Source organism: Atopomonas hussainii (genome assembly GCF_900109735.1).
Lineage (GTDB): Bacteria > Pseudomonadota > Gammaproteobacteria > Pseudomonadales > Pseudomonadaceae > Atopomonas > Atopomonas hussainii.
This window is the reverse complement of record NZ_FOAS01000003.1, coordinates 171,301-278,958: the sequence shown is the minus strand read 5'-3', so window position 1 is coordinate 278,958 and position 107,658 is coordinate 171,301. Positions and strand designations below refer to the sequence as shown.

Annotated in this window: 109 protein-coding genes and 1 other RNA gene (1 of these 110 only partly in view); 63 read left to right on the top strand and 47 right to left on the bottom strand. The window is 59.7% G+C overall.

Features of this window, described 5'->3' with window-relative positions:
* The coding region (locus BMX80_RS04385; protein WP_139214006.1) for a transposase at positions 1-209 on the top strand (209 nt) is incomplete at its 5' end.
* Between the two features lie 159 nt (positions 210-368).
* Positions 369-731 (top strand): hypothetical protein, encoded by a 363-nt coding sequence (locus tag BMX80_RS04380; protein WP_139214016.1) that lies wholly within the window; start codon positions 369-371, stop codon positions 729-731.
* An 86-nt stretch (positions 732-817) separates the two neighbouring features.
* Here BMX80_RS04380 and BMX80_RS04375 read toward each other — a convergent pair whose 3' ends face one another.
* The 4 genes from BMX80_RS04375 to BMX80_RS04355 form a co-directional block, all read right to left on the bottom strand.
* Positions 818-1,402, bottom strand: a complete 585-nt coding sequence (locus tag BMX80_RS04375; RefSeq protein WP_074865546.1) for an NAD(P)H-dependent oxidoreductase — start codon at positions 1,400-1,402, stop codon at positions 818-820.
* 21 nt (positions 1,403-1,423) lie between these two features.
* Positions 1,424-1,885, bottom strand: a complete 462-nt coding sequence (locus BMX80_RS04370) for a DUF3291 domain-containing protein (protein ID WP_074865543.1) — start codon at positions 1,883-1,885, stop codon at positions 1,424-1,426.
* 244 nt (positions 1,886-2,129) lie between these two features.
* A complete protein-coding gene (locus BMX80_RS04360; RefSeq protein WP_074865538.1) occupies positions 2,130-2,957 on the bottom strand; it encodes a hypothetical protein in 828 nt (275 codons plus the stop codon).
* A 192-nt stretch (positions 2,958-3,149) separates the two neighbouring features.
* Positions 3,150-4,172, bottom strand: a complete 1,023-nt coding sequence (locus BMX80_RS04355) for a hydrolase (protein ID WP_074865535.1) — start codon at positions 4,170-4,172, stop codon at positions 3,150-3,152.
* Positions 4,173-4,341: 169 nt separating this feature from the next.
* On the opposite strand from BMX80_RS04355, the gene BMX80_RS04350 reads away from it, so the two are divergent.
* A complete protein-coding gene (locus tag BMX80_RS04350) occupies positions 4,342-5,004 on the top strand; it encodes a glutathione S-transferase (protein ID WP_074865532.1) in 663 nt (220 codons plus the stop codon).
* Here BMX80_RS04350 and rsmD read toward each other — a convergent pair.
* From rsmD to BMX80_RS04330, 4 genes are all read right to left on the bottom strand, one after another.
* Positions 4,995-5,600, bottom strand: coding sequence for a 16S rRNA (guanine(966)-N(2))-methyltransferase RsmD (gene rsmD / locus BMX80_RS04345; protein WP_074865529.1), 606 nt, complete (start codon positions 5,598-5,600; stop codon positions 4,995-4,997). The two genes, BMX80_RS04350 and rsmD, sit on opposite strands and share 10 nt — an antisense overlap.
* On the bottom strand, positions 5,600-7,072 hold the full coding sequence (locus BMX80_RS04340; protein ID WP_074865525.1) for a M16 family metallopeptidase: 1,473 nt from the start codon (positions 7,070-7,072) through the stop codon (positions 5,600-5,602). Before BMX80_RS04340 ends, rsmD begins: the two co-directional genes overlap by 1 nt.
* Positions 7,065-8,396, bottom strand: a complete 1,332-nt coding sequence (locus BMX80_RS04335) for a M16 family metallopeptidase (RefSeq protein WP_235821602.1) — start codon at positions 8,394-8,396, stop codon at positions 7,065-7,067. Before BMX80_RS04335 ends, BMX80_RS04340 begins: the two co-directional genes overlap by 8 nt.
* Positions 8,397-8,495: 99 nt before the next feature.
* The gene (locus BMX80_RS04330) at positions 8,496-9,089 is read right to left on the bottom strand and encodes a uracil-DNA glycosylase family protein (protein ID WP_074865518.1); all 594 of its coding nucleotides are present in this window, start codon (positions 9,087-9,089) and stop codon (positions 8,496-8,498) included.
* A 96-nt stretch (positions 9,090-9,185) separates the two neighbouring features.
* Here BMX80_RS04330 and BMX80_RS04325 point away from each other — a divergent pair, with 96 nt between their 5' ends.
* Positions 9,186-10,241: a PA0069 family radical SAM protein gene (locus tag BMX80_RS04325; protein WP_074865515.1), complete on the top strand. Its 1,056-nt coding sequence runs from the start codon at positions 9,186-9,188 to the stop codon at positions 10,239-10,241.
* A 170-nt stretch (positions 10,242-10,411) separates the two neighbouring features.
* Here the strand turns inward: BMX80_RS04325 and BMX80_RS04320 are convergent, their stop codons facing one another.
* Complete coding sequence (locus BMX80_RS04320) at positions 10,412-11,068, bottom strand: hypothetical protein (RefSeq protein ID WP_074865512.1); 657 nt, start codon at positions 11,066-11,068, stop codon at positions 10,412-10,414.
* A 358-nt stretch (positions 11,069-11,426) separates the two neighbouring features.
* On the opposite strand from BMX80_RS04320, the gene coxB reads away from it, so the two are divergent.
* Genes coxB through BMX80_RS04300 form a run of 4 tightly spaced genes read left to right on the top strand, consistent with a single transcriptional unit; the run spans position 11,427 to position 15,614 of the window.
* A complete protein-coding gene (gene coxB, locus BMX80_RS04315) occupies positions 11,427-12,548 on the top strand; it encodes a cytochrome c oxidase subunit II (protein ID WP_074865509.1) in 1,122 nt (373 codons plus the stop codon).
* Positions 12,549-12,558: 10 nt separating this feature from the next.
* The gene (gene ctaD / locus BMX80_RS04310; protein ID WP_071873336.1) at positions 12,559-14,151 is read left to right on the top strand and encodes a cytochrome c oxidase subunit I; all 1,593 of its coding nucleotides are present in this window, start codon (positions 12,559-12,561) and stop codon (positions 14,149-14,151) included.
* A gap of 7 nt (positions 14,152-14,158) precedes the next feature.
* A complete protein-coding gene (locus BMX80_RS04305; RefSeq protein WP_074865506.1) occupies positions 14,159-14,713 on the top strand; it encodes a cytochrome c oxidase assembly protein in 555 nt (184 codons plus the stop codon).
* Between the two features lie 10 nt (positions 14,714-14,723).
* The gene (locus BMX80_RS04300; protein WP_074865502.1) at positions 14,724-15,614 is read left to right on the top strand and encodes a cytochrome c oxidase subunit 3; all 891 of its coding nucleotides are present in this window, start codon (positions 14,724-14,726) and stop codon (positions 15,612-15,614) included.
* 16 nt (positions 15,615-15,630) lie between these two features.
* Here the strand turns inward: BMX80_RS04300 and BMX80_RS04295 are convergent, their stop codons facing one another.
* A complete protein-coding gene (locus BMX80_RS04295; RefSeq protein WP_074865499.1) occupies positions 15,631-15,834 on the bottom strand; it encodes a twin transmembrane helix small protein in 204 nt (67 codons plus the stop codon).
* Positions 15,835-15,857: 23 nt separating this feature from the next.
* On the opposite strand from BMX80_RS04295, the gene BMX80_RS04290 reads away from it, so the two are divergent.
* From BMX80_RS04290 to BMX80_RS04245, 10 genes are all read left to right on the top strand, one after another.
* Positions 15,858-16,628 (top strand): SURF1 family protein, encoded by a 771-nt coding sequence (locus tag BMX80_RS04290; RefSeq protein WP_235821600.1) that lies wholly within the window; start codon positions 15,858-15,860, stop codon positions 16,626-16,628.
* The gene (locus BMX80_RS04285; RefSeq protein WP_074865497.1) at positions 16,615-17,187 is read left to right on the top strand and encodes a hypothetical protein; all 573 of its coding nucleotides are present in this window, start codon (positions 16,615-16,617) and stop codon (positions 17,185-17,187) included. The genes BMX80_RS04290 and BMX80_RS04285 overlap by 14 nt, the downstream gene beginning before the upstream one ends.
* A gap of 10 nt (positions 17,188-17,197) precedes the next feature.
* Positions 17,198-18,220, top strand: coding sequence for a COX15/CtaA family protein (locus BMX80_RS04280; protein ID WP_074865494.1), 1,023 nt, complete (start codon positions 17,198-17,200; stop codon positions 18,218-18,220).
* A 47-nt stretch (positions 18,221-18,267) separates the two neighbouring features.
* Complete coding sequence (gene cyoE / locus BMX80_RS04275; protein WP_071873342.1) at positions 18,268-19,179, top strand: heme o synthase; 912 nt, start codon at positions 18,268-18,270, stop codon at positions 19,177-19,179.
* Complete coding sequence (locus BMX80_RS04270; RefSeq protein ID WP_074865491.1) at positions 19,176-19,808, top strand: SCO family protein; 633 nt, start codon at positions 19,176-19,178, stop codon at positions 19,806-19,808. The genes cyoE and BMX80_RS04270 overlap by 4 nt, the downstream gene beginning before the upstream one ends.
* Before the next feature lie 141 nt (positions 19,809-19,949).
* A complete protein-coding gene (gene ftsY, locus BMX80_RS04265) occupies positions 19,950-21,062 on the top strand; it encodes a signal recognition particle-docking protein FtsY (RefSeq protein ID WP_074865488.1) in 1,113 nt (370 codons plus the stop codon).
* Entirely contained in the window at positions 21,059-21,727 is a 669-nt protein-coding gene (gene ftsE / locus BMX80_RS04260) for a cell division ATP-binding protein FtsE (protein ID WP_071873345.1), read from the top strand. Before ftsY ends, ftsE begins: the two co-directional genes overlap by 4 nt.
* Complete coding sequence (gene ftsX / locus BMX80_RS04255; RefSeq protein ID WP_074865485.1) at positions 21,727-22,737, top strand: permease-like cell division protein FtsX; 1,011 nt, start codon at positions 21,727-21,729, stop codon at positions 22,735-22,737. Before ftsE ends, ftsX begins: the two co-directional genes overlap by 1 nt.
* A gap of 117 nt (positions 22,738-22,854) precedes the next feature.
* Entirely contained in the window at positions 22,855-23,709 is an 855-nt protein-coding gene (rpoH, locus tag BMX80_RS04250; RefSeq protein WP_074865482.1) for an RNA polymerase sigma factor RpoH, read from the top strand.
* 71 nt (positions 23,710-23,780) lie between these two features.
* Entirely contained in the window at positions 23,781-24,374 is a 594-nt protein-coding gene (locus BMX80_RS04245; RefSeq protein WP_074865479.1) for a hypothetical protein, read from the top strand.
* On the opposite strand, the gene mtgA is transcribed toward BMX80_RS04245, so the two are convergent.
* On the bottom strand, positions 24,371-25,120 hold the full coding sequence (gene mtgA, locus BMX80_RS04240; protein WP_074865476.1) for a monofunctional biosynthetic peptidoglycan transglycosylase: 750 nt from the start codon (positions 25,118-25,120) through the stop codon (positions 24,371-24,373). The genes BMX80_RS04245 and mtgA overlap by 4 nt on opposite strands.
* Before the next feature lie 69 nt (positions 25,121-25,189).
* Between mtgA and BMX80_RS04235 the strand changes: the two genes are divergently transcribed.
* From BMX80_RS04235 to BMX80_RS04215, 5 genes are all read left to right on the top strand, one after another.
* Complete coding sequence (locus BMX80_RS04235; protein WP_074865472.1) at positions 25,190-25,561, top strand: DUF423 domain-containing protein; 372 nt, start codon at positions 25,190-25,192, stop codon at positions 25,559-25,561.
* A 67-nt stretch (positions 25,562-25,628) separates the two neighbouring features.
* Complete coding sequence (gene thiS, locus BMX80_RS04230) at positions 25,629-25,829, top strand: sulfur carrier protein ThiS (RefSeq protein WP_074865469.1); 201 nt, start codon at positions 25,629-25,631, stop codon at positions 25,827-25,829.
* An 11-nt stretch (positions 25,830-25,840) separates the two neighbouring features.
* Positions 25,841-26,635 (top strand): thiazole synthase, encoded by a 795-nt coding sequence (locus BMX80_RS04225; RefSeq protein WP_074865466.1) that lies wholly within the window; start codon positions 25,841-25,843, stop codon positions 26,633-26,635.
* Between the two features lie 7 nt (positions 26,636-26,642).
* Entirely contained in the window at positions 26,643-27,359 is a 717-nt protein-coding gene (gene trmB, locus BMX80_RS04220; RefSeq protein WP_074865463.1) for a tRNA (guanosine(46)-N7)-methyltransferase TrmB, read from the top strand.
* A 175-nt stretch (positions 27,360-27,534) separates the two neighbouring features.
* Complete coding sequence (locus BMX80_RS04215) at positions 27,535-28,884, top strand: DUF1329 domain-containing protein (protein WP_407922774.1); 1,350 nt, start codon at positions 27,535-27,537, stop codon at positions 28,882-28,884.
* Positions 28,885-28,993: 109 nt separating this feature from the next.
* On the opposite strand, the gene BMX80_RS04210 is transcribed toward BMX80_RS04215, so the two are convergent.
* The 11 genes from BMX80_RS04210 to BMX80_RS04160 all read right to left on the bottom strand — a co-directional run bounded on the left by BMX80_RS04210 (position 28,994) and on the right by BMX80_RS04160 (position 37,964).
* Positions 28,994-29,317, bottom strand: coding sequence for a DUF3392 domain-containing protein (locus BMX80_RS04210; RefSeq protein ID WP_071873355.1), 324 nt, complete (start codon positions 29,315-29,317; stop codon positions 28,994-28,996).
* A gap of 30 nt (positions 29,318-29,347) precedes the next feature.
* Positions 29,348-30,511: a radical SAM family heme chaperone HemW gene (gene hemW, locus BMX80_RS04205; protein ID WP_083394236.1), complete on the bottom strand. Its 1,164-nt coding sequence runs from the start codon at positions 30,509-30,511 to the stop codon at positions 29,348-29,350.
* Positions 30,508-31,125 carry an RdgB/HAM1 family non-canonical purine NTP pyrophosphatase gene (rdgB, locus tag BMX80_RS04200; RefSeq protein ID WP_074865457.1) on the bottom strand — a complete coding sequence of 206 codons (618 nt, stop codon included), beginning with the start codon at positions 31,123-31,125 and terminating at the stop codon, positions 30,508-30,510. Before rdgB ends, hemW begins: the two co-directional genes overlap by 4 nt.
* Positions 31,122-31,550 carry a DUF4426 domain-containing protein gene (locus tag BMX80_RS04195; protein ID WP_071873358.1) on the bottom strand — a complete coding sequence of 143 codons (429 nt, stop codon included), beginning with the start codon at positions 31,548-31,550 and terminating at the stop codon, positions 31,122-31,124. The genes rdgB and BMX80_RS04195 overlap by 4 nt, the downstream gene beginning before the upstream one ends.
* Positions 31,551-31,573: 23 nt before the next feature.
* Positions 31,574-32,164, bottom strand: a complete 591-nt coding sequence (gene metW, locus BMX80_RS04190; RefSeq protein ID WP_071873359.1) for a methionine biosynthesis protein MetW — start codon at positions 32,162-32,164, stop codon at positions 31,574-31,576.
* A gap of 8 nt (positions 32,165-32,172) precedes the next feature.
* On the bottom strand, positions 32,173-33,312 hold the full coding sequence (gene metX / locus BMX80_RS04185; protein ID WP_074865454.1) for a homoserine O-succinyltransferase MetX: 1,140 nt from the start codon (positions 33,310-33,312) through the stop codon (positions 32,173-32,175).
* 117 nt (positions 33,313-33,429) lie between these two features.
* Positions 33,430-35,403, bottom strand: coding sequence for a dynamin-like GTPase family protein (locus BMX80_RS04180; RefSeq protein WP_074865452.1), 1,974 nt, complete (start codon positions 35,401-35,403; stop codon positions 33,430-33,432).
* Between the two features lie 138 nt (positions 35,404-35,541).
* The gene (locus BMX80_RS04175; RefSeq protein WP_074865449.1) at positions 35,542-35,829 is read right to left on the bottom strand and encodes a DUF167 family protein; all 288 of its coding nucleotides are present in this window, start codon (positions 35,827-35,829) and stop codon (positions 35,542-35,544) included.
* Entirely contained in the window at positions 35,829-36,422 is a 594-nt protein-coding gene (locus BMX80_RS04170; RefSeq protein ID WP_074865446.1) for a YggT family protein, read from the bottom strand. The genes BMX80_RS04175 and BMX80_RS04170 overlap by 1 nt, the downstream gene beginning before the upstream one ends.
* Before the next feature lie 26 nt (positions 36,423-36,448).
* A complete protein-coding gene (gene proC / locus BMX80_RS04165) occupies positions 36,449-37,267 on the bottom strand; it encodes a pyrroline-5-carboxylate reductase (protein WP_074865443.1) in 819 nt (272 codons plus the stop codon).
* A gap of 10 nt (positions 37,268-37,277) precedes the next feature.
* Complete coding sequence (locus tag BMX80_RS04160; protein ID WP_074865439.1) at positions 37,278-37,964, bottom strand: YggS family pyridoxal phosphate-dependent enzyme; 687 nt, start codon at positions 37,962-37,964, stop codon at positions 37,278-37,280.
* Positions 37,965-38,042: 78 nt separating this feature from the next.
* Between BMX80_RS04160 and BMX80_RS04155 the strand changes: the two genes are divergently transcribed.
* Entirely contained in the window at positions 38,043-39,077 is a 1,035-nt protein-coding gene (locus BMX80_RS04155; RefSeq protein WP_071873366.1) for a type IV pilus twitching motility protein PilT, read from the top strand.
* A gap of 12 nt (positions 39,078-39,089) precedes the next feature.
* Positions 39,090-40,232 (top strand): PilT/PilU family type 4a pilus ATPase, encoded by a 1,143-nt coding sequence (locus tag BMX80_RS04150; RefSeq protein WP_071873367.1) that lies wholly within the window; start codon positions 39,090-39,092, stop codon positions 40,230-40,232.
* 96 nt (positions 40,233-40,328) lie between these two features.
* On the opposite strand, the gene BMX80_RS04145 is transcribed toward BMX80_RS04150, so the two are convergent.
* The 7 genes from BMX80_RS04145 to gshB all read right to left on the bottom strand — a co-directional run bounded on the left by BMX80_RS04145 (position 40,329) and on the right by gshB (position 46,190).
* Positions 40,329-41,600 (bottom strand): dihydroorotase, encoded by a 1,272-nt coding sequence (locus BMX80_RS04145; protein WP_074865436.1) that lies wholly within the window; start codon positions 41,598-41,600, stop codon positions 40,329-40,331.
* A 1-nt stretch (position 41,601) separates the two neighbouring features.
* Positions 41,602-42,606, bottom strand: a complete 1,005-nt coding sequence (locus tag BMX80_RS04140) for an aspartate carbamoyltransferase catalytic subunit (protein ID WP_074865433.1) — start codon at positions 42,604-42,606, stop codon at positions 41,602-41,604.
* Positions 42,607-42,616: 10 nt separating this feature from the next.
* Positions 42,617-43,141 (bottom strand): bifunctional pyr operon transcriptional regulator/uracil phosphoribosyltransferase PyrR, encoded by a 525-nt coding sequence (gene pyrR, locus BMX80_RS04135; RefSeq protein WP_074865430.1) that lies wholly within the window; start codon positions 43,139-43,141, stop codon positions 42,617-42,619.
* An 8-nt stretch (positions 43,142-43,149) separates the two neighbouring features.
* Positions 43,150-43,587, bottom strand: coding sequence for a Holliday junction resolvase RuvX (ruvX, locus tag BMX80_RS04130; RefSeq protein WP_074865427.1), 438 nt, complete (start codon positions 43,585-43,587; stop codon positions 43,150-43,152).
* A complete protein-coding gene (locus tag BMX80_RS04125) occupies positions 43,584-44,153 on the bottom strand; it encodes a YqgE/AlgH family protein (protein WP_074865424.1) in 570 nt (189 codons plus the stop codon). The genes ruvX and BMX80_RS04125 overlap by 4 nt, the downstream gene beginning before the upstream one ends.
* 83 nt (positions 44,154-44,236) lie before the next feature.
* On the bottom strand, positions 44,237-45,133 hold the full coding sequence (locus tag BMX80_RS04120; protein WP_074865421.1) for an energy transducer TonB: 897 nt from the start codon (positions 45,131-45,133) through the stop codon (positions 44,237-44,239).
* A 106-nt stretch (positions 45,134-45,239) separates the two neighbouring features.
* Positions 45,240-46,190 carry a glutathione synthase gene (gene gshB / locus BMX80_RS04115; RefSeq protein WP_074865419.1) on the bottom strand — a complete coding sequence of 317 codons (951 nt, stop codon included), beginning with the start codon at positions 46,188-46,190 and terminating at the stop codon, positions 45,240-45,242.
* A gap of 175 nt (positions 46,191-46,365) precedes the next feature.
* Between gshB and pilG the strand changes: the two genes are divergently transcribed.
* The 15 genes from pilG (at position 46,366) to BMX80_RS04040 (ending at position 67,493) form a co-directional block, all read left to right on the top strand.
* Entirely contained in the window at positions 46,366-46,767 is a 402-nt protein-coding gene (gene pilG / locus BMX80_RS04110) for a twitching motility response regulator PilG (RefSeq protein ID WP_071873375.1), read from the top strand.
* A 44-nt stretch (positions 46,768-46,811) separates the two neighbouring features.
* Positions 46,812-47,177, top strand: a complete 366-nt coding sequence (pilH, locus tag BMX80_RS04105; RefSeq protein ID WP_071873376.1) for a twitching motility response regulator PilH — start codon at positions 46,812-46,814, stop codon at positions 47,175-47,177.
* Positions 47,178-47,219: 42 nt separating this feature from the next.
* On the top strand, positions 47,220-47,756 hold the full coding sequence (locus BMX80_RS04100) for a chemotaxis protein CheW (protein ID WP_071873377.1): 537 nt from the start codon (positions 47,220-47,222) through the stop codon (positions 47,754-47,756).
* Between the two features lie 72 nt (positions 47,757-47,828).
* Entirely contained in the window at positions 47,829-49,868 is a 2,040-nt protein-coding gene (locus BMX80_RS04095) for a methyl-accepting chemotaxis protein (protein WP_074865416.1), read from the top strand.
* A gap of 57 nt (positions 49,869-49,925) precedes the next feature.
* Positions 49,926-50,792: a CheR family methyltransferase gene (locus tag BMX80_RS04090; RefSeq protein WP_139214014.1), complete on the top strand. Its 867-nt coding sequence runs from the start codon at positions 49,926-49,928 to the stop codon at positions 50,790-50,792.
* Positions 50,793-50,809: 17 nt separating this feature from the next.
* Entirely contained in the window at positions 50,810-58,216 is a 7,407-nt protein-coding gene (locus BMX80_RS04085; protein WP_074865413.1) for an Hpt domain-containing protein, read from the top strand.
* On the top strand, positions 58,209-59,222 hold the full coding sequence (locus BMX80_RS04080) for a chemotaxis protein CheB (RefSeq protein ID WP_071872584.1): 1,014 nt from the start codon (positions 58,209-58,211) through the stop codon (positions 59,220-59,222). The genes BMX80_RS04085 and BMX80_RS04080 overlap by 8 nt, the downstream gene beginning before the upstream one ends.
* 10 nt (positions 59,223-59,232) lie before the next feature.
* The gene (locus tag BMX80_RS04075; RefSeq protein ID WP_071872583.1) at positions 59,233-59,712 is read left to right on the top strand and encodes a chemotaxis protein CheW; all 480 of its coding nucleotides are present in this window, start codon (positions 59,233-59,235) and stop codon (positions 59,710-59,712) included.
* 124 nt (positions 59,713-59,836) lie between these two features.
* A complete protein-coding gene (gene tkt, locus BMX80_RS04070; protein WP_074865409.1) occupies positions 59,837-61,840 on the top strand; it encodes a transketolase in 2,004 nt (667 codons plus the stop codon).
* 49 nt (positions 61,841-61,889) lie between these two features.
* Positions 61,890-62,951, top strand: coding sequence for an erythrose-4-phosphate dehydrogenase (gene epd / locus BMX80_RS04065; protein WP_074865406.1), 1,062 nt, complete (start codon positions 61,890-61,892; stop codon positions 62,949-62,951).
* 12 nt (positions 62,952-62,963) lie between these two features.
* A complete protein-coding gene (locus tag BMX80_RS04060; RefSeq protein ID WP_071872580.1) occupies positions 62,964-64,130 on the top strand; it encodes a phosphoglycerate kinase in 1,167 nt (388 codons plus the stop codon).
* An 8-nt stretch (positions 64,131-64,138) separates the two neighbouring features.
* Positions 64,139-64,477 (top strand): MliC family protein, encoded by a 339-nt coding sequence (locus BMX80_RS04055; RefSeq protein WP_074865403.1) that lies wholly within the window; start codon positions 64,139-64,141, stop codon positions 64,475-64,477.
* Between the two features lie 54 nt (positions 64,478-64,531).
* The gene (gene fba / locus BMX80_RS04050) at positions 64,532-65,596 is read left to right on the top strand and encodes a class II fructose-bisphosphate aldolase (protein WP_071872578.1); all 1,065 of its coding nucleotides are present in this window, start codon (positions 64,532-64,534) and stop codon (positions 65,594-65,596) included.
* A 336-nt stretch (positions 65,597-65,932) separates the two neighbouring features.
* Positions 65,933-66,775, top strand: a complete 843-nt coding sequence (locus BMX80_RS04045; RefSeq protein ID WP_074865400.1) for a hypothetical protein — start codon at positions 65,933-65,935, stop codon at positions 66,773-66,775.
* Positions 66,776-66,872: 97 nt separating this feature from the next.
* Positions 66,873-67,493 carry an FMN-binding negative transcriptional regulator gene (locus tag BMX80_RS04040; RefSeq protein ID WP_074865397.1) on the top strand — a complete coding sequence of 207 codons (621 nt, stop codon included), beginning with the start codon at positions 66,873-66,875 and terminating at the stop codon, positions 67,491-67,493.
* 203 nt (positions 67,494-67,696) lie between these two features.
* Here the strand turns inward: BMX80_RS04040 and BMX80_RS04035 are convergent, their stop codons facing one another.
* Positions 67,697-69,898, bottom strand: coding sequence for a M14 family zinc carboxypeptidase (locus BMX80_RS04035; RefSeq protein WP_074865394.1), 2,202 nt, complete (start codon positions 69,896-69,898; stop codon positions 67,697-67,699).
* A 465-nt stretch (positions 69,899-70,363) separates the two neighbouring features.
* Between BMX80_RS04035 and BMX80_RS04030 the strand changes: the two genes are divergently transcribed.
* The 3 genes from BMX80_RS04030 to BMX80_RS04020 all read left to right on the top strand — a co-directional run bounded on the left by BMX80_RS04030 (position 70,364) and on the right by BMX80_RS04020 (position 72,704).
* The gene (locus tag BMX80_RS04030; RefSeq protein WP_074865391.1) at positions 70,364-70,810 is read left to right on the top strand and encodes a hypothetical protein; all 447 of its coding nucleotides are present in this window, start codon (positions 70,364-70,366) and stop codon (positions 70,808-70,810) included.
* Positions 70,811-70,896: 86 nt separating this feature from the next.
* Entirely contained in the window at positions 70,897-71,913 is a 1,017-nt protein-coding gene (locus BMX80_RS04025) for a zinc-binding dehydrogenase (RefSeq protein ID WP_074865388.1), read from the top strand.
* 44 nt (positions 71,914-71,957) lie between these two features.
* Complete coding sequence (locus BMX80_RS04020; RefSeq protein ID WP_074865385.1) at positions 71,958-72,704, top strand: substrate-binding periplasmic protein; 747 nt, start codon at positions 71,958-71,960, stop codon at positions 72,702-72,704.
* Here the strand turns inward: BMX80_RS04020 and BMX80_RS04015 are convergent, their stop codons facing one another.
* On the bottom strand, positions 72,705-73,397 hold the full coding sequence (locus BMX80_RS04015) for a crotonase/enoyl-CoA hydratase family protein (RefSeq protein WP_074865382.1): 693 nt from the start codon (positions 73,395-73,397) through the stop codon (positions 72,705-72,707).
* 320 nt (positions 73,398-73,717) lie between these two features.
* Here BMX80_RS04015 and BMX80_RS04010 point away from each other — a divergent pair, with 320 nt between their 5' ends.
* Positions 73,718-73,927 (top strand): cold-shock protein, encoded by a 210-nt coding sequence (locus BMX80_RS04010; protein ID WP_071872570.1) that lies wholly within the window; start codon positions 73,718-73,720, stop codon positions 73,925-73,927.
* A gap of 34 nt (positions 73,928-73,961) precedes the next feature.
* Here the strand turns inward: BMX80_RS04010 and BMX80_RS04005 are convergent, their stop codons facing one another.
* Positions 73,962-75,035 carry an NAD-dependent epimerase/dehydratase family protein gene (locus BMX80_RS04005; protein WP_074865379.1) on the bottom strand — a complete coding sequence of 358 codons (1,074 nt, stop codon included), beginning with the start codon at positions 75,033-75,035 and terminating at the stop codon, positions 73,962-73,964.
* 68 nt (positions 75,036-75,103) lie between these two features.
* Between BMX80_RS04005 and BMX80_RS04000 the strand changes: the two genes are divergently transcribed.
* Entirely contained in the window at positions 75,104-75,514 is a 411-nt protein-coding gene (locus tag BMX80_RS04000) for a MerR family transcriptional regulator (RefSeq protein ID WP_074865376.1), read from the top strand.
* Here the strand turns inward: BMX80_RS04000 and BMX80_RS03995 are convergent.
* Positions 75,463-76,443 carry a hypothetical protein gene (locus tag BMX80_RS03995; RefSeq protein WP_074865373.1) on the bottom strand — a complete coding sequence of 327 codons (981 nt, stop codon included), beginning with the start codon at positions 76,441-76,443 and terminating at the stop codon, positions 75,463-75,465. The two genes, BMX80_RS04000 and BMX80_RS03995, sit on opposite strands and share 52 nt — an antisense overlap.
* A 188-nt stretch (positions 76,444-76,631) precedes the next feature.
* On the opposite strand from BMX80_RS03995, the gene ald reads away from it, so the two are divergent.
* Positions 76,632-77,753 (top strand): alanine dehydrogenase, encoded by a 1,122-nt coding sequence (ald, locus tag BMX80_RS03990; protein WP_074865370.1) that lies wholly within the window; start codon positions 76,632-76,634, stop codon positions 77,751-77,753.
* Between the two features lie 120 nt (positions 77,754-77,873).
* Positions 77,874-78,572, top strand: coding sequence for a hypothetical protein (locus BMX80_RS03985; RefSeq protein WP_139214013.1), 699 nt, complete (start codon positions 77,874-77,876; stop codon positions 78,570-78,572).
* A gap of 44 nt (positions 78,573-78,616) precedes the next feature.
* Here the strand turns inward: BMX80_RS03985 and BMX80_RS03980 are convergent, their stop codons facing one another.
* From BMX80_RS03980 to BMX80_RS03965, 4 genes are all read right to left on the bottom strand, one after another.
* Positions 78,617-79,819, bottom strand: coding sequence for an HD domain-containing phosphohydrolase (locus BMX80_RS03980; RefSeq protein ID WP_074865367.1), 1,203 nt, complete (start codon positions 79,817-79,819; stop codon positions 78,617-78,619).
* A 138-nt stretch (positions 79,820-79,957) separates the two neighbouring features.
* The gene (locus tag BMX80_RS03975; RefSeq protein ID WP_074865365.1) at positions 79,958-80,878 is read right to left on the bottom strand and encodes an acyltransferase; all 921 of its coding nucleotides are present in this window, start codon (positions 80,876-80,878) and stop codon (positions 79,958-79,960) included.
* 239 nt (positions 80,879-81,117) lie between these two features.
* The gene (locus tag BMX80_RS03970; RefSeq protein WP_074865362.1) at positions 81,118-82,077 is read right to left on the bottom strand and encodes a mechanosensitive ion channel family protein; all 960 of its coding nucleotides are present in this window, start codon (positions 82,075-82,077) and stop codon (positions 81,118-81,120) included.
* Between the two features lie 78 nt (positions 82,078-82,155).
* Positions 82,156-82,461, bottom strand: a complete 306-nt coding sequence (locus BMX80_RS03965) for an ArsR/SmtB family transcription factor (RefSeq protein ID WP_074865359.1) — start codon at positions 82,459-82,461, stop codon at positions 82,156-82,158.
* A gap of 127 nt (positions 82,462-82,588) precedes the next feature.
* Between BMX80_RS03965 and BMX80_RS03960 the strand changes: the two genes are divergently transcribed.
* From BMX80_RS03960 to BMX80_RS03940, 5 genes are all read left to right on the top strand, one after another.
* Positions 82,589-83,827 carry an NADH:flavin oxidoreductase/NADH oxidase family protein gene (locus BMX80_RS03960; protein WP_074865357.1) on the top strand — a complete coding sequence of 413 codons (1,239 nt, stop codon included), beginning with the start codon at positions 82,589-82,591 and terminating at the stop codon, positions 83,825-83,827.
* Between the two features lie 105 nt (positions 83,828-83,932).
* Positions 83,933-85,168 (top strand): HD-GYP domain-containing protein, encoded by a 1,236-nt coding sequence (locus BMX80_RS03955; RefSeq protein ID WP_074865355.1) that lies wholly within the window; start codon positions 83,933-83,935, stop codon positions 85,166-85,168.
* Positions 85,168-86,847 carry an ABC transporter substrate-binding protein gene (locus tag BMX80_RS03950; RefSeq protein WP_083394235.1) on the top strand — a complete coding sequence of 560 codons (1,680 nt, stop codon included), beginning with the start codon at positions 85,168-85,170 and terminating at the stop codon, positions 86,845-86,847. Before BMX80_RS03955 ends, BMX80_RS03950 begins: the two co-directional genes overlap by 1 nt.
* On the top strand, positions 86,834-87,568 hold the full coding sequence (locus BMX80_RS03945) for a substrate-binding periplasmic protein (RefSeq protein ID WP_074865351.1): 735 nt from the start codon (positions 86,834-86,836) through the stop codon (positions 87,566-87,568). Before BMX80_RS03950 ends, BMX80_RS03945 begins: the two co-directional genes overlap by 14 nt.
* A 66-nt stretch (positions 87,569-87,634) precedes the next feature.
* Positions 87,635-87,949: a hypothetical protein gene (locus BMX80_RS03940; RefSeq protein ID WP_074865348.1), complete on the top strand. Its 315-nt coding sequence runs from the start codon at positions 87,635-87,637 to the stop codon at positions 87,947-87,949.
* A gap of 77 nt (positions 87,950-88,026) precedes the next feature.
* On the opposite strand, the gene BMX80_RS03935 is transcribed toward BMX80_RS03940, so the two are convergent.
* From BMX80_RS03935 to BMX80_RS03910, 6 genes are all read right to left on the bottom strand, one after another.
* Positions 88,027-89,202 (bottom strand): quaternary amine ABC transporter ATP-binding protein, encoded by a 1,176-nt coding sequence (locus tag BMX80_RS03935; protein ID WP_074865345.1) that lies wholly within the window; start codon positions 89,200-89,202, stop codon positions 88,027-88,029.
* Positions 89,199-90,056, bottom strand: a complete 858-nt coding sequence (locus BMX80_RS03930; protein ID WP_074865342.1) for an ABC transporter permease — start codon at positions 90,054-90,056, stop codon at positions 89,199-89,201. Before BMX80_RS03930 ends, BMX80_RS03935 begins: the two co-directional genes overlap by 4 nt.
* Before the next feature lie 60 nt (positions 90,057-90,116).
* Positions 90,117-91,118: an ABC transporter substrate-binding protein gene (locus tag BMX80_RS03925; protein WP_074865339.1), complete on the bottom strand. Its 1,002-nt coding sequence runs from the start codon at positions 91,116-91,118 to the stop codon at positions 90,117-90,119.
* Between the two features lie 276 nt (positions 91,119-91,394).
* Positions 91,395-93,572 (bottom strand): malate synthase G, encoded by a 2,178-nt coding sequence (locus tag BMX80_RS03920; protein ID WP_074865336.1) that lies wholly within the window; start codon positions 93,570-93,572, stop codon positions 91,395-91,397.
* 135 nt (positions 93,573-93,707) lie between these two features.
* On the bottom strand, positions 93,708-95,543 hold the full coding sequence (locus BMX80_RS03915) for a GGDEF domain-containing protein (protein WP_074865334.1): 1,836 nt from the start codon (positions 95,541-95,543) through the stop codon (positions 93,708-93,710).
* A gap of 117 nt (positions 95,544-95,660) precedes the next feature.
* Positions 95,661-96,113, bottom strand: coding sequence for an EVE domain-containing protein (locus tag BMX80_RS03910; RefSeq protein WP_074865332.1), 453 nt, complete (start codon positions 96,111-96,113; stop codon positions 95,661-95,663).
* Positions 96,114-96,288: 175 nt separating this feature from the next.
* Here BMX80_RS03910 and BMX80_RS17800 point away from each other — a divergent pair, with 175 nt between their 5' ends.
* Positions 96,289-96,429, top strand: a complete 141-nt coding sequence (locus BMX80_RS17800; protein WP_175474873.1) for a hypothetical protein — start codon at positions 96,289-96,291, stop codon at positions 96,427-96,429.
* 80 nt (positions 96,430-96,509) lie between these two features.
* Here BMX80_RS17800 and BMX80_RS03905 read toward each other — a convergent pair whose 3' ends face one another.
* From BMX80_RS03905 to BMX80_RS03890, 4 genes are all read right to left on the bottom strand, one after another.
* Entirely contained in the window at positions 96,510-97,124 is a 615-nt protein-coding gene (locus BMX80_RS03905) for a 5-formyltetrahydrofolate cyclo-ligase (RefSeq protein ID WP_074865329.1), read from the bottom strand.
* A gap of 9 nt (positions 97,125-97,133) precedes the next feature.
* A non-coding RNA gene (gene ssrS / locus BMX80_RS03900) (6S RNA) lies at positions 97,134-97,311 on the bottom strand.
* Positions 97,312-97,422: 111 nt separating this feature from the next.
* Positions 97,423-97,728: a cell division protein ZapA gene (locus tag BMX80_RS03895; RefSeq protein WP_071872547.1), complete on the bottom strand. Its 306-nt coding sequence runs from the start codon at positions 97,726-97,728 to the stop codon at positions 97,423-97,425.
* Positions 97,725-97,934, bottom strand: coding sequence for a TIGR02449 family protein (locus BMX80_RS03890; protein ID WP_071872546.1), 210 nt, complete (start codon positions 97,932-97,934; stop codon positions 97,725-97,727). Before BMX80_RS03890 ends, BMX80_RS03895 begins: the two co-directional genes overlap by 4 nt.
* A gap of 199 nt (positions 97,935-98,133) precedes the next feature.
* On the opposite strand from BMX80_RS03890, the gene BMX80_RS03885 reads away from it, so the two are divergent.
* The 10 genes from BMX80_RS03885 to gcvP all read left to right on the top strand — a co-directional run.
* Positions 98,134-98,703 carry a UPF0149 family protein gene (locus tag BMX80_RS03885; protein WP_074865326.1) on the top strand — a complete coding sequence of 190 codons (570 nt, stop codon included), beginning with the start codon at positions 98,134-98,136 and terminating at the stop codon, positions 98,701-98,703.
* Between the two features lie 14 nt (positions 98,704-98,717).
* A complete protein-coding gene (pepP, locus tag BMX80_RS03880; RefSeq protein WP_074865323.1) occupies positions 98,718-100,055 on the top strand; it encodes a Xaa-Pro aminopeptidase in 1,338 nt (445 codons plus the stop codon).
* 42 nt (positions 100,056-100,097) lie between these two features.
* Positions 100,098-101,255 (top strand): 2-octaprenyl-6-methoxyphenyl hydroxylase, encoded by a 1,158-nt coding sequence (ubiH, locus tag BMX80_RS03875; protein WP_074865586.1) that lies wholly within the window; start codon positions 100,098-100,100, stop codon positions 101,253-101,255.
* On the top strand, positions 101,248-101,757 hold the full coding sequence (locus BMX80_RS03870) for a DUF4442 domain-containing protein (protein ID WP_074865320.1): 510 nt from the start codon (positions 101,248-101,250) through the stop codon (positions 101,755-101,757). Before ubiH ends, BMX80_RS03870 begins: the two co-directional genes overlap by 8 nt.
* Positions 101,754-102,980 (top strand): 2-octaprenyl-3-methyl-6-methoxy-1,4-benzoquinol hydroxylase, encoded by a 1,227-nt coding sequence (locus BMX80_RS03865; RefSeq protein ID WP_074865317.1) that lies wholly within the window; start codon positions 101,754-101,756, stop codon positions 102,978-102,980. Before BMX80_RS03870 ends, BMX80_RS03865 begins: the two co-directional genes overlap by 4 nt.
* 128 nt (positions 102,981-103,108) lie before the next feature.
* Positions 103,109-104,107, top strand: a complete 999-nt coding sequence (locus tag BMX80_RS03860) for an extracellular solute-binding protein (RefSeq protein WP_074865314.1) — start codon at positions 103,109-103,111, stop codon at positions 104,105-104,107.
* Positions 104,108-104,314: 207 nt separating this feature from the next.
* Positions 104,315-105,862, top strand: a complete 1,548-nt coding sequence (locus tag BMX80_RS03855) for an ABC transporter permease (RefSeq protein ID WP_139214019.1) — start codon at positions 104,315-104,317, stop codon at positions 105,860-105,862.
* A gap of 179 nt (positions 105,863-106,041) precedes the next feature.
* Positions 106,042-107,124, top strand: coding sequence for a glycine cleavage system aminomethyltransferase GcvT (gcvT, locus tag BMX80_RS03850; RefSeq protein WP_074865307.1), 1,083 nt, complete (start codon positions 106,042-106,044; stop codon positions 107,122-107,124).
* 38 nt (positions 107,125-107,162) lie between these two features.
* The gene (gene gcvH / locus BMX80_RS03845) at positions 107,163-107,549 is read left to right on the top strand and encodes a glycine cleavage system protein GcvH (RefSeq protein ID WP_071872537.1); all 387 of its coding nucleotides are present in this window, start codon (positions 107,163-107,165) and stop codon (positions 107,547-107,549) included.
* Between the two features lie 93 nt (positions 107,550-107,642).
* On the top strand, positions 107,643-107,658 hold the 5' end (the start) of the coding sequence (gene gcvP, locus BMX80_RS03840; RefSeq protein WP_074865304.1) for an aminomethyl-transferring glycine dehydrogenase. Its footprint extends 2,852 nt past the window's final position; 16 of the gene's 2,868 nt are visible here — the first part of the coding sequence; its start codon is at positions 107,643-107,645; the stop codon falls past the right edge of the window.

Sequence of the window (107,658 nt, the reverse complement as noted above, 5' to 3'; positions counted from 1 at the left end):
AAGAGCAAATAGAACGCCTGAAAGCCAAAGTGCGCGCCAAAGTCGAGCATCCCTTTCACGTGGTTAAAAATCTGTTTCATTACCGCAAAACGCGCTATCGCGGTCTGACGAAAAACACGGCGCAGCTGTTCAGCCTGTTTGGCTTCGCGAATTTGCTGCTATCCAAGCGACATTTGATGCGTGCTCACGGGATAAATCCGTCTTGCTGACGGGAAATGGCCTCTACGGAGGCTGCGCTAACGCCAAAAGGCGCTAGTCATGCGGGGAATCGAGCTGGTTTTCTGATTTTGCGCTGCGAATCGGCACTGGTGCTGGTGTGAGGCTTAATAAATCAGCGTTTCCTTAGCTTGGTTTTTTATGCGCTGTCCTTGCCGCTGAATGTATTTGACTATGGTTCGTCCTCATCGAGAGGAATAGAAATCTTGATGGTTGGCTGGCTAGGGCTGTTAGTGCTAGATGTTCGGTGGTACGCCAACCTTTTTTACTTTTACTGCATGGCATGTCTATGGGCTGGAAAAAAGACTCTCGGTTCTGCAGTTGCGGCTGTTGGCTTCGGCTCGTTAACTTTTATCTTGCCAATATATTATTACCCTGATGAAGGTCGTTCTTTTAAGGTGGTTCACTTGGAGTTGGGGGCTTATTTTTGGTTTGTTTCTTTCTTGATAGCCCTTGCTGTGGCGATTTATGAAAAGAAAGGTCCTCAATCTGGGCAGTTGTTAGGCAAAAAATAGAGTCAATCGTGCCCTTGAGTGATTGCCAAGACTGCCCGCCATTGGCGAAGGCGGCCAGCCTTGGAGGGGTAATCGCCGGATCACGCTTAGCTCAGCTGCTTGGCACGCTGCGCGACCTGCGTGAGCCACTGCTGGCGTTTGCCATCGTCGGCGTCGCGTAGCGGCGCGAAGGTGTCGATGCGCACCGGGCGAATGCCGCAGAACTCCAAAATGGTTTTCTTTAGCTGGTGGTGCGCCGGCATCTTGTACACCCAGCGGAAGAACCAGCGCGGCGTATCCATGGTGATAAACGCCTGCCCAGTGCGGCCGCTGAGCAGCTTGTCCCACAGCGATGAGTTTTGCCGGTATTTAAACGCAAAGCCCGGCAGCAGCACGCGGTCGAACAGGCCCTTGAGCAGCGCCGGCATCGAACCCCACCACACCGGGTACACCAACACCACATGCTCGGCCCAGCTGAGCGCCTGCTGCACTTGCTCCAGCGCTGGCTCCAAGGTCTGCCGCTGCCGATAGCCGTGGCGCAGGATGGGGTCGAACTCCAATTCGCCTAAGTAAAAACTGCGCACCTCATGCCCGGCGGCTTGGGCGTTTTGCACATAGGTATCGGCAATCGCACCGCAAAAACTGTCGCGGTCAGGGTGGCCGAGGATCAGGGCGATTTTTTTCGTGGGCATGGTGGCGTCCTTGTCGAGGGATTAGGCGGGGTTGAGCTGTGGCTGCGGCATGGGCTGGGCGATGCTAAATGCACGAGGGCTGCTGCCAAACTCTGCAATGTCCTGCAGCGCTTGTTGAGCTTCCTCAAGGCTTGGCTGATGCCCGGCAGGCACCCACCACAGCGCTAAAGAGGGCGTGGCCAGTTTGTCGAACCAGGCCTTTTTGTTTTGCAACAGCTGCAAATGCTCGCCACTAAACACAAAGGCTTTGAGGGATTCGACATCCCGCCAGACGGACAGATTGACGATGATTTGCGGATCAGGAAATACCCGCAGGCTAGTGGCATCGCCTGCCTCGGTTTGCAGTCGCCAAATAAACCCGTCGCGGCTTTCGGCGAGGGCGTTGACGGCCTCAATGCGGCTGGTGAAGCCATGCATCACCGGGCTGTCGAGCGGCGCTTTAGCGCGAGCGATGTTGATTTGCGCGAGCTGGTAGTGCGGCATGGAGGCGTCCCTGCATTTTGTCTTGGTTAAGACATGCGGGTTGAAAACGCGTTTTCAAGGTGTCAACGCTTTGCGCAGCGCTTGGTTTGTAAGCCGCATCACTAGGCAGCAGGCGCAACTTAGCGATGCGGCAACAGAACATTTGCACGTGCCAGTACCACACTTAGCTCAGGCGCAGCGTAAAGCCGTCTCGCTCGGCAAGGCGGCTTTAACTGCTGAGCTGCTTTAGGCCGTCGAGGCTGTGTTACTCCAGCACAATATCAGCCACTACGGTTTGTGCCGTCGGCCACGTGACGCTTGTGAGCCCTGTGAAGTTGTCGGGAAAGTCAAAGGTCTTGTAGTCGAGCGTTTGGGCATACGTTGTGGCTGTGTAGGTCACAGTGCCGCCACTGGCTAAGTGGCCGGTAAAGATCACCGATTGAGCGCCAATAGTGGGTGAGGTGTTGCGCAGCACTAAAGACTTGAGGCGAAAGTTGCCGCTGTCACGGGTTAGGCTAAAACTTGGGCTGTTGCCCAAGATGTAAGCGCCTTTGGCGTTATTGGCTAAGCCGAAGCTGCTGCCCAGCAGGCATTCTTGGTGACTGGGGCAGGCGGCGCCGTTCACCGCCGGTGTCACGGTGTAACCCGCTTGGCTGTAGCTGGTGTAGATGCCGCTGTTGGTCAGGCTGGCAAAGTTGAGCATGGTTTGTGCCGTGGGCGGCGTGCACGCAGACACATAGGCTTTGCGATTGACCTGCCGATTGGTCACCACTTTAACGCGGCCACCGCTGGGAATAGCGCTATATCCAGGAATCATTCCGACCCACTGGTAGGCACCGTTGGCTTGTAAAGGGATGGTGGCTAAGCGTATCTCCGCGCCTTGGTTGGGGGGGAGGTAGTCAAATGTCACGGCTGTAGCGGGGACCTTACGGGTGTATTGAACGCTGCCGGTCACGGTGAGTTCGCAGTTGGCGTTCACCTGAACCGAGTTGATGATCACGTTCAGAGCCAGTGCTTGCTGGGGTAGGCTGACTAGCGCAGCACACCCTAAGGCAGCCGTTAGACCACTGGCGGTCTTGAGTGAGAGAGTCATGTGATTCCTTCCATTGCATAAGTTGATGGCGATGCCAGAGCCCTATGCAAAAGAGTTTTCACGCACACGATGCACATGCAGTTCCTTTGCCGAGTACCACCTCTTGGCTATTACAGTTGTAGTCAGGGCAGAGGGTTTACGCCAAAAATCGATTAGCCAGCCAAGGTCGGTGGGGCACCTCGCGGATCAGTGCTACGCGCGGCGATAAACCGCCGCCAACCACTGCGGAATGCGCCGCTCTAAATAAAACCCGCGTGTCTCGACAAACCCCACATGCCCGCCGTGGCGGTGCCATTCCTGGGTGGTGCTGGGCGACAACTCGTGGGCTTCGGGCAGGCTGTGGCGGAACACGAAGGGGTCGTCTTCGGCCTGGATCAGCAGGGTCGGTACGCGAATCTCGCCCAGATAAAAGCGGCTGGAGGCGCGGCGGTAGTAGTCGTGCACGTCGGCATAGCCGTGCAGCGGCGCGGTGAAACGGTCGTCGTAGTCCCAGAAGGTGTGTACGTCGTCGCGGCGGCCAAGGCGCGCCAGTTGTTGGTGTTCCGCGAGCTGCCCGCGGCTGGCGTAGTCGCCGAGCTTGGCGTTGAGGTAGGCGAGCATCTCGTCCATGAAGTGCTTTTGGTAGACCTTAGAAAAGCCTTGGTTGATGCGCGTCGCGCAGTGGTCGAGGCGGTATGGCACCGACACCGCCACGGCGGCCTGCAGCAGTGCGCCGCTGCCGTGCTCGCCCAAGTATTTGAGCAGCACATTGCCGCCTAACGAATAGCCCACCGCGTAGCGCGGGCCGAGCGGCCATTTAGCAGCAAGGTGGCTGAGCACCTCAGTCAGATCGTCGCTGGCGCCGGAGTGATAGCTGCGCGGCAGCCGGTTGACCTCGCCAGAGCAGCCGCGCCAGTTCACCGCCACGCTCGGCCAGCCTTGCGCGGCCAGCGCTTGTTGTAAACCCAGCACATAGTGCGAGTCGGACGAGCCGGTTAAGCCGTGCAGCAGCACGGTTAACGGCAGGCTGGGGTCGTTATCCGGCGTGTGCTGCCAGTCCAAATCGAGAAAGTCGCCATCGGCCAGCCACAAGCGCTCGCGCTGGCGCAGCAAGCTGGGACGACGGCGTAGCAGCGGGCCGTAGAGGGTTTGCAGGTGCGCGCCGGGTAACCACCAAGCCGGGCTAAAGGGCGTGGCAAGGTCCGATGGAAAGTGCGGGGCAATCGGCGCTGGCATGGGGCAGGGTATCCGCGTAAACAGGCAAGGCTGGCTCGGTTGGGTAAGCCGAGCGCAGACCCTAACCAATGCCGCTGCCGCCGCCAAGCATTATGCGTGTCATCAATAGTGCTTGGCAGAGCTTGCCGCGTGGCGTACTCAAGCTGTTTTAGCCAAGGACACCTGCCCCATGCTGACCGTGCATCACTTGAACAACTCCCGCTCGCAGCGCGTGCTGTGGCTGCTCGAGGAGTTGGAAGTTCCCTACACCATCACCCATCACCAGCGCGACCCGAAGACCAATCTGGCGCCAGCAAGCCTCAAAGCCGTGCACCCGCTGGGTAAGTCGCCGCTATTGGATGACGACGGGCAGATCGTTGCCGAGTCGGCGGTGATTCTCGAGCACCTGATCGAACGTTACGGCCCGCAGCTGCAAGCCGCACCCGGCGAGGCGGCGCAGCAGGCGCGTTATTGGCTGCACTATGCCGAGGGTTCGCTGATGCCGTTTTTGGTCATGTCGCTGGTGTTCCAGAAGATCAAAACTGCGCCCATGCCGTTTTTTATCCGCCCGATTGCCAAAGGCATTGCCGATCAGGTGATGAAGGCGTTTGTGGAGCCGAATGTGAGCAACAACCTGCGTTATGTGGATGCGCACTTGGCTAAACACACCTGGTTTGCCGGTGAGCAGCTGAGCATTGCCGACTTTCAGATGAGCTTCCCGCTGGAGGCGGCCATGCACCGTTCGGCATTGGCCGCCGAGCTACCGCATATTGCCGAGTACGTGCGCCGCATGCAGGCGCGCCCGGCTTATCAGCGCGCGTTGGCTAAGGGCGGCCCGTACGATTACGCCTGACGCTGCCACAGCGAGTAGTGCACCTGCCCGGCTTGTTTCTCGCGGTGCAGGCGCCAGTGGGTGGGCAGGCCGAGGCTCGACGGCGCCTGCTCGCTTTCGCAGTAAATCCACGCGCGCAGGTTGAGCCAGTTGTGTTGCTCCAATAGCTCACAGGCCTTAACCAACAAGTCTTGGTGAAACGGCGGGTCGAGCAGCACCAGATCATAGGTTGTCGCTGGCGCTTGGCTGAGCAAGGCCAGCGCATCGCCTTGGCGAATCTCGCCGTTATCGGCTTTCAGCAAGGCTAAATGGCTGCGCAGGCTGGCTACTGCCGCACTGCTGGCGTCGAAGCCTAAGCCGCTGCTGGCGCCGCGCGATAGGGCTTCCAGCAGCAGCGCGCCGCTGCCCGCGAAGGGGTCGAGCACGCGCGCGCCTTCCACTTCGCCGGTTAGCCAGTTAAACAGGGTTTCGCGCACGCGATCCGGCGTGGGCCGCAGCCCCGGCACGGCGGGAAAGCTCAAGCGGCGACTGCGCCATTGCCCGCCGATAATGCGCAGTTGCCCGCCTTCGTTGGTGGCGCTGGGGCGGGGTTTAGGACGATTACGCGGCGACTTCATCAATGCTCCGGAGTGCTGCTGGGCGCAGGCAGGGTTTGGCTGCCGGGGGCGGGGATCGGCTGCTGCTCGACCGTGGGGCCGAGCGTGACGACGAGCAAATCATCCACCTTCAGCTGGCGCTGCAAGGCGTCGCGCACCTCTTCACGACTCAGTGCCTGCACTTGCTGCATAAAGCGCTGCAGGTGATCGCTGGGTAAGTCGTAGAAGCCAATCACCGCCAGTTGGCCGAGGATGTCGGCATTGCTGGCGTTAGACAGCGGATAGCTGCCGGCCAGCTCGCGCTTGGCGGCGTCCAGCTCGGCTTGCGTGGGGCCTTCGGCCACGTAGTCGCGCAGCAGTTGTTGGATCAGTTCTAGCGTGCCAGCGCTTTGGTTGGCGCGGGTTTGCACGCTGATCATAAACGGCCCGCGCGCTTGCATGGGGCTAAAGCCGGAGTAGATGCCATAGGTGAGACCGCGCTTCTCGCGTACTTCTTCCATCAAGCGGGTGCCGAAGCCGCCGCCACCGAGAATCTGGTTGCCCAGATACACCGCTGGGTAGTCGGCATCGCTACGCGATACGCCCAGCTCGCCGATCAGCAGGTGGGTTTGCTGACTGGGGAACTCGATATGCTGATTGCCGGGGGTGGGTTTGCTCGGTTGCGCCAGCGCTGGCAGGGCAGGGCCTTGCGGCAGCGCGGTGGCTAGCTCAGTGGCGATTTGTTCGGCGGTGCTGCGGCTGATATCGCCGACCATCACCAGCACGGCGTTGCCGGCGCTGTAAGCGCGTTGATGGAAGGCGCGCAGGTGGTCGGCCGTCAGCGCGCTGATGCTCGCTGGGGTGCCATCGCTGTTATGCGCGTAAGGGTGCTCGCCATACAAGGCTTTGAAGAAGGCCTGATTGGCTTGTTTGCCGGGGTTTTGTTTGTCGTATTCAAACCCGGCCAGCACTTGGTTTTTTAACCGCGCCAAGGCATCGGCGGGAGAGCTCGGCGTGGCGACCACTTGGCGGAACAAAGCCAGTGCCGGCTCGCGCTGCTCAGCGGCGCTTAGCGTGCGCAGACTGGCGATGGCCATGTCGCGGTAGGCGCCATTGCTAAACTGCGCGCCGAGGTCTTCAAACCCGGCGGCGATGGCGGTGGTGTCCAGCGTGCCGGTGCCTTCGTTAAGCATGCCGTTGGTGAGCATGGCCAGCCCCGGCTGGTCGCCATCACGCGCCGAGCCAGCGTTAAAGGTTAAGCGCACATCGAGCATCGGCAGCTCTGGCGCGGGCATAAACAGCACGCGCAGGCCTTGTTCGGTGCTCCAGCGCTGAATATCCAGCGCGCGTGGGGCCGGAGCGGTGTGCTCAAGCTCGCTCAGAGTGCTCAGGCTGGGTTTTTCAGCGTTCTCGGCAGCGGGCTGCTCGAAGCTTTCGCTGAGCATCACGCCCATCACGAAGGCCAGTAACAGGAAGGCGAACAGGCCGATTAGGTCAAAACGGGGTTTAGTCATGGCTGGCCTCGTGCTCCGGCAAGACATGCGCGCGGGTCAGGCGCGAACGGGTGAAATAGGTTTGCGCGACGCGCTGGATATCGGCCGGGGTGACGGCCTCCAGCGCGGCAAGGTCTTCGTCCATCAAGGTCCACGACAGGCCAACGGTCTCCAGCGAGCCTAAGGTCATGGCTTGGCTAGTGATCGAGTCGCGCTCGTAAACCAGCCCGGCAATCACTTGGGCGCGTACGCGGGTCAGTTCTTCAGTGCTTGGCGGGTTTTGTTTGAGGGCATCCAGTTCGGCCCACAGGCCGGCTTCAACGTCGGCCAAGGTGCGCTGTTTTTGCACATTGGGCACGGCGCTTAAGGTGAACAGGCTGTCGCCACGCTTAAAGGCGTCGTAGCTACTGCCGCCACCGGCGATCAGCTCTTGCTCGCGCTCCAAGCGGGTGGGGATGCGCGAGCTGTAGCCGCCATCCAGCAGCGCGCTGGTCAGGCGCAGGGCGTGAGCATCGCTGGGGTTTGCTGCGGTGGCCAGGCTGGGCACGTTAAAGCCCAACAGCACGCTGGGCAGCTGCGTGCGCACGTGCAGGGTAAGAAAACGCTCGCCGGGTTCGGCCAGCTCTAGCGGGCGCTTGGCGGGAGGAATAGCGCGGGCGGGAATCGGCCCGAAGAAGCGCTCGGCCAGCGCTTTCACCTGTTCGGCCTGCACATCACCGACCACCACCAGGGTGGCGTTGTTCGGTGCGTACCACTGCTGATACCAGTCGCGCAGCTCGCCGATCTGCATACGCTTTAGGTCATCCATCCAGCCCACCGTGGGGATGCGGTAGCTGCTGGCCGGGTAGGCGAGGGTGAGAAAGCGCTCATAGGCCAGACGGTTGGGGTTGTCGTCGGTGCGTAGGCGGCGTTCTTCTTTAATTACCTCGATTTCTTTAGCGAATTCATCGGCCGGCAGGCGCAGGGTGGCCATGCGGTCGGCTTCCATCTCCAGCGCGATGGCCAAGCGGTCGCTGGACAGCACTTGGTAGTAGGCGGTGAAGTCGCTGCTGGTAAAGGCGTTTTCCTCGGCGCCCAGCTCACGCAGGATGCGCGACGACTCGCCCGGTTCCAGCTTGCTCGAGCCTTTAAACATCATGTGCTCTAAGGCGTGCGACAGGCCGCTCTGGCCGGGCAGCTCGTAGCTGGAGCCGACCTTGTACCACAGCTGCGAGACCACCACCGGGGCGCGGTGGTCTTCGCGCACCAGCACTTTAAGGCCGTTGGCGAGGAGGAATTCGTGGGTTTTCGCCGCGGTGGCGGCGTGGCTCAGGCTGCTGGCAACGCCGAGCAACAGGGCTAACAGTAAGGACAACCGGGGCAAGGCAGGCTCCTTGAGGGGTTGTGAAATTAAACAAAGGCGCAAGCATATCGCATGCGCGCTAAACAGACTGGCCGCGTGGGGCTAAGTTCCCGTCGTGTTGCCCTTAAGCACCTGTGCGACCCGGTGCTGCAGGGCGGGGATCACCTCGCTGGCAAACCACGGGTTACGCGCCAGCCAGCGGTTATTGCGCGGGCTGGGATGGGGCAGGGCAATCAGTTGTGGCCAGTGTTGCTGCCAGGCACGCACTGTGTCGGTGAGTGTGCTGTGCCGGCCTAAGTGATAGGCGATGGCGTAGTTGCCGAGCAGGATGGTCAGTTGCAGGTCGTTAAAGCGGGCGAGCAACTCGCCGCGCCACTGTTCGGCGCATTCGCGGCGCGGTGGCAAGTCGCCGCTGGCGCCCGTGCCGGGGTAGCAAAAGCCCATGGGCAATAAGGCGATTTGCTGAGCGTCGTAGAAGGTCGCGCTGTCGATGCCCAGCCACTCGCGTAATCGTACGCCGCTGGGGTCGTCGAAGGGGATACCGGAGCGGTGCACGCGAACGCCCGGCGCTTGCCCGGCAATCAAAATGCGCGCCTCGGGGGCAAATTGCAGCACCGGGCGTGGCCCTAGGGGTAGGTGGGCGGCGCACAGCTGGCAGGCTCGCACTCGGGCGATAAGGTCGGCAGTGTCGGTCATGGGGCTATCTTCGGCGGCGCGTTGCTCGTCGGCAAGGCTGGTGCGTCGGGCGGAAAACTTGATACTGTTTATGCATACAGTTTTGAGGGTTTAACGATGGCCGGTAAACGCGCCGCGCGGGGGACGTTACTACAGCCGGCGAACCGTTTTGCGCCGTGCAGCAGCACGCGTGAGGATGACGACTGGTATCAGGCAGAAGTGCCATCGGCTCGGCCCACCGAGGTGCGTTACGAGCGCGCGCGTACGGTGATTAGCCGTAACCAGTCGCCGGATTTACCGTTTAGCCAGTCGATCAACCCCTATCGCGGTTGTGAGCATGGCTGCATTTATTGTTATGCGCGGCCCAGCCACGCCTATTGGGACTGGTCGCCGGGGCTGGATTTCGAGACCAAGCTGATCGCCAAGAGCAATCTGGCTGCTTGCCTAGAGCGTGAGTTGCAGGCGCCGGGCTATGTCTGTTCGCCGATCAATCTGGGCAGTAATACCGACCCTTACCAGCCGCTGGAGCGGGAGCAGAAACTCACCCGGCGCACGCTGGAGATTCTGCTCAAATACCGGCATCCGCTGACGATTGTCACTAAAGGTGCGTTGATCTTGCGCGATCTGGATCTGCTGGTGCCGTTGGCACAGGCTAATTTAGTGCACGTGATGATCAGCCTAACCACGCTGGACGATACGCTGAAACGACGCATGGAGCCGCGTACCGCCAGCCCCGCGGCGCGGTTAAAGGTGATTCGAGCATTAACCGCAGCGGGCGTGCCGGTGGGTGTGCTGTGCGCGCCGATGATTCCTGCATTAAACGATCACGAGTTAGAGGCGCTGCTGGCCGAGGCGCAGCAAGCGGGCGTTACGCAGGCCGCTTATATGTTGCTGCGCTTGCCGCACGAGGTGGCGCCGCTATTTACCGCGTGGCTGGCAGAGCATTACCCGCTAAAGGCGGCGCATGTGCTGAGTGTGATTCGCCAGTGCCGTGGCGGGCGCGACTACGACAGTCGCTTTGGTGCGCGTATGCGCGGTGAAGGGGTGTTTGCTGAGTTGCTGGCGCAGCGCTTTAGCAAGGCTTGCCAGCGTTTGGGCCTCAACCGGCGCGAGGGCTATGCCCTCGACTGCCACCAGTTTTGCCCACCCGGACAGCAATTGAACTTGCTGTAGCCGAGGCGTTAAAGCGGATCGGTCAGCAAAGGAAGCGCTGACTTAATCGCCGAACGGATCAAGCACAAGGCGTACGGCGCGCAGCAAACGAGGCATACCTAGTGGTAGGTGAGTTTGCGAGCACCGCACAACGCAGTGATTGGGTCGTGCAGGCATTCAATCAGCGTTTCCTAACAGGCGTGGGCGAGCATCCCCCAATTTAGCTCAACACCCAGCTCTGCCGAGAAGCACGGCCAGCGGCGCCAAGCGGCTTTCACTTTGGGGTCGTTAAGGTGTGCTTTGTAGGCTTCTAAGTTGTCGATATCAAAGCGCGAGCTGGCAAATTGGTGCAATGCAGCGGTGTGCACCAGCTCGTCCAGTTCATTGGCGAAGGGTTCGCCGATCAGCTGGTGAGCGATCAGATTGGCCACCGTCAAATCCATCGGGATCAGCGGTTGACCAAAGTGGGTCATGTAACAGTCGTTGATTTCCTCCACAAAGCGATGCGCCAGATAGGCCTCGTCGAGCAAGGCATCCAAACCGCGATGGCCTTCGAGTTGTGGCGGCGGCTCAAGGAAGAAGTATTCCGCGGCGCGCAGTAACGGCATGACGGTTTCCGTCAGGCCCGATTCGACGGCCACCGTGCAGGCTGCGTCGAGAAACTCCGGTACATGCGCAATGTATTGGTCGACAAAGTGCATCAGGCTGGCGAGTTGGTCGCCGCTTTGGCCCTGAATGCTCGGATGTAGTTGTGCAAGCTGTTCATTGAGGTAGCGCCTCAGTTCGCCGGTGTGCGCTTCGTAGTCGCGCGCCTGCTCGATGAGTTGCTTAATGTTGGTGTTTGACATAGCTCCCCCCGGAGTGAATCTGTCGCTCTCTAACTTAGTACAGCTGCTTGGAAATGCTTAGAACGCTTAGTCATAAACGCTTCATTTTCTGCTGGTTAGCTTGAGGATTTGCCGGCAAAAGGCGCTAGATCGGCGCTTTTGCGCCGGCGGATAAATTCACGCTGCGACAAATTGCCACACTGCAAACCCTGTCTATACTCAAAGTCGAAACGCGTACCCATTGGGACCCAGCAGGTTAGATCAGGCAGGGAACCGAGGTCTCGGCGACAAAGCTCTCGAGCAGGCCGTATTGCCACCGAACCCCGAGCCAGCACGTTTAACCGGCGGGCATACAACAAGAAAGATAGGGGAACCCGAGATGTTTCGACGCTCTGTGCTCACAGGGCTGCTCTTGCTTTGCGCCAGTCTTTCAGCGCAGGCGGAGTGGGCCGTCAACATGCGGCCTGGCGTGACTGAGGTCAGCCAGAACGTTTTCGATCTGCACATGATTATTTTCTGGATCTGCGTCGTGATCGGCGTGGTGGTGTTCGGCGTGATGTTTTTTTCCATGCTGGTCCACCGCCGCTCGACAGGGCAGCAGCCCGCGCATTTCCACGAAAGCACCACGGTGGAAATCCTCTGGACGTTAGTGCCGCTGATCATTCTGGTGCTGATGGCCATTCCGGCGACCAAAACTCTGATTGATATCTACGACGCTAGCGAGGCCGATTTGGATATCCAAATCACCGGCTACCAGTGGAAGTGGCAATACAAGTACTTAGGCGAAGACGTCGAGTTCTTCAGCAACTTAAGTACCCCTGCCGCGCAAATCGCTAATAAAGATGAAAAGGGCGAACACTACCTGCTGGAAGTGGACGAGCCCTTGGTGATTCCCGCCGGCAAAAAAGTGCGCTTCTTGATCACCTCCGCCGATGTGATTCACGCCTGGTGGGTGCCAGATTTGGCGGTGAAGAAAGACGCCATCCCCGGCTTTATCAACGAGAGCTGGACCAAGGTCGACAAGCCCGGCATCTACCGCGGCCAGTGCGCCGAGCTGTGCGGTAAAGACCACGGCTTTATGCCCGTGGTGGTCGAGGTGAAAAGCCAAGAAGACTACGCCGCCTGGCTGGATGAAAAGAAACAAGCCGCCATCGCCCTGCGTGAGCTGACCAGCAAAGAGTGGAGCATGGAAGAACTGATGGCGCGCGGCGAAAAAGCCTATCAAGGCAACTGCGCTGCTTGTCACCAGCCCACCGGTGAAGGCATGCCGCCGCTGTTCCCCGCGCTGAAAGGCTCGCCGATTGCCACCGGTGCCATCGAAGGGCACTTGGATATCGTCTTCAACGGCAAGCCCGGCACCTCCATGGCCGCTTACGGTAAGCAGCTGTCTGAAGTGGATATCGCCGCGATCATCACTTACGAGCGTAATGCCTGGGGCAATGCCGTGGGTGACATGCTGACCCCGCAAGACGTGGTCAAGTTCAAGCAGGCGCAGGAATAAGGAGACCGACATGAGTGCCGTCATAGACCACACCGCCCATGCCGGGCACGACCACCATCACGGCCCCGCCAAAGGGCTGATGCGCTGGGTATTAACCACGAACCATAAAGACATCGGCAGCATGTATTTGTGGTTCAGCTTCATCATGTTTTTAGTCGGCGGCAGCATGGCGATGGTGATCCGCGCCGAGCTGTTCCAGCCGGGCATGCAGATTGTTGAGCCCGAATTTTTCAACCAGATGACCACCATGCACGGTTTGATCATGGTGTTCGGTGCGGTGATGCCAGCGTTTGTCGGCCTCGCCAACTGGATGATTCCGCTGATGATCGGCGCGCCAGACATGGCCCTGCCGCGGATGAACAACTTCAGCTTCTGGCTGTTGCCTGCGGCCTTCGGGATTCTGCTCTCGACCTTGTTCACTGAGGCCGGTGGGCCGAACTTCGGCTGGACCTTCTACGCGCCGCTGTCCACCACTTATGCGCCGGAGTCGGTGACCTTCTTTATCTTCGGTGTGCACTTGATGGGCGTTAGCTCAATCATGGGCGCGATCAACGTGGTGGCGACCATCCTCAACCTGCGCGCACCGGGCATGACCTTGATGAAAATGCCCTTGTTCGTCTGGACTTGGCTGATCACCGCCTTCTTGTTGATTGCAGTGATGCCGGTGTTGGCCGGTTGCGTGACCATGATGCTGATGGACATCCACTTCGGCACCAGCTTCTTTAGTGCGGCCGGTGGCGGTGATCCGGTGTTGTTCCAGCATGTGTTCTGGTTCTTCGGCCACCCTGAGGTGTACATCATGATCCTGCCGGCGTTCGGTGCGGTCAGTGCGATCATCCCGGCCTTTGCGCGTAAGCCGCTGTTTGGTTACACCTCGATGGTCTACGCCACGGCGTCGATTGCCTTCCTGTCGTTTATCGTCTGGGCGCACCACATGTTCACTGTGGGCATTCCGCTCACCGGCGAGCTGTTCTTTATGTACGCCACCATGCTGATCGCCGTGCCCACTGGGGTGAAGGTGTTTAACTGGGTGAGCACCATGTGGCGCGGCTCGATGACCTTCGAGGCGCCCATGCTGTTTGCCGTGGCGTTTGTCATCCTGTTCACCATCGGTGGTTTCTCCGGCCTGATGCTGGCGATTGCTCCGGCGGACTTCCAATACCACGACACCTACTTTGTGGTGGCGCACTTCCATTACGTGCTGGTGCCGGGCGCGATCTTTGGCATCTTCGCCTCGGCGTACTTCTGGCTGCCCAAGTGGACCGGCCATATGTACGACGAAGTACTGGCGAAAACGCACTTCTGGATGAGCTTTATCGGCATGAACTTGGCCTTCTTCCCTATGCACTTTGTGGGGTTGGCCGGCATGCCGCGGCGAATCCCGGACTACAACCTGCAGTTTGCTGACTTCAACATGATCAGCTCGATCGGTGCCTTTACCTTCGGCGCCAGTCAGTTGCTGTTCCTGTTTATCGTTATCAAGTGCATTCGTGGCGGTAAGCCCGCGCCGGCTAAACCGTGGGATGGCGCTGAAGGGTTGGAGTGGAGCGTGCCGTCACCGGCGCCGTACCACACCTTTAGCACCCCGCCCGAGGTGAAGTGAGGTCGCCATGCGCGAATCAACCCTCACCATCGGCCAACTCACCCTGCGCCTCTGTGGCGTGGTGGTGGCGATGTTTGCCTTCGGCTTTGCCTTGGTGCCGATCTACGACGTGATGTGTCAGGCGTTCGGCATCAACGGCAAAACCAGCGCTAGCGCCTACCAAGGCGCTGCCGAGGTGGATGCCAGCCGCGAGGTGAAAGTGCAGTTTGTGGCCACCAATGCCGCCGATATGGTCTGGGGTTTTGAGCCGGTAGCGGCGCAGCTGACGGTCAGCCCCGGCAGTGTGCAGGAGATGCGCTTTATTGCGCATAACCCCACCGATAAGCCGATGACGGCGCAGGCGATTCCCAGCGTGTCGCCGTCTAAGGCGGCGGCTTACTTTCATAAAACCGAATGTTTTTGCTTTACCCAGCAAGTGCTGCAGCCGGGCGAGCGCATCGAAATGCCGGTGCGCTTTATTGTCGACCGCGACCTGCCCGCCGACGTACATCGCTTAACGCTGGGCTACACCTTGTTCGATATCACTGCGCGTAAGCCGCCGGTTCCCGTGGCCGGACGATAAGGAGAACAACATGTCCCAAACCCACGAGCAGTATTACGTTCCCGCCCAAAGCAAGTGGCCGATCATCGCCACTATCGGCCTCAGCACCACGCTGTATGGCTTGGGCGCGTGGTTTAACGATTTATCCGCCGAGCGCGCCGAATCTAACGGCCCGCTGATCATGTTTGTTGGTGCGCTGTTCTTGGCGTACATGCTGCACGGCTGGTTTGCCGATGTGATCCGCGAAAGCCGTGGCGGCCTGTACAGCGCGCAGATGGACCGCTCGTTCCGCTGGGGCATGAGCTGGTTCATCTTCTCCGAGGTGATGTTCTTCGTCGCCTTCTTCGGTGCGCTGTTTTATGTGCGCACTATTTCCGGCCCATGGCTGGGCGGGGAAGGCGACAAGGGCGTGACCAACATGCTCTGGGAAGGCTTCGAGTTCACCTGGCCGCTGCTGTCGAACCCCGATAACAAGCTTTTCCCGCCACCCAGCGCGGTGATTGATGCCTGGCAGCTGCCGCTGATCAACACCATCTTGCTGGTGACCTCCAGTTTCACCGTGACCTTTGCCCATCACGCGCTAAAGAAGAACAAGCGCGGCGCGCTGAAGGCTTGGCTGGCGGTGACGCTGGTGCTGGCCGTGGCGTTTTTGGCCTTGCAGGTGGAGGAATACATCTTCGCCTACCAAGAGCTTGGCCTCACCTTAGGCTCGGGCATCTACGGCGCGACCTTCTTCATGCTCACCGGCTTTCACGGTGCCCACGTGACCATGGGGGCGATCATCCTCGCGGTGATGCTAGTGCGCATTATGAAAGGGCACTTCGATGCCGAGCAGCACTTCGGTTTTGAGGCGGCCAGCTGGTACTGGCACTTCGTCGATGTGGTGTGGATCGGTTTGTTTATCTTCGTTTATGTGTTGTGAGTGGGGTTAAACCCACTCACCAAGTGACATGCGACACCAATTGGCCGCTATAGAAGCCATAAGCAATCAGCGCCACCGTGAGCGCGGTAAGAGCCACGCGCACGGTGAGCGCATTGACCACGCGGGAGCGGCTGCTGTCGTCCTTCACCAGAAAGACTAGGCCGCTGAACAAGCTGGCGAGGATCGCCAGTAGCAAGAGGACGATGACCAGCTTCAGCATGGGCAGACTCCGGGGGATGCAGGATGAACACAGGCAGCAGTATAGCCAGCTCGGCTGAGATGCCAGCCGCCAAGCGCCGCCCGCGCCTATGGTGGCGTGTGTTGGGCATTGCGCTGCCGTTATTGCTGCTGCCGCTCTTGTTGGGCTTAGGTTTTTGGCAGCTGGAGCGTGCCGCCGAAAAACGCCAGCTAGAGGCCAACTGGCAAGCGCGCAGCGCGCTGCCCGCGCAAACGTTGGTTAGCCTCGAAGGCCAACGCGACTTGGCCTATCGCCGCGTGCAGTTACAAGGCCGCTTCGATAGTGAACATACCCTGCTGCTGGATAACCGCGTGCGCGACGGCCATCCGGGCGTCGAGGTGTTACAGCCCTTTTACGATCAGCGCAGCGGCCTGTGGTTGCTGGTCAATCGCGGCTGGCAGCGCTGGCAAGATCGCCGTGAGCTGCCGCGCATACACACACCCGAGGCGCAGCTGAGCCTCACTGCGTGGGTGTATCAGTCGCACGAAACCCCGCTACAACTCGGCGCGGCGCCCAGCCAAGGCTGGCCGCGTTTAGTCACCGAGGCTAATCCTCAAACGCTATGGCAGCGCCTTGGGCGCGCCGGTTTTGCTTACGAAGTTCGCCTAACTCCGGGCCCTGCGGCATTAGATACCCGCTGGCCACCCGTCAATATGAGCCCCGCGAAACACACCGCTTACGCCTGGCAATGGTTTGCCTTGGCGCTGGCGCTGCTGTGCTTAAGCGCGTGGCAAGTCGTTGTGTCTTATCGAGGAGCTCGTCATGCCGCACGCTAATCCTTCCGAAACCACGCCGAGCTTGTGGCGCGGGCGTTTGCAGTTGCTGGCGTTGGTCGGCGTGGCGGTGCTGCCGATGGTGCTGGCCACCGCCATGTACTACGGCGACTTCTTCGTGCCGCAGTCGCGCAGCCATCACGGCGAACTGGTCAGCCCCGGCCTGACCCTGCAGGACTTAGGCTTAAGCAACCCGCAAGAGGGCGAAGGGCGCTGGCAGCTGCTAGTCACCGCGCCGCAAGCCTGCGATAGCGACTGCGAACGCCTGCTGTATTTAAGTCGGCAGATTCATATCGGCTTAGGCCGTGAAGCCAATCGCGCGGCGCACACCTTAGTGGTGGCCGCCGCCGACACGCAGCAGCAAGCGCAGTGGCGCACCGACGACCCTAAATTGCAGATCATTCAGCACAGCCTGCCCAGTAAGGGCCCGCAAGGCGCCGCGAGCGAGCTGTGGTTGGTCGACCCGCATGGCAACTTAGTGCTGCGCTATGGCGCGGATACCGAAGGCAAGCCAGTGCTCAACGACCTGCGCCATCTGCTTAAGCTGAGCAACATTGGATAAGGCGGCCCCTATGCGTAAAGCAGGCTTTACCTTAGCCCTGTGCGCCACCGTGTTGGCCGCACTGGTAGTGATGTTGGGCGCGTACACAAGGCTCACCCATGCGGGGCTCGGTTGCCCTGACTGGCCGGGTTGCTATGGCTTTATCGGCGTGCCGCAAACAGAAGATCAGCTAGCGCATGCCGCCGAGCATTTTCCGCATGCGCCGGTAGAGGAAGAAAAAGGCTGGAACGAAATGGTGCACCGCTATTTTGCCGGCACCTTAGGCCTGTTGATTCTGGCGCAGGCACTGTTCGCATGGCGCCGCCGCGACGTTGCCGACCAGCCGGTGAAGCTGCCCCTGCTGCTGCTGGCGGTGGTGATCGTACAAGCCGCCTTTGGTATGTGGACGGTCACCCTAAAGCTCTGGCCGCAAGTGGTGACCGCGCATTTGCTCGGAGGCTTTACCACCCTTAGCTTGCAGGCCTTGCTGACCTTGCGGTTATCCGGGCGCTGGCCAGCGCTGAAAAAACCGCCCACGCAGGCGCTGCGCGGTTTAGCCGCGGCCGGCTTGTTGGCGGTGCTCGGCCAAGTGGCGCTGGGTGGCTGGGTGAGCAGTAATTACGCCGCCGTAGCCTGCGTCGATTTGCCCACCTGCCACGGTGAATGGTGGCCGGCAATGGACTTCGCCAATGGTTTTCACCTCACCCAGCACATCGGGCCGAACTATTTAGGCGGCCAGCTCGATAGCGATGCACGCACCGCGATTCATGTCAGCCACCGCCTAGGTGCGATCTTGGTTAGTGCGTTGTTACTGCTGCTGATTGCCGCACTGTGGCGGGCGCGGTTAACCGGTTTGGCCCAAGCCCTAGCGCTGTTGTTGGTCGTGCAGGTTTCGCTGGGGATAAGCAATGTGCTGCTGCATCTGCCGTTGGCAGTCGCGGTTGCGCATAACGCCGGCGGTGCGGCGTTACTGATCATGTTGGTGGCGATCAATTACCGCTTGCGCCAACCGGCCAACGAACTACAGCGCAGCCGGGTGTTACAGCCGGCTTAACAGCAAGCACAACGAACAACAGCGAATAACAATAAAGGAGTATGCCCATGGCCATTCTCTCTAGCGCGCAAAACCACGCAGCCCCGCTGCGCTGGCAGGACTATCTAGAGCTGACCAAGCCCAAGGTGGTGCTATTAATGCTGATCACCTCGCTGATCGGCATGTTGCTGGCCACCGAGGGCTGGGTGAGTTGGCAGGTGTTGTTGTTCGGCAATGCCGGTATCGGCTTGTGCGCCGGTGCGGCAGCGGCGATCAATCACTTGGTCGACCGGCGTATCGACAGCATCATGGCGCGCACGCAGAAGCGCCCGGTGGCGCAGGGCCGCTTGGCGCCGTTGCAGGTTATCTTGTTTGCCGCGCTGCTCACCGCCTGCGGCAGCGCCTTGCTGCTGGTGTTTACTAACCCGCTGACCCTGTGGCTGACCTTGGCCTCGCTATTGGGTTATGCCGCGCTGTATACAGGTTTTTTAAAGCGCGCCACGCCGCAGAACATTGTGATCGGCGGGCTGGCCGGTGCTGCGCCGCCGCTACTGGGTTGGGTCGCCGTAACGGGCCAAGTCAGCGCCGAGCCGCTGCTGTTAGTGCTGATTATCTTCGCTTGGACGCCGCCGCACTTCTGGGCGCTGGCCATTCACCGCAAGGCCGAATACGCCAAGGCAGATATTCCCATGCTTCCAGTGACCCACGGCGAGCGTTACACCAAGCTGCATATCGTGCTGTATAGCCTGATTTTGTTCGCCATCAGCCTGCTGCCCTTTGTGATTCACATGAGCGGGCTGATTTATCTAGTCGCCGCCGTGGCGCTGGGCGCGAAGTTCCTCGATGGGGCGTGGGCGCTGTGGTGCGACACTAAGCCGCACGCCGCCATAGGGCTGTTTAAGTACTCCATCACTTATTTGTTTTTGCTGTTTATCGCCCTGCTGGTAGATCATTACTGGCAGGGGGTAATTCATCTATGAGCAATGTGCAAAAGACGGTCGCCGTGCTGTTGGCGGTGATCGCCGTGGTGCTGGGCTTAACCATTCAAAAAGTCTTAAGCGGTGGCGAAAGCCAAGCTAAACCAGCGCAGCTGGATGCCGGTTTAGTGATGCTGACTACGCACCGTGCATTACCGGCGCTGACCTTTATCAATGCCGAAGGCCAGCCGCAGGACGTTAGTCAGCTCACCGGTAAGTGGCGTTTGGTGTTTTTTGGCTACACCTTCTGCCCGGATATTTGCCCGACTACCTTGGCCGAGCTGCGCCAGCTGCAAAGCCGCTTGCCTGAGGCGCTTAAACAGCGCATGCAGGTGGTGCTAGTCAGCGTAGACCCCGCGCGCGATACCCCGCAGCAGCTCAAGCAATACTTAAGCTTCTTCGATGCCGGCTTTGCCGGGTTAACCGGTGACTTAGCGCAAACCCAAGAGTTGGCTACCGTGCTGGGCATTCCGTTTATTCCCGCCGATACCAGTAAGCCCAATTACACCGTCGACCACGGCGGTAATGTGGCCTTGGTGGGGCCGGATGGCGCCTTGCACGGTTTTCTGCGTTCGCCGCTGAAGGTCGACAAATTACTTGAGGTATTACCGCCGATACTGGCCGGCCAATAGCGCAGTTTTGTCGCCGGACATCACCTTTACGGCCACAAGCAGGTACTATGGCAGCCAGTTACTGTCCGAGCGCGCAGGCAAGGTCTGGGCGCTCGTGTTCTTTTCAGGGCAGGCATGGCCTGCCGCACGACGAGTTCACCCATGTTTGGTTCCAAAGACGACAACAAACCCCAAGCCAGTGAAGAGCGCAAAGGCTTGTTTGGCTGGGGTCGCAAGAAAGACGCCGCCGCTGAAACCTCTGCCGAAAGCGCACCAGCCGCACCTGCATCAGCAGCGCAACCCGCCGCAAAGGTTGAGCAGCCCGCCGCCCGCCCCGCGGAAGAAAAAGCCGGCTTCTTTAATCGCTTAAAGCAAGGCCTGTCCAAGACTGGCGCCACCCTCGGCGAGGGTATGGCGAGCATGTTCCTCGGTCGTCGGGTGATTGATGACGACCTGCTGGAAGAGATCGAAACCCGCCTGCTGACCTCCGACGTCGGTGTCGAAGCCACCCGCGTGATCATGGAAAACCTCACTTGGCAGGTTGAGCGTAAAGACTTAACCGACGCCGACGGCCTGTTCCAAGCCCTGCAAAAAGAACTGGCCGCGCTGCTTAAGCCGGTTGAACAACCGCTACAGATTGCCGGTGCCAGTCCTTACGTGATCTTGGTCGTCGGTGTAAATGGCGTGGGCAAAACCACCACCATCGGTAAGCTGGCTAAGAAGCTGCAACAAGACGGCAAGAAAGTCATGTTGGCCGCTGGCGATACCTTTCGCGCCGCGGCTGTTGAGCAGCTGCAAGTGTGGGGCGAGCGTAACCAGATTCCGGTGATCGCTCAGCACACCGGCGCCGATTCCGCCTCAGTGATTTTTGATGCCGTGCAGGCGGCTAAGTCGCGTGGTTGTGATGTGCTGATCGCCGACACCGCAGGCCGTCTGCACAACAAAGACAACCTCATGGAAGAGCTGAAAAAAGTAAAACGTGTGATGGGCAAGCTCGATAGCAGCGCGCCGCACGAAGTGCTCTTGGTGCTGGATGCCGGCACCGGGCAAAACGCCCTCAACCAAGCCAAGCAGTTTAATCAGGCGGTAAACCTCACCGGCCTGGCGCTGACCAAACTCGATGGCACCGCGAAAGGCGGGGTGATCTTCGCCTTGGCGCAACAAATGAAGCTGCCGATTCGTTACATCGGCGTCGGCGAAGGTATCGACGACCTGCGTCCGTTTGTCGCCGATGACTTTGTGCGCGCCCTGTTTGCCGGAGTCGCCAACGGATGATCCGCTTCGAGCAGGTCGGTAAGCGTTATCCCAATGGTCATACGGGCCTGGTGGATGTCAGTTTCCGTGTGCACCGTGGCGAGATGGTGTTCGTCACCGGGCACTCGGGCGCCGGTAAAAGTACCCTACTCAAGCTGATTCTGGCGTTGGAGAAAGCCGACGCCGGCAAGATTCTTCTCGCTGGGCAAGACATCAGCGAAATCACTCACGCGCAGATTCCTTTTCTGCGTCGGCAGATCGGCGTGGTGTTCCAAAACCACCGCCTGCTGCCTGATCGCAGTGTGTTTGAAAACGTCGCGCTGCCGCTGCAAATTCTCGGCTTGTCGCGCGAGCAAATGACCAAGCGCGTGCATGCCGCGTTGGATAAGGTCGGCCTGCTGCGTAAAGAAAAATGTCTGCCGCAGGATATCTCCACCGGTGAGCAACAGCGCGTCGGCATCGCCCGTGCCGTGGTGCATAAGCCGGCACTGCTGCTCGCCGATGAGCCGACCGGTAACCTCGACCCGCGTTTGGCGGCGGAAATCATGGGCCTGTTTGAAGACTTCCACCGCGCCGGCACTACGGTGCTGGTGGCCAGTCACGACTTAGCGTTGATTGCGCGTATGCGCCACCGCCTGCTGACCTTGCAGCGCGGGCGCATTATTGGCGACGGGGAGAGCGGCTGATGAGCGACAAACCGCAAAAAATCGGCCAAGAAGCGGCCGCCGCGCGTCCCGCTAAACGTGGTGCTAAGCGCGATCAGCATGGCTGGCGCGAAACCCTGCGTGCTTACGGGCGCAGTCATAAAGCCAGCTTGCACGACAGCGTCGGCCGCCTGTGGGCGCAGCCGATTTCAACCTTATTAACCTGGTTGGTGATGGGCATCGCTTTGAGCTTGCCGATGGGCATGGGTTTATTGCTCGATAGCCTGGAAAAACTCGGCGGCTCGTGGCAGCGCGCCGCGCAAATCAGCGTGTTCCTAGAACTGCGTTTGCCTGAGGCCGAAAGCCAAGCGTTAAGCCTGCGTATCGCCGATATGGCGCATGTGGCCGATGTCGAGCTGATCAGTCGTGAGCAGGCGCTGGCCGAGTTTCAGCAGCAATCTGGTTTAGGCGAGGCGCTGAAAGAGTTGCCAGAAAACCCGCTGCCAGCACTGATTGTGGTCACCCCGAAAGAAGTCGAACGTGCCGGGCTCGAGGCTTTGCTCAGCGAGCTGCAAGGCCTGCCCGGTGTAGCGCAGGCGCAATTGGACTTGGCGTGGGTCGAGCGCTTGGCAGCCATGCTGAGTCTCGGTCAGCGCTTTGTGTTTGGCATTGCCTTGTTGCTGATCGCCGGCTTGCTGCTGGTGGTGGGCAACACGATTCGCTTGGCCATTGAAGGGCGCCGACAAGAGATCGAAGTGATCAAGCTGGTCGGCGGCACCGATGGCTATGTGCGGCGGCCGTTTCTGTACATCGGCGTGCTGTATGGCTTTGGCGCCGGTTTAATCGCTTGGGTACTGCTGGCGTTTGGCTTGAGTTGGCTGAACGATGCGGTGGTGCGTTTGGCAGGTCTGTATCAGAGCGATTTCGCCTTGATTGGTGTGCCGGTGGAAGAAGGTCTGCTGCTGATGCTAGGTTCGGTGATGCTCGGCTACTGCGGCGCCTGGCTTGCCGTTGGTCGGCATCTGCGCGAGCTAGAAGCACAAGTGCAGTAACTGCCTGAAATCACAACGAAATATTTGCTAACAAGGCGCGTCTTGAACTTGCCCTGAGGTTCCGTGTCTGATGAGGCAGTGCTACACTCGCTGCGCAATTCTCATTGGAGGGGCTTTATGACCACCGCTTTGCAACCTGTCCACACGCTAGTCCCGGGGGCGAATCTCGAGGCTTACGTTTCTACGGTCAATAGCATTCCGCTGTTGTCGGTAGAGCAGGAGCGCGAGCTGGCCGAGCGTCTCTACTACCAGCAAGATCTGGATGCCGCTCGTCAACTCGTGATGTCGCACCTGCGTTTTGTTGTGCACATCGCTCGTAGCTACTCTGGCTATGGCTTGGCCCAAGCCGATTTAGTGCAAGAAGGTAATGTCGGCCTGATGAAGGCGGTCAAGCGCTTCAACCCGGAAATGGGCGTGCGCTTGGTGTCGTTTGCCGTGCACTGGATCAAGGCCGAGATTCACGAATTTATTCTGCGCAACTGGCGCATCGTTAAAGTCGCCACCACCAAGGCGCAGCGTAAGTTGTTCTTCAACCTGCGCCGCGCGAAGAAAGGCTTGGGCTGGCTGAACAACGACGAAGCGCATGCCGTGGCGCAAGACTTAGGCGTTGAAGTGCGCGATGTGCGTGAGATGGAATCGCGCCTGTCGGGTCACGATATGGCCTTCGACGCGCCGAACGATGCCGATGACGACAGTGCTTATCAGGCGCCGGCGTATTACTTGGAAGACCACAGCGCCGATCCGTCGCAACTCTTAGAAGATGCTGACTGGACCGAGAGCGCCAACAACAACCTGCATACGGCGTTACAGGGTTTGGATGATCGCAGTCGCGATATTCTTTACCAGCGCTGGTTGGCCGAAGAAAAGGCTACCCTGCATGAATTGGCCGAGCGCTATCAGGTGTCTGCCGAGCGTATTCGTCAGCTAGAAAAGAACGCGCTGAACAAGCTTAAAGGCCAGCTCGTCGCTTAAGCTGGAAGCCTAAAAACCGCACGTTACAGCTGAACTGAACGTGCGGTTTTTCTTTGCCTCAAGGAAATTGCATGTTTCTTCGCCCTCGTCATTACCTGCTGATTGCCGCGCTGGCCATGCTTGGCTTTGCCTTTGGTATGTGGCTGTCGAGCTTTAAGGCGACGGCTGCGTTGGCGGGGTTGGATAAGCTTGAGCCAGTGCTGCCAGCACTGAAACAGCAGCAACTCAGCTTGCACGATCTGCGCGCACACTTGCCCGGTGAGCTGTATGTGGAAGCCAGTCTCGAAGGCGCGGTGCTGACTTGGCATAGCGAATGGGAGGCCGATGAGCAGTCTTGGCAGTTGGTGGCTGAGTTAGCGTTAACGGCAGAGGAGCGGCAGAGCTTGGCCAAGGCCAGCGGCGTTGCGCGTGGCAAGCCGGCCGAGCCGCTCAGCGCCGCGTTGGCCGATCAGCTTGGCAGTCATCTGGTGCAGGCAATCAATCTGCGCGGTGAGCCGGAGCCGCATCAGGAAGCACTGGAAGGCAGTTTTGGGCGTGCCAAGTTAAAGCTGCCGCTGGAAGGCGAAGAGGCGTGGGTGTATCCCAAAGAAGGCCTTACGGCACGGGTTGGCGATGAGACCGTGCGCCTGCTGCGGTTTGTCGCCCCAGACGATCTCACCCCTTAACGCCAGTCTGTGGCCCAGCTGGGCAAATAGGCCCGCCAGTTCAGCGTAGGGCGCTCTAGTTGATTTAAGTAGTGGCTGCCGCCGAGTTGGCGAACTTGGCGGCGAATCCACTGTGCACGCTGGCGTGTGCCGGCGCTCGGCGCGGCGGCGGAGCGCTGGCGAGGATTAGGCAGAATGGCCGCCAGCAGGCTGCTTTGCTCGGCGGATAAATACGGCGCTTGGCTGCCAAAGTGATAACGCGCAGCGGCATCGGCGCCAAAAACGCCGTCGCCCCATTCCACGGTGTTTAAGTACAGCTCCAGAATGCGCTGTTTAGGTAGCAGCACTTCCAGCAGTAAGGTAAACCACGCTTCCAGCGCTTTGCGCGGCCAACTGCGGCCCGACCAGAGAAACAGGTTTTTGGCTAACTGTTGGCTGAGTGTGCTGGCACCACGCAGGCTGCCGCCTTGTGCGTTGTGCTTAACCGCCGCCGCGATAGCGCTCACATCAAAGCCCCAGTGCTCGGCAAAACGTTGGTCTTCGGCGGCAATCACGGCCATTTTTAGGTCGTCGGGCAGTTCGTCCCAGTCGCGCCATTGGCGCTGTAAGGTCAGGCTGCGGCCTGCCTCGCGGGCTTCTAAGGCGCGCTCGAGCATCAACAAGCTGCCCGGCGGATCAACCCAGCGCAGCGCCAATACCGCGAGGGCGCTGACCAGCAGCAGAAGGCCGAAGAGTTTGCCGAGCAGGCGCAGCAGGCGTTTAAACATCTAGAGTTGGCCGTGGCGAAAAGCTGGCATTATAGCCGCCCGTTGAGTCAGGTCTGTGGAGTGGGGCGCATGCAGCGTTGGGCTTTGTTGGTGGCCGCCGTGGCCGGTTTTTTGGCTGTAGGGTTGGGCGCGTTTGCCGCGCACGGGCTGCGTAATGTGCTGTCGGCCGAGTACCTCACGGTGTTTCAGACCGGCGTGCATTATCAGATGGTGCATGCTTTGGCGCTGCTGGCCGTCGCTATGCTGCTGGCAAAGAACCCGGCGCGCAGCCTGCGCATCGCGGCGTGGGGCTTTACGCTCGGCATCTTGCTGTTTTCCGGCAGCCTGTACGCGCTGACGCTTAGCGGCGTGCGCAGTTTAGGCATGATCACCCCGTTCGGCGGCGTGGCGTTTCTGATCGGTTGGGCGTCGCTGGCGTGGTTTGCTTGGCGCTCACGCTGATTTGGGCCTGACTGGTCGTTCAGGCTAGAATATCGGCCCTTTTGTCCAACACTTCTGGTTGTGCTCGATGCAGATCACCCTTAATGGTCAAGCCCATACGTTGCCCGCGGCGCTCAGCATTGCCGAGTTGCTGGCGCAGTTGGGGTTAACCGGCAAACGGGTGGCGGTGGAGCGCAATCAGGAAATCGTGCCGCGCAGCGCGCATGCCAGCACCGTGCTTGCCGAAGGTGATCACGTGGAAGTGGTGCATGCCATTGGTGGCGGCTAAGCGAGAGCCTCATGACCGCACAGCCTTTTGATAAGCCGCTAACGCTGGCCGGCCGCGAATACCAGTCGCGCCTGCTGATTGGCACCGGCAAATACAAAGACCTCGAAGAAACCCGCGTGGCGATTGAAGCCTCCGGCGCCGAGATCGTGACCGTGGCCGTGCGCCGCACCAACATCGGCCAGAACCCCAATGAGCCGAACTTGTTGGACGTGATCAGCCCCGACAAGTACACCATTCTGCCCAACACCGCCGGCTGCTTCGATGCGGTTGAAGCAGTGCGCACCTGCCGTTTGGCGCGTGAATTATTGGATGGTCACGACTTGGTCAAGTTGGAAGTGCTGGCCGACCAAAAGACCCTGTTCCCCAATGTGGTGGAAACCTTAAAAGCTGCCGAAGAGCTGATCAAAGACGGCTTTAAAGTGATGGTCTACACCAGCGATGACCCGATCATCGCTCGCCAGCTGGCACAAATGGGCTGCGTGGCAGTGATGCCCTTGGCCGGTTTGATCGGCTCAGGTCTGGGGATCTGCAATCCGTACAACCTGCAGATCATTCTGGAAGAAGCCACCGTGCCGGTGCTGGTGGATGCCGGTGTGGGTACCGCCTCTGATGCGGCGATTGCCATGGAGTTAGGCTGCGAAGCCGTGCTGATGAACAGCGCCATTGCCCATGCGCAGCACCCGGTGCTGATGGCCGAGGCCATGAAACACGCCATTATTGCTGGCCGCCAAGCCTTCCTCGCCGGTCGCATGCCGCGCAAATTGTATGCCCAGGCGTCATCGCCGTTAGATGGCCTGATTCGCTGAGAAAGATATGAGTCAAGAAGTCGACCAACCAGGCGCCGACGATAGTCAGGCGCCGCGCCGCAGTATCCGTAGCTTTGTGTTGCGCCAAGGGCGCATGACTGTCGGGCAAACCCGCGGTATCGAGCAAGGCTGGCCGCGTTACGGGTTAACCGTGGCCGAAGGTGCACTGAACTACACCGAGCTGTTTGCCGATAAGCCAGTGACGCTGGAGATTGGTTTTGGCATGGGTCAGTCCCTGCTGGCCATGGCCAAAGCCGCGCCTGAGCAGGCGTTTATCGGTGTGGAAGTGCACAAGCCGGGCGTTGGTGCTTTGCTCGCCAGCGCGCTGGCCGAAGAGGTCGATAACCTGCGTGTCTACAATGAAGATGCTATCGCTGTGTTAGAGCAGTGCGTGCCCGATGCCAGCTTGGCGCGGCTGATGCTGTTCTTCCCCGATCCGTGGCATAAAAGCCGTCACCACAAACGGCGCATTGTGCAGCCGGCGTTTGCCGAGCTGGTACGACGCAAGCTGAAAGTCGGCGGCGTACTGCACATGGCGACCGATTGGCAGCCCTATGCTGAACATATGCTCGAGGTGCTGAGCGCCGCGCCCGGCTATCAGAACCAGGCGGCTGACGGCGCCTACATCGAGCGCCCCGCCGAGCGCCCGCTGACCAAGTTTGAAGCCCGTGGCGAGCGCTTAGGCCACGGCGTTTGGGATTTGAAGTTCACGCGTACCGAATGACTTGGTACGCCTGCCCGCAGGGCAAAGCGGCGCGCTAAGCCGTTTGCCGCCTGCGGGAGCATAAGACTGGCTAAAGCCAGCGCCAGGATGGCCCTCACCAAAACGCTAAAAGCCAAAGCCCAACTACACTTCAACAAAGGGCACAGGCACCCGATTATCGATGAGGGATTTTACAGTGTTAAAACGAGTGGTTATTGCAGCAGCCAGCCTGTCGCTGGCATTAACCGCCCAAGCCAAGGTGGATGAGGGCCAGGCACAGCGCTTAGGTCAAGATCTCACCCCGCTGGGTGGCGAAAAAGCCGGTAACGCCGAGGCCAGTATCCCGGCGTGGACAGGCGGTATCACTAAGCCGGTTGCCGGCTATCAGGTGGGTGATCACCATCCTGATCCGTATGCTGCCGATGTGCCGGTGTTTGAAGTGGATGCGGCCAGCCTAGGCGCACACGCCGAGCGCGTGCCGTTGGGCTTGCAGCAGCTGCTCAAAGACAATCCTGACTACAAAATGCGCGTCTACCCCACGCGCCGCAGTGCTTCGGCGCCGCAGCGCATCTATGACGCTACCCGCTATAACGCCACCAACGGCGAGTTAATTGCCAACGGTAATGGCGTGCAGGGTGTGGCCTCCGGCATTCCCTTCCCAATCCCGCAAGAAGGACTGGAAGTGATCTGGAACCACATCATGCGTTATCGCGGCGAAAGCCTGGAAATGAACACCAACATGGCGGCGGTATTGGCCAATGGTGATTTCAACCTGCAGCGTCAGGAGCGTTACGCCTACTTTGTCTATGGTCGCGAGGGGATTACTCCCGGCGACTTGGACAACACCTTGTTCTACTACAAGTACCGCATTACCGCGCCGGCAAAAGTCGCTGGTTCTGCGTTAGTAGTGCAGGAGCCTTTGGATCAGGTGCTGGCCATTCGTAAGGCCTGGCGCTATGACGTCGGCCAGCGCCGTGTGCGCCGTCTGCCGAAGCTGGCTTACGACAGCCTGCAGCCAGACACCAACGGCATCGGCTTGGCCGACACTGTGGACGTGTACAACGGTGCGCCGGATAAGTACGAGTGGACCTTGGTCGGCAAGAAAGAAATGCTCGTGCCGTACAACAGCTACAAGGTGCACCAGAAAGGCTTGAAGTACGACGAGATCGTGCAGAAGAAACACGTCAACGACAGCCTGCTGCGTTACGAGCTGCACCGTGTGTGGGTGGTGGAAGCCGCTTTGCGCCCGGGGCATAGCCATGTGCATGGCAAGCGCCGTTTCTATCTGGATGAAGACAGCTGGCAGATTCTGTCTGTTGATCTCTACGACGAAGACGGCCAGAAGCTAGTTGGTGCCCAGGAAGTGCATCCGATCAACTATTACGAAGTGCCGCTGATGACCAGCACCTTAGAAGTCACTTACGACTTTAAAGGCAGCCGCTTCTTGGTCGATGGTCTGGATAACAACGAGAAGATGTACAACTTTAACGCGGACTTAACCCCGCGTGACTTTACCTCTTCGGCGTTGCGCCGCGAAGGCCGCTGATTCAATCAGCTGGCTAAGCTACCAAAAAGCCGAGGCGCGCAAGCGACCTCGGCTTTTTTATTAGCGCCGCTTTTGTCTGCCCGGCATGCAGGGGCGCTACTGGCCGGTGTTAGCTACGGTCGGCCAACACGCCAATTAAGAAGAAAATCAGCAACAGCACCGGCGCCAAGGTGTAGTTGTTGAAATAGCCTAGCGCTTGGGCCAGAAACGGGGTTAAGAAGATAATCGCCAAGCCATAGCCCAACGCACACACCAGCACGAAGGCCAAGGTGCGCAGGAAGAAATTCCAGCTGCTGATGGCGCGGCGCACGCTGTCGTTAATCCCCGGGCCAAACAACACAAACAGGGTGGCCATAATCGCCAGCGAGATGTCGTACAGATGGCCGCGGCTCCAGCGCGACAGCGTAGCAAGCAGGTCGAGAACGAGATCCACAGAGGCTCCTTAGCACCGAGGCAGGGGTGGTTAATCGGCTAAAAACTGTTGCAGCAAGTCATTTAAAAACATCTGGCCTTGCGGCGTGGCGCACAGGCGCGCTTCATCCTCAACCAGCAGGCCGCGGCGGCGCAAGTCAGTTAGCGCCGGCTTAAGTGTGCTAAGCGGCTGGCCGGTGCGGGCGTGGTACAGCTCGCTCGGCACGCCGGCGTGCAGGCGCAAGGCGTTCATCATGAAGTCGAAGGGCAAGTCGGCGCTGCTGATGCTTTCACTGCCTGCGCAAAAGGCTTTCTCGGGGTTTAGGTAGTCTTTTGGTGTGCGGGTTTTCCAGCGTCGTTCGATTTGCCAGTGGCCAGCGCTATCGATGTGGCTGAGCTTGCCGTGGGCGCCGGCGCCGATGCCGATAAAGTCACCAAACTGCCAGTAATTCAGGTTATGCCGCGCTTCTCGGCCTTGCTGCGCATAGGCCGACACTTCGTACTGGGCAAAACCGTGCTGAGCGAGGAGCGCTTGGCCGTGCTCTTGAATGGCCCAGAGGGTTTCGTCTTCGGGCAGGCGCGGCGGCTTGCTCCAGTATTCGGTGTTCGGCTCGATGGTCAGCTGATACCACGACAGGTGCGTGGGTTTTAGGTCGATGGCTTGCGCCAAGTCAGCCAATGCAGCGTCGAGGTCTTGCCCCGGCAGGCCGTGCATTAAGTCTAAATTGAAGTTGTCGAAGCCCGCTTGGCGCGCGGCACTGGCGGCATTTAGCGCTTCGCCGCGGCCATGAATGCGCCCCAGCGCTTTGAGTTGCTCGGGGGCAAAGCTCTGAATGCCCAGCGACAGGCGATTGATACCCAAGGCGCGGTAGGCGGCGAACTTGTCTTGTTCGAAGGTGCCGGGGTTGGCCTCGAGGGTAATCTCGCAGTCGGCGCTGAAGGCGATTTGCTCGCGCAGCTCACTGAACAAGCGCTGATAGGCGGCAGCAGACAGCAAGCTGGGTGTGCCGCCACCGATGAACACCGAGCTGATTGAGCGGCCTTGTGCGGCAGGCAGCTCGCTGGCGAAGTCGGCTAGCAGGGCGTCGATATACGCCGCTTCTGGCAACTCGGCGCCTGCGGCGTGGGAGTTGAAGTCGCAGTACGGGCATTTGCGCACGCACCACGGCACATGGATATACAGCGCCAGCGGCGGCAGTGTGGCCGCCGTGCTCATAAGCCCTGCTGGTGAAGTTGTTGCTGTGGTAATTGCTGCATGAGCAGCGCCATGGCGCGAGCGCGGTGGCTGAGCTGGTTCTTTTGCGCGGGGCTCAGTTCTGCGCTGGCGCAGTCGTGCTCGGCCACCCAGAACAGTGGGTCGTAGCCAAAGCCGTTGCTGCCCTGCAGGGCGTGCAGAATGCGCCCGCGCCACTGGCCAACACACACTAAAGGCACTGGGTCGGTGGCGTGACGCACTAAGGCCAGCGCGCAAATAAACTGCGCGCCGCGCTGGCTGTCTGGCACATCTTTCAGCGCCTCAAGCAACTTGGCGTTGTTGGCGGCATCACCGCCGTCGCCGGCGTAGCGTGCGGAGTAAATCCCCGGTGCGCCGCCTAAAGCATCCACCGCGAGGCCCGAGTCATCGGCCAGCGCCGGTAGGCCAGACACCTCTGCCGCATGGCGCGCCTTGAGCAGGGCGTTTTCGATAAACGACAGGCCGGTTTCTTCCGGCGCGGTTTGGCTGAATTCAGCCACCGAGCGCACGCGAATGCCGTCACCCAGCAGGGCTTGCAGTTCTTTCAGCTTGCCAGCGTTGTGGCTAGCGAGTACCAGTTCAGTCAGCGGTTTCATTCGGCGGCAAAGAACTCTTGGTTAAAGGTGAACTGCTGCACGGCGTCATCGCCAATGCCTTGCACGCGCACGGTAAAGGTTAAGGTTTCGCGTTTGTCGTGGGTGAACTGGGCGAGGTAGTACACGGCTTCGCCTTCGCGAATCTCTTTAAAGGTCAGCGGCTGTACCTTGCTGAGCAGGTCCTTGGCTTCGCCGCCGACGATGGCGGCCACGGCTTTGCCGTCTTTCTGCACGGCAATGTTCAGTACGCCGGTTTGCTTGCCGCGCACTAGGCCCGTGGCGGCGGCAGTGTCTGGCTGTAAGAAGGTCGAGTTAAAGGCGCTGTAGTGCACCTTGTAGTCGCCCAGTTGTTTGGCTTGTTCGGCCTGCGCGGGCAGGGCGAAGCTTAAACAGGCGGCTAAGACGGCGGTCAGTAGGTTTTTCATGGCGGTTATTCCTGTGCGGGGCGTCAGCGGGTAACGCGATAAATACCAATTTCACCCAATAGATTAGGCCACAGGTTGGCCAGTTTGCCGTCGCGGTGACGACGGTCCACCGCTAGGCGCTCGATGATTTTCAGCTGCGAGCGATGGCACAGCGCCTCGAAGTCACGGAAGGTGCAAAAGTGAATGTTCGGCGTGTTGTACCAGGTGTAGGGCAGAAACTCCGACACCGGCATGCGGCCCTTGGTGGACAAGTACCAGCGGCAGCGCCAGTGGCCAAAGTTGGGGAAGGTGATGATGCATTCGCGGCCCACGCGGAGCATTTCTTCGAGGATCTTGTCTGGGTAATGCACCGCTTGCAGGGCTTGGGTCATCACCACCACGTCGAAGCTGTTGGTGGCGAAGTTAGCCAGACCCAAATCGAGGTTTTGCTCGATCACATTGAGGCCCTTACCCACGCATTCGGCAATGTTGTCGGGGTCGATTTCCAGCCCGTAGCCTTGCACGGCTTTGTGCTGTTGCAGGTACTCGAGCAGCTCGCCGCTACCGCAGCCTAAGTCGAGCACCCGGCTGCCGTGTGGAATCCACTCTTGAATGATGTCGAGATCAGCGCGCATGGTCAGCCTTACAGTTCAATACGGTTCAGATAGCCACGCAGGGCAGTGAAATAGCGCGGGATGGGCATCAGGAAGGCATCGTGGCCTTGCGGTGCGTCGACTTCCAGATAGCTGACGTTTTTCTTCGCATCCAGCAGGGCATCGACAATCTCGCGCGAGCGTGCCGGCGAAAAGCGCCAGTCGGTGGTGAACGACACCACTAAAAAGTCCGCCTTGGCCTGCGCCAGTGCTTGGCTGAGGTTGTCCTCGTAAGCGGCGGCGGGGTCGTAATAGTCCAGCGCTTTGGTCATCAGCACATAGGTGTTGGCGTCGAAACGGCCAGAGAACTCCTCGCCTTGGTAGCGCAGGTAGCTTTCCACCTGAAACTCCACGCTGTGGAAGTCGTAATTGAGCTTGTCGGTTTTCAGCTCGCGGCCAAACTTGCTGCCCATCGCTGCGTCAGACAAATACGTAATGTGCCCGACCATGCGTGCCAGCATCAGGCCGCGTTTGGGAATGGTGTCGTGGCTGTAGAACTGCCCACCGTGGTAGTCCGGGTCGGACAAAATCGCCTGTCGTGCCACTTCGTTAAAGGCGATGTTCTGCGCCGACAGCTTAGGCGCCGAAGCAATCACCACTGCGTGCTGAAGGCGCTCGGGGTAGGTGATGCTCCACTGCATGGCCTGCATGCCGCCGAGGCTGCCGCCAATCACCGCGGCCCAGACGTCGATGCCGAGCAAGTCGGCCAGGCGCGCTTGGCTGTGCACCCAGTCGATCACGTTGAGCACCGGGAAATCGCCGCCGTAAAGTTTGCCGGTGGCGGGGTTAATGCTGGTGGGGCCGGTGGAGCCATTGCAGCCGCCGATATTGTTCAGGCAGACGACAAAGAATTTATTGGTGTCGATCGGTTTGCCGGGGCCGATGGCGCTGTCCCACCAGCCGGGCTTGCGCTCGTCGAGGCTGTGATAACCCGCCGCATGATGATGACCCGACAGCGCATGGCAGATCAGCACGGCATTGCTGCGTGCGCTGTTCAGTTGGCCGTAGGTTTCATAGACCAAGTCATAGGCCGGCAGCTCACGACCGCAGGCGAGCATTAAGGGCTGATCGAAGTGCGCTGTCTGTGGACTGACAAGGCCGACGGAATCAGCGGGCAGCTCGGAGGGCATCAGGCAAAACTCCAGACAAACAAAGGCGTGAGTCTAAAGGAAAAGGGCGGGCATTCCGAGGTGGAATGCCCGCCCTTTGCCGTCAGTTTTGAGCTGTTGCCAGCGTTAGATCGCTGGTTAAGCTCGAGCCTGCCCCTGACTGATACTCACCACCTTCGCCTTGCGCTGCCACGGCGCGGGCATGCGCAGCTGGCGTTGGATGTCGGCGGCGACGTTGAGCTGCTCGCTGAGCAAGTCGAGGTAGCGCTGCAGTTGTTCGCTGCGATGTTGCGCCTGATGGGCTTGTTGGCTGAGGCGTTTCAGTTCCAGCAGATGCCCTTCGAGCAGCTGTTTGTGCTCTAGGCTGTGTTGCAGCAGCGGGGTCAGGGCGTCGCGCGTCCAGTTGTCCACCTCGGTGCGCAGGCGGCGGTGGAGGCGCAGCACTTCTTGCGCCAAGGTGTTGATAAAGCGCCGTGTCACGGTGTGTTGTTCGGTGAGCAGGGTTTTTAGCTGCAAACGGAACTGGTCGGCCTGTCGGCGAATTTGCCGTAGTTGGCGCAGGCTGCGGTCAATGGACAGGGCTGGCGGGTCTTCGGCGTAGAGCGGATTTTCTTCGTTATGGCGCTTATAAATGGCGCCGACCATTTTATTCGCCAGCTCGGCCTCGTGCTGCAGGTTATGCAGGTCGGCCTCTAGGCTGTTGAAGAAATGCAGGATGGCTTGGTTGATGCCGAAGGTGGTCCAGCTGGTATTCAGGTTGCGCTTAACCTTAGTCACGTGGCCTTGCGTTTGCGTGCTGCGAATTGCCGCTTGCAGCAAGTCGCCTTGGCGCTTGAGCAGGCGCTGGTTGGTTTTCAGTGACAGCAGGCGGCGGTGATGCTGGGCGTGCTCGTTTTTCGCTTTAGCGGTCATCTCAAACAGCAAATTGCCGGTGTCGTGCTTGCTGTGGGTGATGGCGCTGAGCTGTTGCTGCAGTTGATCGACGCGGCGCTGCAGGGCGGTTTGGCTGTTTTGCGACAGGCGCAGCACTTGGCTGACCACGCGCTCCTGCAGCAGTGCTTCTTTTTGCGCGACGATGCGATCGCAGAGCAGGTTTTCTAGATTGCCGATCTTGCTGCGGCTAAGCAGAGCTTGATCGCTGCGCACTTTGGCCAGCAGCGACTGCTTGGCCGACAACGGCAGAATGCAGTCCATCGGCAAGTTCAGCTGCCGTGAGGTGGCTTGTTGCACTAAGCGAATGGCGTTGTCGACGAAGACGTCGCCGGCAAGGTCATCCCACAGCACGTCGATCTTGTTGAGGATGGCGAACAGGGTGCACTGGCCTTCGTCGTACAGCGGGCGCAGGTGTTGTTCCCAGACTTGCATGTCGCTGGCGGTGACGCCGGTGTCGGCACTGAGCATAAAGAACACCGCTTGCGCGGCCGGCAGCATTGACAGGGTTAGTTCTGGCTCGCTGCCCAAAGCGTTTAAGCCAGGGGTGTCGAGAATGCGCAGGCCGCGGCGCAGCAGCGGATGATCGAGGCTAACCAGCGCATGGCGCCACGCCGGCACTTGCACGTGACCGGGTTTATCGGCAGCGGGTTCCAGCAGGTCGGGGTCGAAGCCTAAGGCAATCGCTTGCTCAGCCGGCAGGCACTTAGTGCGCGCCACTTGGGCGAAGGCCTCGGCCATGTTGTCGGGGTTGTCCATGTCCAGCGGCATGTTCACCCAATGACGCGGAATACGCTTGAACTGGGCGACATTGGCCTCGGTCATGCGGGTTTCAATCGGCAGCAAGCGAATGTAAGGGCGCCCGGCTTGTTGGTCGAAGAAGATTTCTGTCGGGCACATGGTGGTGCGCCCGGCTTGCGAGGGCAGCATGCGTTGGCCGAAATCGGCAAAGAACAGGCTGTTGATCAGTTCGGTTTTGCCGCGTGAATACTCACCGACGAAAGCCAAGGTCAGTTGGTCTTGGCGCAGTATGCGCAGGGCGTGATCCAGCTTGGCCTCGGTGTCGGGGCTGTTGAGGCGGTTGTTCTCTAACCAGCTGCGGTAGCGGGTGATTTGCCGGGCTAGGTTGCGTTTCCAGTCGAGGTATTCGTCAACCTGTTGACCGAGACGTTCCATGCTCATCGGGGCGCTACCTCGTGGTGTGATGGCGTGGCTAAAGAGCCGAGGTTAAATTTTGACGTCAATACTGTTATCGACGCTGGCAAGAGTAGCGTCAATCACCCGCATAGGTGAACTGCGACCAGATGCACAGTTGGCTGACTAAGTGGTCAGTTTGAGGGCGTCTGGCAAAAGGTTGGGTTGCTCAATGCGTACGCGCTTTTGCCGTGACTGCTGGCCGCTCACCAAGCTCACCGCGCTTTTGCTCACGCCAAATTGCTTGGCGAGAAATTTAATCAGCAGGGCATTGGCTTGGCCGTCTACCGGCGGCGCGGTAAGGCGGATTTTCATCCGTCCGTCATGCCAGCCGCAAAACTCATCTTTGCTGGCGCGCGGCTGTAGATAGCAGTCCAGCAGCAGCGCGCCGTTATCCCAGATTAGCTCGGGCATTACATAAAGGGCGCCAAGATGGCAGGCATGCCGGTGTTCTTGGCTAATTTGAATAAGACAAAGTTGTCGATTAAATGGATGGTCATAATGGCGAAAATCGGCGAAATATCCAGCCCGCCAAGGTTGGGGATGAGTTTGCGGAACGGCGCTAACAGCGGCTCGCAAATCTGGTTGATCAGCTGCGCGGCAGGGTTATGGCTACCCGGCGCAACCCAAGAAAGAATCACGCTGCCGATTAAGGCGAAGAAGAACACCTTAAGCATTAGCGAGCCCACAGCAATCAGCGACCACACCAACAGCTGCAAAATAAAGCCGCCCACGCCATAGCCCGTCAGGGTGAGGGTGATGATCATCAGCAGCAGCTGAACCACAATGGCCAGCACCAGCGAGGCGAGGTCGAGCCCGGCAAAGCCCGGAATCACCCGGCGCATGGGCTTTAACAGCGGCTGGGTGGCCTTAACGGTGAATTGGCTGAGCGGGTTATAGAAGTCGGCGCGCACCAGTTGCAGCACAAAGCGCAACAGCACGATCAGCAGATACAGACTGCCCAAGGTTTGGATGATGTAAATCAGGGCTTCGGCGAGGCCGGCCATGGCGTTCTCCTTAAGGTCGGTCCGGGTTATTGGCCCAGTTGTTCGGCCATTTCGGCGGCGCGCGCCGCACAGTTATTCATAGCCTGTTCTACCAAGTTGCGCAGCCCGCCCTCTTCAAAGGTGCGGATGGCTTGCTCGGTGGTGCCGCCCGGCGAGGTCACCCGGCGACGCAGTTCGGCGGCATCGACATCAGCATGAATCGCCATGTCGGCAGCGCCTAAGGCGGTGTACAGGGCAAGCTTTTCCGCATCGGCGCGTGACAGGCCCAGCTTGGCGCCGGCTTCGGTCATCGCTTCCATCATTAAGAAGAAGTACGCCGGGCCACTGCCCGACACGGCAATCACCGCATCAATCAGGCTTTCTTGCTCGACCCACAAATAGATGCCAACGGCGCCGAGCAGTTGTTCGGCCAGTGCCCGCTGAGTGCTGCTGACCCGTGCATTGGCAAACAGGCCGCTTACGCCTTGGCGGCGCAACGCGGGGGTGTTGGGCATGCAGCGCACCACAGCCACATCGCCCAGCCATTTTTCTAAGCTGGCGCAGGGGATGCCGGCGGCTACCGAAACAATCAACTGGCCAGCACTTAGCTGCGGCGCTAAGGCCTGGCACACGGCCTTCATCACCTGCGGCTTAACCGCCAGCACGATGACGTCGGCACCGGCCACGGCTTGCGCGTTGTCGTCGGTGGTGGCGATGGCAAACTGCTCGGCCACGCGGCTGCGGGTTTCTGCGCCGGGGTCGCTGGCGATCAGTTGGTTGGTCTGAAAACCTTCGGCGAGCAGGCCGCCAATTAAGCTGCTGGCCATGTTGCCAGCGCCAATAAAGGCAATGTGGGGTGAACTCATAGGGCTTCCTTTAATGCGTTGGGTAGTCGCGGGCGCCAAACAGTGCGGTGCCGATACGCACCCACGTGGCGCCTTCGGCGATGGCGACGGGTAAGTCTTGGCTCATGCCCATGGACAGGGTGTCGAGGCCAAGGTTCAGCTGCGCGGCCAGTGTGCGCACAGCGGCAAAGCGTTGGTGCAGCAGGGCGAGGTCTTCGCTGGGTTCGGGAATCGCCATCAGGCCGCGTAGTTTGAGGTTAGGCAGTTGACTCACGGCCTGAGCTAGCTCGGCCAGCTCCGCCGGCTCGCAGCCAGACTTGCTCGCCTCGCCACTGACATTCACCTGCAGGCAGATATTTAGCGGTGGCAAATGCGCGGGGCGCTGGTCAGAAAGACGCTGAGCAATCTTCAAACGATCTACCGAATGCACCCAGGCAAAGTGTTCGGCAATCGGCCGCGTCTTGTTCGATTGAATCGGCCCAATAAAGTGCCAGCACAGGTCCAAGTCAGCCAATTCAGCTTGCTTGTCGAGAGCTTCTTGCAGGTAGTTTTCGCCGAAATCGCGTTGCCCACAGGCATGCGCGGCGCGAATCGCGCTGGCGGGTTTGGTTTTACTCACGGCAAGCAGGTGCACACTTTGTGGCGAACGTTCGGCGGCTTGCGCTGCCTCACGGATCTGCTCCCGCACGTTTGCAATATTGTCTGCTATGGTGGACATTACCGGCATTCCACTGTCAGGCTCGATGCTGCGCAAAGCCGCATTCTACCTGCATTGCCAGAATAATTGGGGAGCTTCATGGATATCACCGAACTGCTGGCCTTCAGTGCCAAACAGGGCGCGTCAGACTTGCACCTGTCGGCTGGCCTGCCGCCGATGATTCGCGTCGATGGTGACGTGCGCCGCATCAACTTGCCAGCCCTGGAGCACAAGCAAGTTCACGCGCTGATCTACGACATCATGAACGACAAGCAGCGTAAGGATTTCGAAGAATTCCTCGAGACTGACTTCTCCTTCGAAGTGCCCGGCGTTGCGCGCTTCCGGGTGAACGCCTTTAACCAGAACCGCGGCGCGGGCGCGGTATTCCGGACCATTCCTTCCAAGGTATTAAGCATGGAAGATTTGGGCATGGGCGATGTGTTCCGCAAGATCAGCGACGTGCCGCGCGGCTTAGTGCTGGTCACCGGGCCGACCGGTTCGGGTAAGTCGACCACGCTGGCAGCGATGCTCGACTACATTAATAGCAACAAATACCACCACATCCTCACTATCGAAGACCCGATCGAATTCGTGCACGAGTCGAAGAAGTGCTTGGTCAACCAGCGTGAAGTGCACCGCGACACCTTAGGCTTCTCGGAAGCCTTGCGCTCGGCACTGCGTGAAGACCCGGACATCATCCTCGTCGGTGAGATGCGTGACTTAGAAACCATCCGTCTGGCGCTAACCGCCGCGGAAACCGGCCACTTAGTGTTCGGCACCCTGCACACCACCAGTGCGGCAAAAACCATCGACCGCGTGGTGGACGTGTTCCCTGCTGAAGAAAAATCCATGGTCCGTTCCATGCTGTCGGAATCGCTGCAGGCGGTGATCTCGCAAACGCTGCTGAAAAAGATCGGCGGTGGTCGTGTGGCGGCGCACGAAATCATGATCGGCACCCCAGCAATCCGTAACCTGATCCGTGAAGATAAGGTCGCGCAGATGTACTCGGCGATTCAGACCGGCGGCTCGCTGGGCATGCAGACCCTCGACAGCTGCCTGAAAACCTTGCTCGCCAAGGGCTTGGTCAGCCGTGACAGCGCCAAAGAAAAGGCCAAGAGCCCCGAGAGCTTATAAGGACGCTACGTTATGGAATTCGAAAAGCTGCTGCGCCTGATGGTGGAAAAGGGCGGCTCGGACCTATTTATTACCGCCGGCGTGCCGCCGTCGATGAAGGTCAACGGCAAGGTGATGCCAGTCACTAAGATGGCCATGTCGCCGGAGCAAACCCGCGAAACCGTACTGGGCGTGATGAACGAACAGCAGCGCCGCGAGTTTCTCGAAACCCACGAATGCAACTTCGCCATCAGCGCCCGTGGCGTGGGGCGTTTCCGTGTCAGCGCCTTCCACCAGCGCAACTTGGTGGGCATGGTGCTGCGCCGGATCGAAACCAACATCCCCACCCTTGAGCAGCTCAAGCTGCCTGAGGTGCTGAAGAAGCTGGCGATGACTAAGCGTGGTTTGGTGATCTTCGTCGGTGCCACCGGTACCGGTAAGTCCACCTCGCTGGCGGCGATGATTGGCTACCGGAATAAGAACTCCTCCGGGCACATCATCTCCATCGAAGACCCGATCGAATACATCCACCAGCACCAAGGCTGCATCGTCACCCAGCGCGAAGTGGGTATCGACACCGACAGCTTTGAAGTGGCGCTGAAAAACACCCTGCGTCAGGCGCCCGATGTAATCATGATTGGTGAGGTGCGGAGCCGCGAAACCATGGACCACGCGGTGGCCTTCGCGGAAACCGGACACCTGTGTTTGGCCACCTTGCACGCCAACAACGCCAACCAGGCTTTGGACCGCATCATTCACTTCTTCCCGCCGGATCGTCATGACCAGACGTGGATGGACTTGTCGCTTAACCTGCGCGCCATCGTCGCTCAGCAGCTGGTGCCAACGCCCGACGGTAAAGGCCGCCGTGCGGTGATCGAAGTGTTGCTCAACACCCCGCTGGCGGCGGACTTGATCCGTAAAGGCGAAGTGCACGAGCTGAAGCCCTTGATGAAGCGCTCCACCGACTTGGGCATGCAGACTTTCGACCAAGCGCTTTACAACCTCTATGTGCAGGGTGAAATCACCTACGAAGACGCCTTGCTGCACGCCGACTCGGCCAACGACCTGCGCTTGATGATCAAACTCGGCTCAGAAACCGATGCCGAGCATTTGGGCTCGGTGAGTCAGGGCTTGAGCTTGGAAATCAATGAAGATGACTTAAACCGACGCTTCTAAGGTTCAGTGCTTCAAGTAAAAAAGGGCCGGATAGATGACTATCCGGCTTTTTTGTCTAACGAGGGCTAGGGAAGCGCTGAGTTAATCGGCGTTTCCTCAGCGCTGATAGCTAATGTGCCCATCCACCAAGGTGTACCGCACTGCGCCGGGTAGGCTGTGGCCCATAAACGGACAGTTTTCGCCCTTGGAGAACCAGCGCTCGCCAGCCACGGTGCAGCTTTCTGGGTCGAAGATCACCAAGTCAGCCGCTTCGCCGATGCCTAGCTTGCCGGCGCTGAGCTTGAGCGCTTGCGCGGGGCCAAGGCTTAAGCGTTCCAGCAGCTGCGGCAGGCTGAGCAGGCCGTCCTGCACTAAGGTCAGCGCTAGCGGCAGCAAGAGTTCGGCACTGCTGATGCCGGCTTCGGTAGCGCCGAACGGTGCGCGCTTGGCGTCGCCTTCGTGCGGTTGGTGGTGGCTGGCGATGGCTTGAATCACTCCAGCGCGCACCGCTTCGCGCAGCGCTTCGCGGTCGCTGCTGGAGCGTAGCGGCGGTTGTACGTGATAGAGGCCAGAGAAGCTGTGCAGCGCTTCGTCGGTGAGGATCAGCTGGTACAGCGCCACATCGGCGGTCACCGGTAGGCCACGGGCTTGCGCTTGGGCGATCATCTCCACGCCGCGCGCGCTGGTCAGTTGGCTAAAGTGCGCGCGCACGCCGGTTTGCTCCACCAGCAGTAGGTCACGCGCCAAGGCCACGGTTTCCGCGGTTTCTGGAATGCCCGGCAAGCCGAGGAAGGCCGCCGCCGGGCCTTCATGGACTAAGCCGCCTTCGGCCAAGTCGCGGTCTTGCGAGGTAAACACCACGGTGAGGTTAAACGTGGCGGCGTATTCCAACGCACGGCGCAGGGTGCGGATGTGCTGGAACTGAGTTAAACCGTTGGTGAACGCCACGCAGCCGGCGTCTCTTAGCGCGACCAGTTCGGCCAGTTGTTCACCGGCTAAACCCTTGGACAGCGCACCAAGCGGGAATACCTTGGTGTGTCCGGCTTCGCGGGCGCGGTCTAGAATCAGCTCGGCCACCGCAGGGGTGTCTAGCGCTGGGCGGGTAAACGGCGGGCAACACAGACTGGTCACGCCGCCAGCCGCCGCGGCGAGGGTTTCGCTGGCGATATTGCCTTTGCGGCCAAAGCCCGGCTCACGCAGGGCGCAGGCTAAATCCACTAAGCCCGGGGCAATCACCAGGCCCGAGTAGTCGAGCAGGCGCTCGGCGGTAAAGCCGGTGGGTGCGTTGCCGAGGGCTAGAATGCGCCCGTCTTGAATGTGTATGCTGACGTTTTCGTCGCGTTGGCTGGCGGGGTCGATGACGCGCGCGCCTTTGAGGGTCATCCGCATGTCAGGCCTCGCTCTCTTGGTCCAGTTGGCGTTGGGTTTTCTGCCCGCTCATGGTCATCGCCAGCACGGCCATGCGCACGGCGATGCCGTAGGTCACTTGGTTGAGAATCACCGAGTGCTCGCCATCGGCCACCGCAGATTCAATCTCCACGCCACGGTTGATCGGCCCCGGGTGCATCACCAACGCATCCGGCTTGGCTAGCGCGAGGCGCTGTTGAGTGAGACCGTAGAGGCGGAAGAACTCGCCTTCGCTGGGCAGTAAACCGCCCTGCATGCGCTCTTTTTGCAGGCGCAGCATGATCACCACGTCGACGTCTTTCAGGCCCGCGTTCATGTCGTGATAAACCGTGGCGCCGTATTGCTCGATGCCCACTGGCAGCAGCGATTTCGGCGCGATCACGCGAATATCGGTGCAGCCTAAGGTGCGCAGAGCAAGCATGTCCGAGCGCGCCACGCGCGAGTGCAGAATGTCGCCAACAATCGCCACCGACAGCCCGGCAAAGTCACCTTTGTGGCGGCGAATGGTGAGCATGTCGAGCATGCCTTGGGTCGGGTGGCTGTGGCGGCCGTCGCCGGCGTTGATCACTGCCACGTTCGGGCACACGTGCTCGGCAACAAAATGCGCCGCGCCCGAGTCGCCGTGGCGCATGACGAACATGTCGGCGGCCATGGCTTCAAGGTTGCGCAGGGTGTCGAACAGGCTCTCGCCCTTACTGGTCGAGCTGGTGGAGATGTCCAAGTTGATCACGTCGGCAGACAGGCGTTTGGCGGCGAGCTCGAAGGTGGTGCGGGTGCGCGTGGAGTTCTCGAAGAACACGTTGCACACCGTCATGCCGCGTAGCAGTGGGACTTTTTTCACCGAGCGCGCGCCGACTTCTAAAAATGAGTCGGCGGTATCCAGCAGTTCAGTGAGGAGCTCGCGGGATAGGCCGTCGATGCTTAGATAGTGACGCAGCTGGCCCTGGTCGTTGAGCTGCAGCGTCTGGGTATGGGACAAGGCGAACATGATGATTGTCTCAGGCGGTGGCGGCGCTCAGTTGGCGCAGTTCCAAGGACAAGGGCTGGGGGCCGCGCAATTTTACCCGCTGATCGGCCGGCAGGGACAGGCGCAGTGCGCTGACATCGGCGCGAATTGGTAATTCGCGGGCGTCCAGCTCAATCAGGGTGACTAGTGTCACGCTGGCGGGGCGGCCGTAATCGAACAGCTCGTTGAGCGCGGCGCGAATGGTGCGGCCGCTCATGAGCACATCGTCCACCAGCACCAGGTGCTGGCCTTCGATATCAAACGGCAGTGCCGAGGGTTGCACCTGTGGGTGCAGGCCGTTCTGGGTAAAGTCGTCGCGGTAGAACGACACATCTAAGGTGCCTAAGTGTTCGTCGCTGTGGCCGAGCTCGGCGAGCAGGGCTTGCGCCACCCACACGCCGCCGGTGCGAATGCCAATAAACTGCGGCGCGTTAATCTGCTTCTGCGCCAGCAGGGCTTTGAGCTCGTGGGCGAGGGCGGGAATCAGTTCGGCGGGGCTGGGTAAGCTCGGCGACATGGCAACTCCTAGGGATTAACGGGGGTGTTTTGTTCCAGCCAGCCTTGCAGCATGAGCGCGGCGGCGAGGGCGTCCACGGGGCGCTGATTAAAGCCATCACGCTGGCCTTGCTGTAGGCGCTGGCCTTTGGCTTCGAAGGTGGTCAGGCGCTCGTCATGGGTATGCACCGGCAGACCAAAACGGCCGTGCAGGCGGCGGGCGAATTTGTCGGCGCGGGCGCTCATCTCGCTGGGGCTGCCGTCCATATTCAGCGGCATGCCGACCACGAGGGCATCCGGCTGCCACTCTTTCAGTAAGCGTTCGATTTGCTGCCAATCTGGCACGCCGTCGCGGGCTTTTAAGGTGCACAACTCGCGGGCGCTGCCGAGCAGCGGCTGGCCAATGGCGAGGCCAATTTGCCGCGTGCCGAAGTCAAAACCCATCACCAGTTTTAGCGGCGTACTCATGCGTGGCCGGCCTGGCTGCTGAGCAGGCCGAGGTCGACGCCCATGCGTGTCGCGGCAGCGGCAAGGCGGGTGTCGGCGTCTAGGGCGAACAAAATATCCAGCTCGGCAGGGCAGGTGAGCCAAGCGTTGTCGAGAATTTCGGCTTCCAGTTGCCCGGCATCCCAGCCGGCATAGCCGAGGGCAATCAGGCTTTGCTCGGGGCCTTGGCCGGCGGCGATATCAAACAGCACATCTTGTGAGGTGCTTAAAAACACATGACCGATATCGAGGGTCGATTTGTAGTGGTGGCTGGGGCTGTGCAGCACGAAGCCGCGATCGGTTTGCACCGGGCCGCCGGCATACACGGCCTGCTGGCTATTGTGCACGGGGGCGCTGGCTTCGCTGTCGAGGTGCTCGATGATGTCCGCCAAATCCAGCCCGCTAGCACGGTTGATGACGATGCCCATGGCGCCGTCGGCGGAGTGTTCACAAATGTAGGTCAGTGTATGGGCAAAGTTCGGGTCGGCCATGTGCGGCATGGCGATCAGAAAATGGTTGCGCAGGCTGACAAAGGTGCTGTCGTTCATGGCGCTAAGTGTGGCGCTTGGCGGGCGGGGTAACAAGTCCGCTGGGCGTTTGCGTGGGCAGTTTGCGGCTGGCGAGCGCTGGTTTAGCGGCTAGAAAGGCGGTCGCCGGCCTCAAAGCGCCAGGTGCGGATGATCTCTAGTACGTCGACATCGGCTAAATCGCCAGTAAACGGCGCGTAGGGCGCGGCAAGGCGCACGATGCGCAGGGCGGCTTGGTCGAGCACGGTTTTGCCGGAGCTTTCTAGCACCGACACCTCACGCAGGGTGCCGTCGCGGTTGATCGACACTAGCAAACGCAGGCTGCCGTAAATCTGCTGTTGACGCGCTTGGGCGGGGTAGTTGAGGTTGCCGATGCGCTCGACTTTTTTGCGCCAGTCTTCTTTGTACCAAGCGCCTTTGTCTTGCATGGTGGAGGCGGCGTTTAAGCGGTGCACGCGTGGGCGCTTGGCGTACAGCTCGCGTTCTTGTGACAGCTGCGCCTCTAGGCTGGCGATTTCTGCCGAGAGCATGCTGGTGTCAAACGACGGCGTGGGGCGTTGTACTGGCTTAGGCTCGGGCTTGATCGGTTGTGGCGTGACGCGCTCGGGGCTCGGTGCGCGGGTGGTCAGCGCTTTGGCGGGTACAGGCTCGCTGCTGGCTTGCGGCGCCGGGGTTGGCGGCGCCACTTTGCGAATTTCTTTGTCTTGGAACGGCGCTTCTTCGGTGGTCTTCGGCGTGGCCTTGTGTTCTAAGGTGCCGCTGCCTTCTTGATTGATTTGCGCCAGATAGTCAGCTTCCTCGGGCTTTTTATCGCTCTTGAGGGTGGCAAGGGTGACTTCTAGGGTTTTGCTTAAGGTGTTCGGGTCTGGCAGGTCGAATGAGATGCCGAGAATCAGCAGCGCATGAATAGCAGCGGCTAGAAATAGGGTGAATCCCAGGCGATCAGCTGCCTGAATGGGCGCTTGGCTAGTACTGAGATCGGGCGTCACGGCAGCATTCATCGACAGCAAACGGAAGCAATTAAACAGCCCGCAGTCTGCCCATCAAAGGCTGAAAAGTCTATGACGCAGCGCGCAACCTGTCGGCCTGCGCGCTGCGAAGGCGACTTTAGTTTTTCAGCATGAGCGCAAGGGTATCCATCAGCTGGCCGCCAATATCGGTAGCGAAGGCAGCGTCGATTTCGCGGATACAGGTCGGGCTGGTGACGTTGATTTCCGTCAGTCGGTCGCCGATGACGTCTAGGCCGACAAAGATCAATCCGCGACGTTTTAGCTCAGGGCCGACAATGGCAGCGATTTCTTGATCGCGCGAGCTTAGCGGGCGCGCCTCGCCACGGCCGCCGGCGGCCAGGTTGCCACGGGTCTCGCCTTGGGCGGGAATGCGCGCGAGGCAGTATGGCACCGGCTCGCCATTGATCATCAGAATGCGTTTGTCACCCTGAGTAATCTCGGGGATATAACGCTGCGCCATGATCTGCTGTTGGCCATGCAGGGTGAGCGTTTCGAGAATGACCGAAAGGTTAGGGTCGCCTTCGCGGTGACGGAAAATCTGCGAGCCGCCCATGCCATCCAAGGGTTTGAGAATGATGTCACGCTGCTCGGCGGCAAACTTGCGCAGAATATCGGCACGGCGACTGATCAGCGTGGTGGGTGTCAGTTTAGTAAAGTGCGTGGCAAAGAATTTTTCATTGCAGTCGCGTAGGCTCTGCGGCTTGTTCACCACCAGTGAGCCTTGCTGCTCGGCTTGCTCAAGCAGGTAAGTGGCGTAGATGTATTCGTTGTCGAAGGGCGGGTCTTTGCGCATCAGGATGATGTGCAGGTCGCTTAACGGGCGATCCACTTCGTCGCCCAGTTGGTACCAGTGTTGCGGGTCGGCGGCTACGGATAGCGGTCGCATCCGGCCAAAAGCTTGGCCTTGCTGCTGAAAGAGGTCGGCTTGCTCGAGATAAAACAGCTCCCAATTGCGCTGTTGCGCCGCCAGTAACATGGCGAGGGTGCTATCTTTTTTGAAATTGATGCGGCTGATGGGGTCCATCACGACGCCGACGCGGATGCTCATTGAGTCGCCTCCAAAGCGGTAGAACGGGCCAGTGTACTGGGCAGTGCTTTATAGCTTGCCCAAGGATAGTGTGCTAAAAAAGGGGTTCGCGTACGGTTGTCGCTCTTGGCGCACCGTGGTGGCCCAAGGTATAAGAACTTATAAAGAGTCCTGGCGTAGGTAGGGCCGGAAACTTATGCAAGACAATGCGCTTAAGGTCATGGTGATCGACGACTCGAAAACGATTCGTCGTACCGCTGAAACCCTGCTGAAGAAAGTGGGCTGTGATGTGATCACGGCTGTCGACGGTTTCGATGCCTTGGCAAAAATTGCCGACAGTCATCCGAATATCATCTTTGTCGATATCATGATGCCGCGTTTGGATGGCTATCAGACATGTGCGCTGATCAAGAACAACAGCGCCTTCAAGGGTACGCCGGTGATTATGCTCTCCTCAAAAGATGGCTTGTTCGACAAAGCCAAGGGGCGCATCGTGGGTTCGGATCAATATCTGACCAAGCCGTTCAGCAAAGAAGAATTGTTGGGTGCAATCAAGGCGCACGTGCCTGAGTTTGCGCCGGTAGAACAAGCATCCTAATGAGTGCCGGATAAACCGGTCGTAGCAAATTTGTGGGGACATTCATGGCTCGTATCCTGATCGTTGATGATTCGCCAACCGAGATGTACAAGCTGGCGGCTATGCTGGAGAAGCATGGTCACGAAGTGCTGAAGGCGGAAAACGGCGCCGACGGTGTAGCGCTGGCGCGTCAGGAAAAGCCCGATGCGGTGCTGATGGACGTAGTAATGCCGGGGCTGAATGGCTTTCAGGCGACCCGTCAGCTGACTAAAGACCCAGAAACCAGTCACATCCCTGTGGTGATCGTGACCACCAAAGATCAGGAAACTGACAAGGTGTGGGGCAAGCGTCAGGGCGCAAAAGATTATTTGACCAAGCCGGTTGAAGAAAGCGTATTGCTGAACACCCTGAAGGCTGTGCTGGCTGGTTAAGCCGCGCGCCGTCAACGAATAGAACAATAAGATCGGGTCAGCATGACGGGCACACAAAGTCCTTTTTCTCTCTTAGTCGATATCGCCAGTCGCTGCCGTGCTGAGGCGGCGGGCTTGCCTGCGCAAAAAGAAATTGTGCAGACCTGGAGCGGTATCGGCTTTCGCTTGGCGGGTCGTCACTTAGTGGCACCGATGGGCGAAGTCAGCGAAATTCTGCATGAGCCGCGTTACACCTTGCTGCCTGGCGTTAAGAGCTGGGTGCGTGGGGTGGCCAACGTGCGTGGTCGTTTGCTTCCGATTATCGATTTGTGTGGCTTTTTCGGCCAAGAGCTCACCGGCACGCGTAAGCAGCGTCGGGTGCTGGTGGTTGAACGGGGCGAGTTATTGGCAGGGCTGATCGTCGATGAGGTGCTGGGTATGCAGCACTTCCCGGTCGACAGTTTTGCTGAAGACCTGCCGCCGCTAGAGGCCAACATCACGCCCTTTATTCAGGGCGTCTTTCAGTCCGATGTGCCTTGGTTGGTGTTTAGCCCGCGTGAGCTAAGCCATGATCAGGGCTTCATGGATGTCGCAGTTTAATTTTTGGTGAGACCAGTTCGCTGGTCTTGAGTCTTACGGAAGCGTAAAGCGGTAGGCCAGGCGAGGGCCAAACTGATGAAACTTGACGCAGGTAATCTCCTATCCGGACTTCGCAGTAACACCTTGATTACGGGTTTGTTCGTAATCTTGATTGTGTCGATCGTGCTGTTGTTCGCGAACTTTGCTTATTTGAATACCCAGTCGGGCTACGATAAGGAATACATCGGCCACGCCGGTGAGCTGCGCGTTCTGTCGCAGCGTATCGCTAAAAACGCCACGGAAGCGGCGGGCGGTACTCCTGAGGCGTTCGCCTTGCTGCGTGATTCGCGCGACGATTTCCAGCGCCGCTGGGACTACCTGACGCAGGGTGACGAAGCCACTGGGCTGCCGGCTGCGCCGGAAAGCCTGACTGGCGAAATGAGTGGCGTAGGTCAGGACTGGGACGCGCTGAAGCAAAACGCTGACTCGATTCTGGCCAGTGAGCAGACCGTAATCTCGTTGCATGAAGTAGCCGCGACGCTGGCGGAAACCATTCCGCAGCTGCAGGTCGAGTACGAGGAAGTGGTAGAGATTCTGCTCGACGCCGAAGCACCGGCCGATCAGGTCTCGGTAGCGCAGCGCCAGTCACTGCTGGCCGAGCGTATTCTCGGTTCGGTAAACAAGGTACTGGTCGGTGACGAAGACTCCGTGCAAGCCGCCGATAGTTTCGGTCGTGACGCTAGCCTGTTCGGTCGCGTATTGGCCGGTATGATCGAAGGCAACGCCTCAATGGGCGTTACTCAGGTAACCGACGAGGACGCGCTGGAGCGTCTGGCGGAGATTTCTGAGTTGTTCGAATTCGTTTCCGGTAGCGTGGACGAGATTCTTGAAACCTCGCCGGAACTGTTCCAGGTCCGTGAGTCTGCCAACAACATCTTCGGCCTGTCGCAAACTCTGCTGGACAAAGCCTCGATGCTGGCCACCCGCTTCGAAGACTTAGCCGGTGAGCGTTACTTCAACACCATTGCTGGTTACGTGCTGGGTCTGTTGGCATTGGCTTCGATTATTGCCATCGGCTTGGTGATGGTGACCGACACCCGCGCCCGTCTGGCCGCCTCCGCGGAGCGCAACGAAAAGAACCAGTCGGCTATTTTGCGTCTGCTTGACGAAATTGCTGACCTTGCAGACGGTGACTTGACCACTGAGGCCACGGTAACCGAGGACTTCACTGGTGCCATCGCCGACTCCATTAACTTCACCATCGACCAACTGCGTGACCTGGTAGGTACCATTAACCAGACCGCCGTATCGGTAGCATCGTCGGCGCAGGAAACCCAGTCGACCGCGATGCACCTGGCCGAAGCTTCTGAGCACCAGGCGCAAGAAATTGCCGGGGCCTCGGCGGCGATCAACGAAATGGCCGTGTCGATTGACCAGGTATCTGCCAACGCCGCCGAATCGGCCGCGGTAGCGGAGCGGTCGGTAGCGATCGCCAACAAAGGTAACGAAGTCGTACAGAACACCATCTCCGGCATGGATAATATCCGTGAGCAGATTCAGGACACCTCGAAGCGTATTAAGCGCCTTGGTGAATCGTCGCAGGAGATTGGTGACATCGTTAGCTTGATTAACGACATTGCTGACCAAACCAACATTCTGGCACTTAACGCCGCGATTCAGGCCTCTATGGCCGGTGACGCAGGCCGAGGCTTCGCCGTGGTTGCGGACGAAGTACAGCGCCTTGCGGAACGTTCCTCTGCGGCAACCAAGCAGATTGAAGCGCTGGTTAAAACGATTCAGACCGACACCAACGAAGCGGTAATTTCGATGGAACAAACCACCACCGAGGTGGTGCGTGGTGCTCGTCTGGCCCAAGACGCGGGTGTGTCGCTGGAAGAAATTGAAAAGGTATCGCGGACATTGGCGGCCTTGATTCAGAACATTTCTAACGCCGCACGTCAGCAGGCTTCTTCTGCCGGCCACATTTCCAACACGATGAACGTGATTCAGGAAATTACCTCGCAGACTTCTGCCGGTACCACCGCGACGGCGAAAAGCATTGGTAACTTGGCCAAGTTGGCCGGTGACATGCGTAAGTCTGTATCCGGCTTCAAGCTGCCGGACGCCGTTTAAGTGGAGTCGCGCCCGGTTTAGGCTGGGCGCGTGTTGCCCTTGAGCGAGGAGCCCCGTGTGCCGTCAACGTCTTGGTCGCTGAAACCGACCCGCGACTTGCTGCCTAAGCAGTTTGAAGCGTGGCAAACGTTGTTGGAAAACCGCACGGGCATGGTGCTGGATGAACGCCGTCGCAGCTTTCTACTGACTCAACTGAATGCGCGGATGCGTGAGTTGGGCTTAGACAACTACGACGAGTATCTTGCCCGCGTGGGCGAAGGGCCGCAGGGCGCCGTGGAATGGGCGCGTTTGCTGGACCGCCTCACGGTGCAAGAGACCCGCTTCTTTCGCCATCCCGCCTCGTTCAACCTGCTGGATGAATACCTGCAGGAGCGTGTTCGGCAAGGATTGCAGCGTCCGTTACAGATGTGGAGTGCCGGTTGTTCGACGGGCGATGAGATGTACTCATTGGCCATCTGCGCAGCCCAAGCGCTTGGTGAAGACGAAAAGCAGTGGTCGCAGTTTGGCGTGACGGGTACCGATATCAGCGCGCAGGCGCTGCGCACGGCCAGTCAGGGTGTGTATGCCGCCGCGCGGTTGAACAATGTTTCACAAGCGCAACGCGAACGCTTTTTTACCCCGGCAGAAGATGGTCGCTACGCGGTGATCGATGCCTTAAAAAGCCGCTGCTGCAACATTCGCCTCAACGTGCTTGAGCTAAACAATGCGCCACTTCACAGCATGGATGTGATCTTTTGTCAGAACCTGCTGATTTATTTTCGCCGTTGGCGTCGCCGCGACATCCTTAACCGCCTGATCGAGCGCTTGGCGCCTGGCGGCATTATGGTCATAGGGGTGGGCGAAGTGACTGGCTGGCAGCATCCCGATGCTGTCCCGGTGGCCGACGAACATGTATTGGCTTTTATGCGCCGTAACGGCGCGTAACTGAGACTGGAGTCGCTATGGGTGATCGACACGATTATGTCGCCCTGGAGTGGGTCAAGGGTGAAATCGGGGAAACCCTGAAACAGGCCCGTCAGGCCCTTGAAGCCTTTGTCGAGAACCCGCAAGACTCGACTCGCCTGCAATTTGCACAAAGTTATGTGCATCAGGTGGTCGGTACCTTGCAGATGGTCGAATTCTTTGGCGCAGCGCTGCTGGCCGAAGAAATGGAGCAACTCTCCGCTGCCTTGGCCCAAGGCCAAGTGGGCAACCAGAATGAAGCGCTAGAAGTGCTGATGCAGGGCATCCTGCAGCTGCCGGCGTATCTGGACCGCATTCAGGCCGCCCGGCGCGACTTGCCGATGGTGCTGCTGCCGCTGCTTAACGACATTCGTGCTGCACGTGGCGACAAGCTGCTGTCGGAAACCAGCCTGTTCTCGCCCGATATGGGCAACAAAGAGGCGCAAGCCAGCGCCGAAGTGTTGGCCGGGCGTAACACCCCAGAAGTGCCTGCCTTGCTGCGCAAGCTGCGCCAGACTTACCAGCTAGCGCTGGTTGGGGTGATGCGCAATCAGGACCTAGTCACCAACTTGAGTTACTTGGCGCGGGTGTTTGCGCGCCTCGAATCGCTGTGCCAAGACACCCCGCTGAATAAGCTATGGCCGATTGGTTCGGGTTTGGTCGAAGGCCTCGCCAACGCCAGCATTGCCCAAGGCGCGACGGTGCGCACCTTGCTGCGCCAAGTCGACCGCGAGCTGAAGCGCTTGGTCGAGCAAGGCGTAGACGGCATGAACCAGCCGGCGCCAGGTGATCTGATCAAAAACCTGCTGTTCTACATCGCCAAGAGCCCGGCGCAATCGCCGCGCATTAGCGAGTTAAAGCGTACCTATCGTCTTGATGAAGCACTGCCTGACGATGCCTTGGTGGACGAAGAGCGTGCCAAGCTGGCCGGCCCAGACCGTGACGCGATGCGCTCGGTGGTCACCGCCTTGTGTGAAGAGCTGGTGCGCGTCAAAGACAGTCTCGATCTGTTCGTGCGCAGTGATCGTTCGAACCTGCAAGATTTAGACAACCTGCAGCTGCCGCTGAAACAAGTGGCCGATACTTTGGCCGTGCTGGGCTTCACTCAGCCGCGCAAAGTGCTGCAAGACCAATTGGATGTATTGAGCGAACTTGCGCGCAGTAAACATCGCGTCAGTGACGCGGCGTTGATGGATGTCGCCGGTGCCCTGCTGTACGTCGAAGCCACCCTGACCGGTATGGCTGGGCAGAATGACGATGCCATCGACGAAACCAGCGTCATGCCCTCGGCCGACATTGCCCAAGTGCAGCGTGTGGTGCTTAAAGAAGCGCGTAATGGCTTGGAGCAAGCCAAAGACGCGATCATCGAATTCATTGCTTCGCAGTGGAATCACGAGCACCTGGAAAAAGTCCCGCAACTGCTAGGGCAGGTACGTGGCGGCTTAGCGATGATCCCGCTGGATCGCGCCGCCGGTTTGCTGGCCAACGCCAGCCGCTATATCCAAGAACAACTGTTGGTGAACCGAGGCGTGCCGAACTGGCAGAGCCTCGACACCTTGGCCGACGCGATTACCGCCATCGAGTACTACCTTGAGCGCTTAGTGGAAGACCACGGTGCCAGCGGTGAAGTGATTCTCGATGTGGCCGAGGAAAGCCTAGCTGCGCTGGGTTACCCGCTGGAACACAGCGCTGTAGAGCCCGAGGCAGACATCGCCGAGCCCGACGCTGAGCTGCTTGAGGCCGAGCCTGAATTAGCCGAACTGGTCGCCGATGACGCCGAAGCTAGCAGCCTGTTTGATGATTACCAAAGCCAGAGCCCAGAAGACGAAGACGCCTCGGCGCTGGACTTCTCGGCTATCGAAGATATTTCCGCCGATGAGACGGCGCTGCCGACGGGTGACGAAGCGGATGCCGAGCAGCTAGCGGCGCAAGAACTGGATGCGCTGGGTCTTGAAGCGCTCGACGTCGAGTTGCAGGCCAATGAAGAAGAGCCTGCTCTGGACTTCGCCGAGCTGCAAGACAGCGACCAAGAACAAGACCTCGCAGCCTTGCTGCCCAGCCTGGATGATGAGCCAGAGGCGCCAGCCGAGCTAGAGCTGGGCGATGTGGATGCCTTGGCCGATCTGCAAGAGCTAGCGCTGGATGATGCCGACCTGCCGATGGTCGAGCTGTCCACCGAGCCAGTCTGTGCGCCCGCGCCGCAGCCGGCTGAACCGACCATGGCCGAGATCATGGCCGCACCGGTGCAAGCGATTAACCCGCCAGCCGGTGAAGTACCGCCGAGCCTGTTGCCGCCGGATGCCGATGAAGAGCCCTTTGATGAAGACCTCGTTGAGGTATTTATCGAAGAAGCCGGCGAAGTGCTGGAAACCATCAACGAATACTTGCCCAAGTGGCTGGCCGATCAGGATGACAAGGCCGCGATGACCGAAGTGCGTCGCGCCTTCCATACCTTGAAAGGCAGCGGCCGCATGGTGCGCGCGCTGATCGTTGGTGAGCTGGCGTGGTCGATTGAGAATATGCTCAACCGTGTGATTGACCGCAGCATTGTGGCTGATCAGCCGGTGCAGCAAGTGATTCAAGACGTGGTCGCACTGTTGCCCGAGTTGGTGCAAGAGTTTGCCGACAAGGCCCAACGCCAGCGTGACGATGTCGACCGCTTGGCAGCGACCGCGCATGCACTGGCGAAAAATAAGCCGGTGCCGAATTTTGCTGGTGCCGCCGAACAGTCAGCCGAAACAGCAGCCTCTGTACTGGGCGATGAAGACGCGTTAGCCGAAGAGTTGGAAGAACTCGACGCCTTAGGTTTAGGCGATGACCTAGAAGCTTCGCTGAGCGAGGCTGAAACGCTTGCGCAACCTGAGCCTGAAGACGCTCCGGCTGAGCAAGCCGAGCCAGTCGTGGTCGAAGGCTTGGATGATGACCTCGACCAGCAGCTGCTAGAGATTTTCAGTAACGAAGCCGAAGGCCATCTGAATGACCTTGCCGGTTTTGTCGCTGACTGCAATGAAATGCTCCCGCGCGCAGTTAACGACGCCTTGCAGCGTTCGTTGCATACCCTTAAAGGAAGCGCGCACATGGCGGGGATTACCCCGATCGCGGAAATCGCCAGCCCGCTGGAAAAGATGGTCAAAGAGTTCAAGAACGGCCTGATCAAGGTCGATCGCGAAGTCGCCGACTGTCTGGATGCCAGTGAGCGGATGATGCGCAAAGGCGTCGCTCAATTAAACAGCACGCCATTGGCCGCCTTGCCGGGTAGCGATGAGTTAGTCGCAGAAATCCACCGTTTGCATGAGCAGCGTTTGCTGCATAGCGAAACCGTGGTCAGCGAAAACGGCGAAGTCCGTGACCCGCAGATGATCAGCATCTTCTTGGCCGAAGGCATGGATATCCTGCTCGACGCCGATGATTTGCTCGATCATTGGCAGGCCCATCCCGGCGAGCGCCGCGAGCTGGAAACGCTGATCAATGAGTTGGAAACCTTGGCGCGTGGCGCCGAGATGGCCGAGCTTGAGCCCATCGAGAAGCTCGCCGAAGCCTTGCATGCGGTGTATCAGGCCGTCGCCGCCGAGCGCCTTGCGGTGGATGAGGCGTTCTTCCGCACCGTGAGCGAGGCCCATGAGCAACTGATTGCGATGATGGATCAGGTCGCCGCTGGCCTTCAGGTAACGCCGCAACCGGGGCAAATTGCAGCCTTGCAAGATTTACTGGCACGCGCCGCAGAGCAAGCGCCAGAGGCTGAGGTTGCTGAGCCGGCGCTCAGCCCAGAAGCGTTAGATGAGCCGGCGTCGGTCGCTGAGACATTGCCTGAAGTTAGCGCCGAGGCGCCGACTAACGATGCTATCGAGCTGGGCGAGCTGGATATCGAGATGGTGGAGATCTTCCTCGAAGAAGCCCTCGATATTCTCGAAAGCACCGGTCACAGCTTAGAGACTTGGCTCGATGAGCCGAGCAATACCAGTGTTCTAGCTGCCCTGCAGCGTGACCTGCACACCTTAAAAGGTGGTGCGCGGATGGCTGGCATTGCACCGGTTGGCGATCTCGGTCACGAGCTGGAAACTTTATATGAAGGCTTGGTGGACGGTCGCTTCCACTACGCGCCGACGCTGACTCAGCTGCTGCATGCTTGCCATGACTGCTTAGCGCAGCAACTCGATCAGCTGCAAGCGGCTGCGCCGCTGCGTAATCCGGCTGCGCTGATTGCGGCGATCAAAAGCTTTCGTCAAGGCGATACCCCGAGCCTAAGCACTGAGCCGCTGGCTGAGTTGGATGCCGCACCAGAGCTCGACGAGCCCGCAGCATGGCAGGGCGATGACGAGTCTGAGGCTTTGGCGCCAGCCGATGAGCTGCCAAGCCTCGAGGTAGATGAAGAATTAACCCTTGCCAGCCTGCCCGAGCTGGATGAGCCTGCTGCCGAAGCCGAAGCCGAAGCCGAAGCCGAAGCCGAAGCCGAAGCCGAAGCCGAAGCCGAAGCCGAAGCCGAGCTAAGCCTAGAAGAAGAAAACCACGAAGACATTAGTCTTGAGGCAGTTCCAGAGCCTGCGGAAGTTGCGCTTGTCGCCAATGAGCCGGCTCTGCAATTTGCTGACGACGAGCTGGTACAGATCTTCCTCGAAGAAGCGTTCGACATCATGGACAGCGCCGGCGGCTCATTGCAGCGCTGGCTGGAAGATGTCAATAACACGCTAGAGGTGGAAAGCCTACAGCGTGATCTGCACACCTTAAAAGGTGGTGCGCGCATGGCCGAGATCGCTCCGGTTGGCGATTTGGCCCACGAGCTGGAATACCTCTACGAAGGCCTATGTGGCGGTCGCTTCAAACCTAACGACGGTTTGTTCAGCCTGCTGCATGCCTGCCATGACGGCCTGCAAGACCTGCTCGAAGCGGTGCGTGAGCGTCGCGCACTGCCGGATACCAGTGGCTTGCTGGCGCAGATTCGTGACTACCGCGCGAACCCCGGCACTCAGCAGGCCGCCCCGCAGGCGGTCAGCATCAGCCCGGTGGATGAAGCCGAAGCCGATGCGGCGCTGAATGCCGAAGACAGTGAAATTCTGGAAATCTTCCTCGAAGAGGCGGTGGATCTCTTAGAGGAGCTGGAAGAAAGCATCCATCAAGGCGAGCAGAACCTTGCCGATGAGGCGCCGCTGGAAAATATCCTGCGCGTGCTGCACACCTTAAAGGGTGGTGCGCGCTTGGCGGGGCAGCGAGAGCTGGGCAACCTCACCCACGACCTTGAGCAGCATTTGATTGAAGGTCAGCGCGCCGGCACGCCGTACCCGCTGAGCCTGTATGAAGATGCCTATCAGGCCTACCAAGGCATGCGCCAAGGCGTGGATGCCCTGCAAGAGCGCCTGCAAGCCTTGCCGGTGGCTGAGGATGTTACCCCTGAGCCTGCGCCAGTTGCCGAGCAGCTCGTTGCGCCTGTGCAGCCGAAACCGACCCAGCTGGGTGAGTTGTCGCCCTTGATGGTGCCGTTGGCCAAGCACGGCCAGCAAGAAGCCAAAGTGCTGCCCTTTGTGCGTAAAGCACAAGAAGCGGCGTTGCGCGATGCCGGCCAGCGTGGCCCGCAAGAAATGGTCAAAGTGCCGGCCGAACTGCTCGAAGACATGGTTAACCTTGCCGGTGAAACCTCAATCTTCCGTGGTCGGGTTGAGCAGCAGGTGTCGGACTTCAGTTTCACCCTGACGGAAATGGAAGCCACCATTGAGCGTGTGCGCGACCAGTTGCGTCGTTTGGATACTGAAACGCAAGCGCAGATCCTCTCGCGCCACCAAGAAGAAGTGGAGCGCGAAGGCTACGAAGACTTCGACCCGCTGGAGATGGACCGTTACTCGCAGTTGCAGCAGCTGTCGCGCGCACTGTTCGAGTCGGCGTCTGACTTACACGACTTAAAAGAAACCCTCGCCGGGAAAAACCGCGACGCGGAAACCCTGCTGATTCAGCAGGCGCGGGTTAACACCGAACTGCAAGAAGGTCTGATGCGCACCCGCATGGTGCCGTTTGATCGCCTGATTCCGCGTCTGCGCCGTATCGTCCGTCAGGTGGCCGGTGAGTTGGGCAAGCAGGTCGAATTCCACGTCGGCAACGCCGAAGGGGAAATGGACCGTACCGTGCTCGAGCGCATCGTCGCGCCCTTGGAGCACATGCTGCGTAACGCGGTCGACCACGGTATTGAAGGCGTTGAGCAGCGCCGTGCCAGCGGTAAGAGTGAGGTGGGTAATATCCGCCTGAACTTGGGCCGTGAAGGTGGCGATATCGTCCTGCAACTGGCCGATGACGGTGCTGGTATCAAGCTGGAGTCGGTGCGTAAGAAAGCCATCGAACGTGGCTTGATGGACGAAAACTCAGACCTTAGCGATCAAGAGATTCTGCAGTTCATTCTTGAGGCCGGTTTCTCCACCGCCGAGAAAGTCACGCAGATCTCTGGTCGTGGCGTCGGCATGGACGTGGTGAACTCCGAGGTTAAGCAGCTCGGCGGTAGCATGCAGATTGCCTCGGAAGTGGGCAAAGGCACGCGCTTTACCATCCGTCTGCCGTTCACTGTGTCAGTGAACCGCGCCCTGATGATCTTCTCGGGCGAAGACCTCTACGCGATTCCGTTGAACACCATCGAAGGTATCGTGCGCGTCTCGCCGTTTGAGTTAGAGGCGTATTACCAGCCCAATGCGCCGCGTTTTGAATACGCCGGCCAAGCCTACGAGCTGAAGTACTTGGGCGACTTGCTGCGCAATGGCCAGCAGCCCAAGCTGACCGGGCAGACGTTGCCCTTGCCGGTGATTCTGGTGCGCTCGGCTGAGCATGCGGTTGCTGTGCAGGTCGATAGCCTCGCCGGCTCGCGGGAAATTGTGGTGAAGGCCCTCGGCCCGCAGTTTGGCTTAGTGCACGGCGTGTCCGGTGCGACCATCTTGGGTGACGGTCGCGTGGTGGTGATTCTTGATCTGGTGGCGATGATCCGCGCCATGCACGCGCATGCCATGCTGCCGCGCCATCAACAGCTGTTGGGGCAAGCGGAGCAAGCCGCTAAGCGTGATCGGCAGACGCTGGTCATGGTGGTGGATGACTCGGTGACCGTGCGTAAGGTAACCAGCCGTCTGCTGGAGCGTAACGGCATGGAGGTGATCACCGCCAAAGACGGCGTTGAAGCCATTGCCATGCTGCAAGACCACACCCCCGATGTGATGCTGCTGGATATCGAAATGCCGCGTATGGACGGCTTTGAAGTGGCCACGCTGGTGCGTCACGATGAGCGGATCAAAGACCTGCCGATCATCATGATCACCTCGCGTACGGGCGAGAAACACCGTGACCGCGCGCTGAGCATTGGCGTGAACCGCTACTTGGGTAAGCCGTATCAAGAGAGCGAACTGCTCGACACTATTACTGAATTGGCGGGAGTCCATGACTGAGGCTGCTGTAACGGCAAGGATTGCCGTCATCGCCGACACCTCGTTGCAGCGTCATGTGTTGCAGCAGGCGTTGGCTGCCAATGGTTATCAAGTGGTGCTGAATACTGATCCGGGTCGCTTTGATCACGAGCAGTTGCAGGCCTGTGCGACCGACTTGTGGTTGGTCGATCTGGTGCACGATGACGACCGCCTGATCGACCTGCTGCTGGAACATTCGGAAAGCCCCGTGCTGTTTGGCGAAGGCCAAGCACCGCAGCGTAGCTCAGAAAATTACCCACGCTGGGAGCGCCGCCTGTTCGGTAAGCTCAAGCGTTTAGTCGGCGACCCTACACGGCAAGTGGGCCCCGCGCTGACCGAGCTGCTGGAAAGCCACAAAGCCGCTGAGCGCATCGATTTGCCGGCGGGCTTTGCTCAAGGTGCCAGCGATGAAGTTAGCGAAGTCTGGCTGCTGGCCGCTTCATTGGGTGGCCCGGCGGCGGTGAAGAACTTTCTCGATGCCTTGCCGCACGGCTTGCCGGTGGCGTTTGTCTACGCCCAGCACATCGACCCCAGCTTTGAAACGCGCTTGCCGCAGGCCGTTGGCCGGCATTCGCAGTGGCCGGTGCGTAACGCCGTGGCGGGGCAGCCGCTGCGCGCGGGCGAAGTAGTGGTCGCCAGCATCGGCGAAGAAATGAGCTTTAACGAAGACGGCAGCGTGCAACTGTGTGGTCGCAGCTGGCCCGAGCCGTACAGCCCGTCGATTGATCAGATGATGCTCAACTTGGCGCAGCATTTTGCAGGGCGTTGCGGCGTGATGGTGTTTAGCGGCATGGGTTGCGATGGCCTGAGTGCAGCGGCCTATGTCGAGCGCCAAGGTGGCGAGATCTGGACGCAAACCGCCGACACCTGCGCCTGCCCGAGCATGCCCGAGGCGCTGCGCGAAGCAGGGCATAGCCGCTTGGTCGGCACCCCCCACGAATTAGCCGCCGCCCTTGTAGCGCGCTTGGCGGCACACGCAGCCGCTTGAGGAGAGCACTATGCAGTCTGTCATGACGTCACCGGACAACGAAGAAATCCGCAGCCTGACCGCGCTGCTGCTGCCGTTGACCGATCGTACTTTGATAGTGCCCAACGTCGCAGTGGCGGAGCTGATCCCTTACCGTGCGCCGCAAGGCAATGACGACTTGCCGGACTGGTTCTTGGGCTTGGTCAACTGGCGTGACCTGCGTTTGCCGCTGCTGTCCTTCGAGGTGGCCAGTGGTGAGCCGGCCGTAGCGGCGGGTAATCAGGCGCGAATCTTAGTGCTTAACGCGCAAGGCGGGCGTAGCCATGTGAAGTTCATTGCCCTGTTGGTGCAAGGGATTCCGCGCGCCATGAAGGTCGATAGTGAGCTGGCCGCGGCCGATGTGCCCCTAGCGGCGCTTGAGCTGGCGGCGGTGGATGCCGATGGCATCATGGCAAAAATCCCCGATTTGCTGGCGCTGGAGAACATGCTGGCCGAGCACGGCATCATCTAAACACCACGCAACGTCGCTAAATATCACGGCGGCCAACCTTTCGTAGCGCAAGAATTGCCCCGCCTGCCTAAGCTGGGCGACAATAGCGGCCTTTTTTCTAGCCGTATGCAGGAGTGCGCTGCCAATGCCCAGCCGTCGTGACCGAGCCAATGCCATCCGTGCCTTAAGCATGGATGCCGTGCAGAAAGCCAACAGTGGCCACCCGGGTGCCCCGATGGGCATGGCGGATATCGCCGAAGTGTTGTGGCGCGACTTCCTAAAGCACAACCCGCAGAACCCGCAGTGGGCCGACCGTGACCGCTTCGTGCTGTCTAACGGCCACGGCTCGATGCTGATCTACTCGCTGCTGCACTTAACCGGCTACGATCTGTCGATCAGCGATCTGCAAAACTTCCGTCAGCTGCACAGCAAAACCCCGGGCCACCCCGAGTACGGCTACACCCCCGGCGTAGAAACCACTACCGGCCCGCTCGGCCAAGGCATCGCTAATGCCGTGGGTTTCGCGCTGGCGGAAAAAGTGCTCGGCGCGCAGTTCAACCGCGAAGGTCACACCATCGTCGACCATCACACCTACGCCTTCTTGGGCGACGGCTGCATGATGGAAGGTATCAGCCACGAAGTGTGCTCGCTGGCCGGTACCTTGGGCCTCGGCAAGTTGATCGCCTTCTACGACGACAACGGCATCTCCATCGACGGTGAAGTAGAAGGTTGGTTCACCGACGACACCCCGGCGCGCTTCGAAGCCTACGGCTGGCAGGTGATCCGCAATGTGAATGGTCACGACGCCGAAGAGATCCAGATCGCCATCGAAACCGCCCGCGCCACCAGCGACAGGCCGACGCTGATCTGCTGCAAAACCGTGATTGGTTTTGGCTCGCCGAACAAGCAAGGCAAAGAAGAGTGTCACGGCGCCCCGCTGGGTGCCGACGAGATCGCTCTGACCCGCGCTCAGCTGGGTTGGGAGCATGGTTCGTTTGAAATTCCCGCCGACATCTATGCCGAGTGGGACGCCAAAGCCGCCGGTAGCGAGCGTGAAGCCGCGTGGAACGAACAGTTTGCCGCTTACCGTGCTGCGCATCCTGAGCTGGCTGCCGAATTCGAGCGCCGCGTGATCAAAGGTGAGCTGCCGGCGGACTTCAGCGCCAAAGCGCAAGCCTATATCGATGACGTACTGAGCAAAGGCGAAACCATCGCCAGCCGTAAGGCCAGCCAGAATGCGCTGAACGCCTTTGGCCCGCTGCTGCCAGAACTGCTCGGCGGCTCGGCTGACTTGGCCGGTTCTAACCTGACTCTGTGGAGGGGCTGCCAAGGCGTCGGCGCTAACGATGCCTCAGGCAACTACGTGTTCTACGGTGTGCGCGAATTCGGTATGAGCGCGATCATGAACGGCGTGGCCCTGCACGGTGGCTTCGTGCCCTACGGCGCGACCTTCCTGATCTTTATGGAATACGCCCGCAACGCCGTGCGCATGTCGGCGCTGATGAAGCAGCAAGTGCTGTACGTGTTCACCCACGACTCGATCGGTTTGGGCGAAGACGGCCCGACTCACCAGCCCATCGAGCAGCTGGCTAGCCTGCGTGGCACGCCGAATCTGCAAACCTGGCGCCCCTGTGATGCGGTGGAATCGGCGATTGCGTGGAAGACCGCCATCGAACACCGTGATGGTCCCAGCGCGCTGATCTTTAGTCGTCAGAACCTGCCGCACCAGAGCCGCAGCGCTGCGCAAGTGGCTGATGTGGCGCGCGGTGGTTATGTGCTGAAAGACTGCGCCGGTGAGCCGGAGCTGATCTTGATTGCCACCGGCTCGGAAGTCGGCCTGGCCATGCAAGCTGCTGCCAAGCTCGACGAGCAAGGCCGCCGCGTGCGCGTGGTGTCGATGCCCTCGACCAGCGTGTTCGATGCGCAAGATGCCGCTTACAAACAATCGGTACTGCCGGTCGAAGTGGGTGCGCGTATCGCCATCGAAGCCGCGCATGCCGACTTCTGGTACAAGTACGTGGGCCTCGATGGTCGCATCATCGGCATGACCAGCTTCGGTGAGTCGGCTCCGGCGGCGCAGCTGTTTGAAGAGTTTGGCTTCACCGTCGACAACGTGCTGGCCACTGCGGCCGAGCTGCTCGACGCGTAATGCGCTAGGCGGGCGCCGTGAGGCGCTCGCCGCAGCTTGCCGGCCCTGCATGTCTCGCCCTCGTCCTTATCGCATCGCCCTTAACGGTTACGGCCGCATTGGCCGCTGCGTGCTGCGTGCGTGGCATGAACGTGGCGCGCAGAGCCCGTTAGATATCGTTGCGCTGAACGATATTGCCGACTTGGCGAGTGTCGAATACCTCACCCAGTTTGACTCCACCCATGGGCGTTTTCCCGCTCAGGTGCGCGCGGCCGATAACCAGTTGTGGCTCGATCAACACGCGCTGGCGGTCAGCTGCGCGGCGACGCCCGAACAGGTCGACTGGCAGGCCTTGCAGCTCGACTTGCTGATCGAGTGCTCCGGGCAATACACCACCCGCTTAGACGCCCAGCGCTTTCTTAATGCCGGGGTGCCGCGCGTGCTGTTCTCGCAGCCCATGGCCAGCGAGACGGATGTCGATGCCACTGTGGTGTTTGGCGTCAATCAGCAGCAGCTGACTGGCAGCGAGCGCTTGGTCTCCAACGCCTCGTGCACCACTAACTGCAGTGTGCCGCTGTTAAAAGTGCTCAATGAGGCGCTGGGTATCGACTATGTGTCGATCACCACGATTCACTCGGCGATGAACGATCAGCCGGTGATTGACGCCTATCACGACCGTGATCTGCGCCGCACGCGCTCGGCGTTTCAGTCGGTGATTCCGGTGTCTACCGGCTTAGCGCGCGGTATCGAGCGTCTGCTGCCGGAGCTATCCGGGCGCATTCAGGCCAAGGCCGTGCGCGTGCCGACGGTGAATGTCTCGGCGCTGGACATCACCCTGCAAGTGGCGCGTGACACTACGCCTGCTGAGGTGAATGCCCTGCTCAAACAGGCTGCCGAGGGCGCCTACCGGGGCTTGCTGGCCTACACTGAGTTGCCGCACGCCTCCTGCGATTTTAATCATGACCCGCATTCGGCGATCGTCGATGGCAGTCAGACCCGCGTGGCTGGGCCACGGTTGGTGAATCTGCTCGCCTGGTTCGATAACGAATGGGGGTTTGCTCAACGCCTGCTGGACAGCGCCGCGCATTGGTTGGCGCGGGTTCCGGCGGCCTCACATGACAGCTGTCAGTAAAGGAAAAGTGCCATGTCCGTGGTGAAGATGACTGATCTGGATCTGCGCGGTAAGCGCGTGTTGATCCGTGAAGACCTCAACGTGCCGGTGAAAGACGGCAAGGTGAAAAGCGACGCGCGTATCGTGGCTGCCCTGCCGACCATCAAGCTGGCGCTGGAAGCCGGGGCCAAGGTCATGGTGATGTCGCACTTGGGGCGTCCGGAAGAAGGCGTGTTTGACGAAGAAAGCTCGCTCAAGCCCGTGGCCGACTACCTGAGCGACGCGCTGTCGCGCGACGTACCGCTGATCCGCGATTGGCTCGATGCTGAGCTGAGCCTGAAAGACGGCGAGCTGGTGCTGTTCGAGAACGTACGCTTTAACGCTGGCGAAAAGAAAAACGCCGACGCTCTGGCGCAGAAAATGGCTGCTCTGTGCGACATCTATGTGATGGACGCCTTCGGCACCGCGCACCGCGCGCAAGCTTCGACCCACGGTGTGGCCAAGTTTGCCCCGGTCGCCTGCGCCGGCCCGTTGCTGGCGGCTGAGCTGGATGCCTTGGGCAAGGCGCTGGATAACCCCGCTCGTCCGATGGCAGCGATTGTTGCTGGCTCTAAGGTGTCGACCAAGCTGGACGTACTGAACAGCTTGGCCAAGCTGTGCGATCAGCTGATCGTCGGCGGCGGCATCGCCAACACCTTCTTGGCCGCTGCCGGTTACAAGGTTGGCAAGTCGTTGTACGAAGCCGATTTGGTCGACACCGCTAAAGACATCGCCAGCAAGGTCAACGTACCGCTGCCGGTCGACGTGGTGGTAGCCAAAGAGTTCGCCGAAAGCGCCGAGGCAACCATCAAGCTGATCAGCGAAGTGGCCGACGACGACATGATCCTCGACATCGGTCCGCAGACTGCCGCGCAGTTTGCTGAGCTGCTGAAAAGCTCCAAAACCGTGCTGTGGAATGGCCCGGTAGGTGTGTTCGAGTTTGACCAGTTTGGCGAAGGCACCAAGACCTTAGCGCTGGCGATTGCCGCCAGTGATGCCTTCTCGATTGCCGGCGGTGGCGACACCTTGGCGGCCATCGATAAGTACAATGTGTCGGACAAAATCTCCTACATCTCCACCGGCGGCGGCGCCTTCTTGGAGTTCGTCGAAGGCAAGGTGCTGCCGGCGGTGGAGATTTTGCAAAGCCGCGCCAAAGGCTAAGGCACGTCATGTTGCGGCTAGGCTTAGTGGCAGTGTTGTTCGGGTTGGCAGGCTGCGCCAGCCAGCCCGGCACGCCATTTAGCCAGCCGGCGGCATGGCAGCATTGGCAGTGCGAAGGCGGCGAGCAGTTTCGCTGGCGCTTTGCTGATGCGAGTAATGAGGTGGTCGAGTTGCGTTTAGACGCCTTGGCTTTTACCTTGCCGCGCCAGCCGAGCGGCTCGGGTATGCTGTACAGCGACGCTACACTGGTGTTTCACGCCAAAGGCGACGAGGCCCTGCTGTATTGGGCCGCCGATGACGAATTAATTGGGCGCGCTTGCCGCGCCGCGCAGGGCGCTGGCCAATAAGCTAGCGCCTGTTTGAGCGCTTTTTGTGTTTAACGTTTTGCCTGGGAGAGAACCATGGCCCTGATTTCAATGCGCCAGATGCTGGACCACGCTGCCGAGTTTGGCTACGGCGTGCCGGCGTTCAACGTCAACAACCTGGAACAGATGCGCGCCATCATGGAAGCGGCCGACAAAACCGACTCCCCGGTGATCGTGCAGGCCTCGGCCGGTGCGCGTAAGTACGCCGGTGCCCCGTTTCTGCGTCACCTGATTCTCGCCGCCATCGAAGAGTTTCCGCACATTCCGGTGTGTATGCACCAAGACCATGGTACCAGCCCAGATGTGTGCCAACGTTCGATTCAGCTGGGCTTCAGCTCGGTGATGATGGATGGCTCGCTCGGCGAAGACGGTAAAACCCCTACCGATTACGAGTACAACGTCCGCGTGACGCAGCAAACCGTGGCCATGGCCCACGCTTGCGGTGTGTCGGTAGAAGGCGAGCTGGGCTGCTTGGGTAGCTTGGAAACCGGCATGGCTGGTGAGGAAGACGGCGTCGGCGCCGAAGGCGTGCTTGATCACAGCCAAATGCTTACCGACCCGGAAGAAGCCGCTGACTTCGTCAAGAAGACGCAAGTGGATGCGCTGGCCATCGCCATCGGCACCAGCCACGGCGCTTACAAGTTCACTAAGCCGCCGACTGGCGACATTCTCGCTATCGACCGTATCAAGGCGATCCACGCGCGCATTCCTAACACTCACTTGGTGATGCACGGTTCTTCGTCGGTACCGCAAGAGTGGCTGGCGATCATCAACCAGTACGGTGGCGACATCAAAGAAACCTACGGCGTGCCGGTAGAAGAAATCGTCGAAGGCATTAAGCACGGTGTGCGTAAGGTCAATATCGATACCGACCTGCGTTTGGCCTCAACCGGTGCCATGCGCCGCATGATGGCTGAGCACCCGAGCGAGTTCGACCCGCGTAAGTTCTTTGCCAAAACCGTCGAAGCGATGCGCGACATTTGTATCGCCCGCTACGAAGCTTTCGGCACCGCCGGCAATGCTTCCAAGATCAAACCGATCTCACTGGAAGGCATGTTCCAGCGCTACGCCAAAGGCGAGCTGAACGCGCAAGTGAAGTAAGCGTTAAGGCCCTACCTCGGTAGGGCCTTATTGTTTCTGCCCTGAGCCACAAAAAACCGGCCTAGGCAGAGCAGAAAAGATAAAAACCGTCACGAGCGATGGCTAGGCAAGGCAAAAACAGGCGAGAAAGCGCAGTTTACGAATGGTAAATACTCCGCACATGCTGTGCTTCGCCCTCCGGGCCAGCTAAAGCTGTTCAAATCCTTTTCAAAGGATTTGTGAGCATTTTGAGCCTGTTTTTAACGCGGCATAGCCGAGCGCAGTAGGTTTTTTGTAACACCCGTCGCGCGCCAGAGCGACGTTCCCCCACCGCAAAACGCAACCAAGGAGAACAAGATGCGTCAGTGGTTAGGTCAGGCCGTGGGCCTGAGTGTGGTTATCAGTGCATTGCTCGGCTGCAATCAGCTGCCGGTAAGCCAAGGCACGCCGTATACCGGTAATACTTACGCCAATACGCCTGCGACACAGCCCGGCGCCAGCCCCGCTGTGGTGGTCGACCCACAGCGCTGCGCCGATGAGGTGGACTGCCAGCTCAAGCGCCTGCGTACCGTGGTGTTTTTAGGCGATGTAGCTCGCGCCGGTGGTCCGCGCTTGGTGCGCCAAGGCGAGAGTATGGTTACCCCCGCCGGTGGCATGGTCGAAGGCTGGCCGCAGCTGCGTATCGACTTCCCCACAAGCCTTGGCGGCGAGTTCACGATTCAGGCTGACTGCCCTAGCACGCATTGCCGCTTCGATGCCGAGACCTTGCGCCGCGTGTATCGCAGCCACCTAGCCGGCGAGCCGCAGCGCCTTAAAGAGGTGGCCTGCAAGGCACCGGGCGCCACGCATAAATTGGTCGGCCGCTGGTATGAAGAGCGCGAGCTGGACGGCAAACAGGTCAAGCAGCTGCTGGCGTTGAACGCGGATGGCCGCTTCCAGTTGGATTATCAAGTGCATGACGTAAGCGCTGTGGATGTCGGGCAAGAAAGCGGTTGCTGGAGCCAACAAGGCGATCAGCAAGTGCTGGAAACCACCGAGGTCAGCGGTCGCCCGGTGTATTACCGCGACAGCTATCGCTTAGTTGAGCAGCGCGGCGACAGTCTGGTGCTGGAGAAAGCCGACGGTGCACACAGCACCGCACGGCGCGTGCATGCCGGTTTCGCCCTGCAAGAGCCAGATGGCCCGTCGGTGAGCTTCTAGTCCAACAGTGCAGCGCCGATTGACCACGCCACTGTGCCTGTTGGTGCGCTGGCCAGACGATTAAGCTGGGCGGCGCACCGAACCTTGGAGACTGGCCATGTATACCCCCGCCAATTTGCGTATGCCTAATAGCGCGCAAGCCTTGGACTTTATCGAGCAACATGGCTTTGCCGCGTTGGTCAGCGCTGACTTAACCGCTACCCATCTGCCCTTGCTGTTGGCCCGTGATGAAGGCGAGCAAGGCGTGTTGTATGGGCACGTGGCTAAGGCCAATCCGCAGGCGGAGCAAGCAGCGGGGCAGACGGTGCTAGCGGTGTTCAGCGGCCCGCATGCGTATATCTCGCCTACTTGGTATGCCGCAGGCCCGGCGGTGCCGACGTGGAACTATGCCGCGGTGCATGTCTATGGCCGCCTAGAGCTGCTCGATAGTCACGCGACGCTAGAGCTAGTGCAGCGCCTTACCGAGGTTTATGAGCCGGGTTTAAACGCCAATCACGCTCTGTTGGCGCCAGATTATGTCGCCAGGCTTAATCAGGCGATTGTCGGCTTTAAGCTGGTGATTGAGCGTATTGAGGGTAAAGAAAAACTCGGTCAAACCCGCACGCAGGCTGATCAGCAGGGCGTTTATCACGCGTTGGTAGATAGTGCGCACCTCGGCGATCAAGCCTTGGCGGCGTATATGCGGCAGCGTCGTCTAGGTACTGGCGAAGACGCTTAAGCCGAGTAGCAACCAGGGCCGCATAACAGACAGCGTGAAAACTACTGCGCTTGGCTATGCGGCGTTAAAAACAGGCTCAAAATGCTCATTTACCACACGTAAACTGCGCTTTTTCGCCTGTTTTTGCCTTGCCTAGCCTGCGCTCGCGACCTTTTCACGCAGTCTGATAAGCGGCCCTGGTGGGTTACGTGGCTGAGTAAGGGTTACGGAATGACCACGGTGTAGTCTTCCACCTCGCCGTAGTTGTAGCTGCCGCAGGGGCTAGCAGGAGTAGCGTTGTAGCGCATCGCTACACGCATCCGCGTGGCACCGCTGGCGACGCTGCTGGCAATGTTAAAGCTGCCGCTGACGGCCGAGGTGCTGGTGCCGCTGCTGGTGTACACCGCCTCGCCGCTGTCGTCGAAGTCACCGTCCTTGTTGAGGTCGATCCACACCCGCCAACCTTGCCGGTAGGCGCCGCTGGAGAACTGCGGGGTTAAGGTCAGGCTGTTACTGCCGCGCACTAGGCTGATGTTCTGCCCGGTAAAGTCGCTGTAGGTGGCCGCGCCTGAACTGTTGTTGAAGCTGCCCACTTGCACCCGGCCAATCCACTCATAGTTAGCGCTGCCACTGGAGGCGCTGCAGTAGTTAGCCGGTGGCTGAGTGGCGTCGTTGTCGATCACCAAGAAGCTGGCGCTGACCGCACCCCAGGTGCCGGAGGCATCGCGGGCGCGTACATAGACTAAGTACTTGCCTTCGCTGAGCCCAGCGGTGTTTAGCGTGCCGCTAAAGCCTTCGCTGACGCTGTTAAAGCTGCCATCGCTGGGCAGTAGCGCAGTCGGGCTGGCGCCGCTGTCCCACGGTGCTTGGTTGATGTAGTACTCCACGGCGCTGATCGCTTGAGTGCTCTCGGTGCCGTTGCTGTTATTAAAGCGCGCATCGCTGGCGCTGCCGCTTAAGGTCACGGCGGTGCCAGCGGGTACGCCGGTGCTGCCGCCGTTACTCAGGCTTAGGTTGCTGATATCCGGGCCGCCGGGCGTGATGTACGGCGTGCGCACCACTTTGGCGGCATACAGCAGGGCCGGCAGGTTATTCGGCTTGATGGTGTTGTTGTAGGTGCTACAGCTCTGGAAGAACTCAGTGCCGAGTTCGAAGGTGTAGCTCGGTACGCCCAGCTCGCCATAACTGATGCCATCGCTGGTGCCGTCGGTGGGGTACAAGCCGATGGACTGCTGCGGGCGGTAGTTATTGAAGAAGGCGAACTTACGCCCCAAGGTTTGCAGCGCAGTGCCATTGGGCGCGGCTTGGCTGGTGTCGCCCCACGGCCATAGCACCAGTTCGCTGTAACTGTGCACGTCTAGGTGAATACCGCTGGTGTCGCTCGGCGCGGCGTCGTTTTTGCCGCTGCCACGACGGTCGGGCCATAGGCTGCGCACATAGCTTTCCAACGCTTTGATTTCCGGCTCGGAGCCCGCCGACGGGCCGCGATAGGTGTCGTTGCACTGACTGCCGCTAGAGCCTTGGCCGTTGGTGCTGTTCCAGCCAAAGGTGAAGTTACGGTTGAGGTCGGCGCCCCGGCTGTTGCTGCCGGCGCCACAATAGTTTTGGTTGGCATTCTTACGCCACGACAGCCCGGTTTCGGCCTTTTTGCGCCCATCGGGGTTGGTCATCAGCAGGATATGCACTTCGTGATGGTCAAGAATCCAGGTGGCATCGGCATCCACCCCATAGCCATCGACTAATTGGCGGGCGAAGTCCAAGGTCAGCGCCGCAGTGGTGTATTCGCGGGCGTGAATCGCGCTGTTAATAAACAGCTTGGGCTTAGTGCCGGTTTTGCTGCGGTTGGTCAGCTTGAGTACGCGCAGGTCATGGCCGCCGACGCCGGCGCCTTTCTCCCACGAGTCACCAATATCCAGCCACTGCGCGAGGTTGGGCTTGCTGCTGGCCATATCGGCGGCCACGGCGAAGGTTTCTTCCACGGTGGCGTAGCAACTGTAGCCGGGGATGCCGCTGATGCTGACGTTATTGGCGCTGACGTCAGCGGCCATGCTCAGGCTCTTTTGTTGCGCGCTAAGCATTTGCGTTTGCAGCTTACTGAGGATCTGGTTGCGCTTAGTGATGAACTCGGTCGCTGGCGCGAAGGTGAAGCCGAAGACTTGCAGTTTCTGCATTTCTTCATCGTTCAGCTCCATCACTAAATACCCTTTAGGGTAATGCGACTCTAATAATTGGCCGTGGAAGCTAATCGCCGCTTTGCGGCCGATATCGGCATTGGGGAAATACGCGTTATAAATTTGCGTATTGGCTTTCTCTTGCTCCAATAGATTAAAGGTGTCGTGCTGATGTTCTTGCGCGTGAGCTAACCCCGTGTGCGCAAGGGATACCGCTAAGGTGAGGGCGGAAAACGCCTGTAGAGCAGTCTTCATTATTCAATTCCTTCGAATAAAACGAATTGTCCCCTTGTGGGGGAGTGGTTGTGCGAGTCGGGTGACTCTGACTGGTCTTGCAAGGTATTCCCGCCATCACGTCGCGCTGCACTGCTTGGCTCGGCGCGCGTTTTTGTTGTTTGCCAGCGGGAACGCAGGGACAGTAGAAGTGTCTTAAAAAGCTGTCAAATGCACGCCCTGTAACGGCTGTGTAAGCTCTTGGTGCATGTTATGGCCTTTATCTAGAGCTGAAGGGTGAGGCGCAATTAGCGGTTATTGCTATGCCGTCTTTTAATTAAAAACAGCAGGTTAGCGATGTGTTAATGGCGTATTAAAAGCTGACGGGTGAGATGGCCAAATGCTGTTGCAATAGTGGCTTTTTTGCCGAATTGAGCACTTTTGGTGCGTGCTGCTGTAACAGTGCGGTTTATGGGGGAAATGAGTATGTCGCAAAGGTATATAAAGTTGTCTCTCTTTCATCGCCTGCTGGCAGCGCTGTGCGTGGGCTTAAACATGCTGTGCGCTGGGCTTGCTTGGGGCGATATATCCAACGATGCGCGGCGCTGGGCCGAGTTACGCCAAGTGCCGGGGCATTTTATGGGGGCTGCGCCTAACCCTGCGGTGGATCACTGGCAAGGCGAAAAGCACCAGTTGATGCGGCGTTTGTTTGAGTACAGCTGGCAGCAGGCATTGCCCGAGGCCGAGTTGCTAAAGCTGTGGGGCGCGCCCGATAAAATCTGGCCGGCTGACGACCCAAAGGCCGCGGCACTGGTACGCATGACCGAGTGGCGTGGCAAGCCCGCTGGGCGCTTGTTGGCCTATCACTGGCGCGGTGAGCATGATCAGCTGCTGTTTGCAGTGGACGAGCAGGGCCTGTTGCGGGCAGCAGGCTGGATGATGGTTTGGGAGTAGTTGCGCTAAAATTCGATAGTTTGACATTTGTCGAATTGAAGGTTTGAATCAACCACGTGTGATTGGCTTGGTGAGAGGAAGACCTAATGCGTCGTTTAATCGTGCCGCGTGCCGGTGGCCGCGAAGTACTCCGTGTAGAACATGTGGCCGATCTTCAGCCGGCGCCCGGTGAAGTGCGCGTACGGGTGCGTGCCGCCGGGCTGAACTTTGCCGATGTGATGGCCCGCCAAGGCTTATACCCTGATGCGCCACCGTTTCCCGCGTGTTTGGGCTATGAGTTTGCCGGCGAAGTGGATGCCCTCGGCGCGGGTGTTGAGGCGCATTGGTTGGGCCGGCGGGTGTTCGGTTTAAGTCGCTTCTCGGCACAAGCCGAGCAAGTGTGCGTGCCGCTGGCGCAAGTGTTCGAGCAGCCTGCGGCGCTGAGCTTCGAGCAGGCGGCGGCAATTCCGGTGAATTACCTCACCGCGTGGCAGCTGTTGGTGGTGATGGGTAGTTTGCAGCGTGATGAAACCGTGCTGATCCATAACATTGGCGGTGGCGTCGGCTTGGCTGCGTTGCAGATCGCCAAGCAGCGCGGCGCACGGGTGATCGGCACAGCCAGTCAAGGCAAGCATGCGGCGCTCAAAGAGCTAGGGGCCGACGCTCTGATCGACTACGGCCAAGGGCGTTGGGAAACTGCGCTGCAGTCACTCACCGAGGGCCGAGGGGTGGAGCTGATTATCGACCCTATCGGCGGTAGTCACTTAAAGCGCAGCCTCAGTGCACTGCGCTCTACCGGACTACTGGGCACCTTTGGTATCTCCGCCGCCACCCAGTCTGGCGCATGGGGCAAGCTCAAGTTGCTCGGTACTGTGTTGGGCATGCCGTGGTTGCATCCGGTGGGTTTGATGGAGCACAACCGGGGCGTGTTTGGCGTCAATATGGGCCATCTGTGGCATGAGACGGAGAAAGTGCGCACCTGGATGCAGGCCTTGTTGGAGGGTGTCGAGGCGGGTTGGTTAAAACCGCATGTGCATGCCAGTTTTGCTTTGGCCGAGGCGGCACAAGCGCATGCTTGTCTTGAGCAGCGGAAAAATCTCGGCAAGGTGATTTTGCTGCCGTAGGGCTATCCTTACGCATTAGGCGTGCCGGAAGTGATGGGATCGTCATGCGTTGGTGGTGCTTGTTGTTGTGTTTTCCTGTGGCCTTGTGGGCTGCAGAGCGTGAAGTTAACGTCGCGATTGGCGAGTGGTCGCCGTTCATGGGCTCGGGTTTGCCGGGCTATGGGCCGGTGGCGCAGCTGGTCGCCGAAGCCTTTGCCGAAGTCGATGTGGCCGTGGCGTATGGGTTTTACCCGTGGAAGCGCTCGTTATTGCTGACCAAGCAAGGGCGCTGGCACGCCACGGCGGTGTGGGGCAAAACGCCACAGCGCGAGCAAGACTTTCATTATTCGCAGGCTTTATTCAGTGATCAGCTGATCTTAATCAGCCGACAGAGCTGGCCTGTGCAGGTGCACAGCCTTAGCCAAGATTTTGAGCTGTTGTGCCACAAGCGCATTGCGGTGGCGTTGGGCTCTGAGGTGCTGCAAGAACTGCGGCAGCTGGAGGGTCGCGGTTGTGTGCAGCTGGTCTCGGCCGCCGATGAGGCCAGCGCGCTGGAAATGCTGCTCAAGCAACGTGTCGATGCGTTGTATGTCAATCGCCGTGCGGGCCGGCAGGTTCTTGCTGAGCTGCCGGCAGAGCAGCGGCAAGAATTGCGCGAAAGCGATGTGTTGGGCTACTGGCACTATTACGTGCTGTTTAGTCGCCAACAGCCGCAAGCTGAGCAGCTGCGTGATTTATTCGATCAGGGCTTTACCGCGTTGCAGGCGCGAGGCAGGGTGCAGGAGCTACTGGCGCCCCTGCACCTGGAGTAATTACTGCAGCTTGCTGTCTTGATCCAGTGCGATGGACTTGTCCAGCGTGGCCAAAAACTCGGCGCGGGACTTCAGCTTGGTTTGCTTGTGCGCGCGCATGTTGAGCTTCTTCATTGCCTTGGCAGTGGCCATGGCGGTATCCATCAGGGCTTCCGGCGCAACCACTTGGTCGAGGAAACCGGCGTTAACCGCAGCTTCTGGGCCAAACATTTCGGCGTTGATCACCGAGCGGTGGAACGCCGGAGTGGTCAGGCGGCCACGAGCCAGTTCGATACCGACGTGGTGCATGGTCATGCCGATGGCCACTTCGTTCAGGCCGATCTGGAAGGCGCCTGCGACACCGATACGGTAGTCCGCCGACAGCAACAAGAAGGCACCTTTAGCCACCGCATGGCCGGGGCAGGCGACGATGATTGGGAAAGGGTGGGCCAGCATGCGGCGCGCTAAGGTAGAGCCTGCGGTCACCAAACCGATCGCGGCGTCCATGCTGGTCTGCATGACTTTTAGGTCGTAGCCGCCGGAGAGAATGCCCGGCTTACCGGTCAGAACCACCACGGCTTTGTCCGCTTCGGCTTGATCCAGCGCCTTGTTCAGGCCGTCGATCACCTCGTGGGAGACCGCGTTGACCTTGCCGTTGTCCAGGTTGATAACGGCAACGCCGTCTTGCAGTTGATAACCGACTACTTCGCTCATAAGGAAACCTCGTCTGGCACACAGGGCTCGATTGGCCCAGCAATGAAAAACCGCCACAGCTTAAGCTGTCGTTTTGTGACTGACCAGCGCTAGGTGGTTTTATCGGATAAGCATGTCTTAGTCGGTATTAGGGCTTCGCTTTTGGCGTAAAAAGGGTATAGTGGTCTGGCTGTGTTCGCATGGGTCGCCGTGATTCGTGTTCTGATACGGTAGATCCAGAAGATCCACCCCGTGTTGTTCGATTCCTTACCTTTGCAGCTCAGTGCTTCTCCGTCTTTTTTAGACGGGGTTACTCAATTTATTTGCAAAGGAAATTCGTTATGTCGAATCGTCAAGAAGGCACTGTAAAGTGGTTCAACGAAACTAAGGGCTTCGGCTTCATCACTCAAGAAAGCGGCCCGGACGTTTTCGTTCACTTCCGTGCTATCGAAGGCAAGGGCTTCAAGACCCTGGCTGAAGGCCAGCGCGTTACTTTCGAAGTGACTCAGGGCCAGAAAGGCCTGCAAGCTGAGCGCGTTCAACTGATCTAATTCAGTTGCGCTAAGCGAGTCCAAAAAAACCCGGTCATTGACCGGGTTTTTTTATGCCTGCCGTTTGCGCTAGGGCGTACTGCGCGCTGCGGGCTAAGCAGTCACTCAGGATTGGCCAGTGCAGGGCTTGTGCCTGCATATAGCGGGCGGTGGCTTGATAGGCATCGGTTAAGCGCTCGCGACGGATAAAGGCTAAGCCCTCGCGGCTGGTCATCAAGTAGCGCGCCAGTAACGGTAAGCGCAGTAGCCCATCAAGTAACCGCAGCGGCACATAGCCGCGTGGCGCTGGCACGCTTAAGGCACCGGCCAGCTGTTGCAATAGCTCGCCCAGCGCTGGTGTCTGTGGGTCCATCGCCAGCAGCTGGGGCGGTGCTTGTTCAGCCGGCACGTTGACGAGCGAGGCCAGCAGCGCCGCTAAGCTGTCGGCACTGACCAGTGGTAACCAATGCGCCGGACTGCCGGGAACCGCGCGCAGGCGCTTCTTTTGTAAGGCCTGAAGCAGTTGCGCGAAGGGTTGCTCGACCGGCACCTGCCCATGCTGCGCATCGCCGCAGACTGTGGCCGGGTGTACGCACGTCAGCGCTACTTCACGTTCGTGAGCATACGCTTGGGCGCGGAACAGACCTTCTAGCTTGCTGGCTTCATAAGCGCCTGTGCGGCGGTACAGGGCAGGCCAATCGCTGCGTTCGGGCTGCTGCGGATCAATGCCCAGCTCCGCTAGATAGTCCGTATTACAGGCCATAAAGCCGCCGATCAGAATCAAGCGCGCGTCTTGCTGCGCTGCCAAATCAACGGCATGCAGGCTGCCTTGCACGTTGCTGGCGCGGGCCGTGTGTGCACTGAGGTGCCAAGCGAATTGTGCGGCGAGGTGATAAATGGTTTGCCAGCGCTGCGGCTCGTTAAGGCCCCATAACGGCTGACGGATATCGCCGTGGATGCCGTGCAATGCTTCGCCACGGCCGCCAAGCTGCGTGCACTGCTCGCGCAGCTTGGGCAGTTGGCTGGGGTCGCGCAGCAGCGCGTAGACAGTGTGTCCTTGTTGGGTGAGGGTTCGGCATAGCCAGCGGCCGATAAAACCGCTGGCGCCACTGATAAGAATGTCAGCCATGGGGTGTTCTCCTGTGTGGGGAGAAACAGGCTAAAGTGTGAAGCACACTCGACAGTCAAGAGGTGTTTATGCGTATCGCCGACGTGGAGCAGCACACCGGCATCAGCCGGCATACCGTGCGTTATTACGAGCGCATTGGTTTGCTCTCGGCGCCGCCACGCAGCGCCAATAACTACCGGCAGTACAGCGCGGCGTGCCTAACGCGCTTGCGCTTTATTCGTGATGCGCAAGAGATGGGTTTTAGCCTGGAGGAGATTCGCCAGATCGTCGCTTTGCAGGCGGATGGCCAAATCACCTGCGCCGATGGCGCCCTGCTGATCTGGCAGAAGCGCCAGCAGATTGCCGAGCGCTTGGCTCAGTTAACGCGGCTGGATAGCTTTTTAGCCACGGAGCAGGAGCGGCTTGTGCACAGTGCACGCGAGCATGGTTATCCCTTGGCGGCGGAGCTGTTGCCTGCAGCAGAGGATTCCTTACGTTGACGCTGTTCTTTGAGCTCTTCTTCGAAGGCGCGTAGGCGCTCGTCGCGCTCGACCTCCTTGATGACCTCGGCAAACACAACCCAGTACTCGCGGGAATGACTGGCCTGTTCGGGGCTCATTGGTTGTTGGTCGGGGCTGTAGATCACCAGGTAGGGCGTGTTGTTGATCGGCACCTTGTATTTGCTAAGCGCTTGCGCATAGGCCGCGTGGTCGTGCACCACAATATGCCGGAAAGCCAGCTGCGGCGCGTGCGGGCTGAGCGTGGCGGACAGCTGTTGAAAGTGCTTGCAGCTGCCGCAGCGCGAATCCAATAGGGCGACGATGGTGGTGCGTCCGGGTACCGATAGGTCACGCAGCTGAGCCACTTCATCGACGTGGAACTCACTCACTCCAGCCTGCATTAAGCGGGTGCGAAAGTCGTCATCTTGGCGTTTCTGCCAAATCATCAGGCTGACGCCGACGACTAGGCAGAGGATGAGGCCGATGAGCAAGTAGCCGCTGTTGCTGCGCTTATTGGCGGGCGCGACGGTGGCTTGGCTGCTGTGGTTGATCTGCGGATTGGCTGCAATGGTCTGCGCCTGTTGGGCTTGCAGAAACTTATGAAAGATCACGCCGCAGGCGTTGCAGGTGTCGCCGCTGCTCTGGCGGTGACCGCATTTGGGGCACGGCTTGCCGGTCGCGGGCTCGGGCTGGCTAGTCGCAGGTGGCGGCATGCTCTCGATGTCGGCGAGGGCGCCAATTTTGCGCAGGTTGAGGCGCAAGTCACGGGCTTTGTTGCTCGACAAGTTTTTCGCCAGCACGAAGCGGCGGCCGCTAAACAAGACTTGAGCTTTTTCCGGCGGCTGCTTAAGCAGTCGGGCAAGCTCGGGTAGTACCTCGGCTTGCTGCCAGTTATCGGCAAGTTGTCCGGAAAAAACTAATTGATACATGACTGACGGCGCTCCATGCCTGCTTGGCGGGGCGCTAGTTTGCCATAGCCGTTAGGCAGCTGCATGGCCTAAAAATGGCGGTCTTTTTGGCGATTTCTCGCGCCTTGGCGAAACTCTTTGGCGCTTGCCGGGCAGCTTGCTGACCTAGACTCAAAGCACTGTCTGTGAGCTGGCTGGAGGACTTCCCCATGCGTATTGGTCTGCCCAAAGAGATCAAAAATCACGAGTATCGCGTTGGTTTAACGCCCGCCTCGGTGCTGGAGCTAACCCGCCGTGGGCATGAGGTGCGGGTGCAAAGCTCGGCAGGTGCTGCGATTGGTTTTAGTGATGGCGACTACCGTGCTGCTGGCGCGCAGATTGTGGCCGATGCGCCGGCGGTGTTTGCCGACAGCGAGCTGATCGTGAAAGTTAAGGAGCCGCAGGCCGAAGAACGCGCTCGGCTGACGCCACAGCACACGCTATTCACCTACCTGCACTTAGCGCCGGATCGCCCGCAGACCGATGACTTAATCGCCAGTGGCTCGACCTGTATTGCCTACGAAACCGTCACCGATGCGCAGGGGCGCTTGCCACTGCTGGCGCCGATGTCCGAGGTGGCTGGGCGCATGTCGGTGCAGGCGGGTGCCCACTGCCTAGAAAAAGCCCAAGGCGGACGCGGTGTGCTGCTCGGCGGCGTGCCGGGCGTGGCGCCGGGCAAGGTGGTGATTTTGGGTGGCGGCGTGGTGGGCAGCAACGCACTGGCCATGGCGGTGGGGCTGGGCGCGGATGTCACTGTGTTGGACAAGAGCGTGGATACCCTGCGGCGTCTGGATAGTCTGTACGGCAATCGCATTACTACGCTGTATTCCAACGTGGCCGCAGTGGAAGAGCATGCGCGCACGGCGGATCTGCTCATTGGTGGGGTGCTGATTCCTGGCGCCGCCGCGCCGAAGCTGGTCAGTGCTGAGCTGGTCAAGCAAATGCAGCCCGGTTCGGTGATTGTTGATGTGGCCATCGACCAAGGTGGCTGTGTGGCGACCGCCAAACCGACGACTCATGCTGAGCCCACCTATGTGGTCGATGGCGTGGTGCACTACTGCGTGGCCAATATGCCCGGCGGCGTAGCGCGTACCTCTACCTTGGCGCTCAATAACGCGACCTTGCCGTTTGTGCTCGCGCTGGCCGACAAAGGCGCTAAGCGCGCCCTGCAAGAAGATGTGCATCTGCGTAATGGCCTTAGCGTGGCGCAAGGCCAACTGACCTGTGAAAGCGTCGCACAGGCTCATGGGCTGGGCTGGCTGAGTGCTGAGAAAATGCTGGAGCGCTTATAAGGCGGTTGATGGGTTCGGTAGAGCCTTGCTTTGCTTGTGGGTGATTGAATGTCTCTGAGGCTTGAGTAGGATGTGCCGCTCGCGCTGTTGCGAGCCCATGGCCTAAGAAAGGGATATTCCATGAAGATGTTGCAATGCGGTGTGGTTGTCAGTGTGTTAGCGATTGCAGGATGTGCGGGTCAGCCACCTGTACCGCCGCCGGAGTACCCGGGGCTGGAGCAGTCCGCGCAGGTTGTGATTCGTGATTTGCGCCCGGCCTATGAGGGCGAAAAGGAAATTTTCAGCCTGCTGGTGACCAGTGACGCTTATGCGATCTATCGCATGGCTGATGATGCGACTAAGCCCGTGGCGACGCGCTTGTTGGCGCATCGTGCCTTCGAGGCTTTCCCTGAGCTCGCCAGTCAACCTGAGATCGTTGTGCGGCACTTCGTGACGTACGCCAACCTGCAATCGCAGCTGCGCAAGAGTTCGCTGGTGGCTGGTTTGACGGGCCCCATCGGTGCGGCACTGCTGACGCCGACGGAATTTCCCGCTGGCGAGGTAAAAACCACGCGCATAGACAGTGCGGTGTTTGAGCGCAGTGCCGGGGATGAGGAGTACACGCGCGCCTTTTTTACCGAGCAGGAAAACCCAGAAAAGTCACCGGTTAACGTGGTTTATATCGACACAGAACTGCTGGGCCAGCGTATCGCCAGTCGCTGTTTGGTGCCGCCGGTGGCCAGTAAGCCGTATATGTACCTGATTGAGGCGATCGACATGTGCATCGTCAATCACCTCGCGTTGTATCGTGCTAAGGCAGCAAACACGGCTGCGCAGTAATGGCTTTCTGTGCGTCATAAACGGCGGGCACTTGCGCTACCTCTTCAGTGATAACGCCCCACTTGGCCGAGTCCTAAGCGTTCGGCCAAGTGGTTGGCGCGCTGCATTTCGAGGTTGAGCACGCTGATTTGCAGTTCTAGGCCGTGCATTTCTTCGCTGGCTGCTTCAAGGCGTTGGTCGTGCACGTACAGCACCCAGCGTTGGTATTCGTCGCTCAATAAGCCGGCGCTGGCGCAGGTGTGCAGCAGTTCATTGACCAGTCCGTTGAGCATTAAGGCGCTGGCGCTGCGTTGTGCGGGCATGCCAGCCAGTTGCTGCTGCAGGCGGCGCAGGCGGCTTTGCCCTTGGCCCTGCTGATTGAGCAGTGCGTTCAGCCACTGGCGATTTTCCGTGAGGCTGTGGCGGGGCTGAAAGTCTGCCGCTGTGTGCGCGGCGCAATGCTGAAAGGCTTGAAATACCTCGCTCTGCCAGCGTTCGCGGAGCATTTGCAAGGCGGGGCGACAGGCTTGCAGGCTCAGTTCGCCATGCAGCTCGCATAACAGTGCGTACCAATCGCCAATGCCTAGTAGCTGCGCGGCTAATGGTGCCGGTTCTTGCTGGCCACTGGGAAAACCACTGCCCGTCAGGCTTTCTTGATGTTGCGCTAGCCACAAGGCGCTTTCGCCAGGCAGGTCGTGCTGTAAAGCCAGCCAGCTGGATTCGGGGTAGTGCTCTAGCTGTAGTTGCAGGTGCTTTTTGCTCACGTGCTTGCCGATCAACTCGGCTGGCAGATACAGCTGTCCACAGAGCCGGCCCAAGGCCGCCAGCCAAATGTGCTCGACGTGGCTGGCTTGAAGTTGCCGCGCTAGGCAGAGGCTCAGCAGTGCGCCGCGCAGGGTGCGCTGATAAAGGGCCGGGTACAGCGTGCGCATCACGGTGAGGTGTTGTGCCAGCAAAGAGGCCGGAAACAGCGCGGGGAGCTCTTCCACAGGGCCGAGCAAAGCACGCCACGCGGCATGTGGGCTGAGTAACTGCGCTATGTCTTGGCACAGTTGCGGCTGGGTGAGGCCGTCGTGAATGCTCAGGCTGTTGAGTAGCGGTTGGCGCAGGGGTTGTTCGGTGAGATGGCTCAGGGCTTGCGCGTCAATCGGGCTGCCGGCGCCCATCAGCAAGGTGTCTTCGCGGTTGTAGATGGCGTGGCCAGCCGCAACCGGATGTTGCTCGCCGAGGTTAAGCAGCTGCTGTAGGTAGTGCGCTTCGTTGTGCATGGTCCGGTCCCTCGTGGGTGGCGGAGCAGTCGATGGCCTGTTGTGCAGGCGCTTGAGCTCAACTTAGCGCATTTGTGTGGCGGGTAGTGGCTATATGATGGCTATCTCGAGTGGTTTCCGACAAATGGCTGGCGCCAGTTATTTGTCTTGCTCGTGCATGGCTTCGGCGCGCAATAGGTCAATGCGCGCATCTTTGGCCTGCCAGAGGGTAGTGACCCAGCGCTGAAATTCGGCACGAAAGAGCGCGTCGTTCTCGTAATCGCCAGCGCTTAAGCGCTCGTCGAGCGGGCTTTGTTGGATATCGACAATCACCTTAGCGACGCGGCCCAACAATAAGTCGCTGAAAGTCGGCGGTGTGCTGCCGGGGTAAATCAGGGTGACATCCAGCAGGGTGTCGAGCTGGCCTTGCAGCGCTGCCAAGGTGAAGGCAATGCCGCCGGCTTTGGGCTTTAGCAGGTTGCGATAGGGCGATTGCTGCGCCGCCTGCTTGGCAGGTGTGCAGCGGGTGCCTTCTAAGTAGTTCACCACGTTAACGGGCATGTTGCGGAACTTGGCGCAGGCTGCCTTGGTGATCTCTAGGTCTTTGCCTTGTAGGTGCGGATGCTTGGCCAAAAAGGCTTTGGAGTAACGCTTCATAAAGGGGTAGTCCAAGGCCCAAAACGCCAGCCCTAGCAGCGGCACCCAGATCAGCTCTTGCTTTAAGAAGAACTTGAAGTACGGCGTTTTATTGTTAAACGCCACCACCAAGGCAGGAATATCGACCCACGATTGATGGTTGCTCACCACTAAATACGAGCGCTGCTTGCTTAAGCCGGCGCCGCCACGGATATCCCACTGCGTGGGCGTGAGCCAAGCGAAAATCAGCTTGCAGCCTTCGGCCCAGGTTTCTGCAATCGTCATCACCGCTTTGGAGCACAGCGCCCGCCAAGCCGGTATGGGGATCAGTAGTTTCAGTAACGCCAAGGCCAGCATGGGGCCAATCAAGATCAGAGTATCGAGCAGCAGCAGAGCGATGATGGCGCTGGCTTTGAGGTAGGCAAAGGCAAGGGCGATGCGCATAGCAGGTTTAGCAATCCGTGGCAGGGGCGCACAGTGTAAAAAAGCGCTGCGCCTTGACCAAGTCTAAATGCTGGGCAAAAAAAACCGGCCAAGTAGGCCGGTTATGGGGAGAGTGCGTTCAGCCTATGCCTGCCGCAGGGCTGAATCGGCGGGGAGGGGATCAGCTCCGTCGCCTTGACGCCTGTGCAGAGTACGTTTGCCGCCCGTAGCTGTCATGCGATTAAGCATTGCCGAATGTTTCAGTCGGGCTTGGGGATGCCGGGCATAGCGCGTAAGCGCGCGGCATCATCGCCCAGATCAAGGCGCAGGCTGCCGGAGCGTAAATGCAAATCGCGCTGTGGGAAGGGGATTTCGATACTCGCTGCGCGCAGCTCGTCCTCAATCGCCCACATAAAGCGCGCATGGGTGGCGCCGGGCGAGACCATCAGGTCGTGCTCAACCCACACCACTAACTCAAAATCGAGGCTCGACTCGCCAAAGTTGGTCAGCCACACGTCGGGCTTGCGGCCAACTTCTTGGGTGATACAACCGGGCACGGCATCTACCGCGCGCAGCACGGCGGCTTTCACTGCGTGCTTATCCACGCCGTAGGCCACGCCGAAGGGCACATGAATGCGGCGGTACTTTTCGTTGAAGCTCCAGTTGGTCACGCGGCCGTTAATAAACTCGGAGTTCGGCACGATGATATCGACCAAGTCGTTGGTGGTGATGCGCGTATAACGCATGCCGATTTCGGTGACGCGGCCCATCACGCCCGATTGCAGGTCAACGAAGTCGCCCACTTTGAGGGTTTTCTCCAGCAGCAAGATCAGCCCGGAAATAAAGTTGCTGAAGATGTTTTGCAGACCAAAACCGATACCTACGCCCACCGCACCGCCGATCAGCGCGATGTTGGTGAGGTCGAGGCCCAGATACTTGAGGCCGACTAAAGTGCCGATAATCCATACCGCATAACGAATAATGCGGGTGAAGGCATACACGCCCGAGGAGTTCATGTGTGTGCCTTTGCCGCGCGCCGCTACGTTGCGCAGGCCGCGCTCCAGCAGGGTGGAGAACCACCAGGCGAAGAACAGAATGAAGCACAAGCCGCTTAAGCGGACGAGGTGGATATCGGTACTGCCGATTTGAAACCACGGCGTGGTCGCCCACTGCCACAGCAGCTGCAACAGGTTTTCGGTCAGTTTATCGACGTTTTCCATGGGCGCTCCTGCGCAGTCGGCGCAGCAAAACGCGCTGCGCGTGTAGTCATCAGCATAGTTGTCACAAAGCTGCTGGGCTTAAGCGTTGAAGAACTGCCCAAGCAAGGCAAAGGTGTCGCGGTTCAGACGGCAGCGCATGAACTTGCCGTCACGCTGCACGTGCACCAAGTTGGCGTTGACCAGTTCTTTGATGTGGTGCGACACGGTAGGCGCGCCGATTTCCAACCGGTCGATCAGGTCAGCAATACAGCAAGCGCTGTGCTCGGTTTCTTCCAGCTGGATGAGGTCCATATACATGGCCAACCGATTAGGGTTAGACAGCGCCTTAAAGGCTTTGGCCAGTTGCTCGCACTGATCGAGCTGGGGGTGTGCGGTAGGCTTCATGGGGTTTCATCGCGCGAATGTCGCGTCATTGTGCCATAGGTCTTGAATTTTATAGTTTGACAAATATCGAACTGAAAAATAGTGTGGCTACACATTCAATCAATGGCTCGTTTTTCCGGAGGCCCGCATGTCCGCCGTCACTTTAGATCAATCGCTAACCCTGCCCTGTGGCGCCGTGGTGAAAAACCGCTTGGGCAAATCGGCCATGAGTGAGGCATTGGGCACTACCGATAACCGTGTGACCGAAGCCTTGCCGTTGCTCTATGGCCGCTGGGCCGATGGCGGCACGGGGCTGCTGATTACCGGCAACGTGATGGTGGATCGCCGCGCGTTGGGCGAGCCGAATAACGTGGCGATTGAAGATGAACGCGACTTGCCGCTGCTCAAGCGTTGGGCACAAGCGGGCACGCGCCAAGATACTCAGCTGTGGGTGCAGCTCAATCACCCCGGTCGCCAAGCGCCGAAGGGCTTAAATGTGGAGAACGTCGCGCCGTCGGCGGTGCCATTTAACCCTGCGCTGCAGGCGTTTTTCCCCGCCCCGCGCGCGCTCACCGACAGCGAGATTCGCGACATCATCCAGCGCTTTGCCACGGCGGCGCGGCTGGTAAAAGAGGCCGGCTTTACCGGCGTGCAAATTCATGGTGCGCACGGCTATTTGGTTAGCCAGTTTCTCTCGCCGCTGACCAACCAGCGCAGCGATGAATGGGGCGGCAGCAGCGAGAAGCGCCAGCGTTTTGTAATGGAGGTATACCGTGCGATTCGCGCTCAGGTGGGCAAAGACTTCCCCGTGGCGATCAAACTCAACTCGGCGGACTTCCAGCGCGGCGGCTTTACCGAGGATGAGTCGTTGGCGGTTATCAAAGCGCTAGAGGCTGAAGGCATCGACCTGATTGAGCTGTCCGGCGGCACTTACGAAGCCCCGGCGATGAGCGACAACAAGCGCCATCAAGAAAGCACCTTAGCGCGCGAAGCGTACTTCCTGCAGTTTGCGGAAAAAATCCGCGGCCAAGTGCAGGTGCCCTTGATGGTTACCGGCGGTTTCCGCAGCCACCAAGGCATGGCCGAAGCGCTAAAGGGCGGCGCGCTAGACATGGTGGGCATTGCCCGCGGCCTCGCTATTGAACCGGATTTGCCTAAGCGCCTGCTGGTCGGCCAAGATCCTGAATTCAGCGTGCAGCCAATTAGCACTGGCATTAAAACGGTCGATCGCATGGCCTTGATGGAGGTGGTTTGGTATTCGCGCCAGCTTAAGCGTATGGGGCGTGGCGGCGAGCCTAAGCCGAATGAATCTGGCCTGTGGGCGTTTTTAGCCAACCTGTGGCACAACGGCGTGGGTACGTGGAAGACCCGTCGTCTGCGCGCGTAAGCGACACGACAATTCGCAAACTGCGAAAAAAATCACAGATTCAGCGGCCCCCATACATGAGCTGCCTATACTGAAACGGAAGTCGTTTTTTGGGGGCGAGCAGGCATGCTCAAACGCATTTCTTCCTCTCAGTTGCGTCAAGGTATGTTCCTCCACGAGCTTTGCGGCTCGTGGATGGAGCACCCGTTCTGGCGCAGCAAGTTTCTGCTCAAAGACCCTAAAGACATCCAGCGCATCTTAGACAGCGGCATCAGCGAAGTGTGGATCGACACCAGCAAAGGGCTGGATGTGGAAGCTGATGTGGTTAGCGAAACCCGCGAGCAAGTGGATGAAGCCATTGAGGAAGAGCTCACCGCAGCGGTGACTGCGCCACCGCCGCCGCAAGAGAAAGTCTCCCTCGACGCTGAAGTCGAACGCGCCGCGCAAATCTGCGCCAAGGGCAAAGAAAAAGTCGTCTCGATGTTTAACGATGCACGCATGGGCGCGGCCATCGAGGCCGAGCAGTGCCAAGAGCTGGTGGAAGAAATTGCCAGCTCGGTGTATCGCAATCCGGGGGCTTTGATTAGCTTGGCGCGGCTGAAAAATCGCGACGAATACACCTATATGCATTCGGTAGCGGTATGCGCGCTGATGATTGCTTTGGCGCGGCAGCTGCAACTACCTGAGGAGCAAGTCCACCAAGCCGGCATGGCTGGGCTGCTGCACGATTTGGGCAAGGCGATGATTCCGCTGGATATCCTCAACAAGCCCGGCAAGCTTACCGATGGCGAGTTTGTTACGGTGAAAAGTCACCCCGAAGAAGGCTTTAAACTGCTGCGCGACGGCGGCCAAGTCAGTGAGATGGTGATGGATGTGTGCCTGCATCATCACGAAAAGGTCGACGGCAGTGGCTACCCGCACAAGCTCAAGGGCGACGAGATCAGCCTGTTCGCCAAGATGGGCGCGGTGTGCGATGTGTATGACGCCATCACCTCCGATCGCCCTTACAAAGCGGGTTGGGGGCCGGCTGAGTCGCTGCGCAAAATGGCCGAGTGGAGCAAAGGCCACTTTGATGAAGCGGTGTTTCAGGCCTTTGTGAAAACCATCGGCATTTACCCCACAGGCTCGTTAGTGCGCTTGGAATCTGGCCGCCTGGGTGTAGTCACCGAGCAAAACCCAGCGGCACTGCTTAAGCCGGTGGTAAAAGTATTTTTCTCGGCGAAAAGCAAAACGCCGATTCCGGTGGCGCTGATTGATCTGGCCGCCAGCAACTGCAACGACAAAATCATTGGCCGCGAGCCGCCGGAAAACTGGAATTTCCGTAACCTCAACGAGCTGTGGGCAGGAGTGGCCTCGTTCTAATGAAGCGACTGTGGGCTTGGTTGTTGCCGTTGTGTTTATCCAGCCCTAGTCAGGCCGATGTGGCGCAGCTGCTGCAAGATCACCTACAACCCACCACCTTAACTGCCGACGAACAACTGGCCGAGCTGCGCTGGTTTAGCCAAACGGCGCAGCCGTATCGCGGCTTAACCGTGCGCGTGGTGTCCGAGCGCATCGCCACCCACTGGTACGAGTCGCAAGTGCTGGCGCCGTTGTTTACCCGCTTAACCGGCATCCGCGTGATTCACGAAATCACCGGCGAAGACGACGTGGTCAATAAGCTCAATGCTCAGCAAGACACCGGCCTGCACTTGTACGACGGTTATATCAGCGACAGCGACTTGATCGGCGCGCATTTTCGCGGCGGCCAAGTGTTGGCCCTGTCGGATTTCATGGTCGGTGACGGCGCCGGCGTCACCTTGCCTACGCTAGCGCTGGATGACTTTATCGGCCTACCGTTCACCACAGGGCCAGACGGTAAGTTGTACCAACTGCCGGACCAGCAGTTCGCCAACCTGTATTGGTTTCGCCATGACTGGTTTACCCGCCCCGAGCTGCAAAAAGCTTTTCGCCAGCAATACGGTTACGACTTAGGCGTGCCGCAAAACTGGTCGGCGTATGAGGACATCGCCGAGTTCTTTACCTACCACGTGAAAAAAATCGACGGCCTGCCGGTGTATGGCCATATGGATTACGGCGCGCACGACCCCTCATTGGGCTGGCGCTTATCTGACGCATGGTTGGGCATGGCGGGGGTTGGTGATCTGGGCTTGCCCAACGGCCTGCCGGTGGATGACTGGGGCATTCGCGTGGAAGGTTGTCACCCTGTCGGCGCGAGCATGGCGCGTGGCGGCGCGTTGGATAGCCCTGCGGCGGTGTACGCACTGGAGCGCTATGTGTTTTGGCTGAAGCGCTTCGCCCCGCCAGAGGCTATCCAGCTGACCTTTACCCAAGCCGGACCCGTGCCGTCGCAAGGGCAAATCGCTCAGCAGATTTTTTGGTACACCGCCTTTACCGCCGATTACACCCGCCCCGGCATAGAGGTGGTGGATGACGACGGCCTGCCGCTGTGGCGCGTCGCGCCGTCGCCGCACGGTGCTTATTGGCAGCCGGGGATGAAAAGCGGCTATCAAGACGCTGGCTCGTGGACGTTTCTAACCAACACCCCGCCGGAGCAGTTAAAAGCGGCGTGGTTGTATGCGCAGTTTCTGGTCTCGCGCAGTGTGTCGCTGAATAAAACCTTGCACGGATTAACCCCGATTCGCCGTTCGGATATTTTCTCTCAAGCCATGACCGAGCGTGCTGCTTCGCTGGGTGGGCTGGTGGAGTTTTACCGCAGTCAAGCCGTACATGCGTGGACGCCCACCGGCACCAACGTGCCGGATTACGCCGAGATGGCCAGCTTGTGGTGGAAAGAAGCACACCCTGCCATCGCTGGGCGTATTACTGCCGGCCAAGCCATGCGCAACTTGGCACAGGCCATGGACGCGCACTTGGCGGGGTTAGAGAAAACGGGCCTACACTGCGCGCCCAAGTTAAACCCTGTGACTTCTGCCGCGCAGTGGCAAGCGCGGCCCGGAGCCCCTAAGCCCGCCTTGGCTCACGAAAAATCGCAGGGCGTGACCTTAAGTTATGAGGAGGCCATGCGTGCGTGGCAGTAAGTGGGCACGGCTGCTGATATTGCTCAGCGTGGCCGCGCTGACGTTGCCGGTGCGCGCAGAGTTGACTGTCTACGCGTGGCCGCGTGAGCCGCTGTCTTATCAAGATCGCGACGGCAAACCTAAAGGTCTAGCCGTGGATATTCTTGCCACGCTGATGGAGCAAGCTGGCGAGCCCTATCAGCTCAAGTTTGCCCCGCTTAATCGGGCCATGCAGGCAGTGACGAAAAAGCCTGAGGTCTGCGTGCTGTTGTTGGAGCGCCGCCAAGAGCGTGAAGCTCACTACAGCTGGGTGGGGCCGCTACTGATTTCGCGTTTTAGCTTGTATTCCGCCGCCGAAAACCCGCTGACGGTGAGTGACTTGGAGAACGCTAAGGCTTTTCGGGTGCTTAGTCATATGGGTTCTGGGGTGGGTAATTACTTGGAGGAGATCGGCTTTAATGTCGATTACTCCAATCACAACGGCCTTAACCCCGACAAACTTATGCGTCAGCGTGCGCCGCTGTGGGCGACCAGCGAAGTGAGTGCGCAAGTGTTGTCCAAACAAGCGGAGGTGGCGATGCCGCATGAGGTACTGCCCTTTCTGACCGTGATGGAGGCCATGGCCTGCAACGTGCGCAGCGATCGACTGCGCCAACAGCGCCTGCAAAGCACCTTGCTGGCGCTCTATCGCACCGGGCAAATCCAGCAGCTGTACCAACGCTACGGCGTCACCTTGGACTAAAGGCTAACGGCCAACCCGTGCCAAACGCGGTAGGGTGAACGGTGAGATTTTAGGCGGAGGTGCGCGATGTTCTGGCTCATGCTGGGGTTAAATTTGCTGGTAGCTATGCTCGGTGCCGGCATTCTGTTTTGGCCCGGCGGCTTGCGTGCGCTGCGCTTCGTGCTGGCGCTACCTTTGGTGTATTTGCAGTGGGTGATGGTGCCGTACTGGCTACTCGGCTGCGCTACTTTCTTAAGCGGCGATCAGGCCTGTGCTACTTGGCCGACACTGCTGTTAGGCCCGCTGCCGGTGTATCAGTTGTTGTACGGCTCTTTACTGCTCGCAGGTTGCATGACCTATCGCCTTAAGCGCCGACAGGCGGGCTTGGCGAACGCGGCTTGAATATCCGCTTGTTGGACAAGCATAAAAAAGGGGCAAGAAACGCGTTTCTTGCCCCTTTTTTTGGCTGCGACGAGTGTTTAAGCCACTTGGGCGCCTAGCAGCTGCGCCACTTTGCTGCGGGCGAGCATGCCTCGGTAGTGGCCGTTTTCGTCCACCACGGCAGCAGGCTGGCGCTCGGTGAGCAGGTCGCCGAGTAGCTCATCCAGCGGTGTGTGGCCGGCGATTTGCGCCACGTCGATCAGCTTGGTGGTGATGCTGTCGCCGTTGGCGTTGGCTTGCTGGGCGGCGTTCAAGGTCAGCACGCCCTTGAGCTGAGTGCCGTCGAGCACGGCGCTGTAATCCTGCTTGGCTTGGCTCATCGCCTGCACCGCCTCGGCGGGGCTGCTGGTCAGGGTTAAGCGCGGGATGCCGCCGTGAATAGCGTGCGCGGCGGTGAGTACCTTGCTGCGGTTAACGTCTTGCAGGAAGGCCGCCACGTAGTCGGTGGCCGGGCGCAGGAGGATGTCCTCGGCGGTGCCTTCTTGCACCAGCTCGCCATCTTTCAAAATGGCGATGCGGTTGCCGATGCGCAGCGCTTCGTCCAAGTCGTGGGTAATAAATACGATGGTCTTGTGCAGCTTTTCTTGCAGCACCAAGAGCTGGTCTTGCATCTCGCGGCGGATCAGCGGGTCGAGCGCCGAGAAGGCTTCGTCCATCAGCAAGATTTCTGCGTCGGTGGCCAAGGCGCGGGCGAGGCCCACACGCTGCTGCATGCCTCCAGACAGCTGATGGGGAAACTGCTTCTCGAAGCCTTTTAGGCCCACTTGTTCCAGCCAATACAGGGCTTTTTCTTCGCGCTCAGCGCGCTTCACGCCTTGCACTTTCAGGCCGTAGACAGCGTTATCCAGCACGCTGCGGTGCGGAAACAAGCCAAAGCGCTGGAACACCATGCTCATCTTTTGCTGGCGGAATTTTTCCAGCTCGCGCGGCGGTAGGGCGGTGACGTCTTGGCCATCGACCAAAATTTGCCCGGCGGTCGGTTCGATCAGGCGGTTGAAGTGACGAATCAGCGTCGACTTGCCCGAGCCTGAAAGGCCCATGATGACGTGAATGCTGCCCGCTTCGATGTTCAGGCTAATGTCGCGCAGGCCTAGCGTGTGGCCGCTTTTGGCCAGTAGCTCTTCTTTGCTCATGCCACCTTGCGCGGCGGCCAGCCATTTTTGCGGCTGCTTGCCGAACAGCTTGTAGATGCCTTTGACTTCAATCTTGCTCATGCACCCCTCCGCGCTTGCTGACGTTGGCCAAAGGCCTGAGTAATCCGGTCGAACAGAATCGCCAGCACCACAATGGCAAGACCAGCGAGCAGGCCGCGGCCGACCTCTAAACGATTAATGCCCAGCAGTACTTCTTGGCCCAAACCGCGTGCGCCAATCATCGAGGCGATCACCACCATCGACAGCGCCATCATGGTGGTCTGGTTGATACCGGCCATGATGTTCGGCAGTGCTAAAGGCAGCTGCACGCCAAAAAGCTGCTGGCGCGAGTTGGCACCAAAGGCGCGGGCGGCTTCCAGCACTTCGGCATCCACCAAGCGAATGCCCAAATCGGTGAGGCGAATCAGCGGCGGCACGGCGTACACCACGGTGGCGATAATCGCTGGGATCTTGCCCAGGCCAAACAGCATCACCACCGGAATCAGGTACACGAAGCTGGGCATGGTCTGCATCACGTCGAGCACCGGCAGCATGATCTGCCGCAACCAATTGATGCGCGCCATAAGAATGCCTAGCGGAATGCCGATGGCGACCGACAAGCCCGTGGCCATGATCATCAGCGCCAGGGTTTGCATGCCGCGATCCCACAGGCCCAACAGGCCGATGCAAGAGAGTAGCGCGCCCATGGCGAGGCTCAGTTTCCAACGGCGGCTGATGGCAAAGGTCAGCGCAATCACTGCACCGACCACCGCCCACCAAGGTGATTGGCGCAGCAGCTGTTCGATCCAGATCAGCAGCTCTAAGAACGGCTGGGACAGGGTTTCTAGGGTGTCGGCGTAGTTGGCCACCAGCTCATCGACCCAGTTGTCGATGGCGCGGCGCATCTGCCGGGCAGGGATCAGTTCAGGAAACATGCGTTCTCCAGACAAAACACCGGCGGCAGACGCAGCCGTCTGCCGCCGGTGCTGGAAGGGTTACAGGGCTTGTTGGACGCGTTGGGCGACGTCTTGCGGCAGCCAGGCTTGCCACAATTCGGGATGTTCTTTGAGGAAGAACTGCGCGGCTTCATCGGCCTCGGCGCCTTCATCTTCAGCCCATGCTAAGAGGCCATTTAAGGTCTCGGTGGGGATGTTGACCTTCTGCAAGAAGGCCAGCAATTCGGGGGCTTGCTGGGCAAACTCGGTGTTCACCCCAGCCTTGATGGTGGCCGCCGGGTAGCTACCGGCATACGGCTTGGCACATTCGGCCTTAGTGTTGCAGGCGTGGCCATCGGCCTTGTAGGGGTTCATCTCCAGGCGCACGAGGTCGAGCTTGCCGAGTAGCGGGGTGGGCGACCAGTAGTAGAACACCACGTTCTTTTTGCGCTTATAAGCCGAGGTGATCGCCGCTTTCAGCGCCGCACCGGTGCCGGGGGAGGACAGGTTATAGCTGTCGTCCAGACCATAGGCTTTAAACAGGTTGGTGTTGATCACCTCGCACGCCCAGCCGGCTGGGCAAGTGAGCAACAGGCCTTTGCTGGGGTCTTCGGGGTCGGCGAAATGTTCTTTGAACTTGGGCAGGTCTTGCACGCTTTTCAGCTCAGGAAAGCGCTCGGCCACGTACTTGGGGATCCACCAGGCTTCCACACCGCCGGTGTAGATGTCGCCTAGGCTTTGCACTTTGCCCTCGGCAACGCCTTTGTCCCAGGCTTCGCTGACACTGTTAATCCACACTTCACTCATGACATCGACATCGCCGCGCACAATGGCGGCCAGCATGGGCAGGGTGCCGCCGGTTTCCACCCGCGATTCGCAGCCATAACCGTGCTGCATGATGAAGCGCTCGATTTCGACGGTGATCAGGTTGGAAGTCCAGTTCATCCCGGCGAAACGCACGGGACGCTCGAGTTCGCACTCGTTAGCCGCCACAGGGGCTGAGAAAGACAGGCTGGTGGCCAAGGCCAAGCCAATAACAGACAGGGAATGACGCCAATTCATGGGTTCTCCTACTCGTTGATCGGGGCTTTGCGGATAAGGCAAAGCGGCGCGCTCACGCCGGTGGAACCGCGGCAGTGTAACAGAGTGTTGCGATTTTCTGAAATTTCTGTGCGAAATAATGCACAAGCGTGCCGATCATCTGCGATTGTGCAGCGACTGTCGCGCTGGGCTAGGGCTTTGCGCTACAGCGGCGCTGTGCTGTTTCTAACGCGCAGAAAAAAACCGCCACAGCGTTGGCTATGGCGGTTTTCTTAGTGCGGTTCAGTTAAGCACGGCTTACGCGTTGTGCTTAGCCTTGAACTCGCGGCGACGGCGGTGCAGTACTGGCTCGGTGTAGCCATTGGGCTGCTTGGTGCCTTCGATGACCAGCTCAACCGCAGCCTGGAAGGCTACGCTGTCGTCGAAGTTCGGCGCCATGTTGATGTAGGCAGCGTCGCCGGCGTTCTGGCGATCAACCACAGCGGCCATGCGCTTGAGGGTTTCCAGTACTTGCGCTTCGCTCACTACGCCGTGGCGCAGCCAGTTGGCGATGTGCTGGCTGGAGATACGCAGGGTTGCGCGGTCTTCCATCAGGCCGACATCGTTGATGTCCGGCACTTTGGAGCAGCCCACGCCGTGGTCAATCCAGCGCACCACGTAGCCCAAAATGCCTTGCGCGTTGTTGTCCAGCTCGTTCTGGATTTCCTCGGGGCTCCAATCGGTGTTGGGGGCCAGCGGAATGGTCAGAATGTCGTCCACCGAAGCCGGGGCGCGCTTGGCCAGCTCAGCCTGACGCTCCGCCACATTGACCTTGTGGTAATGCAGGGCGTGCAGGGTAGCGGCGGTCGGCGACGGAACCCACGCGGTGTTAGCGCCGGCCATCGGGTGGGCGATTTTGGTTTCCAGCATTTGCAGCAGCTTGTCCGGAATCGGCCACATGCCTTTACCGATCTGCGCGCGACCTTGCAGGCCACAGGCCAGACCGATGTCGACGTTGGAGTCTTCGTAGGCGCTGATCCACTTCTCGCTCTTCATGGCTGTCTTGCGCACCATGGCGCCGGCTTCCATGGAGGTGTGCAGCTCGTCGCCGGTGCGGTCGAGGAAGCCAGTGTTGATGAACGCCACGCGATCCTTAGCCGCCTGAATACAGGCTTTCAGGTTTACGGTGGTGCGGCGCTCTTCGTCCATGATGCCCATTTTCAGGGTGAAGCGCGGCAGGTTCAGCAGGTCTTCCACGCGGCCGAACAGCTCGTTAGCGAACGCCACTTCTTCCGGGCCGTGCATCTTGGGCTTAACGATGTACATGCTGCCCTTGCGGCTATTGGCGCGGCTGGCGCTGCCGTTGAGGTTGTGGATGGCGATCAGGCTGGTGATCGCGCCGTCCATGATGCCCTCGGGCACTTCGTTGCCGTCTTTGTCCAAGATGGCTTCGTTGGTCATCAGGTGACCGACGTTACGCACGAACAGCATCGAGCGGCCGTGCAGGGTCAGGCTGCTGCCATCGGCGGCGGTGTATTCGCGGTCGGCGTTCATGGTGCGGGTGAAGGTCTGGCCGCCTTTGCTCACTTGCTCAGCCAGGTCGCCCTTCATCAGGCCCAGCCAGTTGCTGTAGACCACTACTTTGTCTTCGGCATCGACGGCGGCAACGGAGTCTTCGCAGTCCATGATGGTGGTCAGCGCGGCTTCCATCAGCACGTCTTTCACGCCGGCGGCGTCGGTCTGGCCGATCGGGCTGCTGGCGTCGACTTGAATTTCAAAGTGCAGGCCGTTGTGCTTGAGCAGCACGGCCACCGGCGCGGCGGCATCACCTTGGAAGCCGATAAACTGCGCGGCGTCTTTCAGACCTACGCTGCTGCCGTCTTTCAGGCTCACGCTCAGTTGACCGTTGACCACCGCGTAGGCCGTGGAGTCGACATGGCTACCGCTGGCCAGTGGCGCGGCATCGTCGAGGAACTGGCGGGCGAAGGCGATGACTTTGTCGCCACGCACTTTGTTGTAACCCTTGCCTTTCTCGGCGCCGCCTTCTTCGCTGATCACGTCGGTGCCGTACAGGGCATCGTACAGCGAGCCCCAACGGGCGTTAGAGGCGTTCAGGGCAAAACGCGCGTTCATCACCGGTACTACCAGCTGCGGGCCAGCAATGTTGGCGATTTCTTCGTCGACGTTTTCAGTGCTCACGCTGAAATCGGCCGGCTCAGGCAGCAGGTAGCCGATTTCTTGCAGGAAGGCTTTATAGGCGGCCGCGTCGTGCGCTTGGCCGGCACGCGCCTGATGCCAAGCGTCGATTTGCGCTTGCAGGGCGTCACGCTTGGCCAGCAGGGCCTTGTTCTTGGGAGCCAAGTCATGGACCAGGGCGTCCACACCTTTCCAGAAAGCCTCGGCCGCGATGCCGGTGCCCGGAATGGCTTGATTGTTGACAAAGTCGTACAGGACTTTGGCGACCTGCAGGCCACCGACTTGAACGCGTTCAGTCATTTTCTACCTCGCTCTGCTGGAATAGCGCTTGGCGCGGGCAACGTGCCCTTGTAGTGCAAGCGGGCGAATACTACATGATGGTCGTGAATAAATCATGCGCTTGCCGTCGGGGGCTGACTAAACGATGCGTTTGAGTCACTCGTCGTCTGCGCGCAGTGGCCAGCGGCAGGTGCGGTTGCGGCCTTCTTCTTTGGCGGCGTAGAGGGCTTTGTCGGCGTGTTTGACCAACTGCTCGGAGCCAAAGCCCAGCGGTGGAACCTCCCAGCTCAGGCCAATGCTGATGGTGAGTTGGCCGGTGTGGCTGTGCGGATGTTGAATGTGCAGGTCGGCAATTTGCCGGTGCAGTAATTCGGCGGTGGTAATGGCGCTGGCTTCGGTGGCGCCGGCGAGAATCACCGCGAGTTCTTCACCGCCATAGCGGAAGGCCTGATCGCCTTCGCGTTGCAGGCTGGCGCGCAGCGTATTGGCTAATAGACGTAACGCATCGTCGCCGGCTTGGTGGCCAAAGTGATCGTTAAAGGCCTTGAAGTGATCGACATCGATCATCAACAAGCCAAGGCCGCTGCTGGAGCGCTGCGCGCGGCGCCATTCGCGTTCGAGTTCTTCGTCAAAGTGGCGGCGGTTGTACAGTCCGGTGAGTCCGTCGCGCTGGGTGAGCTCTTGCAGCTCGTGCTCCAGTTTGAGCCGTGCGCTGTTATCGCGAATCGCTGCCACTAGGTAGCTGATGCCTTCCAGCTCAAGCAGTTCGGCGCTGATCTCAACCGGCTGATCGCTGCCGTCATGGCGCTTTAAATTCAGCTGAAACACCCGCGGCAGGCCTTGGCGGCTGAGGCTGCGGAGCATTTTTAGCCAAGCTTGGAAGTCCGGCAGGATGCCGTCCGGGTGTTGGCATAGCAGGCGTTCAAACACGGCGTGGCTTTGGTAGCCGAGCATGCGGTAGGCGGCACTGTTGATGTGCAAGGCAATGTTTTGCGTAAGGTTGTGCACGATCAGCCCGTCGTGGCTGTGGTCGGTGAGCTCCAGAATCAGATTCAGGCGCGCATCCTCGAGGGCCAGTTGTTCTTCGGCGGCGCTGCGCTGGGATATTTCATCTTGCAGCTGCTGGTTGAACTGCTCGATTTCGTTGCGCCGCTGGTAGTGCTTTTGGGTGAACAAGGCCGCACTGAACAGCAGCAAGCTGAGCAGGCTGCCGCTGATAAAAATCAGCTCTGGCACAGGGCTGCGTAGCAACTGCAAAAAACGTGTGTTGGCGCTGACCCGTAGCTCGAAACCGGGGTGCTGAGGGATGGCAAAGGTGTGCCATTCGTCCTTGTTGGCCGCTGTGCCAAAAGCGAATACGGGCTGGCTGCGGTAATGCAGTTCGATGGCCAGTAATTCGCGGCGGCTGTCATCCAAGAGTGAATTGACCAGCTCATCGACGTCGAACGAGCTGACCAGTGCACCGCTAAATGCGCTGGCAATGTCGTCGGGTTGACCGGCATTGATGGGGCGAATCAAGTGCAGCTCGCGGGCTCTGAGGCCTAATACATATTCATTGCCGCTGTAGTCGTGGCGAAACAGGGCGGCATAGAGAGGAAGATCGCGGGGCAGCGGTTGGCCGTCATAGAAGGCCTGGTGCTTGGGCTCCTGCACGGGCCAGCGTACGGTGAGTTCGGGGGTGACCCAAATTAGCCGCACTAAAGAGGTTTGGCTGTCCAGCAGGCTACGGGCGTGAAGCTCCCATTCTTCTTGGTCCATGCCTTGATGGTGGTGCCAAATCAGCAGTAGGCGGGTTAGTTCGTCTTCATGGCGACGCAGGCGGCGTTGCAGGGAGTCAGCGAGGATGTGCCCTTCGCGCAGTAGCTGCTGCTCAAGGCGCTGATTCAGGCTTTGCTGCGCTTGCCACGCTAAGGCGCCGCTGGCGGCGATGAGGGTTGCCAGCAGCGCGATCAACGATAGGCGAATCAGTGCAGTGAGTGCCGAGGGTGCCATGCTGTACTCAAAAAACGGTCGTGCGTCTTTGCAGAGTAGTCGCTTCTCGCTGGGGCTTCCTCGTTACTGCGGGATGCGTGGCGTATGCGGCGGCTTAATCGACGCCGCGCGCAGGCGCTAAAACAGTGCGCTGAGCACTTGCCACTGCTCGTCGGTGACGGGCATTACCGACAGGCGCGAGCCTTTTTGCACTAAGGGGAAGTCGTCTAGGCCGTTGAGCTCACGCAGCTCGCTGAGCGGCAGTAGGCGCTTAATGCTGCGCGCAAAACGCACGTCTACAGCACTCCACGGGTTTTTCTCTGCGCTGGCTTTGGCGGCAAAGTAGGGGCTTTGTGGGTCGAGGGCGCTGGGGTCGGGGTAGGCGCTGCGGGCGATTTCGCCAATCCCGGCGATGCCCGGCTCGGCGCAGCTGGAGTGGTAAAACAAAAACAGATCGCCCTCGGCCATGTTGCGCAGGAAATTGCGCGCCTGATAATTGCGTACACCGTCCCAGCGACAGGGTTTTGCGGCGTTTTGCAGGTCGAGAAAAGAAAATTCGTCCGGTTCGGACTTCATCAGCCAGTAATTCATAAGGCTCCCAGCGCGATTAGTGCTTGTCTGACAATGACAAAATCCAAATAATATTGCCCGTCTTGCGGTGGTGGTCGGAAATGGGATCTGACGCAAAACCGACGCCAGAAAATTGCTTTAGCCTGTGCCCGCTTTTCATAAAAACAAAAAAAGAAGTGCCTTTTTTGGGGGATTTATGCAGCGCAAACCTGACCTATTGTGGATTTTGGCCCTGATTTTAGGGCTGGGTATTGTCACCACCGGCTACACCCAAAGCCAGTGGCAACCGGAACAGGCGGAAACCACCGCGCCGGTTATCTCGCTTCAAGCGCAGTAATTTTGCAACGCGGCTAATCCGCCGTGCTGGGTGCTGGGTGCAGGGATGCACCGTGCTCCACCTCACTCGCGTTCTCTGCTTTAACGGCTGTTTTTTCCTGAATACCACGCCTGATCGCTGGCGATGCCGTGCAGCGGTACATCCCATGCGGCGGTCGGTAATTGCGCGACTTTCTGGCACTCGTGAGCCAAACCAACGCGCTTGGGGCCTTGCCAATGCGCGCGGCGCTGCAGCTTGCCCAGTAGCCGATCATAAAACCCGCCACCCATGCCCATGCGATTGCCCTGCGGATCGAAACCCACCAAGGGCATCAGCAAGACATCTAAGCATTCAATGCGCCGCGCTGCTTGATGCTGGTAGCGCGGCTCGGCGATGCCAAAGCGATTGGTCTGCCAGTGGGTGTGATCAATGCGCTGAAACTGCATGGCGGTGCGCGGCCAGCGCTTGAGCACCGGCAAGTACACTTGCTTGCCACGGCGTTGCAGCCATTGGCTGAGTGGTTGTGGGTCGATTTCGCCATCGTTGGCCAGATACAGCGCCACATGCCGGGCACGGCGCAGCCACGGGTGTACGGCTAAGCGCTTTTGCAGCCGCTTGGCGGCGTGGCGTTGTTGCGCTTGGCTTAACGCGCGGCGCGCTTGGCGCAAGGTTTTGCGCAGCTGCTGGCGTTGTTGGGCGGGGGTAAGGCTAGACATAAAAGAAGAGAACTCCCCGAGATGCCGCTGTCGGGTTAGCCCTTGAACCCGAAAGTTCAAGGTGGCGGTTGGAGCGAACCTTAAGGCTTTCCGTCGTGCGGACATGCACACCGGCTCAGCTGCCAACCTCCGAGGTTGTGCGTATCGGCTCAGGGACATCACCGACTGGCGCACATGCCAGGGAGCGTGCCGCCGATTATACCGGAAAAATCCCTGCCGGCAGTTTTTAACCCTGCGACGAACTTAATCGTCTGTTCACCTGGGGACGAATTTAATCGTCTTTTTACCTTGATACGAATTAGTCGTCTTGGCGCGACAGTGCTTGTTCCAGCTTGCCGAGCATTAAGCTCAGTTGTTTCTCGCGGCCTTGGCTTTCGGCTTCCAGCTTGTTGCGTTCGAGTAACAGCTCGTGGCTGATGTTCAGCGCTGCCATTACCGCAATGCGGTCGGCGCCAATCACTTTGCCGGTGGCGCGAATCTGCCGCATGCGCTCGTCCAGATACTGGCTGGCGCGCTGCAGGTTGTCGCGTTCGTCCTGCGGGCAGGCAATGGCGTATTCCTTGTCGAGAATATGCAGGGTGACGGTGTCGTTACTGGGCTTCATCCGTCCTGCTCCAATGATTTGAGGTGCTGGATCATGGATTCGACCTTGTGCTTGGCCAATTCGTTCTTTTCGATCAGCTGGGCGCGCTCTTCACGCCACGCTTGCTCGCTGGCGAGCAGGGCGCGGTTGTGTCGGCGCAGGTAGTCGACCTGCTTGAGCAGTTCGTCCAGCTTGTCGCTAAGCGCCTGCAAGTCCACGTTTTCCATGGAAAATCCAAGGGTAAAAGAGAGTACTGGGCAACTATAGGTGGGCCAGCCCGTGGGGGTCAAACCAAGCGCATCACAGCGTTGTGCAGGCGTCACGAGTGCGCGTGTCGTCTTTGACTTGGGCTGATTTGGCGCAAGCCTTGGCTAACCTCGGGTGTTAGCATAGCGCGGTGTTTTTCTCGCTAAGTTGAAGCCCGTCATGTCTGCTGCTCCTTACTCCGCGTTGGCCGAATTGCTGGCGCAGGTTACCCCGCATGTTTCCCCCGCCGAATTGCACGGCCATTTGCTCGGCTATCTGTGCGCCGGCATCGAGCTAGACGACGCCACGTGGCTCAAAGCCGCCGGCGAGCTGCTCGGTCAGCCGCAAGATGTTTGGCCTGAAGCACTGGGCATGGCCATGCAAGGCCTGCGCGCCATGTCGGCTAAAGAGCTGGGTGAAGGCGAAATGGCCGTGGTGGTGCTACTGCCCGGTGACGACATGCCGCTGATCGAGCGCACCCGTGCTTTGGGTTACTGGTGCCAAGGTTTCTTGGCCGGTTTTGGCTTGGCCGGCGCCAGCCTGAGCCTCAGCGAAGACGCGCAAGAAGTGCTCACCGACTTGGCCGCCATCGCGCAAATTGGCAGCGAAGACAGCGACACCGACGAAGCCGAAGGCGACTACATGGAAGTGCAGGAATACCTGCGCGTGGCGCCCTTGCTGCTGTTTAGTGAGGCGCGCCGCCAGCTGCGCCAAGCGCAAGCTGACAGCAGCCAAAAGACCCTGCATTAATCGCCGGAGCCCGCATGAGCCGCATCTCTCGCAGTGAATACGCCCGCCGCCGCAAAGCGCTGATGGCGCAGATGGAACCCAACAGCATCGCCATTCTGCCGGCCGCGCCGGTGTATATCCGCAATCGCGATGTGGAGCACAGCTACCGTCAGGACAGCGACTTCCAGTACCTCACCGGCTTTCCTGAGCCAGAGGCTGTGCTAGCGCTGATTCCCGGTCGCGAGCATGGTGAGTTCATTCTGTTTTGCCGCGAGCGCGATGCCGAGCGCGAACTGTGGGACGGCCTGCGTGCTGGGCAAGAAGGCGCGATCAGCGAGTTTGGCGCCGATGACGCCTTCCCGATCAGCGATATCGACGACATCCTGCCGGGGCTGATCGAAGGTCGCGAGCGCGTTTATCACAGCCTGGGCATGAACGCCGAGTTCGATAAGCGCCTGATGGATTGGATCAACGTGATCCGCGCCAAGGCGCGTCAGGGGGCGCAGCCGCCGAACGAGTTTGTCGCCCTCGACCACCTGCTGCACGACCTGCGTTTGTACAAAAGCGCTGGCGAAGTGAAGGTGATGCAGCATGCCGCGGAGATCTCCGCGCAGGCGCACATCGCCGCCATGCAAGCCTGCGTGCCGGGGCTGAACGAATACCAAATCGAAGCCGAGCTGGAATACGTGTTCCGCAAAAACGGCGCTAAGCACGCGGCGTATAGCTCGATTGTGGCTGGCGGCAAGAACGCCTGCATCTTGCACTACACCGAAAACGACCAGCCGCTGAAAGATGGCGACCTGCTGTTGATTGACGCCGGTTGCGAGATCGACTGCTACGCCAGCGATATCACCCGCACCTTCCCCGTCAATGGCCGTTTTAGCACCGAGCAGCGCGCCATTTATGACTTAGTGCTCAAGGCGCAGCACGCTGCCTTTGCGGCGATCTCGCCGAATAATCATTGGAACGACCCGCACGAAGCCACTGTGCAGGTCATCACTGCCGGCCTCGTCGAACTGGGCTTGCTCAGTGGTGATGTGGACGAGCTGATCGCCAACGAAGCCTACAAGCCGTTCTACATGCACCGTGCCGGCCACTGGCTGGGTATGGACGTGCATGACGTGGGCGACTACAAGCTCGGCGGCGCGTGGCGCGTGCTGGAGCCGGGCATGGTGCTGACCGTCGAGCCGGGCATTTATATCGCGGTGGATAATCAGAGCGTCGATAAGCGCTGGCGCGGCATTGGTGTGCGTATCGAAGACGACGTGCTGGTCACCAAAACCGGCTACCAAGTGCTGACCGACAGCGTGCCAACCGACGCCGACGCCATCGAAGCCTTGATGGCGCAAGCGCGCGCCAGCCGCGCCGCGTAAGGAGGTCTCGTGACGCAGCGATTGGTGATTGTTGGTGGCGGCATGGTGGGCGCAAGCCTCGCTTTGGCGCTGCAAAACCACGCCCGCGAGCAAGGTTGGGAGCTGGTACTGGTCGAGGCTTTCGCCCCCAGTGGCGGCTTTCAGCCGAGCTACGACGCGCGCTCTACGGCGCTCAGTTACGGCAGTCGCTTGATCTTCGAGCGCTTGGGTGTGTGGGAGGCGTTGGCCGAGCGTGCCGAGCCGATCCGCAGCATTCATGTTTCCGACCGTGGCCGCTTTGGTGCCGCGCGCTTGCAGGCCGAAGACGAGCGCGTGCCAGCGCTCGGTTATGTGGTGGAAAACGCTTGGCTAGGCCATTGCCTGCTCGGCGCGCTGGATACCGACGTGGTGCAGTGGCGCTGCCCCGCGCATGTCACGCAGCTGCAGCCCGGTGCAGACGGCTACACCTTGCAGATCGAACAAGACGGCGACACCAGCACCTTGCACGCCGATTTGCTGGTGCTGGCCGACGGCGGTCGCTCGGGCCTGCGCGAACAACTGGGCATCGGCGTGCGGCAAACCCCGTATGGGCAGACCGCGCTGATCGCCAACCTAACCCCCGGCGAAGCGCATCAAGGCCAAGCGTTTGAGCGTTTTACCGAGCAAGGCCCGATGGCCCTGTTGCCGCTGGCGGATAACCGCTGCGCTTTGGTGTGGACTCGCCCCAGCGACGATGCTGAGCGCCTGCAGCAGCTCAGCGACAACGCCCTGCTGGCCGAGCTGCAAGATGCCTTTGGCTATCGCTTGGGCGGCTTTACCCAGATTGGCGCGCGGCATATTTACCCGCTGGCGCTGGTCGAGGCCGAAGAGCAAGTGCGCCCGCATTTAGTGGTGCTCGGCAATGCCGCGCACAGCCTGCACCCGATTGCCGGGCAGGGCTTTAATTTATCGCTGCGCGACACCGTGGCCTTGGCGGCGAGCTTACTGGCTAGCACCGAACCGCTCGGCACGCTGGCGCCGCTTAGCGAATTTCATGCGCGGCAGCAGCGCGATCAATGGCTGACCATTGGTTTCTCAGATCGCGTAACGCGGCTGTTCTCCAACAGCGACCCGTTGCTCTCACTGGGCCGCGGTTTGGGTCTGTTGGGGTTGGATGTAGTGCCTGTGGCCAAGCATTGGTTTGCGCGGCAGGCCATGGGGTTGGGAGTCAAGCATGTCTGAGCTATCCGCCGCGCGGGTTAAAGCGCAGGCGCGCAAGGCCAAGCTGTTGCGCTGGGGCTTAAGTCTGTATCCGCCGTATCTCGGCGCGGGCGTGCGGGTGAAACACATCAGTGCGGATTTTCGCCAAGCAACGGTCAGCATGGGCCTCAACCGGCTGAACCGTAATTACGTGGGCACCCACTTCGGTGGCAGCCTGTACAGCATGGTCGACCCGTTTTTTATGTTGCTGCTGCTGGAGTCGCTGGGCAGCGATTATTTTGTTTGGGATAAAGCCGCGCATATCGACTTTGTCAGCCCCGGCAAAGGCCGCGTGCATGCGCATTTCGCGATCAGTGATGCGCTGTTGGCCGAGATTGCCGAGCGCACGGCGGGTGGCGACAAGTACCTGCCCGAGCTGTGTGTCGATGTGCTGAATGACGACGGCGAGCTGGTCGCCCGTGTTCACAAAACCCTTTATGTGCGCCGCAAGCCCAAGGCGCGCACCGCGCAGGAGAGTGCATGAATCGCCATTATCGAGCCGACATCGTAGTGGTCGGTGCCGGCATGGTCGGTGCCAGTTTCGCCTTGGCCATGGCCGACAGCGGGCTGAATATTCTTCTGCTCGACGCCGCGCCTTTAGCGGTGGGCGCGTTTGACCCCGCGGGCGATTTTGAGCCGCGCGTCAGTGCACTGTCGGCGGCCAGTCAGCGCTTACTCACGCGCTTAGGCGCTTGGCAAGGCATCGAGCGCCGTCGCGCCACGCCCTATACCCGTATGCATGTGTGGGATGGCTCCGGCACTGGTGCGGTGAACTTCGACGCCGCCAGCGTGCATGCCGACGTGCTGGGGCATATCGTGGAAAATCGCGTGGTGCAGGATGCCCTGCTCGAATGCCTGCTGGATGCTGACATTGGTCTGCTCGGCGATGCGCGGGTGGAAACCCTGCACCAGCAAGACGGCCAATGGCACCTGCTGCTGGATAACCACGCGCAAGTCAGTGCGCCGCTGATTATCGGTGCCGACGGCGCGCGCTCGTTAATCCGCGAGCTGGGCGGTTTTAAAACCCGCGAATGGGATTACCTGCACCACGCACTGGTCACCAGCGTGCGCTGCGCTAAACCGCATGGCGGCGCGGCGCGCCAGCGCTTTACCGATCACGGCCCGCTGGCGTTTTTACCGCTGACCCGCGAGGGCGACGAGCATTGGTACTCGATTGTTTGGTCATGTGATGAAGAGCGCGCCCGCGAGCTGGAAGCACTCGACGATCAAACCTTCTGTGCCGCTATCGAACGCGCCTTTGAGGGCTCGCTGGGCAAGGTCGAACACGCCGATCGCCGCTTCCGCATTCCGCTACGCCAACGCCACGCTGTGCGCTATGTGCAAGATGGCTTGGCGCTGATCGGCGATGCCGCGCACACCATCCATCCGCTGGCAGGGCAGGGCGTTAACTTGGGTTTTATGGATGCCGCCGCTCTGGCCGAGGCGCTCAAACACGCCGTGACACGGGGCGAGCCATTTGCCAGCAAGCGCGTGCTGGGCCGTTACGAGCGCCGCCGTATGCCGCATAACCTCGGCATGATGGCCGCGATGGAAGGCTTTCAGCGCTTGTTCCAAGCCGACCCACTGGCCGTGCGCTGGGTGCGTAACGAAGGGCTGCGTCAAGTCGAACAATGGGACGAAGCTAAGGCGCTGTTTATTCGTCGAGCCTTGGGCTTGGAAGGCGATATTCCCGAGCTGGCGCGCTGATTGATTGCGCCTTTCTTCGTCAGCGCTGCGCTGCTCGGCCGCGCTGGCGAATTGATATAGGTCATTGATAAGGCAAATGTCAGTCATTATCATCCGCATGTAAATTCATTGCAGATGAGGCTTTGTCCATGCAAATGCGTCCCTTGTTCGCCGCTGTTGTACTGGCAGCAACCACCTTTACCGCCAATGCCGCTGAAGAGCTGGTGGTGTACTCCGCGCGTATCGACGACCTGATCAAGCCTGTCTTCGATGCCTACACCGCAAAAACCGGCGTTAAAGTCAGTTTTATCACCGATAAAGAAGCACCGCTGCTGGCGCGTTTGAAGGCTGAGGGCGCGAATACCCCCGCCGACATGCTGATCACCGTTGACGCTGGCAACCTGTGGCAGGCTTCGCAAGAAGACGTGCTGGAGCCGGTCACCAGCAAGGTGATTGAGGCCAATATTCCTGCGCAGTACCGCGCCACTAACAACACTTGGACTGGCCTGTCGCTGCGTGCGCGCACCTTGGCGTACTCCACCGAGCGCGTGAAAGACGGCGAGCTGAGCACTTATGAAGCGCTGGGTGATGCCAATATGGAAGGTCGCCTGTGCCTGCGCACCAGCCAGAAGGTGTACAACCAGTCGCTGACCGCCGCCATGCTGAAAACTTGGGGCGAAGAGAAGACCGAAGCCGTCGTGAAGAGCTGGGTTAACAACCTAGCCACCGATGTGTTCTCCGATGACACCGCGCTGCTTAAGGCTATCGATGCCGGTCAGTGCGACGTGGGTATCGTCAACAGCTACTACTACGGCCGCCTGCTTGCCTCGCAGCCTGATCTGAAAGTGAAACTGTTCTGGCCGAACCAAGCCGACCGTGGCGTGCACGTTAACTTGTCCGGTGCTGGCGTGACTAAGCATGCGCCGCACAAGGCAGAAGCCATCAAGCTGCTGGAGTGGATGACTGGCCCAGAAGCGCAGAGCATCTTCGCTAAGCTGAACATGGAGTTCCCGGCTAACCCGAGCGTAGAGCCGGCACCGGAAGTGAAGAGCTGGGGCGAGTTCAAGGCTGACACCATCAACGTGGAGTTCGCCGGCAAGCTGCAGCCGGAAGCGATCAAGCTGATGGACCGCGCTGGCTGGAAATAAGCCCACGCGCTGTGACCACAAAGCCGGGTTCGCCCGGCTTTGTGCTGTTTGCCGTTTAATCACCGCTGCCAACATGGCTTAGCCTTGGGCTTGGCGGCGGTCTGAATTAAGCTTGCCGCGAATTTCTGTGAAGAGTCTGCCGTGACCCACCTGAACTCCCGCTGGCTGTGGTACCCCTTAGCGCTGGGCTTTGCCGCGCTGGTGGCGATGCCGATTCTGGTGCTCTTGCTCAGCTGGAGCGAAGTCGATAGCAGCATCTGGCAACACCTGTGGGACACCCAGCTACCCACCTTGGTCGGCAACACTGTGGTGTTGGCCGTTGGCGTCGGGGTGGGGGTTGTGCTGCTGGGCGTGAGCTTGGCGTGGTTGACCAGCCTATGTGAGTTTCCCGGGCGGCGCTGGTTGGATTGGGCGCTGATGCTGCCCTTTGCGATTCCCGCCTATGTGCTGGCGTTTGTGTTTGTCGGCCTGCTGGATTTTGCCGGGCCGGTGCAAAGCACCCTGCGTGACTGGTTTGGCAGTGGCTTGCGCCTGCCGCCGGTGCGTTCTACCGGCGGGGTGATTACCGTGCTGGTGTTGGTGTTTTATCCCTACGTGTATTTGCTCGCCCGTGGCGCATTTATGGCCCAAGGCCGCGGCCTGATGGAAGCCGCGCGGGTGCTTGGTTTATCGCCGTGGCGGGCCTTTTGGCGCGTGGCGCTGCCCATGGCCTGGCCGGCGATTGGCGCGGGCTTGGCGCTGGCGCTGATGGAAACCTTGGCCGATTTTGGCGCGGTGTCGGTGTTCAACTACCAAACCTTCACCACCGCTATCTACAAAACGTGGTACGGCTTTTATAGCTTGTCCAGCGCCACGCAGCTGGCCTGCCTGTTGCTGGTGTTTGTGCTGGTGGTGCTGATGGCGGAAAAACGCCTGAGAGGGCAAACCCGTACCGCCAGCGAGCGTCAGCGTGCGGCGGCGTTGTTTCCGCTGCGCGGCGTGAAAGCGTGGGCGGCCAGCGCGTGGTGCGGCTTAGTGTTTGCGTTGGCGTTTGTGGTGCCGATTCTGCAGTTGCTTGCGTGGTTCTGGGAGCGTGGTCGCTTTGATTTGGACTCGCGTTATCTCGATCTGGTCAGCAACACGCTAAGCATTGGCGCGGTAGCGGCGCTGCTCACCGTGGCCTCGGCGCTGGTGTTGGCGTTTGCCCGGCGCCAATACGCCAGTCGGCAGATGCGTTCGCTGGTGGCGTTTAGCAATCTGGGCTATGCCTTGCCCGGCTCGCTGCTCGCGGTGGCCATCATGTTTGCCTTTAGCTACTTGGATAATCATCTGGTTATTCCTCTCTCGACCGCCTTGGGCGGGGCGGGCAAGCCGCTGCTGCTGGGCTCGCTGGCTGCGCTCTTGGTGGCGTACCTGATTCGCTTTATGGCCGTGGCGTATGGCCCGCTGGAAGGCGCCTTGGCGCGCATTCGACCGAGTATTCCGCAGGCCTCGCGCAGCTTAGGGGTGGGCGGCGTGGCGTTGTTTTGGCGCATTTACCTGCCGCTGCTGTTGCCAGGCTGTTTGTCGGCGGCGCTGCTGGTGTTTGTCGATGTGTTGAAAGAAATGCCCGCTACCTTGCTGATGCGCCCCTTCGGTTGGGACACCCTCGCGGTGCGCATTTACGCCCTCACCAGCGAGGGCGAATGGTCGCGCGCGGCGCTGCCCGCGCTGACCTTAGTGCTGGTCGGTTTACTGCCGGTGATTGGCTTGATCCGCCGCTCGGCGCGGCACTGAGCCGGCTGCGGCGCATTTCGCTGCCGTTCGGTCATTCCTTGGTCGTGATGTAGCGGCTACAATGCGCGCCTACAATGCAGATTCAATGGGCGGTGGGGGAAGCTCCATCGCCTTTGCTTTTTTTCATCCGCTATCGTTTAGCCGCTGTCAGGCCAAACGGGACCAGCAGGAGAGTTGTGATGGGTCAACGTACCCCGCTGTATGAGCAGCACGTGGCGCTGGGCGCCAAGATGGTCGATTTCGGTGGCTGGGACATGCCGCTGCACTACGGCTCGCAAATGGAAGAGCATCATCAAGTGCGCAAAGACTGTGGCGTGTTCGATGTCTCGCACATGACCGTGGTGGATGTCACCGGCCCGCAAGCGCAAGCCTATCTGCAATACCTGCTGGCCAACGACGTCGCCCGTCTGACCACCCCCGGTAAAGCGCTGTACAGCGGCATGCTCAACGAGCGTGGCGGCGTGATCGATGACCTGATCGTCTACCTCACCGACTTCGGCTACCGCGTGGTGGTCAACGCCGCCACCCGCGACAAAGACCTCGCGTGGATGCAGCAGCAAGTGGCTAAGTTCGACGCCACCCTCACCGAGCGCCCCGAGCTGGCCATGCTGGCTATCCAAGGCCCGAATGCGCGCAGCAAAACCGCCAAGTTGGTGAGCGCCGCGCGTGCCGAAATCATCACTGACCTGAAGCCCTTCCAAGGCCTGCCGGAAGGCGAATGGTTTATCGCCCGCACCGGCTACACCGGTGAAGATGGTCTGGAGATCATGCTGCCGGCGGCCGATGCCCAGCAGCTGATGACCGACTTGGCCGGCGCCGGCATTCCCCCGGCGGGTTTGGGCGCGCGTGACACCCTGCGCCTTGAAGCGGGGATGAACCTGTACGGCCAAGACATGAACGAAGACATCTCGCCGCTGGCCGCCAATATGGGCTGGACCATCGCGTGGGAGCCCGCCGAGCGCGACTTTATCGGTCGTAGCGTGCTGGAAGCGCAAAAGGCCGCCGGCGATCAACCCAAGCTGGTTGGTTTAGTGCTGGAAGAGCGCGGCGTACTGCGTGCCCATCAAGTGGTGCGTGTGGATGGCCTTGGCGAAGGTGAAATCACCAGCGGCAGCTTCTCGCCGACCCTAGGTTTATCCATCGCCTTAGCGCGTGTGCCGGCCGGTACCGGCGAGCGTGCCGAAGTAGAAATTCGTGGTAAGTGGCTGCCCGTGCGGGTGGTCGCCGCTAACTTTGTGCGCCACGGCAAGGCGCTGATTTAATTTGCGGCGCTGCCGCCCTTTATTTTGAGGAATGACTCATGAGCAACATCCCTGCAGAACTGCGTTACGTAGAAAGCCACGAGTGGCTGCGTCTGGAAGCCGACGGCACCATCACCGTAGGCATCACCGACCACGCTCAAGAAGCCCTTGGCGACGTGGTGTTTGTTGAGCTGCCGGACGTCGGCGCCGAGCTAGAAGCTGGCCAAGAGGCCGGTGTGGTCGAGTCGGTGAAAGCCGCCTCCGACATCTACGCGCCGATCGCCGGTGAAATCGTTGCCGTTAACGAAGACCTGGTCGATGCCCCGGAAAGCGTTAACAGCGAGCCGTATGACGCGTGGTTCTTCCGCATCAAGCCGAGCAACCCGGACGACTACAACGAGTTGCTGGATGCCGACGGCTATCGCGAAATCTGCGAAAACGCCTAATTACCCTGCGTGACCGCAACCTCCCGCCGCTGCGCGGATTGGCCTAGAGGCCACTTCAGCACGGCGGGTTTGCTCTTTTTTTTGAGGTAACCCATGTCGTTTCCTTCCC

Coding starts and splice junctions, on each gene's coding strand:
- BMX80_RS03915 (WP_074865334.1), bottom strand. CDS start 95,543: ATGGCACCCTCGGCACTCACTGCACTGATTCGCCTATCGTTGATCGCG.
- metX (WP_074865454.1), bottom strand. CDS start 33,312: ATGCCCTCCGAGCTGCCCGCTGATTCCGTCGGCCTTGTCAGTCCACAG.
- BMX80_RS04085 (WP_074865413.1), top strand. CDS start 50,810: ATGGGTGATCGACACGATTATGTCGCCCTGGAGTGGGTCAAGGGTGAA.
- BMX80_RS04370 (WP_074865543.1), bottom strand. CDS start 1,885: ATGCCGCACTACCAGCTCGCGCAAATCAACATCGCTCGCGCTAAAGCG.
- BMX80_RS03995 (WP_074865373.1), bottom strand. CDS start 76,443: ATGTATCAATTAGTTTTTTCCGGACAACTTGCCGATAACTGGCAGCAA.
- BMX80_RS04000 (WP_074865376.1), top strand. CDS start 75,104: ATGCGTATCGCCGACGTGGAGCAGCACACCGGCATCAGCCGGCATACC.
- BMX80_RS03970 (WP_074865362.1), bottom strand. CDS start 82,077: ATGGAAAACGTCGATAAACTGACCGAAAACCTGTTGCAGCTGCTGTGG.
- BMX80_RS04330 (WP_074865518.1), bottom strand. CDS start 9,089: ATGACCGACACTGCCGACCTTATCGCCCGAGTGCGAGCCTGCCAGCTG.
- BMX80_RS03965 (WP_074865359.1), bottom strand. CDS start 82,461: ATGAAGCCTACCGCACACCCCCAGCTCGATCAGTGCGAGCAACTGGCC.
- metW (WP_071873359.1), bottom strand. CDS start 32,164: ATGCGCGCTGATCTCGACATCATTCAAGAGTGGATTCCACACGGCAGC.
- gcvH (WP_071872537.1), top strand. CDS start 107,163: ATGAGCAACATCCCTGCAGAACTGCGTTACGTAGAAAGCCACGAGTGG.
- BMX80_RS03865 (WP_074865317.1), top strand. CDS start 101,754: ATGAATCGCCATTATCGAGCCGACATCGTAGTGGTCGGTGCCGGCATG.
- BMX80_RS04145 (WP_074865436.1), bottom strand. CDS start 41,600: ATGCGGATGACCCTCAAAGGCGCGCGCGTCATCGACCCCGCCAGCCAA.
- BMX80_RS04140 (WP_074865433.1), bottom strand. CDS start 42,606: ATGTTCGCCTTGTCCCATACCCAGACGCTGCAGCTCAACGACCAGGGC.
- ubiH (WP_074865586.1), top strand. CDS start 100,098: ATGGTGGGCGCAAGCCTCGCTTTGGCGCTGCAAAACCACGCCCGCGAG.
- BMX80_RS04270 (WP_074865491.1), top strand. CDS start 19,176: ATGAGCAATGTGCAAAAGACGGTCGCCGTGCTGTTGGCGGTGATCGCC.
- BMX80_RS03870 (WP_074865320.1), top strand. CDS start 101,248: ATGTCTGAGCTATCCGCCGCGCGGGTTAAAGCGCAGGCGCGCAAGGCC.
- BMX80_RS04150 (WP_071873367.1), top strand. CDS start 39,090: ATGGAATTCGAAAAGCTGCTGCGCCTGATGGTGGAAAAGGGCGGCTCG.
- BMX80_RS04040 (WP_074865397.1), top strand. CDS start 66,873: ATGTATACCCCCGCCAATTTGCGTATGCCTAATAGCGCGCAAGCCTTG.
- BMX80_RS04280 (WP_074865494.1), top strand. CDS start 17,198: ATGCGTAAAGCAGGCTTTACCTTAGCCCTGTGCGCCACCGTGTTGGCC.
- BMX80_RS04175 (WP_074865449.1), bottom strand. CDS start 35,829: ATGCCCGAGCTAATCTGGGATAACGGCGCGCTGCTGCTGGACTGCTAT.
- coxB (WP_074865509.1), top strand. CDS start 11,427: ATGTTTCGACGCTCTGTGCTCACAGGGCTGCTCTTGCTTTGCGCCAGT.
- cyoE (WP_071873342.1), top strand. CDS start 18,268: ATGGCCATTCTCTCTAGCGCGCAAAACCACGCAGCCCCGCTGCGCTGG.
- rsmD (WP_074865529.1), bottom strand. CDS start 5,600: ATGAAGTCGCCGCGTAATCGTCCTAAACCCCGCCCCAGCGCCACCAAC.
- tkt (WP_074865409.1), top strand. CDS start 59,837: ATGCCCAGCCGTCGTGACCGAGCCAATGCCATCCGTGCCTTAAGCATG.
- BMX80_RS03920 (WP_074865336.1), bottom strand. CDS start 93,572: ATGACTGAACGCGTTCAAGTCGGTGGCCTGCAGGTCGCCAAAGTCCTG.
- ctaD (WP_071873336.1), top strand. CDS start 12,559: ATGAGTGCCGTCATAGACCACACCGCCCATGCCGGGCACGACCACCAT.
- gcvT (WP_074865307.1), top strand. CDS start 106,042: ATGGGTCAACGTACCCCGCTGTATGAGCAGCACGTGGCGCTGGGCGCC.
- hemW (WP_083394236.1), bottom strand. CDS start 30,511: ATGAGCACGGCGGCCACACTGCCGCCGCTGGCGCTGTATATCCATGTG.
- BMX80_RS04125 (WP_074865424.1), bottom strand. CDS start 44,153: ATGAACGACAGCACCTTTGTCAGCCTGCGCAACCATTTTCTGATCGCC.
- BMX80_RS03950 (WP_083394235.1), top strand. CDS start 85,168: ATGAAGCGACTGTGGGCTTGGTTGTTGCCGTTGTGTTTATCCAGCCCT.
- BMX80_RS04015 (WP_074865382.1), bottom strand. CDS start 73,397: ATGAGCGAAGTAGTCGGTTATCAACTGCAAGACGGCGTTGCCGTTATC.
- BMX80_RS03860 (WP_074865314.1), top strand. CDS start 103,109: ATGCAAATGCGTCCCTTGTTCGCCGCTGTTGTACTGGCAGCAACCACC.
- proC (WP_074865443.1), bottom strand. CDS start 37,267: ATGAGTTCACCCCACATTGCCTTTATTGGCGCTGGCAACATGGCCAGC.
- pyrR (WP_074865430.1), bottom strand. CDS start 43,141: ATGTCGCCGAGCTTACCCAGCCCCGCCGAACTGATTCCCGCCCTCGCC.
- BMX80_RS03905 (WP_074865329.1), bottom strand. CDS start 97,124: ATGTCTAGCCTTACCCCCGCCCAACAACGCCAGCAGCTGCGCAAAACC.
- BMX80_RS04340 (WP_074865525.1), bottom strand. CDS start 7,072: ATGACTAAACCCCGTTTTGACCTAATCGGCCTGTTCGCCTTCCTGTTA.
- pepP (WP_074865323.1), top strand. CDS start 98,718: ATGAGCCGCATCTCTCGCAGTGAATACGCCCGCCGCCGCAAAGCGCTG.
- ald (WP_074865370.1), top strand. CDS start 76,632: ATGCGTATTGGTCTGCCCAAAGAGATCAAAAATCACGAGTATCGCGTT.
- BMX80_RS04325 (WP_074865515.1), top strand. CDS start 9,186: ATGGCCGGTAAACGCGCCGCGCGGGGGACGTTACTACAGCCGGCGAAC.
- BMX80_RS04045 (WP_074865400.1), top strand. CDS start 65,933: ATGCGTCAGTGGTTAGGTCAGGCCGTGGGCCTGAGTGTGGTTATCAGT.
- pilH (WP_071873376.1), top strand. CDS start 46,812: ATGGCTCGTATCCTGATCGTTGATGATTCGCCAACCGAGATGTACAAG.
- BMX80_RS04100 (WP_071873377.1), top strand. CDS start 47,220: ATGACGGGCACACAAAGTCCTTTTTCTCTCTTAGTCGATATCGCCAGT.
- BMX80_RS04170 (WP_074865446.1), bottom strand. CDS start 36,422: ATGGCCGGCCTCGCCGAAGCCCTGATTTACATCATCCAAACCTTGGGC.
- BMX80_RS04075 (WP_071872583.1), top strand. CDS start 59,233: ATGCAGTCTGTCATGACGTCACCGGACAACGAAGAAATCCGCAGCCTG.
- ftsY (WP_074865488.1), top strand. CDS start 19,950: ATGTTTGGTTCCAAAGACGACAACAAACCCCAAGCCAGTGAAGAGCGC.
- BMX80_RS04025 (WP_074865388.1), top strand. CDS start 70,897: ATGCGTCGTTTAATCGTGCCGCGTGCCGGTGGCCGCGAAGTACTCCGT.
- BMX80_RS04055 (WP_074865403.1), top strand. CDS start 64,139: ATGTTGCGGCTAGGCTTAGTGGCAGTGTTGTTCGGGTTGGCAGGCTGC.
- BMX80_RS04320 (WP_074865512.1), bottom strand. CDS start 11,068: ATGTCAAACACCAACATTAAGCAACTCATCGAGCAGGCGCGCGACTAC.
- thiS (WP_074865469.1), top strand. CDS start 25,629: ATGCAGATCACCCTTAATGGTCAAGCCCATACGTTGCCCGCGGCGCTC.
- ftsE (WP_071873345.1), top strand. CDS start 21,059: ATGATCCGCTTCGAGCAGGTCGGTAAGCGTTATCCCAATGGTCATACG.
- BMX80_RS03890 (WP_071872546.1), bottom strand. CDS start 97,934: ATGGAAAACGTGGACTTGCAGGCGCTTAGCGACAAGCTGGACGAACTG.
- mtgA (WP_074865476.1), bottom strand. CDS start 25,120: ATGTTTAAACGCCTGCTGCGCCTGCTCGGCAAACTCTTCGGCCTTCTG.
- BMX80_RS04020 (WP_074865385.1), top strand. CDS start 71,958: ATGCGTTGGTGGTGCTTGTTGTTGTGTTTTCCTGTGGCCTTGTGGGCT.
- gshB (WP_074865419.1), bottom strand. CDS start 46,190: ATGAGCATCCGCGTCGGCGTCGTGATGGACCCCATCAGCCGCATCAAT.
- trmB (WP_074865463.1), top strand. CDS start 26,643: ATGAGTCAAGAAGTCGACCAACCAGGCGCCGACGATAGTCAGGCGCCG.
- ruvX (WP_074865427.1), bottom strand. CDS start 43,587: ATGAGTACGCCGCTAAAACTGGTGATGGGTTTTGACTTCGGCACGCGG.
- BMX80_RS04005 (WP_074865379.1), bottom strand. CDS start 75,035: ATGGCTGACATTCTTATCAGTGGCGCCAGCGGTTTTATCGGCCGCTGG.
- BMX80_RS04300 (WP_074865502.1), top strand. CDS start 14,724: ATGTCCCAAACCCACGAGCAGTATTACGTTCCCGCCCAAAGCAAGTGG.
- BMX80_RS03940 (WP_074865348.1), top strand. CDS start 87,635: ATGTTCTGGCTCATGCTGGGGTTAAATTTGCTGGTAGCTATGCTCGGT.
- epd (WP_074865406.1), top strand. CDS start 61,890: ATGTCTCGCCCTCGTCCTTATCGCATCGCCCTTAACGGTTACGGCCGC.
- BMX80_RS04295 (WP_074865499.1), bottom strand. CDS start 15,834: ATGCTGAAGCTGGTCATCGTCCTCTTGCTACTGGCGATCCTCGCCAGC.
- BMX80_RS03975 (WP_074865365.1), bottom strand. CDS start 80,878: ATGCGCATCGCCCTTGCCTTTGCCTACCTCAAAGCCAGCGCCATCATC.
- BMX80_RS04305 (WP_074865506.1), top strand. CDS start 14,159: ATGCGCGAATCAACCCTCACCATCGGCCAACTCACCCTGCGCCTCTGT.
- BMX80_RS04360 (WP_074865538.1), bottom strand. CDS start 2,957: ATGACTCTCTCACTCAAGACCGCCAGTGGTCTAACGGCTGCCTTAGGG.
- fba (WP_071872578.1), top strand. CDS start 64,532: ATGGCCCTGATTTCAATGCGCCAGATGCTGGACCACGCTGCCGAGTTT.
- BMX80_RS04290 (WP_235821600.1), top strand. CDS start 15,858: ATGAACACAGGCAGCAGTATAGCCAGCTCGGCTGAGATGCCAGCCGCC.
- BMX80_RS03960 (WP_074865357.1), top strand. CDS start 82,589: ATGTCCGCCGTCACTTTAGATCAATCGCTAACCCTGCCCTGTGGCGCC.
- BMX80_RS04010 (WP_071872570.1), top strand. CDS start 73,718: ATGTCGAATCGTCAAGAAGGCACTGTAAAGTGGTTCAACGAAACTAAG.
- BMX80_RS03985 (WP_139214013.1), top strand. CDS start 77,874: ATGAAGATGTTGCAATGCGGTGTGGTTGTCAGTGTGTTAGCGATTGCA.
- BMX80_RS03935 (WP_074865345.1), bottom strand. CDS start 89,202: ATGAGCAAGATTGAAGTCAAAGGCATCTACAAGCTGTTCGGCAAGCAG.
- BMX80_RS17800 (WP_175474873.1), top strand. CDS start 96,289: ATGCAGCGCAAACCTGACCTATTGTGGATTTTGGCCCTGATTTTAGGG.
- BMX80_RS03925 (WP_074865339.1), bottom strand. CDS start 91,118: ATGAATTGGCGTCATTCCCTGTCTGTTATTGGCTTGGCCTTGGCCACC.
- pilG (WP_071873375.1), top strand. CDS start 46,366: ATGCAAGACAATGCGCTTAAGGTCATGGTGATCGACGACTCGAAAACG.
- BMX80_RS04160 (WP_074865439.1), bottom strand. CDS start 37,964: ATGTCCACCATAGCAGACAATATTGCAAACGTGCGGGAGCAGATCCGT.
- BMX80_RS04245 (WP_074865479.1), top strand. CDS start 23,781: ATGTTTCTTCGCCCTCGTCATTACCTGCTGATTGCCGCGCTGGCCATG.
- BMX80_RS03910 (WP_074865332.1), bottom strand. CDS start 96,113: ATGAATTACTGGCTGATGAAGTCCGAACCGGACGAATTTTCTTTTCTC.
- BMX80_RS04375 (WP_074865546.1), bottom strand. CDS start 1,402: ATGCCCACGAAAAAAATCGCCCTGATCCTCGGCCACCCTGACCGCGAC.
- BMX80_RS04285 (WP_074865497.1), top strand. CDS start 16,615: ATGCCGCACGCTAATCCTTCCGAAACCACGCCGAGCTTGTGGCGCGGG.
- BMX80_RS04180 (WP_074865452.1), bottom strand. CDS start 35,403: ATGAGCATGGAACGTCTCGGTCAACAGGTTGACGAATACCTCGACTGG.
- BMX80_RS03895 (WP_071872547.1), bottom strand. CDS start 97,728: ATGAAGCCCAGTAACGACACCGTCACCCTGCATATTCTCGACAAGGAA.
- BMX80_RS04080 (WP_071872584.1), top strand. CDS start 58,209: ATGACTGAGGCTGCTGTAACGGCAAGGATTGCCGTCATCGCCGACACC.
- BMX80_RS04195 (WP_071873358.1), bottom strand. CDS start 31,550: ATGAAAAACCTACTGACCGCCGTCTTAGCCGCCTGTTTAAGCTTCGCC.
- BMX80_RS03955 (WP_074865355.1), top strand. CDS start 83,933: ATGCTCAAACGCATTTCTTCCTCTCAGTTGCGTCAAGGTATGTTCCTC.
- BMX80_RS04350 (WP_074865532.1), top strand. CDS start 4,342: ATGCTGACCGTGCATCACTTGAACAACTCCCGCTCGCAGCGCGTGCTG.
- BMX80_RS04155 (WP_071873366.1), top strand. CDS start 38,043: ATGGATATCACCGAACTGCTGGCCTTCAGTGCCAAACAGGGCGCGTCA.
- BMX80_RS03980 (WP_074865367.1), bottom strand. CDS start 79,819: ATGCACAACGAAGCGCACTACCTACAGCAGCTGCTTAACCTCGGCGAG.
- BMX80_RS04235 (WP_074865472.1), top strand. CDS start 25,190: ATGCAGCGTTGGGCTTTGTTGGTGGCCGCCGTGGCCGGTTTTTTGGCT.
- BMX80_RS03855 (WP_139214019.1), top strand. CDS start 104,315: ATGCCGATTCTGGTGCTCTTGCTCAGCTGGAGCGAAGTCGATAGCAGC.
- BMX80_RS04035 (WP_074865394.1), bottom strand. CDS start 69,898: ATGAAGACTGCTCTACAGGCGTTTTCCGCCCTCACCTTAGCGGTATCC.
- BMX80_RS04225 (WP_074865466.1), top strand. CDS start 25,841: ATGACCGCACAGCCTTTTGATAAGCCGCTAACGCTGGCCGGCCGCGAA.
- BMX80_RS04120 (WP_074865421.1), bottom strand. CDS start 45,133: ATGAATGCTGCCGTGACGCCCGATCTCAGTACTAGCCAAGCGCCCATT.
- BMX80_RS03930 (WP_074865342.1), bottom strand. CDS start 90,056: ATGTTTCCTGAACTGATCCCTGCCCGGCAGATGCGCCGCGCCATCGAC.
- BMX80_RS04060 (WP_071872580.1), top strand. CDS start 62,964: ATGTCCGTGGTGAAGATGACTGATCTGGATCTGCGCGGTAAGCGCGTG.
- ftsX (WP_074865485.1), top strand. CDS start 21,727: ATGAGCGACAAACCGCAAAAAATCGGCCAAGAAGCGGCCGCCGCGCGT.
- rdgB (WP_074865457.1), bottom strand. CDS start 31,125: ATGAAACCGCTGACTGAACTGGTACTCGCTAGCCACAACGCTGGCAAG.
- BMX80_RS04355 (WP_074865535.1), bottom strand. CDS start 4,172: ATGCCAGCGCCGATTGCCCCGCACTTTCCATCGGACCTTGCCACGCCC.
- BMX80_RS03885 (WP_074865326.1), top strand. CDS start 98,134: ATGTCTGCTGCTCCTTACTCCGCGTTGGCCGAATTGCTGGCGCAGGTT.
- rpoH (WP_074865482.1), top strand. CDS start 22,855: ATGACCACCGCTTTGCAACCTGTCCACACGCTAGTCCCGGGGGCGAAT.